The 115,343-nt window shown below is 60.4% G+C and carries 95 protein-coding genes and 3 tRNA genes (2 of these 98 only partly in view); 71 read left to right on the forward strand and 27 right to left on the reverse strand.

Annotated features, from left to right (window positions below; genetic code table 11):
- The 4 genes in view from ACUXAC_RS21120 to ACUXAC_RS21135 are tightly spaced (at most 56 nt apart) and all read left to right on the forward strand, a layout consistent with a single transcriptional unit that may run on beyond the window.
- Nucleotides 1–526: the end of a fimbrial protein gene (locus ACUXAC_RS21120; RefSeq protein ID WP_080432965.1), read on the forward strand. 536 nt of this gene lie to the left of the window's left edge; only the last 526 of its 1,062 coding nucleotides appear in the window; the start codon falls outside the window, past its left edge; its stop codon occupies nucleotides 524–526.
- A gap of 56 nt (nucleotides 527–582) precedes the next feature.
- Nucleotides 583–1,110: a fimbrial protein gene (locus tag ACUXAC_RS21125; RefSeq protein ID WP_225529537.1), complete on the forward strand. Its 528-nt coding sequence runs from the start codon at nucleotides 583–585 to the stop codon at nucleotides 1,108–1,110.
- Between the two features lie 51 nt (nucleotides 1,111–1,161).
- A complete protein-coding gene (locus ACUXAC_RS21130) occupies nucleotides 1,162–1,857 on the forward strand; it encodes a response regulator transcription factor (RefSeq protein ID WP_055313677.1) in 696 nt (231 codons plus the stop codon).
- A 45-nt stretch (nucleotides 1,858–1,902) separates the two neighbouring features.
- Nucleotides 1,903–2,586: a response regulator transcription factor gene (locus ACUXAC_RS21135; protein ID WP_055313678.1), complete on the forward strand. Its 684-nt coding sequence runs from the start codon at nucleotides 1,903–1,905 to the stop codon at nucleotides 2,584–2,586.
- A gap of 231 nt (nucleotides 2,587–2,817) precedes the next feature.
- Here ACUXAC_RS21135 and ACUXAC_RS21140 read toward each other — a convergent pair whose 3' ends face one another.
- Entirely contained in the window at nucleotides 2,818–3,369 is a 552-nt protein-coding gene (locus ACUXAC_RS21140; protein WP_055313679.1) for a tyrosine-type DNA invertase, read from the reverse strand.
- Nucleotides 3,370–3,745: 376 nt separating this feature from the next.
- Here ACUXAC_RS21140 and ACUXAC_RS21145 point away from each other — a divergent pair, with 376 nt between their 5' ends.
- A complete protein-coding gene (locus ACUXAC_RS21145; RefSeq protein ID WP_055313802.1) occupies nucleotides 3,746–5,398 on the forward strand; it encodes a multidrug ABC transporter permease/ATP-binding protein in 1,653 nt (550 codons plus the stop codon).
- 386 nt (nucleotides 5,399–5,784) lie between these two features.
- Complete coding sequence (locus ACUXAC_RS21150) at nucleotides 5,785–5,898, forward strand: YmiA family putative membrane protein (RefSeq protein ID WP_072265486.1); 114 nt, start codon at nucleotides 5,785–5,787, stop codon at nucleotides 5,896–5,898.
- A gap of 182 nt (nucleotides 5,899–6,080) precedes the next feature.
- Here ACUXAC_RS21150 and ACUXAC_RS21155 read toward each other — a convergent pair whose 3' ends face one another.
- The gene (locus tag ACUXAC_RS21155; protein ID WP_060441336.1) at nucleotides 6,081–7,301 is read right to left on the reverse strand and encodes a CynX/NimT family MFS transporter; all 1,221 of its coding nucleotides are present in this window, start codon (nucleotides 7,299–7,301) and stop codon (nucleotides 6,081–6,083) included.
- A 503-nt stretch (nucleotides 7,302–7,804) separates the two neighbouring features.
- On the opposite strand from ACUXAC_RS21155, the gene agaR reads away from it, so the two are divergent.
- The 6 genes from agaR to agaF are packed head-to-tail and all read left to right on the forward strand — an operon-like array spanning nucleotide 7,805 to nucleotide 12,485.
- The gene (gene agaR / locus ACUXAC_RS21160; RefSeq protein WP_004931804.1) at nucleotides 7,805–8,578 is read left to right on the forward strand and encodes a transcriptional repressor AgaR; all 774 of its coding nucleotides are present in this window, start codon (nucleotides 7,805–7,807) and stop codon (nucleotides 8,576–8,578) included.
- A gap of 23 nt (nucleotides 8,579–8,601) precedes the next feature.
- The gene (locus ACUXAC_RS21165; protein WP_447259770.1) at nucleotides 8,602–9,885 is read left to right on the forward strand and encodes a D-tagatose-bisphosphate aldolase, class II, non-catalytic subunit; all 1,284 of its coding nucleotides are present in this window, start codon (nucleotides 8,602–8,604) and stop codon (nucleotides 9,883–9,885) included.
- A 1-nt stretch (nucleotide 9,886) separates the two neighbouring features.
- Entirely contained in the window at nucleotides 9,887–10,363 is a 477-nt protein-coding gene (gene agaV, locus ACUXAC_RS21170; RefSeq protein WP_019455696.1) for a PTS N-acetylgalactosamine transporter subunit IIB, read from the forward strand.
- 14 nt (nucleotides 10,364–10,377) lie between these two features.
- The gene (gene agaW, locus ACUXAC_RS21175; RefSeq protein WP_019455697.1) at nucleotides 10,378–11,157 is read left to right on the forward strand and encodes a PTS N-acetylgalactosamine transporter subunit IIC; all 780 of its coding nucleotides are present in this window, start codon (nucleotides 10,378–10,380) and stop codon (nucleotides 11,155–11,157) included.
- Complete coding sequence (locus tag ACUXAC_RS21180; RefSeq protein ID WP_016929936.1) at nucleotides 11,147–12,040, forward strand: PTS system mannose/fructose/sorbose family transporter subunit IID; 894 nt, start codon at nucleotides 11,147–11,149, stop codon at nucleotides 12,038–12,040. The genes agaW and ACUXAC_RS21180 overlap by 11 nt, the downstream gene beginning before the upstream one ends.
- Before the next feature lie 10 nt (nucleotides 12,041–12,050).
- Nucleotides 12,051–12,485 carry a PTS galactosamine/N-acetylgalactosamine transporter subunit IIA gene (agaF, locus tag ACUXAC_RS21185; RefSeq protein WP_033635782.1) on the forward strand — a complete coding sequence of 145 codons (435 nt, stop codon included), beginning with the start codon at nucleotides 12,051–12,053 and terminating at the stop codon, nucleotides 12,483–12,485.
- A gap of 22 nt (nucleotides 12,486–12,507) precedes the next feature.
- Here the strand turns inward: agaF and ACUXAC_RS21190 are convergent, their stop codons facing one another.
- The gene (locus tag ACUXAC_RS21190; protein ID WP_070914504.1) at nucleotides 12,508–14,235 is read right to left on the reverse strand and encodes an ABC transporter ATP-binding protein/permease; all 1,728 of its coding nucleotides are present in this window, start codon (nucleotides 14,233–14,235) and stop codon (nucleotides 12,508–12,510) included.
- 205 nt (nucleotides 14,236–14,440) lie between these two features.
- Between ACUXAC_RS21190 and ACUXAC_RS21195 the strand changes: the two genes are divergently transcribed.
- The gene (locus ACUXAC_RS21195; RefSeq protein WP_308344989.1) at nucleotides 14,441–15,148 is read left to right on the forward strand and encodes a tetratricopeptide repeat protein; all 708 of its coding nucleotides are present in this window, start codon (nucleotides 14,441–14,443) and stop codon (nucleotides 15,146–15,148) included.
- A 32-nt stretch (nucleotides 15,149–15,180) separates the two neighbouring features.
- On the opposite strand, the gene ACUXAC_RS21200 is transcribed toward ACUXAC_RS21195, so the two are convergent.
- Together ACUXAC_RS21200 and ACUXAC_RS21205 are read right to left on the reverse strand one after the other, a co-directional pair.
- A complete protein-coding gene (locus ACUXAC_RS21200) occupies nucleotides 15,181–15,828 on the reverse strand; it encodes a DsbA family protein (RefSeq protein WP_038878652.1) in 648 nt (215 codons plus the stop codon).
- A 68-nt stretch (nucleotides 15,829–15,896) separates the two neighbouring features.
- Complete coding sequence (locus ACUXAC_RS21205) at nucleotides 15,897–16,781, reverse strand: MBL fold metallo-hydrolase (RefSeq protein WP_033635778.1); 885 nt, start codon at nucleotides 16,779–16,781, stop codon at nucleotides 15,897–15,899.
- Nucleotides 16,782–16,889: 108 nt separating this feature from the next.
- Between ACUXAC_RS21205 and ACUXAC_RS21210 the strand changes: the two genes are divergently transcribed.
- Nucleotides 16,890–17,798: a LysR family transcriptional regulator gene (locus ACUXAC_RS21210; protein ID WP_015378928.1), complete on the forward strand. Its 909-nt coding sequence runs from the start codon at nucleotides 16,890–16,892 to the stop codon at nucleotides 17,796–17,798.
- A 27-nt stretch (nucleotides 17,799–17,825) separates the two neighbouring features.
- Here ACUXAC_RS21210 and ACUXAC_RS21215 read toward each other — a convergent pair whose 3' ends face one another.
- The gene (locus tag ACUXAC_RS21215) at nucleotides 17,826–18,749 is read right to left on the reverse strand and encodes a LysR family transcriptional regulator (protein WP_060422988.1); all 924 of its coding nucleotides are present in this window, start codon (nucleotides 18,747–18,749) and stop codon (nucleotides 17,826–17,828) included.
- A gap of 133 nt (nucleotides 18,750–18,882) precedes the next feature.
- Here ACUXAC_RS21215 and lysA point away from each other — a divergent pair, with 133 nt between their 5' ends.
- Complete coding sequence (gene lysA / locus ACUXAC_RS21220; protein WP_454266865.1) at nucleotides 18,883–20,145, forward strand: diaminopimelate decarboxylase; 1,263 nt, start codon at nucleotides 18,883–18,885, stop codon at nucleotides 20,143–20,145.
- A gap of 52 nt (nucleotides 20,146–20,197) precedes the next feature.
- Here the strand turns inward: lysA and galR are convergent, their stop codons facing one another.
- Nucleotides 20,198–21,217 carry an HTH-type transcriptional regulator GalR gene (galR, locus tag ACUXAC_RS21225; RefSeq protein WP_060422992.1) on the reverse strand — a complete coding sequence of 340 codons (1,020 nt, stop codon included), beginning with the start codon at nucleotides 21,215–21,217 and terminating at the stop codon, nucleotides 20,198–20,200.
- 220 nt (nucleotides 21,218–21,437) lie between these two features.
- Between galR and ACUXAC_RS21230 the strand changes: the two genes are divergently transcribed.
- The 3 genes from ACUXAC_RS21230 (at nucleotide 21,438) to lplT (ending at nucleotide 27,382) form a co-directional block, all read left to right on the forward strand.
- Entirely contained in the window at nucleotides 21,438–23,696 is a 2,259-nt protein-coding gene (locus ACUXAC_RS21230) for a molybdopterin guanine dinucleotide-containing S/N-oxide reductase (protein ID WP_454266866.1), read from the forward strand.
- Between the two features lie 348 nt (nucleotides 23,697–24,044).
- Entirely contained in the window at nucleotides 24,045–26,198 is a 2,154-nt protein-coding gene (aas, locus tag ACUXAC_RS21235) for a bifunctional acyl-ACP--phospholipid O-acyltransferase/long-chain-fatty-acid--ACP ligase (RefSeq protein WP_197783811.1), read from the forward strand.
- Nucleotides 26,198–27,382, forward strand: a complete 1,185-nt coding sequence (gene lplT, locus ACUXAC_RS21240; RefSeq protein ID WP_060423003.1) for a lysophospholipid transporter LplT — start codon at nucleotides 26,198–26,200, stop codon at nucleotides 27,380–27,382. Before aas ends, lplT begins: the two co-directional genes overlap by 1 nt.
- Nucleotides 27,383–27,417: 35 nt before the next feature.
- Here lplT and ACUXAC_RS21245 read toward each other — a convergent pair whose 3' ends face one another.
- The 4 genes from ACUXAC_RS21245 to mutH form a co-directional block, all read right to left on the reverse strand.
- Entirely contained in the window at nucleotides 27,418–28,458 is a 1,041-nt protein-coding gene (locus tag ACUXAC_RS21245; protein ID WP_060423007.1) for an NADP(H)-dependent aldo-keto reductase, read from the reverse strand.
- 206 nt (nucleotides 28,459–28,664) lie between these two features.
- On the reverse strand, nucleotides 28,665–28,883 hold the full coding sequence (locus tag ACUXAC_RS21250; RefSeq protein ID WP_454266867.1) for a YgdI/YgdR family lipoprotein: 219 nt from the start codon (nucleotides 28,881–28,883) through the stop codon (nucleotides 28,665–28,667).
- A 155-nt stretch (nucleotides 28,884–29,038) separates the two neighbouring features.
- Nucleotides 29,039–29,755 (reverse strand): TerC family protein, encoded by a 717-nt coding sequence (locus tag ACUXAC_RS21255; RefSeq protein ID WP_049273516.1) that lies wholly within the window; start codon nucleotides 29,753–29,755, stop codon nucleotides 29,039–29,041.
- A gap of 100 nt (nucleotides 29,756–29,855) precedes the next feature.
- Complete coding sequence (gene mutH, locus ACUXAC_RS21260; protein WP_038878695.1) at nucleotides 29,856–30,542, reverse strand: DNA mismatch repair endonuclease MutH; 687 nt, start codon at nucleotides 30,540–30,542, stop codon at nucleotides 29,856–29,858.
- A 696-nt stretch (nucleotides 30,543–31,238) separates the two neighbouring features.
- Here mutH and rppH point away from each other — a divergent pair.
- The 12 genes from rppH to recD all read left to right on the forward strand — a co-directional run bounded on the left by rppH (nucleotide 31,239) and on the right by recD (nucleotide 49,880).
- Nucleotides 31,239–31,766: an RNA pyrophosphohydrolase gene (rppH, locus tag ACUXAC_RS21265; RefSeq protein ID WP_004931849.1), complete on the forward strand. Its 528-nt coding sequence runs from the start codon at nucleotides 31,239–31,241 to the stop codon at nucleotides 31,764–31,766.
- A 12-nt stretch (nucleotides 31,767–31,778) separates the two neighbouring features.
- Nucleotides 31,779–34,025, forward strand: coding sequence for a phosphoenolpyruvate--protein phosphotransferase (gene ptsP / locus ACUXAC_RS21270; protein ID WP_038878700.1), 2,247 nt, complete (start codon nucleotides 31,779–31,781; stop codon nucleotides 34,023–34,025).
- A gap of 221 nt (nucleotides 34,026–34,246) precedes the next feature.
- Entirely contained in the window at nucleotides 34,247–35,119 is an 873-nt protein-coding gene (lgt, locus tag ACUXAC_RS21275) for a prolipoprotein diacylglyceryl transferase (protein ID WP_015378920.1), read from the forward strand.
- 7 nt (nucleotides 35,120–35,126) lie between these two features.
- Nucleotides 35,127–35,921: a thymidylate synthase gene (thyA, locus tag ACUXAC_RS21280; protein ID WP_102985183.1), complete on the forward strand. Its 795-nt coding sequence runs from the start codon at nucleotides 35,127–35,129 to the stop codon at nucleotides 35,919–35,921.
- A 174-nt stretch (nucleotides 35,922–36,095) separates the two neighbouring features.
- Nucleotides 36,096–36,599 carry a prepilin peptidase-dependent protein gene (locus tag ACUXAC_RS21285; RefSeq protein WP_102985182.1) on the forward strand — a complete coding sequence of 168 codons (504 nt, stop codon included), beginning with the start codon at nucleotides 36,096–36,098 and terminating at the stop codon, nucleotides 36,597–36,599.
- Nucleotides 36,593–37,171 (forward strand): prepilin peptidase-dependent protein, encoded by a 579-nt coding sequence (locus ACUXAC_RS21290; protein ID WP_102985181.1) that lies wholly within the window; start codon nucleotides 36,593–36,595, stop codon nucleotides 37,169–37,171. The genes ACUXAC_RS21285 and ACUXAC_RS21290 overlap by 7 nt, the downstream gene beginning before the upstream one ends.
- Nucleotides 37,168–37,614 (forward strand): YgdB family protein, encoded by a 447-nt coding sequence (locus ACUXAC_RS21295; RefSeq protein ID WP_387445233.1) that lies wholly within the window; start codon nucleotides 37,168–37,170, stop codon nucleotides 37,612–37,614. Before ACUXAC_RS21290 ends, ACUXAC_RS21295 begins: the two co-directional genes overlap by 4 nt.
- Nucleotides 37,604–37,960, forward strand: coding sequence for a prepilin-type N-terminal cleavage/methylation domain-containing protein (locus tag ACUXAC_RS21300; RefSeq protein WP_084827222.1), 357 nt, complete (start codon nucleotides 37,604–37,606; stop codon nucleotides 37,958–37,960). The genes ACUXAC_RS21295 and ACUXAC_RS21300 overlap by 11 nt, the downstream gene beginning before the upstream one ends.
- 32 nt (nucleotides 37,961–37,992) lie before the next feature.
- On the forward strand, nucleotides 37,993–41,364 hold the full coding sequence (gene recC, locus ACUXAC_RS21305; RefSeq protein WP_087763674.1) for an exodeoxyribonuclease V subunit gamma: 3,372 nt from the start codon (nucleotides 37,993–37,995) through the stop codon (nucleotides 41,362–41,364).
- Between the two features lie 232 nt (nucleotides 41,365–41,596).
- A complete protein-coding gene (gene ptrA / locus ACUXAC_RS21310) occupies nucleotides 41,597–44,485 on the forward strand; it encodes a pitrilysin (protein WP_110158679.1) in 2,889 nt (962 codons plus the stop codon).
- Complete coding sequence (recB, locus tag ACUXAC_RS21315) at nucleotides 44,482–48,033, forward strand: exodeoxyribonuclease V subunit beta (RefSeq protein ID WP_308342856.1); 3,552 nt, start codon at nucleotides 44,482–44,484, stop codon at nucleotides 48,031–48,033. The genes ptrA and recB overlap by 4 nt, the downstream gene beginning before the upstream one ends.
- Entirely contained in the window at nucleotides 48,030–49,880 is a 1,851-nt protein-coding gene (gene recD / locus ACUXAC_RS21320) for an exodeoxyribonuclease V subunit alpha (RefSeq protein WP_197658926.1), read from the forward strand. The genes recB and recD overlap by 4 nt, the downstream gene beginning before the upstream one ends.
- Before the next feature lie 37 nt (nucleotides 49,881–49,917).
- On the opposite strand, the gene argA is transcribed toward recD, so the two are convergent.
- The gene (gene argA / locus ACUXAC_RS21325) at nucleotides 49,918–51,243 is read right to left on the reverse strand and encodes an amino-acid N-acetyltransferase (RefSeq protein ID WP_025160234.1); all 1,326 of its coding nucleotides are present in this window, start codon (nucleotides 51,241–51,243) and stop codon (nucleotides 49,918–49,920) included.
- Between the two features lie 240 nt (nucleotides 51,244–51,483).
- Here argA and amiC point away from each other — a divergent pair, with 240 nt between their 5' ends.
- A complete protein-coding gene (gene amiC / locus ACUXAC_RS21330; protein ID WP_454266868.1) occupies nucleotides 51,484–52,737 on the forward strand; it encodes an N-acetylmuramoyl-L-alanine amidase AmiC in 1,254 nt (417 codons plus the stop codon).
- A 90-nt stretch (nucleotides 52,738–52,827) separates the two neighbouring features.
- Here the strand turns inward: amiC and ACUXAC_RS21335 are convergent.
- From ACUXAC_RS21335 to ACUXAC_RS21345, 3 genes are all read right to left on the reverse strand, one after another.
- A tRNA-Met gene (locus ACUXAC_RS21335) sits at nucleotides 52,828–52,904 on the reverse strand.
- 66 nt (nucleotides 52,905–52,970) lie between these two features.
- Nucleotides 52,971–53,047, reverse strand: a tRNA-Met gene (locus ACUXAC_RS21340).
- A gap of 57 nt (nucleotides 53,048–53,104) precedes the next feature.
- A tRNA-Met gene (locus tag ACUXAC_RS21345) sits at nucleotides 53,105–53,181 on the reverse strand.
- Between the two features lie 216 nt (nucleotides 53,182–53,397).
- Here ACUXAC_RS21345 and mltA point away from each other — a divergent pair.
- Nucleotides 53,398–54,534, forward strand: a complete 1,137-nt coding sequence (mltA, locus tag ACUXAC_RS21350) for a murein transglycosylase A (protein WP_336844399.1) — start codon at nucleotides 53,398–53,400, stop codon at nucleotides 54,532–54,534.
- Between the two features lie 84 nt (nucleotides 54,535–54,618).
- Nucleotides 54,619–55,425: a tRNA cyclic N6-threonylcarbamoyladenosine(37) synthase TcdA gene (tcdA, locus tag ACUXAC_RS21355; protein ID WP_004931886.1), complete on the forward strand. Its 807-nt coding sequence runs from the start codon at nucleotides 54,619–54,621 to the stop codon at nucleotides 55,423–55,425.
- Here tcdA and csdE read toward each other — a convergent pair.
- Nucleotides 55,416–55,850: a cysteine desulfurase sulfur acceptor subunit CsdE gene (gene csdE, locus ACUXAC_RS21360; RefSeq protein ID WP_038878734.1), complete on the reverse strand. Its 435-nt coding sequence runs from the start codon at nucleotides 55,848–55,850 to the stop codon at nucleotides 55,416–55,418. The genes tcdA and csdE overlap by 10 nt on opposite strands.
- Nucleotides 55,851–55,869: 19 nt before the next feature.
- Nucleotides 55,870–57,075: a cysteine desulfurase CsdA gene (gene csdA / locus ACUXAC_RS21365; RefSeq protein WP_308342854.1), complete on the reverse strand. Its 1,206-nt coding sequence runs from the start codon at nucleotides 57,073–57,075 to the stop codon at nucleotides 55,870–55,872.
- A gap of 196 nt (nucleotides 57,076–57,271) precedes the next feature.
- Between csdA and ACUXAC_RS21370 the strand changes: the two genes are divergently transcribed.
- The 4 genes from ACUXAC_RS21370 (at nucleotide 57,272) to rlmM (ending at nucleotide 60,342) form a co-directional block, all read left to right on the forward strand.
- Nucleotides 57,272–57,496: a YgdI/YgdR family lipoprotein gene (locus ACUXAC_RS21370; protein WP_025304050.1), complete on the forward strand. Its 225-nt coding sequence runs from the start codon at nucleotides 57,272–57,274 to the stop codon at nucleotides 57,494–57,496.
- A 385-nt stretch (nucleotides 57,497–57,881) separates the two neighbouring features.
- Nucleotides 57,882–58,799, forward strand: coding sequence for a transcriptional regulator GcvA (locus tag ACUXAC_RS21375; protein ID WP_025304049.1), 918 nt, complete (start codon nucleotides 57,882–57,884; stop codon nucleotides 58,797–58,799).
- Nucleotides 58,800–58,850: 51 nt separating this feature from the next.
- Complete coding sequence (locus ACUXAC_RS21380; RefSeq protein WP_004931896.1) at nucleotides 58,851–59,246, forward strand: DUF423 domain-containing protein; 396 nt, start codon at nucleotides 58,851–58,853, stop codon at nucleotides 59,244–59,246.
- A complete protein-coding gene (rlmM, locus tag ACUXAC_RS21385) occupies nucleotides 59,239–60,342 on the forward strand; it encodes a 23S rRNA (cytidine(2498)-2'-O)-methyltransferase RlmM (protein WP_047729979.1) in 1,104 nt (367 codons plus the stop codon). Before ACUXAC_RS21380 ends, rlmM begins: the two co-directional genes overlap by 8 nt.
- Nucleotides 60,343–60,381: 39 nt before the next feature.
- Here rlmM and xni read toward each other — a convergent pair whose 3' ends face one another.
- The 3 genes from xni to queF form a co-directional block, all read right to left on the reverse strand.
- On the reverse strand, nucleotides 60,382–61,140 hold the full coding sequence (gene xni, locus ACUXAC_RS21390) for a flap endonuclease Xni (RefSeq protein WP_038878759.1): 759 nt from the start codon (nucleotides 61,138–61,140) through the stop codon (nucleotides 60,382–60,384).
- A gap of 54 nt (nucleotides 61,141–61,194) precedes the next feature.
- Nucleotides 61,195–62,559, reverse strand: a complete 1,365-nt coding sequence (gene ppnN, locus ACUXAC_RS21395; protein WP_038878760.1) for a nucleotide 5'-monophosphate nucleosidase PpnN — start codon at nucleotides 62,557–62,559, stop codon at nucleotides 61,195–61,197.
- Between the two features lie 192 nt (nucleotides 62,560–62,751).
- Entirely contained in the window at nucleotides 62,752–63,597 is an 846-nt protein-coding gene (queF, locus tag ACUXAC_RS21400) for an NADPH-dependent 7-cyano-7-deazaguanine reductase QueF (protein ID WP_147840322.1), read from the reverse strand.
- Nucleotides 63,598–63,660: 63 nt separating this feature from the next.
- On the opposite strand from queF, the gene syd reads away from it, so the two are divergent.
- Nucleotides 63,661–64,209, forward strand: coding sequence for a SecY-interacting protein (syd, locus tag ACUXAC_RS21405; RefSeq protein WP_197757337.1), 549 nt, complete (start codon nucleotides 63,661–63,663; stop codon nucleotides 64,207–64,209).
- 609 nt (nucleotides 64,210–64,818) lie between these two features.
- Here the strand turns inward: syd and ACUXAC_RS21410 are convergent.
- The gene (locus ACUXAC_RS21410) at nucleotides 64,819–66,057 is read right to left on the reverse strand and encodes an MFS transporter (RefSeq protein ID WP_197780043.1); all 1,239 of its coding nucleotides are present in this window, start codon (nucleotides 66,055–66,057) and stop codon (nucleotides 64,819–64,821) included.
- Nucleotides 66,058–66,235: 178 nt separating this feature from the next.
- Here ACUXAC_RS21410 and ACUXAC_RS21415 point away from each other — a divergent pair, with 178 nt between their 5' ends.
- The 5 genes from ACUXAC_RS21415 to ACUXAC_RS21435 all read left to right on the forward strand — a co-directional run bounded on the left by ACUXAC_RS21415 (nucleotide 66,236) and on the right by ACUXAC_RS21435 (nucleotide 76,399).
- Nucleotides 66,236–66,562 (forward strand): YqcC family protein, encoded by a 327-nt coding sequence (locus ACUXAC_RS21415; RefSeq protein WP_033638567.1) that lies wholly within the window; start codon nucleotides 66,236–66,238, stop codon nucleotides 66,560–66,562.
- Nucleotides 66,563–66,708: 146 nt separating this feature from the next.
- Nucleotides 66,709–72,684, forward strand: coding sequence for an alpha-2-macroglobulin (locus ACUXAC_RS21420; protein WP_454266869.1), 5,976 nt, complete (start codon nucleotides 66,709–66,711; stop codon nucleotides 72,682–72,684).
- Nucleotides 72,685–72,733: 49 nt separating this feature from the next.
- Nucleotides 72,734–75,082 carry a penicillin-binding protein 1C gene (gene pbpC, locus ACUXAC_RS21425; protein WP_454266870.1) on the forward strand — a complete coding sequence of 783 codons (2,349 nt, stop codon included), beginning with the start codon at nucleotides 72,734–72,736 and terminating at the stop codon, nucleotides 75,080–75,082.
- A gap of 60 nt (nucleotides 75,083–75,142) precedes the next feature.
- The gene (gene truC, locus ACUXAC_RS21430) at nucleotides 75,143–75,913 is read left to right on the forward strand and encodes a tRNA pseudouridine(65) synthase TruC (protein WP_033654120.1); all 771 of its coding nucleotides are present in this window, start codon (nucleotides 75,143–75,145) and stop codon (nucleotides 75,911–75,913) included.
- Nucleotides 75,914–75,946: 33 nt separating this feature from the next.
- Nucleotides 75,947–76,399 carry a flavodoxin gene (locus tag ACUXAC_RS21435; protein ID WP_033654121.1) on the forward strand — a complete coding sequence of 151 codons (453 nt, stop codon included), beginning with the start codon at nucleotides 75,947–75,949 and terminating at the stop codon, nucleotides 76,397–76,399.
- Nucleotides 76,400–76,456: 57 nt separating this feature from the next.
- On the opposite strand, the gene ACUXAC_RS21440 is transcribed toward ACUXAC_RS21435, so the two are convergent.
- From ACUXAC_RS21440 to map, 4 genes are all read right to left on the reverse strand, one after another.
- Entirely contained in the window at nucleotides 76,457–76,846 is a 390-nt protein-coding gene (locus ACUXAC_RS21440; RefSeq protein WP_004931929.1) for a DUF3461 family protein, read from the reverse strand.
- A gap of 129 nt (nucleotides 76,847–76,975) precedes the next feature.
- Nucleotides 76,976–77,800, reverse strand: coding sequence for a 2,3,4,5-tetrahydropyridine-2,6-dicarboxylate N-succinyltransferase (gene dapD, locus ACUXAC_RS21445; RefSeq protein ID WP_004931932.1), 825 nt, complete (start codon nucleotides 77,798–77,800; stop codon nucleotides 76,976–76,978).
- A 42-nt stretch (nucleotides 77,801–77,842) separates the two neighbouring features.
- Nucleotides 77,843–80,506, reverse strand: coding sequence for a bifunctional uridylyltransferase/uridylyl-removing protein GlnD (gene glnD / locus ACUXAC_RS21450; RefSeq protein ID WP_187322712.1), 2,664 nt, complete (start codon nucleotides 80,504–80,506; stop codon nucleotides 77,843–77,845).
- 73 nt (nucleotides 80,507–80,579) lie between these two features.
- Complete coding sequence (map, locus tag ACUXAC_RS21455; RefSeq protein ID WP_004931936.1) at nucleotides 80,580–81,374, reverse strand: type I methionyl aminopeptidase; 795 nt, start codon at nucleotides 81,372–81,374, stop codon at nucleotides 80,580–80,582.
- A 345-nt stretch (nucleotides 81,375–81,719) separates the two neighbouring features.
- Between map and rpsB the strand changes: the two genes are divergently transcribed.
- The 25 genes from rpsB to ACUXAC_RS21580 all read left to right on the forward strand — a co-directional run bounded on the left by rpsB (nucleotide 81,720) and on the right by ACUXAC_RS21580 (nucleotide 113,000).
- On the forward strand, nucleotides 81,720–82,445 hold the full coding sequence (gene rpsB / locus ACUXAC_RS21460) for a 30S ribosomal protein S2 (RefSeq protein WP_016929891.1): 726 nt from the start codon (nucleotides 81,720–81,722) through the stop codon (nucleotides 82,443–82,445).
- 129 nt (nucleotides 82,446–82,574) lie between these two features.
- Nucleotides 82,575–83,426, forward strand: a complete 852-nt coding sequence (tsf, locus tag ACUXAC_RS21465) for a translation elongation factor Ts (protein WP_387445215.1) — start codon at nucleotides 82,575–82,577, stop codon at nucleotides 83,424–83,426.
- Nucleotides 83,427–83,574: 148 nt separating this feature from the next.
- Nucleotides 83,575–84,300: a UMP kinase gene (gene pyrH / locus ACUXAC_RS21470; RefSeq protein WP_004931940.1), complete on the forward strand. Its 726-nt coding sequence runs from the start codon at nucleotides 83,575–83,577 to the stop codon at nucleotides 84,298–84,300.
- A 119-nt stretch (nucleotides 84,301–84,419) separates the two neighbouring features.
- On the forward strand, nucleotides 84,420–84,977 hold the full coding sequence (gene frr / locus ACUXAC_RS21475) for a ribosome recycling factor (protein ID WP_004931943.1): 558 nt from the start codon (nucleotides 84,420–84,422) through the stop codon (nucleotides 84,975–84,977).
- A 157-nt stretch (nucleotides 84,978–85,134) separates the two neighbouring features.
- Nucleotides 85,135–86,331: a 1-deoxy-D-xylulose-5-phosphate reductoisomerase gene (gene ispC, locus ACUXAC_RS21480; RefSeq protein WP_387445213.1), complete on the forward strand. Its 1,197-nt coding sequence runs from the start codon at nucleotides 85,135–85,137 to the stop codon at nucleotides 86,329–86,331.
- Nucleotides 86,332–86,608: 277 nt separating this feature from the next.
- Nucleotides 86,609–87,367 (forward strand): (2E,6E)-farnesyl-diphosphate-specific ditrans,polycis-undecaprenyl-diphosphate synthase, encoded by a 759-nt coding sequence (gene ispU / locus ACUXAC_RS21485; RefSeq protein ID WP_049198255.1) that lies wholly within the window; start codon nucleotides 86,609–86,611, stop codon nucleotides 87,365–87,367.
- 9 nt (nucleotides 87,368–87,376) lie between these two features.
- A complete protein-coding gene (gene cdsA, locus ACUXAC_RS21490; RefSeq protein WP_047729987.1) occupies nucleotides 87,377–88,219 on the forward strand; it encodes a phosphatidate cytidylyltransferase in 843 nt (280 codons plus the stop codon).
- Between the two features lie 27 nt (nucleotides 88,220–88,246).
- Complete coding sequence (rseP, locus tag ACUXAC_RS21495) at nucleotides 88,247–89,602, forward strand: sigma E protease regulator RseP (protein ID WP_070913929.1); 1,356 nt, start codon at nucleotides 88,247–88,249, stop codon at nucleotides 89,600–89,602.
- Nucleotides 89,603–89,637: 35 nt separating this feature from the next.
- Nucleotides 89,638–92,064: an outer membrane protein assembly factor BamA gene (gene bamA / locus ACUXAC_RS21500; RefSeq protein WP_060441357.1), complete on the forward strand. Its 2,427-nt coding sequence runs from the start codon at nucleotides 89,638–89,640 to the stop codon at nucleotides 92,062–92,064.
- A gap of 156 nt (nucleotides 92,065–92,220) precedes the next feature.
- The gene (gene skp, locus ACUXAC_RS21505) at nucleotides 92,221–92,718 is read left to right on the forward strand and encodes a molecular chaperone Skp (protein ID WP_004931958.1); all 498 of its coding nucleotides are present in this window, start codon (nucleotides 92,221–92,223) and stop codon (nucleotides 92,716–92,718) included.
- A gap of 3 nt (nucleotides 92,719–92,721) precedes the next feature.
- Nucleotides 92,722–93,744, forward strand: a complete 1,023-nt coding sequence (lpxD, locus tag ACUXAC_RS21510) for a UDP-3-O-(3-hydroxymyristoyl)glucosamine N-acyltransferase (RefSeq protein ID WP_454266871.1) — start codon at nucleotides 92,722–92,724, stop codon at nucleotides 93,742–93,744.
- Between the two features lie 160 nt (nucleotides 93,745–93,904).
- Nucleotides 93,905–94,360, forward strand: coding sequence for a 3-hydroxyacyl-ACP dehydratase FabZ (fabZ, locus tag ACUXAC_RS21515; protein WP_004931962.1), 456 nt, complete (start codon nucleotides 93,905–93,907; stop codon nucleotides 94,358–94,360).
- A 3-nt stretch (nucleotides 94,361–94,363) separates the two neighbouring features.
- Nucleotides 94,364–95,152 carry an acyl-ACP--UDP-N-acetylglucosamine O-acyltransferase gene (lpxA, locus tag ACUXAC_RS21520; RefSeq protein WP_454266872.1) on the forward strand — a complete coding sequence of 263 codons (789 nt, stop codon included), beginning with the start codon at nucleotides 94,364–94,366 and terminating at the stop codon, nucleotides 95,150–95,152.
- 3 nt (nucleotides 95,153–95,155) lie between these two features.
- Nucleotides 95,156–96,304, forward strand: coding sequence for a lipid-A-disaccharide synthase (lpxB, locus tag ACUXAC_RS21525; RefSeq protein WP_033635734.1), 1,149 nt, complete (start codon nucleotides 95,156–95,158; stop codon nucleotides 96,302–96,304).
- Nucleotides 96,301–96,894 carry a ribonuclease HII gene (rnhB, locus tag ACUXAC_RS21530; protein WP_033654126.1) on the forward strand — a complete coding sequence of 198 codons (594 nt, stop codon included), beginning with the start codon at nucleotides 96,301–96,303 and terminating at the stop codon, nucleotides 96,892–96,894. Before lpxB ends, rnhB begins: the two co-directional genes overlap by 4 nt.
- Nucleotides 96,895–96,976: 82 nt before the next feature.
- Entirely contained in the window at nucleotides 96,977–100,465 is a 3,489-nt protein-coding gene (dnaE, locus tag ACUXAC_RS21535) for a DNA polymerase III subunit alpha (protein WP_019455764.1), read from the forward strand.
- A gap of 12 nt (nucleotides 100,466–100,477) precedes the next feature.
- Nucleotides 100,478–101,437, forward strand: coding sequence for an acetyl-CoA carboxylase carboxyl transferase subunit alpha (gene accA / locus ACUXAC_RS21540; RefSeq protein ID WP_019455765.1), 960 nt, complete (start codon nucleotides 100,478–100,480; stop codon nucleotides 101,435–101,437).
- A gap of 111 nt (nucleotides 101,438–101,548) precedes the next feature.
- The gene (locus tag ACUXAC_RS21545; protein WP_100396808.1) at nucleotides 101,549–103,693 is read left to right on the forward strand and encodes a lysine decarboxylase LdcC; all 2,145 of its coding nucleotides are present in this window, start codon (nucleotides 101,549–101,551) and stop codon (nucleotides 103,691–103,693) included.
- 105 nt (nucleotides 103,694–103,798) lie between these two features.
- Nucleotides 103,799–104,188, forward strand: a complete 390-nt coding sequence (locus ACUXAC_RS21550; protein ID WP_060441362.1) for a VOC family protein — start codon at nucleotides 103,799–103,801, stop codon at nucleotides 104,186–104,188.
- An 89-nt stretch (nucleotides 104,189–104,277) separates the two neighbouring features.
- Nucleotides 104,278–105,831 carry a lysine decarboxylation/transport transcriptional activator CadC gene (gene cadC / locus ACUXAC_RS21555; protein ID WP_225529527.1) on the forward strand — a complete coding sequence of 518 codons (1,554 nt, stop codon included), beginning with the start codon at nucleotides 104,278–104,280 and terminating at the stop codon, nucleotides 105,829–105,831.
- A 369-nt stretch (nucleotides 105,832–106,200) separates the two neighbouring features.
- On the forward strand, nucleotides 106,201–107,544 hold the full coding sequence (gene cadB / locus ACUXAC_RS21560) for a cadaverine/lysine antiporter (protein WP_033649814.1): 1,344 nt from the start codon (nucleotides 106,201–106,203) through the stop codon (nucleotides 107,542–107,544).
- Nucleotides 107,545–107,639: 95 nt separating this feature from the next.
- Nucleotides 107,640–109,778, forward strand: coding sequence for a lysine decarboxylase CadA (cadA, locus tag ACUXAC_RS21565; RefSeq protein ID WP_033649815.1), 2,139 nt, complete (start codon nucleotides 107,640–107,642; stop codon nucleotides 109,776–109,778).
- A 68-nt stretch (nucleotides 109,779–109,846) separates the two neighbouring features.
- Complete coding sequence (dtpD, locus tag ACUXAC_RS21570; RefSeq protein WP_033649816.1) at nucleotides 109,847–111,298, forward strand: dipeptide permease DtpD; 1,452 nt, start codon at nucleotides 109,847–109,849, stop codon at nucleotides 111,296–111,298.
- A 56-nt stretch (nucleotides 111,299–111,354) separates the two neighbouring features.
- Nucleotides 111,355–112,686 carry a tRNA lysidine(34) synthetase TilS gene (gene tilS / locus ACUXAC_RS21575; protein ID WP_454266873.1) on the forward strand — a complete coding sequence of 444 codons (1,332 nt, stop codon included), beginning with the start codon at nucleotides 111,355–111,357 and terminating at the stop codon, nucleotides 112,684–112,686.
- A complete protein-coding gene (locus ACUXAC_RS21580) occupies nucleotides 112,686–113,000 on the forward strand; it encodes a c-type cytochrome (RefSeq protein WP_033649818.1) in 315 nt (104 codons plus the stop codon). The genes tilS and ACUXAC_RS21580 overlap by 1 nt, the downstream gene beginning before the upstream one ends.
- Nucleotides 113,001–113,050: 50 nt before the next feature.
- Here ACUXAC_RS21580 and rof read toward each other — a convergent pair whose 3' ends face one another.
- Nucleotides 113,051–113,314 (reverse strand): Rho-binding antiterminator, encoded by a 264-nt coding sequence (rof, locus tag ACUXAC_RS21585; RefSeq protein WP_004931991.1) that lies wholly within the window; start codon nucleotides 113,312–113,314, stop codon nucleotides 113,051–113,053.
- Nucleotides 113,301–113,501: a YaeP family protein gene (locus ACUXAC_RS21590; RefSeq protein WP_004931993.1), complete on the reverse strand. Its 201-nt coding sequence runs from the start codon at nucleotides 113,499–113,501 to the stop codon at nucleotides 113,301–113,303. Before ACUXAC_RS21590 ends, rof begins: the two co-directional genes overlap by 14 nt.
- 213 nt (nucleotides 113,502–113,714) lie before the next feature.
- Between ACUXAC_RS21590 and ACUXAC_RS21595 the strand changes: the two genes are divergently transcribed.
- The 3 genes in view from ACUXAC_RS21595 to nlpE are tightly spaced (at most 29 nt apart) and all read left to right on the forward strand, a layout consistent with a single transcriptional unit that may run on beyond the window.
- Nucleotides 113,715–114,263, forward strand: coding sequence for a YaeQ family protein (locus ACUXAC_RS21595; protein ID WP_454266874.1), 549 nt, complete (start codon nucleotides 113,715–113,717; stop codon nucleotides 114,261–114,263).
- A 3-nt stretch (nucleotides 114,264–114,266) separates the two neighbouring features.
- On the forward strand, nucleotides 114,267–114,680 hold the full coding sequence (gene arfB, locus ACUXAC_RS21600; RefSeq protein ID WP_028127523.1) for an alternative ribosome rescue aminoacyl-tRNA hydrolase ArfB: 414 nt from the start codon (nucleotides 114,267–114,269) through the stop codon (nucleotides 114,678–114,680).
- A 29-nt stretch (nucleotides 114,681–114,709) separates the two neighbouring features.
- Nucleotides 114,710–115,343, forward strand: the 5' portion of a protein-coding gene (gene nlpE / locus ACUXAC_RS21605) for an envelope stress response activation lipoprotein NlpE (protein WP_197768387.1). It continues 50 nt past the right edge of the window; 634 of the gene's 684 nt are visible here — the first part of the coding sequence; it begins with the start codon at nucleotides 114,710–114,712; its stop codon lies off the right edge, out of view.

A 115,343-nucleotide genomic window follows, 5' to 3' on the forward strand; every position in this document is an offset into this window, starting at 1 on the left:
CACAATCCCCAGCACCCGCCTGGTGGACACCTATGTCTCGGTGGCGAGTGGCGTGAAAAGCGATGTGCCGGTCTCCACGATATCAATGAGTGGCACCGTCACCGTGCCGCAGAGTTGTGTTATCGATCCGCAAGTGGTTACGGTCAATTTTGGCGACATCCTGACCTCGAATATCCAAACCAAGGGCGCGATGCCGCCCCGTTTTACTCCAGAAGAGAGAACGCTGACGCTGGCCTGTCGCAATATTTCCGCCGGCGTCAAGGTCAGCCTGTCATTCCGCGGCGAGGCTGACGGCAGCATGCCTGAGGCGCTGAAAACCAGCAATCGCGACATTGGCGTGATGATTAAGGATATGCAGGGCAATGTGATTCGGCCTCAGAGCGGGCGCTTGCCAATCGATAACTTCCAATATCCCAATCAGAGTGGCAGTTCACGGATCAGCATCTATCCGATCAACACCACCGGCCAGCTCCCTGCCGTCGGGCAGTTCAATGCAACGGCGACCATTCAGGCAGAAATTCAATAAACGGATATTTCAACGGTAGCGGGCCGTGCCCGGCGTTTAACGAGAAGGAATAAAGTATGGGGAAGGTTATTAGCGGTATCAGCTGCAAATTGGCGCTGGCTGGCCTGTTGCTCTTTGCCATGCCGACAGCGCAAGCCACATCAAAACTCGTCATTACCGGCAACATCAAAGCGGCGCCCTGCGAAATCGACGGCGCAAACGGCTCGATTTCGGTCAATCTGGGGGATGACATTTCCGCCGCCGTCCTGGCGACCTCCGGGGCCTCCAGCCCTTGGGTGGAGTTCCCTTTGACGCTAAAAAACTGTCCGAGTACCACCACGTCAGTTGTCGCGACCTTCAGCGGGACGGCCGCTGAGGAAAGCACCAGCTTATATAAAAGCACCGGCGGTTCTCGTCGGGTCCAAATTGAATTGCAAAACAACCAGGGAGCGAACCTGGGCAATGGCAAGAGCATGACCCAGTCAGTTAATCAGGCGACGCATGAAGCCAAATTCAATTTGCGGGCGCGGGCATACAGCACCAATGGCGGTTCTACGCCTGGCTCGATAGAGGGTGTCCTGCAGGTCACTTTTGTCTATCAGTAGACAAAAAGACCGTCCTAAGTGGAATGCTAACGACAGATTTAAGGTGATGATATGAATAGTAATTATCCATCAAGAGCGACTTTGGCGGCCGGTAAGGCAACGACGGGGGCCGTGGCCATCATGGAGCCCTGCCTCATCACGGCGTTGGGGATGAGAAATCGCTTGATTGAGTCCTGCGGCCTGCAGCCCGACAACGTTCGGCAGGTGACTAACCTGGTGGCATTGAGAACCTTATTCACTCAGCATGTGCACCGCTTATTGGTGATGGATTTGTGCGGTAAATCAGAGTCGGTATTGGACGGTTTCCGGTTGATCGCTGAAGTCCGCGAAAACTCGCCGGACACCGCGATAGTCATTTGCACGGCGCTGGATGAACCCAGACTGCTGCGGCAACTGATCGCCTCCGGCATCAGCGGCCTGATGTTGAAGCAGGAGCCGGCCATTGCGTTGACTCACTGCGTCCAACAGGTTTTGACGGGCTGCAGCAGTTTCAGCCATCGGGTGCGTCAACGTCAGTTGCATGAAGCGACGGCTGACAAGCCCCTGACGGCGAAGGAGTTGGATGTGCTGACCCAGCTGTTTTCCGGTAAAAGCGTAACCAACGTGGCGTTAACGATGTGCCGTGATATACGCACCGTCAGCACCCATAAACGCAATGCGATGTTGAAGTTGGGATTTCACAGCGATGGGGAATTGTACCTTCAGGGGAAATGGATGGCTGCGCAAGGTTCATCCTTTGTTCGCTAGGCATGCGCGAAATGCCTTTCGGCTAAGCAAGCACAGGAGCAGATTATGCATTTATGGCGTCAGCAACCGCTGAACATAGCGATAATGGACAGATGTCCATTAACGTTGGAAGGGTTGGCGAGTTTTTTAAAAACGCTGCCAACCCAGGCAAAAGTCGTCGTAAAGGAAACCAGCGTCCGCGCGGTGGCGGACAGCGTGGTCTATCAGCAGGCCGACGTGCTGATTACCGAAATGGACGGCGAAGATGAGACCGTGGCTCAGGGCAGAGAAACATTGCTGGCTCTGAGCACGCAGCTGCCCGACTTGCGGGTAATCGTCTATACCTGCTGCCAGAATGCAGAAGAGTTAGGGCGCCTGTTGAACCAGCCTAATGTCAGCATCGTTGCCAGAGATGACGCTTTGCCGCTGGTGGCGGAGTTTTTTAATCGCGTGTTGCTGGGGGAACGTGTGTTGAGTCCGCAGATTGGGGCTTTTCTGGCGCCTTCCGTGAGTGGAGAGGAGGTTAGCACGCGAAAGTTGACCCGCTGTGAGAGCGACGTTTTGGCCTTTTTGTTTAACGGTATGAGCCTGCGGCAAATCGCCGAGTTGCAACGCCGCAGCATCAAGACGATCAGCGCGCATAAATGCAGCGCCATGCGTAAACTGCAGGTAAAGAATGACAGCGAACTGTTTTCTTTGCACGGCAATATTACGCGGCAATTGGGGGGGAAATGGTCAAAGGGGACCTAGCCTTTAATGGAAGGGTATGGCGTTATGATTTATCGGCAGGTTTACCGCTAGCATAACCAGTGCGGCGTGCCCCTGGGCGCTGAGGCATGAAAAGCAGCTCGGCGTTAAAGTCGTGCTGGAGTAGGCCGTTGATGACGTGCCGGGCTGCATCTTCCCATCTGATGTTTGTACCAAACTCGATGCGCTGTTTAGCAAAGGACGAGGTCCCGCGTAGTTATTCTCATTGTGAGATTAAATGCTGATTGCGCGGAATCGTTCTACGTTGGTCGCGGTGTAGATCACCGTATTCTGGATATTTTTGTGTCCTAAATAATCTTGAATCAAACGCGTATCGATCCCCTTATCCGCAAGGGCGTAGCCGCAGGAGTGTCGCAACATGTGAGGATGGACCTGAACGCTAATACCGGCCATTTCGCCATACATTCTCATTAATCGATACAGCTGCTGACGTGATATTTGTCCGCCGTGGCGCGACAGGAATAACCATGGAGCTTCTGCGTCAGGATAGCTCGTCCGCTGGGCCAACCAATGTAACAGCGCCTGCCGTTCTCGCGGTTGGATCGGATGCTGAACGGAAAACCCGTTTTTCAGCCGGGATATATGGATCCGATTGGAGGTAAGCTCAATATCCTCCAGGCGTAAAGCACGCAGTTCGCTAACCCGCAAACCGTGAATAAAGCACATTAATAGTAGACAACGATCTCGAATGCTATTTTTCCCCTCATGCACGGCAGCAATCAGTTGCTCAATTTCAACCTGACTGAGAAATTTCCTTTTTTTCATTTTTCTTTCCTGCGTCTTTGATGTTGGCGATTTATATCATGAAGTTTTATTAAAGCATTGGAGCATAATGGGCGGCAAAGGAAATAAATAATTTCATTTTTTAATAGATGGTTTTTTTATCTTTTCTATTTTTTCATTTTTCAAGTGAATATATTTTGTATTTTATATGGTTATTTTATTTGTTTCATGAGGCTATTTAATTAGCGAATATTTAGCATCTCTGTAAGAGCCCCATGGAGAGTTTTCATCCGTCAGACAGCCATGAGATACCCTCTCTCTCTGATCGGTGCTTGATAAATTGTGATGAGAATTCGTCTTGATCTCATTCTCACGCCGCTTACAATGCCTGCCAGATCGCGACTTCAGAGGTTTTTTCATGGAACTGCTACGGGTGGTTTATCACCAGTACCGTTGGCCATTTCTGGCTGTCATGGCGCTGACCCTGGCCAGCGCCGGTTTAGGCATCGGTATCATTGCATTTATCAATCAATACCTGATGGAGGCCGGCGGCAATGCATTGGCCGTGCTGCCGATGTTTCTCGCCCTGCTGGCATTGCTGATGGCGGTCACGCTGGGCTCGCAATTGGCGCTGACGACATTGGGCCATTACTTCGTCTATCGCCTGCGTGGGCAGCTGGTGAAGCGCATTTTGGATACCGATATTGAACGCCTTGAACAATTGGGTAGCGCCTCATTGTTGGCCAGCCTGTCCAGCGATATCCGCAATATTACCGTCGCCTTCGTGCGCTTGCCTGAGCTGGTTCAAGGGGTGATTTTAACCCTGGGGGCGGCGGCCTATCTGGGGTGGCTATCACCGAAAATGCTGGCGGTCACGGCAGTCTGGGTGGCAGTGACCGTCGTGGGCAGCGGCTGCCTGGTGTCACGGGTTTATCGTCATATGGCCAGTTTGCGTGAGTCTGAAGAGCGTCTCTATCATCGTTATGAGTCGGTGATTGACGGTCGTAAGGAGCTGACGTTGAACCGCAAGCGGGCGCAGGCGCTGTACGAACAGGCCTATCAGCCCGATGCGCAAGCTTATCGCTACCATATCATTCGCGCCGACACCTTCCATTTGAGCGCGCTCAACTGGTCAAATATCATGATGTTGGGCGCGATTGGGCTGGTGTTCTTTATGGCCAACAGTCTGGGATGGGCGGACTCGGCGGTGGCCGCCACCTATTCACTGACGCTGCTGTTCTTGCGCACGCCATTACTGCAGGCGGTCGGGGCGTTTCCGACGCTGGTCAGCGCCGAAGTGGCCTTTAACAAGCTGAAGACGCTGCGCCTGGCCGAGTATCAAGCGGCGTTTCCTGCCGCCGTTGGCCGTTCCTGGCAGACGCTGGAGCTACGCGACGTGGTTTTTCACTATGCGGATACCGAACAGCAGCCCGGTTTTGCCGTCGGGCCGCTCAATCTGACGCTGCGCCGTGGTGAGTTGGTCTTTCTGATCGGCGGCAACGGCAGCGGCAAGTCAACGCTGGCGATGTTGTTGACCGGGTTGTACCAACCGGTGAGCGGGCACATCGTTCTGGATGGCGTCGCACAGACCGCGGCGGATATGCCGGACTACCGTCGGCTGTTTTCGGCGATTTTCACCGATTTTCATCAGTTCGATCGCTTGCAGGGGCCGGAAGGTGGTGAACCCGATGCGGAATTGGTCGCCGGCTGGCTCGAGCGGTTGAATATGAAAAGCAAACTGCAGTTCGACGGCACCAGGGTGACCAACCCGCAGCTGTCGCAGGGGCAGCGTAAACGCCTGGCTCTGTTGTTGGCGGTGGCAGAGCAGCGCGATATTCTGCTGTTGGATGAATGGGCCGCAGATCAGGATCCGCAGTTCCGGCGGATTTTCTATCGCGAGCTGTTGCCTGAATTGCGCGCGCTGGGCAAAACGGTGTTTGCCATCAGCCATGACGATCACTACTTTGAACACGCCGATCGGCTGCTTGAGATGCGCTCAGGCCATTTACGCGAGTTGACCGGCATTGAGCGTGAACACGCCAGCCGGGATTCCGTCAGTAGAATCGGTTAACTCACGCCGGCCCGGGCGAGACTAAAACGGGCCGGTGCTCCCCCGCAGGATTTCAGTACGTCGCTTCATTTTCTCTCCCCCCTTCAGCGCGGTCTGTTGCCGATTTGCCTTATGACCAGTCAAATAATTGACTGCTGAATTATTTACCAGTGGTTTAATTTTGACCTCTCAAGGTGTGGCACACTGCACATTCGTTCGCCTATCAATACAAGTTAACGGCTGCCGATAACAAGGGTATCCACGGTGCCGTCCTTACTGAGGCTGCAGTGCAGGTCTATGGGTAGCAGCAGTTTTTTAAAATGCCATAGGAAAAAACGACTTTATCGATCGTTAAAATAGATCAATAATCTCAATTTGAATGGTTTAATCTATTGGTTGAGGGCGCTGTGGTGAGCAAGGATGGATCAGATATCAAACGTAAAGCATGGCTGTGCGTATTTATCGGGAGTGGGCTGTTTTGGCTACTCATCGGCGCCGTGATTTATTGGTTACTGAATTAAGTAGGTTAAGCAGGAAGGCGACTTGTGAACAAAAAGCAGGCTAAAAACCGTGAGGGCGCACAGCGTCGTGCGCAGTCCAAAATTCCGCCTTCGTGGGTGTTGAGCGATGAGCAACGCGCCTTCATTGAAGACTTGTGGCAGGATAGCGCGCCTGAGCCGGCACGGCCCATCGCCCAACGGCGCTAGCTGATCACGCGGCTGCGGCCGGCCAGCGCGCCGAACAGCATTTGCAAAACGGTCAGGCACAGCAGGACGATCAGCGGCAAACGCCAGCCATCCGTCAGATCGTGCAGCAGGCCGAACAACGTGGGCCCCAGCGCCGCCAACAAATAGCCGACGGATTGCGCCATACCCGACAGCAGCGTCGCCTGATGATGATGCTGACTGCGTAAGCCAAAAAACGACAGTGCCAGCACCAGCGAACTCCCCGCCCCCAATCCGGCAAACGTCAGCCACACCAGTGAACTGGCGGGTTGCACCAATAATCCTCCGACGCCGATAAAGATCAGCAGGGAACTGCCCAGCGCGATTGCCCGCTGATCGCGCGCCCGCGGCAAAATCACCACCATGACAAAGTTGGCGACGATCGCGACCACCTGGTAAACGAACAGCTCGAATCCTGCCTGCTGGGCGGAAGTGCCGTGGCTGGCGGCAAAGGCGCTGAACCAACCGATGATGGTGTAGAAGGCGATCGATTGCAGCCCCATGAACATCGCCACTTGCCAGCCCAGCGCGCTGCCCCAGGGAGAACGATAGCGCTGTGGCTCCGTCGGCTTCGGTTCTTTGGTGGCGGGAGTGGCCGAGCGCCGTAGCTGCGGCAGCCACACCAGCAGCGCCAGCAAGGCGGGCAAACCCCAGCACAGCAAAGAGAACCGCCAGCCGAGGTCGGCCAGGGCAGCCAGCGGCACCGCCAGACCGGAGGCGATGGCGGCAACCAGTGACATCACCGCCGCATAGGCGGCGATCATCGCGGCGGCCCGATGCGGGAAATCTCTTTTCACCAGCGTCGGCAGCACCACGTTGGCGAAGGCAATGGCGGCGCCGATCAGGATGCTGCCCGGCCAGAGCATGGCGTCTTGCGGCAGGGAACGTAGCGCGATGCCGCAGACCAGCAGCGCGAGGGCGAGGCCCAGGGTGCGCTCGATGCCGATGCGTTTCGCCAGCGCCGGAGTCAATGGCGAGAGAACGGCGAACAGGATCAGCGGCAACGAGTTGATCAGGCCGGCGGCGGTGGCGGACAACGCCAGCTGTTGCTGGATCTGCTCCAACAGTGGGCCGACGCTGGTCAGGGCGGCGCGCAGGTTGGCCGCGATCAGCATAATGCCGACGATCAGCAGGACAGGGCGGTGTAAACGGCGACGCGGGGTCGCGGTGGACGTTGGGGATGAAGCGGGTTGCGGCATGGGTTCCTCGCACCAGGGCATGCAGTCAATCAGTGCTGCATGGCGTGATGCGTTGATTGACGTTAACGCTTACGTACCGACAAATTGGCGGTATCCGATCGCAAGTGTAGGGAAGATGGCTCACGCTGACAAGGGGACGGGCCGGCGGGATGATGGCGGTTAACCCCTGCCGGCCGCAGGATAATTGCCATTATGTGATCCTGGTCACTGAGTGAACTAAAAGTCATGGCGCGGGGCGCGCCATGCGCCGCTTTCGCTTTCCTCACCGCCGGCTCCGTGGCCCCCCGGCGTTCGCGCCCGTCATGGCATTTCACTTTTCCCCCTTTCCGCTTTTTGGCTTTTCGATCCGTTTCGATTCGAAAGGTTTTTTGGCGGTTTTTTTGCTAAAACGGGGCTGTAAGCCCGATCACAATTTCATTGCTTTCGCTTTGCTGTAATGCCAGCGCAGTAGAGCGAAAGCCATCTTCTCCCCGGCGATGCCGGAAACCTGAGGACCGCAGCTCATGCCAGTGAATACCGCAAAGCGACGTGAACACATCATCGATCTGTTATGCGAGCACGGCAGCGTGCGCGTGGAGCAGCTCAGCAAACAGTTTGCGGTATCCACGGTGACGATCCGCAACGATCTGCGCTTTCTGGAACGAAAAGGGTGTGCGCTGCGCGCTTACGGCGGCGCGATGCTCAATCAGCAATTCGCTTTCGATCGGCCGCTGCGGGACAAAGGGCGGTTGAATCGCGACGTCAAAACGCTGATCGCCAACGCGGCGGCCGGCTATGTGCGCGACGGCGATGCGCTGATCCTCGATTCCGGTTCCACCACCGCGCAGATCGTGCCGTTCCTGAAGGGGCGGCGCGATCTGGTGGTGATGACCAATGCGCTGAACATTGCCTACGAGCTTTCGGGAAACGACGGGGTAGAGGTCATGGTGCTGGGGGGCAGCGTGCGTCGCAACTCTTACTCGCTCTACGGTCCGGCTGCCGAGCAGCAATTGCGTCAGTACCGCTTCGACAAGCTGTTTTTGGGCGTCGACGGGTTCGATCTGAGCGCCGGCATCACCACGCCTCACCCCGGTGAGGCGCACCTCAATCGCGTAATGTGCGAGGTGGCGCGCGAGATTATCGCGGTGGCGGATGCCAGCAAATTCGGTCGCAAGAGCTTTTGCATGATTCGCGAAGCCGGACAAATCCATCGGCTGATCACCGACAGCCGTCTTCCGGACGATTACGAGCGGGCGTTAACCGAGCTGGGCGTGGAGGTCATCATCGCCGATCGGTAGCAGGGCGCCTGCATGGGGGCTTCATGCAGCAGTTGTTACAGCTTGTCGAGCAGCACAAGGCCGGTATGCCGGTCGGGATCTTTTCCGTCTGTTCCGCCCATCCCTGGGTTCTGAAGGCCGCGCTGCGGCAGGCCAAAGCGCGCGGCACGCCGGTATTGGTAGAGGCGACGTCCAACCAGGTCAATCAGTTCGGCGGCTATACCGGCCAAACGGCGGCCCAGTTCCGCGATGCGCTGTGGCGCCTGGCGGATGAGGTTGGCCTGGCGCGCGAGAGAGTGTGGCTGGGCGGCGATCATCTGGGGCCCAACGCCTGGCAAGATCGCCCGGCTCAGGAGGCGATGGCGCTGGCGGAAACCTTGATCGACGATTACGTTCGCGCCGGATTTCGCAAAATTCACCTCGATTGTTCCATGTCGTGCGCCGGCGATCCCTCGCCCCTGGGGGATGCCACGGTCGCTGAGCGTGCGGCGCGCCTGTGCGCGGTGGCGGAGCGAGCCTGGGCGCAGAGCGGCGGCGAAGCGCCGGTTTATGTGATCGGCACCGAAGTGCCGGTGCCGGGCGGCGCGCAGGAGGCGCTGGCGGGTCTGCAGGTCACCACGCCGCAGGCGGTGGCGCAAACGCTGGAAACGCACCGCATCGCCTGGCAAAAAGCCGAGCTGAACGATGCCTGGCAGCGAACTATCGCGCTGGTGGTACAGCCGGGCGTCGAGTTCGATCACCACAGCGTTGAGCATTACCAACCGCAGCGCGCCGACGCATTGAGCCATTTCATCGAACGGCAGCCGGGCATGATCTATGAAGCGCACTCTACGGACTACCAACCACCGCAGGCCTACCGCCAACTGGTGCGCGATCACTTCGCCATCCTGAAGGTGGGGCCGGCGCTGACCTTCGCGCTGCGCGAAGCGCTGTTCGCCCTCGATCGCATCGAGCGTGAATGGCTGGGGGAACGCCAGTCGGCGCAGCTGTGCGCCACGCTGGAGCAGGTGATGCGCGAGCAGCCGCAGCAGTGGAGCCGCTACTACCACGGCACGCCGCACCAGCAGTATCTCGATCGCCACTACAGCCTGAGCGATCGGGTGCGTTACTACTGGCCGCAGCCGCAGGTGCAGCAGGCGGTCGACAGTTTGCTGGACAACCTGCGCCGCAGCCCGGCGCCGCTGGCGCTGCTCAGCCAGTACCTGCCGGATCAGGCGCGGGCGATGAACGCCGGCGAATTGAGCGCCGATCCGCAGGAGTGGGTGCTGCATAAAGTGACGCAGGTGCTCGACGATTATCACGCCGCCTGCTACCCGGAGGGCCGCTAGCATGCCGAACATTTTAATGACCCGTATCGACAATCGCCTGGTGCACGGCCAGGTGGGCGTGACCTGGACCAACACCCTCGGCGCCAACCTGGTGGTGGTGGCCAACGACGAGGCGGCCGCCGATCCGGTGCAGCAGAACCTGATGGACATGGTGGTGGCGGAAGGGGTGCAGACCCGCTACTTCACGCTGCAGAAAACCATCGACGTGATCCACAAGGCGGCGGATCGGCAGAAGATTTTTCTGGTGTGCAAAACGCCGCAGGACGTGTTGACGCTGGTGCGCGGCGGGGTGCCGATCCGGTTCGTCAACGTCGGCAATATGCACTTCGCCGAGGGGAAGCGGCAGGTGCACAAAACGGTGTCGCTGGACGACGGCGACGTGGCCGCGTTTCGCGCGCTGGCGGCGCTGGGCGTGGAGTGCGAAGTGCGCCGGGTGCCGGATGAGGCGGGCGAGGCGATCGGCAAACTGCTCTTTTGAGCCAGGGGGAAAGCATGTTGACGGATGCGTTATTGATTGCGCTGTTGGCCGGGCTGGCGGGGGTTGACCTGTTCGACGGCCTGACCCACTTCCACCGGCCGGTGGTGATGGGGCCGCTGGTGGGGCTGATTTTGGGCGATGTCTACACCGGGTTGCTGGTGGGCGGCACGTTGGAGTTGGTGTGGATGGGGATGGTGCCGCTGGCGGGCGCCCAACCGCCTAACGTGGTGATTGGCGGGGTGATCGGCACCGCGTTCGCCATTCTGACCAAGGCCGACCCGAAAGTGGCGATCGGCGTGGCGGTACCGTTCTCGATTGCGGTGCAGGGCTGCATTACGCTGCTGTTTACGCTGTTCTCGCCGATGATGCACCGCTGCGATCGCATGGTGAAGGAGCTGAACTGGCGCGGCATCGAACGGGTGAACTATCTCGGCATCAGCATCCTGTTCATCTTCTATTTCGTGGTGGCATTCCTGCCGATTTACTTCGGCGCCGATGCGGCCAGCGCCATGGTGCAGAAGGCGCCAGGCTGGCTGCTGGACGGGTTGGCGGTGGCGGGCGGCATGATGCCGGCGATCGGCTTCTCGCTGCTGATGAAGGTGATGATGAAAAAAACCTACGTGGCCTATTTTATCCTTGGCTTCATCTCGGTCACGTTCCTCAAGCTGCCGATCCTGGCGGTGGCGCTGGGTGCCCTGGCGATCGCCCTGATCGACTTCTTCAACACGCAACGCGGCGCGGCAGAGGCGACGGCCCGGCCCGCTCCGCAGGAGGACGCCGAAGATGGCATTTAACGATTCCGACGATCTGCTGGCGCAAAAGGCCGAGCAACGCATGGCGCAGGCGCTGGCCACCAGCCAGGTGGAGCAGGATGACTATCTGGACAGCCAACCCGCCGAAGCGCTGACGCGCGGCGACATCAACCGCATGGCCTGGCGTTCGCTGCTGCTGCAGGCGTCGTTCAACTATGAACGTATGCAGGCCGGCGGCTGGCTGTATCAGCTGATCCCCGGGCTGCGCAAGATCCACCGCAACCCGCAGGATCTGGCCAACTCGATGAAGATGCACATGGAATTTATCAACGTGCACCCGTTCGACGTCACCTTCCTGTCCGGCCTGGTGCTGGCGATGGAACAGAACAAGGAGAAGATCTCCACCATTCGCGCGGTGAAAGTGGCGCTTATGGGGCCGCTCGGCGGCATCGGCGACGCGCTGTTTTGGCTGACGCTGCTGCCAATTTGCGCCGGGATAGGCGCTTCGCTGGCGCTGGAGGGCAGCCTGTTCGGGCCGATCGTCTTCCTGCTGCTGTTCAATCTGTTTCACTTCGGCCTGCGCTTTGGGCTGGCGCACTACGGCTATCAGGCCGGCACCAGCGCGCTGGCGCTGTTGAAGACCCACACCCGGCGCATTTCTCATGCCGCGTCGATCGTCGGCATGACGGTGATCGGCGCACTGGTGGCCTCGTATGTGCACCTGTCCACGCCGCTGGTCATGCATGCCGGCAAGGCCAGCGTGGCGCTGCAGACAGACGTGTTGGACAAGCTGATGCCCAACCTGTTGCCGCTGTGCTTCACGCTGCTCATTTTCTTCCTGATGAAGCGCGGCTTCTCGCCGGTGAAGCTGATTGGCGTCACCGTAGCGATCGGCGTAGCGGGCAAATTTATCGGCATTTTGTGAGGAGTGGGGTATGCCAGGCATTGTGATTACCGGCCACGGCGGCTTCGCCACCGGGCTGTTGCAGGCGGTGGAGCAGGTGGTGGGGCCGCAGCCGCACTGCGCGGCGGTCGATTTCCCTGAACAGATGAGCACCGCGCAGCTCAACGACGCCTTGCGCTCGGCGCTGGCGGCGGTGGCGCAACCGGACGGCGTGGTGTTTCTCACCGACATGCTCGGCGGCTCGCCGTTCCGCAGCGCCTGCGAACTGGCGGATGCGCAGGGCGATTGCGAAGTGCTGACCGGCGTCAATATGCAGCTGGCGGCGGAAATGATGCTGGAGCGCGACGGGTTGAGCCTGGATGAGTTTCGCGAGGTGGCGCTGGCGTGCGGCAAACGCGGCCTGACGAGCCTGTGGCATGAGCGCCGCCGGGTGAAATGCGAAGACGTGCAAACCGACGGCATCTGAACGAACGCCGTCGGTCTGCGGGTTATACCGGCAGCGGGCTCAGCGCCAGGCGCGCCGGTTGATCTTCGCTGCGGCTGAAGCGCCAGCAGGTCTGGTGGTACTTCGCCACGCTGTTGCGGTGCGCCACGCTGATCAGCGTTACGTCCGGCAGTTCATCCACCAGCAGGCAGTACATCAACTGTTCGGTTTCGTCGTCCAGCGCGCTGGTGGCCTCGTCGAGGAACAGGATGCTCGGGCGAATCAACAGGGCACGAGCGAACGCCAGCCGCTGTTGCTCGCCCGGCGACAGGCGATGGCTCCAGTTGGCGGAGGTATCCAGCCAGCGCTGCAGGTGCTTCAGGCGGCAGTTTTCCAGCACCCGCATCAGCTGCGGATCGCTGTATTCCGACGCCAGGCTCGGGTAGCTCAACGCTTCGCGCAGCGTGCCGATCGGAATGTAGCTGCGCTGCGGCAGGAACAGCGTGTTGGCGTTGGCCGCTACCCCGATAGTCCCCGCGCCGTAAGGCCAGATACCGGCGATGGCCCGCAGCAGCGTCGACTTACCGCAGCCGGAAGGGCCGACGATCAGCAGGCGTTCGCCGCGTTGCAGCGTCATCTCGGCGCCGGCCAGCAGCGGCTGGCCGTCGGGCAAGTTCAGGCTGAGGTTATCCAGCGTTAACGGATGGGCGGTCTCTTCCCGCAGCTGAACGCCGCGCGGCTGATGATGCACCTGATCGACGGCGGCGTTGAAGCCGGCCAAACGGTTGACGCAGGCTTTCCAGGTCGCCAAATCGTTAAACGCGTCGATAAACCATGACAGCGCACCTTGCACCTGGCCGAAGGCTGAGGCTATCTGCATCAGGCCGCCCATCTGAATGGCGCCGGAGAAGTAGCGCGGCGCGGCCACCAGCAGGGGAAACACGATGGCGAACTGGCCGTAGAAGTTGGTGGCGATGTTCAGCCGCCGGGTGATGCGCATAATTGCCCACCAGTTGCTGCGAATGGTGTCGAAACGATCGCCCAGCTGCTGCGCCTCGCGCGGTTCGCCGTGGTACAGCGCGATGGCGTCGTTGTTTTCGCGGATGCGGATCAGGCCGAAACGGAAGTTCGCCTCGTACCGTTCCTGATTGAAGCCCAGCATGACCAGCGGTTTGCCGACCCACCAGATCAGCAGCGATCCCAGCACCGCATACAGCAGCGCGAACCACACCATATAACCGGGCAGCGTGATGGCGTGCTGGCCGAGCGCGAAGGTCATCGGCCCGCTGACGTGCCACAAGATGTCGATAAAGGAAAACAGCGTCACCAGGCTGGAGAGCAGCCCGAGCGACAGCGACAGGGTATATTGGGTCAATACGTTGAGATCTTCGGCAATACGCTGATCGGGGTTATCGACGATCTGCTGCTGCTCGGTGTGGTAATACGCCTGGTGCGCCAGCCATTTTTCCATGAACTTTTCCGTCATCCAGCGCCGCCAGCGCATCTGCAGCCCCTGAGTCAGGTAGATCTTGTAGACCGCCAGCACGATGAAGATCAGCGCCAGATAGGTAAAGCGCCACAGCTGCGCCTTGAATACCGGGTAGTTTTTGTTCTGCAGCGCATCGTAGAACACCTGGTTCCATTGGTTGATCTGCACGCTGATATAGACCAGACCGAGCGACAGGACGACGATGGCAATCAGCATCATCCAGGCGCGCCATCGCTCCTCCGACACCCAAAAGGGTTTGATCAGCTGCCAAACGGCGTGTTTCTGCAAGGGGGTTGCGTTCATAGCGACTCGTTAATTGCGGCATTTTGTTCAGCATGGGCCGCGGGCCGGTAACAAACAAACCGCGACTGTAAGCAGTTTTGACCTCGCTAACCGTTTGAAATAAGGCGGTTGAATCGTCAGCGGTGCGCAGATGGGCGCAATTGCGGCATACACTCCGCCGCCGGGCGGTTATACTGGCGCCGAATTTTTGCAGAAAGGATAAACGATGAAGGCTTGGGTTCCCCTGTTGCTGACCTGCGGCGTCTTCGCCAGCGCCCGGGCCTGGGCGCACATTGACGAGCCGGACATCGCCGCCGACTGCCAAAAGGTGGCGAGCTACGCCGAGCTGGGAAAAAAGGCCTATCAGCGGCAGGATTACGCCAAAGCTGCCGACATCTTTCGCGATCAGGCGGCCTGGAGCGAGTTTTGCGGCCTGAGCGAGCAGGCCGTCGCCACGGCCTACAACAACGTGGCGCTGTCGCTGATGCACGCCGGCGAATTGCTCAAGGCGCAGGCCTATCTGGCGCTGGCGCCGCACGATGACAAATCGCAGCACAACATGAGCCTGTTGCGCCAACGGCTGGCGCAGCGGCCGCAGCCGCAGGGGCCGGGCGGCGTGTATTGGCAATACGCCGGGCGCGGCGTGTGGAGCGAAGTGGTGGTGAAGCCGCAGGGCGAGCGCTGGCTGATCGATTTTTCCGGCTACGCCATGCCGCAGATGGGGCTGTATTACGGCCCGAACATGGGCGATTTCACCGCCGAGCTGCCGATCGAGCACGGCAAGGCGGTTTACCACCAGCATGACTCGGAAAGCGCGCAGGTCTGCGACGTGACGATGGCGTTTGGCGAGCAAACGTTGGAGATGCACACGCGCGGGGATTGCGGGTTCGGTCACAACGTACGGGCTGAAGGGCGGTTCGTGCGGGTCGAATGACCCGCCCCGGCAGCCGGGGCGAGAAAGGTTGGTTACGCCAGCGCGGCGGCGCCCAGCAGGTTTTTCCAGGCTTCTACATTACCCAGATAGTTGCCGGCCGGCAGCAGATGCAGGCGGCCTTCGCTGTCCTGTAGCGCAAAGGTCGGGAAGCCCTGGCCTTGCACTTTGGCCAGCAGCGCCCGGCTTTCCGCGATGTGTTGCGCGGTCGGCGCGCCGCTGCTGAAACGCATTTCGGCGATAAACGCCGCCGAAGGCAACCCCAGCTCTTTCGCCAACGCTTCCAGCACCGGCGTGTCGGCGATGCGCCGGCCTTCCTGATAGTGCGCCTGCTGAATGCGGTGCAGCATGTCCAGCCCGCGTCCCGCCAGCTTTTCCGCCGCCAGGATAGCGGTGATCGGCGGCTCGGAATCCATCACCGCCGTGGTGTCGCGCAGCAGGCCGTTGAAATAGGCTTCGCCAAAAGGCTGGCCCGTCATCTCGGCGATGCGTTTGTCGTGCGGAATAACGTAGTTGCGCCATTCGTCGGTAATTTGGCGGCGATTGTTGCCGGTCATCATGCCGCCGGCGTGCGGCACGACCTTCAGCCCGGGGAGGCTCTGAGCCGCTTTCACCAGCGGCGCGGCGCCGTAGCACCAGCCGCACAGCGGATCGAAAATGTAATGCAGAGTGGTTTCGGTCATCTTTACTCCTCGCCTGGCGCGCGGCAGCTCACCGCGGCGCCAGGGCTGGTTCAATCACGCACGGGCGCTTATTGCGGCCACTTCATCTCGCCTTTCAGCACTTTCGCGCTCAGTTCCAGGCTCGACTCGTCTTTCAGCGTCGGGTAGTGCTTTTTCATCGCTTCAATCAGCGCGGCGGAATCCTTGGCTTTCGGCAGTTCGGCTTCCAGCGTGGTCAGGTATTTCTGGGTAAAGTGCACCGATGCCAGCGTTTGCGCTGCGCCCGGCAGGAAGTGGCCCGGCACGACGACCTGCGGCTTCAGCGCTTCGATGTTTTTCAGCGTCTGCTGCCAGTGCTGGCGCGATTCCACGCTCTGGTTGTCGGCGATCCACGGGTGGATGTTGTCACCGGCGACGGCGACACCGCCTACGACCGCCTTCAGCGCCGGGATCCACACGAAGGTGCGATCGGGGGTCGGGCCGTTCAGGCCTTTCACTTCCACTTTCTGGCCGTCGATGGTGAAGCTGTCGCCCTGCAGCGGCTGCGGCACGATCACGGTTTTCGGCGCGTTGTCTTTCAGGATCGGGCCCCAATAGGCGACTTTACCGTCTTTGGTGGCGTTGATGTCCTTGATGGTGCCTGGCGAAGCGATGATTTTCGCCTCCGGGAAGGCCGCTTTAATCACGTCCAGACCGAAATAGAAATCCGGGTCTGAGTGGCTGATATAAACGGTGGTCAGTTTCTTGCCGGTCGCCTTGATCTTTTTCACCAGCGCTTCGGCATCGTTACGCTGGAACTGAGCGTCGATCAGCGCCACTTCGTGTTTGCCGCTGATGATTTCGGAAGACACCGGGAACACGCTTTTCTCGCCCGGGTTATACACTTCCATGGTCAGGGTATCGGCCGCGGTGGCGTAGGTGCTGAGGGTGGCGACGCCGGTGAAGGCCAGAGTTAACAGTGATTTCTTAAACATGGGCAGAGGTCCTTGGGTATCGGTTAATGTTGTAATGATGTTAGGTTGCATAAAGCGATAGAAAAACCGGATAATAAGCAATTATTCGTTGCATAAATCGGACTAATCATGGATCGCATTACCGCCGCTGAGGTTTTTGTCACCATCGTCGATCGCGGCAGCATGATCGCCGCCGCGGAAACGCTGGAGATGTCGCGCGCGATGGTGACGCGCTACCTGGCGCAGATGGAGCAATGGGCCGGGGCGCGTTTACTGCACCGCACTACCCGTAAGCTTAGTCTGACCGACGCCGGGGAGCGTACTCTGGAACGCTGCCGGCAAATGCTGGCGCTGGCAGGGGAGATCGACCTGGTGGAGGAAGGGCAGAGCGATGAGCTGCGCGGCCTGCTGCGTATCACCTGTTCGCAGTCGCTCGGGCAAACGGCGCTGGTGGGGGCCGTCGCTCAGTATCTGAAGCGTCACCCGCAGGTGGCGGTCGATCTGCAGATGAACAACCGGGCGGTGAACCTGGTGGAAGAGCGCATCGATCTGGCGCTGCGCATCACCAACGAGCTGGATCCCAACCTGATCGCCCGCCCGCTGTCCACCTGCGCATCGGTGGTGTGCGCCGCGCCGGCATATCTGGCGGCGCACGGCACCCCGCGTCAACCGCAGGATCTGGCGTTGCACAACTGCCTGACCTACTCCTATTTCGGCAAAAGCCTGTGGCACTTCGATGCTCAGGGCGTGAAATCGGCGGTGGCGGTCAGCGGCAACCTGAGCGCCAACGAGTCGGTGGTGCTGATGGCCGGCACGGTGCAGGGGGCAGGCATTTCCATGCAGCCCTATTATTCGGCGGCGCCGCTGCTGGCCAGCGGCGAGCTGGTCGAACTGTTGCCGGATTACCGGCCGCAGTCGATGGGCATCTACGGCATCTATACCTCACGCCGCCAGATGCCCGCCACCTTGCGCACCATGCTGGACTTTCTGGTGGAGTGGTTCGCCACCGATCCGCAGTGGCAGGCGACGCTGCGCTGATGCTTCGGCAATATTCCCACGCCGATTTCAGCGCCTGACGGCGGCGGCCAGCCGGGCGGCAAAGGCGGCGGCCTGCTGATGAAGGTGGTCGATAAAGGCGGTGACCAGCGCCGATGAAGGGCGGTGCAGCGGCCGGATCAGGCTGACGGTGAACGGCACGTCGATGCTGAACGGCCGCACGTGCACACCGTTACCGGCATAGTCGAGCGCCGTCAGCGGGTTGACGATCGACACCCCCACGCCGGCCCTCACCATGGCGCACACCGACGCCGCGCTGTGCGTTTCCATCACCATGCGGCGCTCGACGCCCTGTTCGCCGAACAGCGCATCCAGCAGGTGGCGATAGCTGTCGGTGCTCGACAGGCTGATAAAGTTCTGCCCGGCGAAGTCCTGCGGCGTCAGCCGATCTTTCACCAGCAACGGGTGGCCCGTCGGCAGCACGCAGACTTCGTTCAACGTCATCAACGTCACCCGCTCGGTGCCCGCCGGCGTCAGGGTGGTTTCCGTCAGCCCGAGATCGTGACGCTGGGCAGACAGCCACTCTTCCAGCAGCGGCGACTCTTGCGGGATGACGCTGAAGCTGACTTCCGGGTAACGTTCGATAAAGGGCCGACACACCGCCGGCAGCAGCGATTGAGAAAATACCGGCAGGCACACGATCGACAGCTGTGCCTGCTGAAACTGGCGAATGCCGGCGGCGGCGTTGACGATGCGATCGAGGCCGTAATAGGAGCGCTGCACCTCTTCGAACAACCGTAGGCCCTGCACCGTGGGGGACAAGCGACCGCGCACCCGGTCGAACAGCTGCAGCCGGATCAGCTTCTCAAAGCGCGCCAGCTCGCGGCTGACGGTCGGTTGCGAGGTCTGCAGCAGGGCCGCCGCCTCGGTTAGGTTGCCGGTGGTCATCACCGCCCGAAAAATTTCGATCTGCCGCAAAGAGATGCTGTGCATGGTGAGGCCGCTCGATTAAGGGGAAAGCCATATCATAAATGAATAGACTACGGCTAAATAGATATTTTCCACCCGATTCAGCGTGCGGCACTATGGCGTTATCTGCCGTCATTTTCGAATTGGGAATATCGCCATGCCACGCCCGTTGCACGACACCTCCACCGCGTTGAACGCCGCTAACCTGTTGGCCTTACCGCAACGTTTCGGCTGCCCGGTCTGGGCCTATGATGCGGACATCATCAGCCAGCGCATCGCTCAGCTGCGCCATTTCGATACCGTCCGTTTCGCGCAGAAGGCCTGTTCGAACATTCATATTTTGCGCTTGATGCGCGAGCAGGGCGTGAAGGTGGATTCGGTGTCGCTGGGCGAGATCGAGCGGGCGCTGCGGGCCGGTTTTCAGCCGGGCGGCGAACCGAGCGAGATCGTGTTTACTGCGGACGTGTTGGATCACGCCACGCTGGCGCGCATCAGCGAATTGAAGATCCCGGTCAACGCCGGTTCCATCGACATGCTGGATCAGCTCGGCCAGGTTTCCGCAGGGCACCCGGTGTGGCTGCGCATTAACCCGGGGTTTGGCCACGGCCATAGCCAGAAAACCAACACCGGCGGCGAGAACAGCAAGCACGGTATCTGGTATGCCGACCTGCCGCAGGCGGTGGAGAAGATCCGCCGCTACGGCCTGAAGCTGATCGGCGTGCACATGCACATCGGTTCCGGCGTCGATTACCAGCATCTGGAACGGGTCTGCGATGCGATGGTGCAGCAGGTGATCGATCTCGGTCATGACATCAGCGCCATTTCCGCCGGCGGCGGCCTGTCTATCCCGTACCAGTACGGCGAAGAGGCGATCGATACCGAACACTATTTCGGGTTGTGGAACCGGGCGCGTGAACGCATCGCCGCGCATCTGGGGCATCCGGTGCAGCTGGAGATCGAACCGGGGCGTTTCCTGATGGCGGAAGCGGGCGTCTTGGTGGCCGAAGTGCGGGCGGTAAAAGACATGGGCAGCCGCCACTTCGTGCTGGTGGACGCCGGTTTTAACGATTTGATGCGCCCGGCAATGTACGGCAGCTATCACCATATTTCGCTGTTGCCGGCCGATGGGCGCGATACCTCGGGGCAACCGCTGCGCGAAACGGTGATCGCCGGGCCGCTGTGCGAATCCGGCGACGTGTTCACCCAGCAGGCGGGCGGCGGCGTGGAAACCCGCGAACTGCCGCCGGTTCAGATCGGTGATTATCTGGTGTTCCACGACACTGGCGCCTACGGCGCATCGATGTCCTCCAACTACAACAGCCGTCCGCTGTTGCCTGAAGTGCTGTTCGAAAACGGCGAGCCGCGCCTGATCCGCCGCCGGCAAACCATCGAAGAACTGATCGCGCTGGAGCTTATCTAATAAGCGGGCGGGCGTGCTGCGCCCGCTTTACAGCGTCATGCGGCGGCGCGAATTACGGCTGTTCGTGCGCGTTGTTGAGGGTGGCGACCGAGTGGCGGCGCACCAGCGTCGGGCTGAACATGTTGGTGATTTCCGGCAGCGGTTGCCGGTTGGCCAGCGCCAGGGCCAGCTCTGCCGCCTGGGTGGCCATCGCTACGATCGGGTAGCGAATGGTGGTCAGGCGCGGCCGCAGGTAGCGCGAAATCAGCACGTCGTCGAAACCGATCAGCGAAATTTCCCCCGGTACGTCGACGCTGTTGTCGCTCAGCACCGACAGCGCGCCGGCGGCCATCGGATCGTTGTAGCAGGTAACGGCGGAGAACGAACGGCCGCGGCCGAGCAATTCAGTCATCGCCTGTTCGCCGCCGATCTCGTCCGGTTCGCCGTAGGCGATCAGCTTTTCATCCACCGCAATGCCGTGCTCCTGCAGCGCGTCGAGATAGCCCTGTAGGCGATCGGTGGCGTCGGAAATCTGGTGGGTGGAGCAGATGATGGCGATGCGCTGATGCCCTTGCTGGATCAGATGCCGGGTCGCCAGCCAGGCGCCGTAGCGATCGTCGAGCGCCACGCAGCGCGTTTCAAAACCCGGCAGCGTGCGGTTGATCAGCACCATGCCCGGGATCTGTTGCATCCAGCCGCAAAGTTCCCGATCGCTCAGTCTCTTGGCGTGCACCACCAGCGCCTCGCAGCGGTGCCGCACCAGCTGTTCAATCGCCTGGCGCTCTTTTTCGGCGTCGTGGTAACCGTTGCCAATCAGCAGAAAATTGTGGGTGGCGTAGGCCACCTGCTCGACCGCTTTGACCATCGCGCCGAAGAAGGGGTCGGAAACGTCGGAGACGATCAGGCCCAGCGTCTCGGTGGATTGCTGTGCCAGTGCCCGAGCGTTGGCGTTAGGGTGATACTGCAGCTGTTCCATGGCGGCCAGCACCGCAGTGCGTGACCCTTCGCTGGCCTTGGGGGAATTATTTATCACGCGGGACACCGTGGCCACGGAAACACCCGCCAGCCTGGCAACATCCTTTATCGTAGCCATATCAGTCAATACATCCTGGGTAATCGCTTACATCCCTCAGTTTTGCGGAAAACAACCGGGGCTGCAAGCGGTCTCGTGCGCAACTTGTGGCGGCCGTTGCAGAATCTCTTCGCGTCTGTACGCATAACCATCGGCTGCCGAACGATAGCGCAATTTGTACGTTGGCTCTGGCGGCGGGCTGAGGTAACGTCTGTGCATTCCGATTTGCGCCGAGAACGCCATGTCCATTAAACGCTATCCGCAGCTCGCCCATTGGGGCGCTTATACCGCCGTGGTTGAAGACGGCCGGCTTATCCGCTGTGAACCCTTCGCCGACGATCCCGATCCTTCGCCGCTGCTCGATTCCATCGTCCCGATGGTTTACTCCGATAAACGTATCCGCAAGCCGGCGGTGCGCCGCTCGTGGCTGCAAAAGCGCGAGGGCAGCGACCGTACGCTGCGCGGCAGGGAAGACTTCGTCGAGGTGGACTGGGAGCTGGCGCTCGATTTGGTGGCGCAGGAGAACCGCCGGGTGCGCGATCGCTACGGTGCCTCCGGGCTGTTTACCGGCTCTTATGGCTGGTCGTCGGCCGGGCGTTTGCATCATGCGCGTTCGCTGGTACGGCGGTTCTATTTCAGCGGCGGCGGCGGGGTCGATCAGCAGGGCAACTACAGCTGGGGCGCGGCGCAGTTTTTCCTGCCGTATGTGATCGGCACTTTCTCGCCGTTGACCGGGCGCGTCACCAGCTGGCCGAGCGTGGTGGAGCATTGCGAGCTGTTTGTGGCGTTTGGCGGGCTGGCGCTGAAAAACGCCCAGGTCTCTTCCGGCGGCGCGGCGGAGCATGCGCTCAAGCCCTGGCTGCAAAAGCTGGCGCAGAAGGGCACGCCGGTTGTCAACATCAGCCCGATGCGCGACGACTGCCCCGGATTCGTCAACGCGGAGTGGATCCCGATCCGGCCGAATACCGACGTGGCGCTGATGCTGGCGCTGGCTTACGAAATCCAGCAGCTGGGTGCGCACGACGAAGCCTTCCTGGACAGCCACTGCGTAGGCTATCAACAGCTGGCGGATTACCTGAACGGCGTGAGCGACGGCGTGGTAAAAACGCCGGCCTGGGCCAGCGCCATTACCGGCATTCCGGCGGCGCGCATCGCGCGGCTGGCGCGGCAGCTGATCGGCGTGCGCAGCTTCATCACCTGTTCCTACTCGGTGCAGCGCGCGCACCGCGGTGAGCAACCCTATTGGATGATGATCGCGCTGTCGGCGATGCTGGGCCAGGTGGGGCTGCCGGGCGGCGGCTTTTCCTTCGGCCACGGATCGATGAACGGCGTCGGTAACCCGCGCGTGGACACCCCCGCGCCGACCATGCCGGTAGGGGATAACCCGGCCGGGCTGGCGATCCCGGTGGCGCGCATCTGCGACATGCTGCTGCACCCCGGCGAAGCCTATCAATTTTGCGGCGAGACGCGCCAGTACCCGGATGTCCACCTGGTGCACTGGGCCGGCGGCAACCCGTTCCATCATCATCAGCAGCTGAACCGGCTGGTGGAAGGCTGGCAGAAGCCGGATACGGTGATCGTACAAGATATCTGGTGGACGGCGGCGGCCAAAATGGCGGATATCGTGTTGCCGGTCACCAGCTCGCTGGAGCGCAACGATATCGGCGGCTCCTCGCGCGATCGCTACGTGCTGGCGATGCATCAGGCGATTGCGCCGCAGCATCAGGCGCGCAACGATTTTGATATCTTCGCCGATCTGGCGGAGCGCCTGGGTTATCGCGAACGCTTTACCGAAAACCGCGACGAGCGGGCCTGGATCGAAGAGATCTATCGGCAATGCGGCGTGGCGCAGCGGCGTGCCAGCGTCGCCTGGCCCGAGTTTGAGGATTTTTGGCGCCGGGGCTATGTCGAACTGCCCGCGCCGGCCAAGGAATTCGTTTTTTTTGACGCGTTCCGCGCCGATCCCCTGGCTAGTCCGCTGCAGACGCCCAGCGGCAAGATCGAACTGTTCAGCGAGCGGATCGCCGGTTACCGCTACGAGGATTTCGCGCCGCATCCGCAGTGGCGGCCGCCGGTGGAGTGGCTGGGCGCGCCGCAGGCCAAAACCTGGCCGCTGCATCTGATCTCCATCCAACCGAGCGATCGTCTGCACAGCCAGATGGATCCGGCGCCGCTGGCGCAGGGCAATAAGACCGCCGGGCGCGAAACCCTGTATATGCATCCGGAAGACGCGGCGCAGCGCGGCGTGGCAGAGGGTAGCGAAGTGCTGGTCAGCAATGAGCGCGGCAGCTGCCTGGCGGGGGCGTCCCTCACTGACGGCGTGACGCGTGGCGTGGTGCTGATGGCGACCGGCGCCTGGTTCGAGCCGGGTTACGACGCGCAGCGCCGGCCGGTCGAACAGGCGGGCAACCCGAACGTGCTGACGCTGGATATCGGCACCTCATCGTTGACACAGGGGCCGAACGCCATGAGCTGCCTGGTCGAGGTCAGCGCGCGATGAATGACGATTTCGCGTCGGGATAACCGGCTCGCCGTCGTTGTTATATTTATTTTTTCGCCGCTGCGGGAAGGTTTAAGTTTCATTGAGTTATTACAGCAGATCGCGGGAAATTTACAGCTGGTTGCATTTGGAGCAGAACTCTTGCGATTCGCAGGTAGTTTCCTGCACGCCATCTCTCTAGAGTAGGTGATCCCAGAGGTATTGATTGGTGAGAAATCAGCATACTCTGTATGTTGAAGCCATTTTCAATTGCACCAACCTACGCGGATGCGTAGGTTTTTTTTTGCCTGCCATATAGTATTCTTTTCCCTACAACGATTTACGCCTCCATGGCCAAGGGAGAAGGGCATGATCTTTTCACTGCTGCGCGCGCTGTTTCGCCTGCTGTTTCGGGTTCGGGTCGAAGGGGATGTCCAGCACTTCGAGCGGCAAAAACTGCTGATTACGCCGAACCACGTCTCTTTCCTCGACGGCGTGCTGCTGGCGCTGTTTCTGCCGATTAAACCGGTGTTTGCGGTTTACGCCAGCATCGGCGAGAGCTGGTTTATGCGCTGGCTGCGGCCCTACATCGATTTCGTCTCGCTCGATCCCACCAAGCCGATGGCCATCAAACAGCTGGTGCGGATGGTCGAGCAGGGGCGGCCGATCGTGGTGTTCCCTGAAGGGCGCATCACCGTGACCGGCGCGCTGATGAAAATCTACGACGGCGCGGCGTTTATCGCCGCCAAATCGGGTGCCACTGTAGTGCCGGTGCGGATCGACGGGCCTGAATTCAGCCCGTTCGGCCGCATGGCCGGGGTATTCAAGATCCGCTGGTTCCCGCGAATCAGCATCCGCATCTTGCCGCCGACCACGCTGCCGATGCCGGAAGCGCCGCGCGCGCGTGAACGCCGGGCGCTGGCGGGCGATCGGCTGATGCAGATCATGATGCGGGCGCGGATGGATACGCGTGAACCGCAGACGCTGTTCCATGCCTTGCTGGCGGCGCAGCACCGCTACGGGCGCCGCAAGCCCTGTATCGAAGACATCGCTTTCAAAGAAGACAGTTACCAGACGTTGATCAAGAAATCGCTGGGCGTCAGCCGTATTCTGCAGCGCTTTACCGCCGAAGGGGAACACGTCGGCCTGCTGTTGCCGAACGCCACCATCACCGCGGCGGCGATCTTCGGCGCTTCGCTGCGTAACCGCATCCCGGCGATGCTCAACTACACCGCCGGCGCCAACGGCCTGAACAGCGCGATGACTGCCGCCGACATCAAGACCATCGTCACCTCGCGCCAGTTTCTGGAAAAGGGCAAGCTGACTCACCTGCCGGAACAGGTGCCGCAGGCCAACTGGGTGTATCTGGAAGATTTGAAAGATACGGTCACGCTGGCGGACAAGCTGTGGATTTTGCGGCATTTGCTGCAGCCGCAGCGCGCGGCGTTGCCGCAACGCCCGGAAGACGCGGCGCTGATCCTGTTCACTTCCGGTTCCGAAGGCCACCCCAAGGGCGTGGTGCATTCGCACGCCAGCCTGCTGGCCAACGTAGAACAAATTCGCACCATCGCCGACTTCACGCCGCGCGACCGCTTCATGTCGTCGCTGCCGCTGTTCCACTCGTTCGGTCTGACGGTGGGGCTGCTCACGCCGCTGATCACCGGCAGCCGCATTTTTCTCTACCCCAGCCCACTTCACTATCGCGTGGTGCCGGAGCTGGTGTATGACCGCAATTGCACGGTGCTGTTCGGCACGGCGACCTTCCTCAACAACTATGCGCGCTTCGCGCATCCGTATGATTTCGCCCGCCTGCGCTACGTGGTGGCCGGCGCGGAAAAACTGGCGGACAGCACCAAACAGATCTACCAGGACAAATACGGCATCCGCATCCTGGAAGGCTATGGCGTGACCGAGTGCGCGCCGGTGGTCTCCATTAACGTGCCGCTGGCGACGAAAGTGGGCACCGTTGGCCGCATCATGCCGCAGATGGAGGCGCGCCTGATCGCGGTGCCGGGCATCGATAACGGCGGCCGCCTGCAGCTGAAGGGGCCGAATATCATGAAAGGCTATCTGCGGGTTGAGCGCCCCGGCGAGCTGGAGCCGCCGGCGGCGGAAGATGAGAACGGCGTGCTGCAGCCGGGCTGGTACGACACCGGCGATATCGTCAGCCTGGATGAGCAGGGTTACTGCACCATTCGCGGCCGCGTGAAGCGCTTCGCCAAGCTGGCGGGGGAGATGGTGTCGCTCGAGAGCGTCGAATTGCTGGCGCAGCGGCTGTCGCCGGAAAAACTGCATGCCGCCACCGCCAAAAGCGACAGCAGCAAAGGCGAGGCGCTGGTGCTGTTCACCACCGATCCCGCCATCACCCGCGAGGCATTGCTGCGGGTGGCGCGCGAGCTGGGCAGCCCGGAGCTGGCGGTGCCGCGCGATATTCGCCTGTTGAAAACGCTGCCGGTGCTCGGCAGCGGCAAACCCGATTTTGTCACCCTGCGTCATATGGCCGAACAGCCGGAGAGTGCCTGATGAATCCTTCGACCGAATCCCCTTTGTTGTCACGCGGCATGATCGCCGTCATCAGCGCGCAGTTCCTCTCGGCGTTCGGCGACAATGCGCTGCTGTTCGCCACGCTGGCGTTGATCAAGCAGCAGCTGTACCCGGATTGGAGCCAGCCGATCCTGCAGATGGCCTTCGTCGCCACCTACATTATCCTGGCGCCGTTTGTCGGCCAAGTGGCCGACAGCTTCGCCAAAGGGCGGGTGATGATGTTCGCCAACGCCCTGAAGCTGGCGGGGGCGTTGGTGATCTGCTTTGGGTTCAACCCGTTTCTCGGTTACAGCCTGGTCGGCGTGGGGGCCGCTGCGTATTCGCCGGCCAAATACGGCATTCTGGGCGAGATCACCAGCGGCGAGAAGCTGGTCAAGGCTAACGGCCTGATGGAGGCCTCGACCATCGCCGCCATTCTGACCGGTTCGGTGGCCGGCGGTATTCTGGCGGACTGGCATGTGGTCGCGGCGCTGGCGGCCTGCGCCTTGGTTTACGCGGGAGCGGTGGTCGCCAACCTGTATATTCCGCGTCTGGCGGCGGCGCGCCCGGGGGCCTCCTGGCGCCCGCAGGCCATGACGAACAGCTTCTTTACCGCCTGCGTCACGTTATGGCGCGATGGGCAGACGCGTTTCTCCTTGATCGGCACCAGCCTGTTCTGGGGGGCCGGCGTGACGCTGCGTTTTCTGCTGGTGCTGTGGGTGCCGGTGGCGCTCGGTATCGCCGATAACGCCACGCCGACGCTGCTGAACGCCATGGTGGCCGTAGGTATCGTGGTGGGGGCCGGCGCTGCCGCGCGCTTCGTCACGCTGAAGACGGTAAAACGCTGCATGCCGGCCGGGATCCTGATCGGCGTCGCGGTCGCGGTGTTCGCGCTGCAAACCACCATGCTCAATGCCTATGTCTTGCTGGCGATCATCGGCATGCTGGGGGGCTTCTTCGTGGTGCCGCTCAATGCGTTGCTGCAGGAGCGGGGCAAGCATTCGGTCGGCGCTGGCAATGCGATCGCGGTGCAAAACCTGGGTGAAAACGCCGCCATGTTGCTGATGTTGGCGCTGTATTCACTGGTGGTGAAGCTGGGCGTGCCGGTGGTGGGCGTCGGCGTAGGGTTTGGCGTGGTGTTTGCGCTGGCGATTAGCGTGCTGTGGTGGTCGCAGCGGCGGTAAAATACAGGGCGCAGCCAGGCTGCACCCTGGCTGTATTAAGGCGCCGGAATGGTAAACCGGGTATGGATTTCTTCAAGCGCCTGCAGCACGTCCTCATCCAATACCACATCGAGGCTGTCGATGTTGATTTTCAACTGTTCCACCGTGGTGGCGCCCAGCAGGGTGCTGGCGACGAACGGCTGCTGACGCACGAAGGCTAAGGCCATCTGCGAAGGATCCAGCCCGTGTTTTTTGGCCAATGCCACGTACTCGGCGATCGCCAGCTGGGTTTGCTGCCCTGAATAACGGTTGAAGCGGGTGAACAGCGTATTGCGCGCACCGGCCGGTTTAGCGCCGTTGAGGTATTTACCGCTCAGAGTACCGAACGCCAGGCTGGAATAGGCCAGCAGTTCTACCCCTTCGTGCTGGCTGATCTCGGCCAGGCCAATCTCAAAGCTGCGGTTCAGCAGGCTGTACGGGTTTTGAATCGACACGATGCGCGGCAGCTCGTGTTTCTCCGCCAGCTGCAGGTAGCGCATCACGCCCCAGGGCGTTTCATTGGAAACTCCGATATAGCGAATCTTGCCGGCGCGCACCTGCTCGGTCAGCGCCTCCAGCGTTTCCAGCAGCGTAACCGTAGCTTTGTCATCGGTGTATTGATAGTTGAGTTTGCCAAAGCAGTTGGTGGCGCGCTGCGGCCAGTGCAATTGGTAAAGATCGAGATAATCGGTGTTCAGCCGCTTGAGGCTGGCGTCGAGAGCGGCGCGGATGTTCTTGCGATCGAGCGCCTGCTGCGGGCGGATGCTGCTGTCGGTGCCGCGCACCGGGCCCGAGACTTTGCTGGCCAGGACGATTTTTTCGCGATTGCCGCGTGCCTTGATCCAGCTGCCGATATAGCTCTCGGTCAGGCCCTGGGTTTCCGGGCGGGGCGGCACCGGATACAGTTCGGCGGTATCTATCAGGTTCACGCCTGCGGCCAATGCATAGTCCAGTTGCGCATGGGCGTCGGCTTCGGTGTTCTGTTCGCCAAAGGTCATGGTGCCCAGTCCCAGCACGCTCACTTCTAAAGAACTGTGGGGAATACGGTGGTATTGCATTAACGGCCTTCCTTTCTTGTTAGCGCTGACGGGCCGCGCGGCCCGGTGAAACAGGAGCCCAATGTCAGAAGACGGCGCAAAGTCCGTCGGGCGGCGATGTCGCCTTTCCTGACTATAACCAAGCGGTGAAGATGGGGGAAGCGGATTCCGTGCGGACACGAATGAGGGCTACCGCGCACGCGCGGGCGATAGCCGGCGGGCGGTGATTAGCGTTCGATAACCTGGGAAACCTGATCGCCGTTGATCTGGCGGTGGTTGCCTTTCTCGTCTTTATAGCTGATGAGGCCAGTATCTTTGTCGATCTCTGGCTTGCCTTGCGTCAGGATCATGTTGCCGTCTTTGGTCGCCATCACGTAGTCGCTGGAACATCCCGCCAGGCCGGCCATCATCACCAGCGCAGACACTGCCATTACCCACTTTTTCATCCTGCGGATCCTCGATTATCCAGAAAAGGTTGTTATTTCAAGATTAGCAAACTCTCGGCGAAGGGCGTCTCAGATAAGTCTTTATCTGATAAGAAAAAGTGAAATGAGAGGTCAACGAAGCGATGGAAGCCGCCGATGGCGGCTTCCGGGTAGGGTTATTCCGGCGAGCGGTTTTTCTTGCTGCGCATCAGATTGAGCGCTTCTACCGACATCGAGAAGAACATGGCGAAGTAGATGTAGCCTTTCGGCACGTGCACCTGGAAACTTTCCAGCATCAGCGTGAAGCCCACCAGGATCAGGAACGCCAGCGCCAGCATTTTCACCGACGGATGGCGATTGACGAACTCACCGATCGGCCGGGCGGCGAACATCATCACACCGACGGCGATCACTACTGCCGCCATCATGATGAACAGATGGTCGGAAAGGCCCACGGCGGTAATCACCGAGTCCAGACTGAAGATAATATCGAGCAGCATGATCTGCACGATCGCGCCGAAGAAGCTGTGCACCTTGGTGTGGTGCTCTTCTTCCGTGCCTTCGATGGTTTCGTGGATCTCTTTGCTGGCTTTCCAGATCAGGAACAGCCCCCCCAACAGCAGGATCAGATCGCGGGCGGAAATGGCGTGATCCCACACGGTAAACAGCGGGTGCGTCAAGCGGATCACCCAGGCGATGGAGGCCAACAGCGCCAGGCGCATAATCATGGCGGCGGCCAGACCGAGCCGGCGAGCTTTGTTCTGTTGCGCTTTGGGCAGCTTGGCCACCACCAGCGACAGAAAAATGATGTTATCAATACCCAGTACGATCTCAAGAATGGTTAGCGTACCTAACGCTAACCAGGCATTGGGATCCATAATCCATTCGAACATTGCCCGGCACACCTTAATACTTAATAAATGCAAAGCGTGAATTATACGCGTTTATCGTGGCGCTGACAGGGTTAGCTAAACCAGAGTTAAACGAAATCGCTTAGATTGAGAAATGTCTTGCCAGCAGCGCGCCGGTAAAACTCTTTTTCAGATAGAAACCGCGCGGCAGCGTCATGATAGGTTGCCCCTGTTCGCCGATGGCTTCGGTGAGCGCCTTGCTGTTGGCGGCTTTGGGGCGCAGCTGCAGCACTTCGCCGTGGCGCGCGGTGATGCGCTCTACGTGGCCGAGTACGATCAGATCCATCAACTCTTCCCAATCGCGGCGCAGACTCTCTTCTTCTGCGGCGCTCGGGCTCCACAGCAGCGGCGAGCCGACGCGGCGTTCGGCCAGCGGGATCTGCCGTTCGCCTTCTACCGGTATCCACAAGACGCGCGCCAACTTGTGGCGAACGTGGCTGCTGGCCCAGGTGACGCCGCTGTTGCCGGTGAGCGGGGCGACGCAGACAAAAGTGGTTTCCAGCGGTTTGCCGGCGGCGTCGACAGGAATGGTTTTCAGCTCGATGCCCAGTTCGGGAAAGTCCTGCTCCGGTTTGCTGCCGGCCATGGCGCCGAGGTACAGCTCCAGCAGCATGCCCACCCAGCCCTTATCGCGCTTCAGATCCTTGGGGATCGGCAGCTGCGCGCGGGCGGCCAGCTCGCCAAAGCTGGCGCCGGCCAGCGCCTGAGCACGCTCGAACAGCTGCCGTTCATTTTCCGGCGGGGGCGGCAAAGGGGATAAAAACGCCATAAATCAAGCCTGTCGAATTTGGTTGAAAAACGTACTGCAATTATGCACGACGAACGATAACCGTCATCGCCTGGGGAAAAGAATAATAGTAGCATGATTTTACATGACTTTTTTCATTTCCTTGCGGGGGAGGCAATGCACTGGCGGGGCTTGTTCACCTGAAGCCACCGACAATAAACAGGATCTTACACCTATTTATCCACAGATTTATGGGATAACCCAAATTTTTACCGATCACTGGTTCAATTTACAGCCTTGACTCGGGCGGTTTTTTACGAATTTGTCCGTTTTGTGCGTAACTTGCTCGGATAATCTGTGGATAAAAACGGCGTTGGTGAATCTTTCGCCAGGGTAAGATCCTTACCGTGCATAGATCACATTTTTACCCTGTACATAATGATGCGGTATTAATTAAGTATATGCTTTTAAAGTAAATATGTGTTTTTGAGGGCGGTGGGGGATTTTGGGGTTTAAGAGTTGTACCGGCTTATCCCTCGAGTTCTGCACACACCTATCCACAGAAAAAGTGAATAAAACCGGCCCGAAAGGCTGGGGTATGTTTATAACTTTGCCTATATCTGTGAGTTATCCCAATGTTATCCGGTCCGCAGCGCCGTAAAGCAGTGGTTTACCGCCTGTAGCTTGTGTGAAACAATCAGGACATCTATGCGAATTTAAGCTTATCGAGGTAGTCCGGTGATCGATGATGATGGCTACCGCCCGAATGTTGGTATCGTAATCTGTAATCGTCAGGGGCAGGTCTTATGGGCCCGCCGTTACGGTCAGCACTCCTGGCAGTTTCCCCAAGGTGGGATTAACCCTGGCGAAACTGCGGAGCAGGCGATGTACCGTGAGCTGTTCGAAGAAGTGGGGCTGAGTAAAAAGGATGTGCGCATCCTGGCTTCGACCCGCAACTGGTTGCGCTATAAATTGCCGAAACGTTTGGTGCGTTGGGACACAAAGCCGGTTTGTATCGGCCAAAAGCAAAAATGGTTTTTGTTGCAGCTACTGTGCAATGACGCTGATATCAATATGCAGCGCAGCAGCACGCCGGAGTTCGACGGTTGGCGCTGGGTGAGCTTCTGGTATCCGGTGCGCCAGGTGGTGTCGTTCAAACGCGACGTCTACCGCCGGGTGATGAAAGAATTCGCCGTGACCGTGATGCCGATGCAAGAGCAGGCGGCGCCGCGGCAGGCCCCCGCTTATCGCCGAAAGAGAGGTTAAGTTAAGCCGACTATGCTCACGCGCTTGCGAGAAATTGTAGAGAAGGTGGCCGCGGCGGCCAGTCTGACGGATGCGCTGGATCTGCTGGTCAATGAAACCTGTCTGGCGATGGACACCGAAGTGTGTTCCATCTACCTGGCGGACAACGATCGCCGCTGTTACTACCTGATGGCCACGCGCGGGCTGAAAAAGCCGCGCGGGCGCACTATCGCATTGGCGTTTGACGAGGGCGTCGTCGGGTTGGTCGGCCGCCGGGCCGAGCCTATCAACCTGGCCGATGCCCAAAGCCACCCCAGTTTCAAATACGTTCCGCAGGTGAAAGAGGATCGTTTCCGATCCTTCCTCGGGGTGCCGATCATTCATCGGCGCCAGCTGCTGGGCGTGCTGGTGGTGCAGCAGCGCGAACTGCGCCAGTTCGACGAAAGCGAAGAGTCTTTCATGGTCACCCTGGCCACGCAGATGGCCGGGATCCTGTCACAGTCGCAGCTCAACGCCATTTTCGGCCAGTATCGCCAAACGCGCGTGCGCGCGCTGGCGGCTTCGCCCGGCGTGGCGGTGGCGGAAGGGTGGCAGGACAGCAGCCAGCCTTCGCTCGATCAGGTTTACCGCGCGTCGACGCTGGACACCGCTAGCGAGCGCGAGCGCCTGACGCTGGCGCTGGAAGAGGCCGGCGCGGAGTTTCGCCGCTTCAGCAAGCGTTTTGCCGCCAGTTCGCAAAAAGAGAGCGCGGCGATCTTCGATCTTTATTCTCACCTGTTAAACGACGCCCGTCTCAAGCGCGAACTGTTCGCCGAAATCGACAACGGTTCGGTGGCGGAGTGGGCGGTGAAACAGGTGATAGAAACCTTTGCCGAGCAGTTCGCCAAACTGCAGGACACCTACATGCGCGAGCGCGGCAGCGACCTGCGCGCGCTGGGCCAGCGCCTGCTGTTCCACCTCGACGACACCACCCAGGGCGCCACCCAGTGGCCGGCGCGTTTTGTGCTGGTGGCGGATGAACTGACCGCGACATTGCTGGCCGAAGTGCCGCAGGATCGTCTGGTCGGCGTGGTGGTGCGCGACGGTGCCGCCAACTCGCATGCGGCAATTCTAGTGCGGGCGATGGGGGTGCCGACGGTGATGGGCGCCGACATCCAGCCTTCTCTGCTCAGCCAGCGGCTGCTGATCGTCGACGGTTATCGCGGTGAACTGCTGGTCGATCCTGAGCCGGTACTGGTGCAGGAATATCAACGGCTGATCAGCGAAGAGCTGGAGCTGAGCAAGCTGGCGGAAGACGACGTCGAGCAGCCGGCGCAGTTGAAAAGCGGCGAGCGCATTCAGGTGATGCTGAATGCCGGCCTCAGCCCGGAACATGAACAGCTGTTGGGCGGCCGGGTGGATGGCGTGGGGCTATACCGCACCGAAATCCCGTTCATGCTGCAAAGCGGCTTCCCTTCCGAAGAGGAGCAGGTCGCGCAGTACCAGGGCATGCTGCAGCTTTACCCGAGCAAGCCGGTCACGCTGCGCACCCTGGACATCGGCGCCGACAAGCAACTGCCTTATATGCCGATCAGCGAAGAGAACCCTTGCCTGGGCTGGCGCGGCATCCGTATTACCTTGGATCAGCCGGAGATCTTTTTGATTCAGGTGCGCGCGATGCTGCGTGCCAACGCCGGCACCGGCAACCTGGGCATTCTGCTGCCGATGGTCACCAGCCTGGAAGAGGTCGACGAGGCTAAGCGCCTGATTGACCGCGCCGGGCGCGAGGTGGAAGAAGTGCTCGGCTACGCGATCCCGAAACCGAAAATCGGCGTGATGCTGGAAGTGCCGTCGATGATTTTCCTGATCCCGCATCTGGCCGGTCGCGTTGATTTCATCTCGGTCGGCACTAACGACTTGACGCAGTACCTGCTGGCGGTGGATCGCAACAACACCCGGGTCGCCTCGTTGTACGACAGTTTGCATCCCGCGATGTTGCAGGTGCTGAGATTGATTGCCGAGCAGGGGAAAGCAGCCGGGTTGCAGCTTAGCCTCTGCGGTGAGCTGGCCGGCGATCCCATGGGCGCGCTGTTGCTGGTGGGTATGGGCTATCGTAATCTGAGCATGAACGGCCGCAGCGTGGCGCGCATCAAATACCTGCTGCGGCATATCGACCTTGCCGACGCCGAAGTGCTGGCGCAGCGGGTGTTGAACACTCAGATGACCACCGAAGTGCGCCATCTGGTGGCGGCGTTTATGGAGCGGCGCGGCATGGGCGGGCTGATCCGCGGGGGCCGATAGCCGCCGTGCGGTGTGATTTTTTACAGAACTTTTCCCGCCCTGCCGGACCGGACCGCGCTAAGCCTATGTTATGATGCGCAACCTCAGCGCGGCGCATGCTCGTCGCCTTGCACACCACAGCGGCTAACGCTGCCGTTTGCAAGGCGCGGGATAATCTCCGTCGCCGCTTGGCACCTGCCGCCCCCGCATGGGGAAAAATAACAGACATGTTGTGGTGATAGATGAGCAATAGCTATCTGGCGTTTCCTAAATTTGATCCGGTCATTTTCTCCATTGGCCCGGTTTCTTTGCATTGGTACGGCCTGATGTACCTGGTCGGTTTCGTTTTTGCCATGTGGCTGGCGGTGCGCCGCGCCAACAAGCCGGGCAGCGGCTGGACCAAAGACGAAGTTGAAAACCTGCTCTACGCCGGTTTCCTGGGCGTATTCGTCGGCGGCCGCGTAGGCTATGTGCTGTTCTACAACTTGCCGCTTTTCCTGGATAACCCGCTCTATCTGTTCAAGGTCTGGGATGGCGGCATGTCGTTCCACGGCGGCTTGATGGGGGTGATTCTGGTGATGTTCTGGTTCGCTCGCCGCACCAAACGCACCTTCTTCCAGGTTTCCGATTTTATCGCGCCACTGATCCCATTCGGTCTGGGTGCCGGCCGCCTCGGCAACTTCATCAACGGTGAACTGTGGGGCCGCGTGACCACCGATACCCCTTGGGCAATGCTGTTCCCAAGCTCGCGCAGCGAAGACGTGGCCCTCGCCGCCGCCGATCCTTCTCTGCTGCCGCTGCTGAACCAGTACGGCGTACTGCCGCGCCACCCGTCGCAGCTGTATGAACTGCTGCTGGAAGGCGTGGTGCTGTTTATCATTCTGAACCTGTTTATTCGCAAGCCGCGGCCGATGGGCGCCGTATCGGGCCTGTTCCTGATCGGTTATGGCGCATTCCGCATCATCGTTGAAGCGTTCCGCCAGCCGGATGCCCAGCTTGGCTTGTTCGACGGCGTGATCAGCATGGGGCAGATCCTGTCCATCCCGATGGTGGTGGCCGGTGTTATTATGATGATTTGGGCGTACCGTCGTCGCCCGCAGCAACAACTGTCGTGAGGGACAAATGAAACAGTATCTGGATTTGATGAACAAGGTGCTCGCCGAGGGCACCCCTAAAGCCGACCGTACCGGCACTGGCACGTTGTCGATTTTCGGCCACCAGATGCGTTTCAACTTGCAGGAAGGTTTCCCGTTGGTGACCACCAAAAAATGTCATCTGCGTTCGATCATTCATGAGCTGTTATGGTTCCTGAACGGCGATACCAACATCGCCTACCTGCGTGACAACAAGGTCACCATTTGGGACGAGTGGGCCGATGAAAACGGCGATCTCGGCCCGGTGTACGGCAAACAGTGGCGCGCCTGGGGCACAGCGGACGGCCGTCAGATCGATCAGCTGAGCAACGTGCTCCAACAGCTGAAGCAGGATCCGGATTCGCGCCGCATCATCGTTTCCGCCTGGAACGTCGGCGAGCTGGATCAGATGGCGTTGGCGCCGTGCCACGCATTCTTCCAGTTCTACGTAGCGGACGGCAAGCTTTCTTGCCAGCTGTACCAGCGATCCTGCGATGTCTTCCTCGGCCTGCCGTTCAACATCGCCAGCTACGCGCTGTTGGTGCACATGATGGCGCAGCAGTGCGATCTGGAAGTGGGCGATTTCGTCTGGACCGGCGGCGATACCCACCTGTACAGCAACCACATGGAACAGACTCAGTTGCAGCTGACGCGTGAACCGCGTCCGTTGCCGAAACTGGTGATCAAACGCAAACCGGCTTCGCTGTTCGATTACCGTTTCGAAGACTTCGAGATCGAAGGTTACGATCCGCATCCGGCCATCAAGGCGCCGGTCGCGATCTGACCTTAACCGCATCACATCAGGGGCGCAGCGATTGCGCCCCTTTTTTTATCCGCATTGCGCACCGCGCCGCATTTTTTTGTCGCCGCCTGCCGTCGTAGAGGAAACATTGCGCAGCTTGCCGCAGCGCTTGCGCATGCGGCTTTACCGCGTTGTTACGGCCCTTACACTGGCGGCATGAACGACAATACTCTCTCGAACATTGATGATCGCCAGCGTGGCATGACGTTGATTGAGCTGTTGGCGGCGATATTGATCGCCGCCATGCTGACCGGCTGGGGCGTCGGGCAATGGCGCTATCATCAGCAAGCGCTGCGGCTGGAACACACGGCCCAACAGCTGCTGGCGTTTCTGCTGCGCTTGCAGGCGGACGCCAACTGGCGTAACCGCACGACGCTGCTGTGGTTCAAGAACGGCACGCCCTGGTGTTTGGGCGGTGGCGTGCCGCCGCCGGATTGCGCTTCCGCCGAAGGCTCTGCCTTCTCGCCGTCTTATCGCGACGTTGCGCTGAGCGGCTACACCGGCAAAGAGATTGGGTTTTACGGTTTGCGCAATACCGCGCAGGCGGGGCACATCCTTCTCAGCAACGACGCAGGCAGCCTGCGGCTGGTGCTGTCCGCCCGTGGGCGGCTGCGTTTGTGCAGCGAAGGGCAGCGGGTCAGGGGCATTGCGCTATGTTGACTTTAGCACGCGGTTTTACCTTACCGGAGGTGATGTTGGCGTTGGTCTTCGGCAGCGTAATCGCGCTCGGCGCGGCGAAAACTTACCCGCTGTTGCGCCAGCAAAGCGTGGCCGTCGGCCAGCACTTTCGGCTGGAGTCAACGCTGCGGCAGTTGGCGTTCGGCATTGAGAAAGATCTGCGCCGCGCCGGTTTTTGCGCCGGGCAGTGCGCCGGCCGGCCGCTGCTGATCGGCCAGGCTGCGGGAGAAGCGGCGGGCAGCTGCGTTATCGTCGCCTACGACATTGCTCGCAGCGGGCAATGGCTCACTTCGGGCGAGGATGCAGGCTATTTCGGTTACCGGCTGCGCAATGGCGGCTTGGAAGGGCAGCGTGGCGTGAGCCAATGCGATGGCGGTGGCTGGGAGCGGCTACTCGACCATGACGAAGTGCGCATTGAGCGGTTTCATGTGGCGATAGAGCGGGGCAATCACGGCGCGACCTTGGCTCGCCTGACGCTGGCGGGGCGCTCCGCCAGCGATGCACGTATCGGGCGAAGCCTGAGCGGGAGCGTCGAAATGGCGGCGCTGCCATGAACCGGCGCACCCAGCGAGGCGGTAGCACCCTGGCGGCGGTGATGCTGCTGCTGGCGCTCGGGCTGATGTTGCTTAACGCTCAGCATCGGCAGTTGGATAACGCGCTGTTACTGGCTGCCGATCAGCAGCGTTACCTTCAGGCTTACAATCAGGCCGCTTCGGCGCTGAGTTGGGGCATGAGCCAGCGCTGGCCACGCGCCGAGCTGAGTGCGGCGGCCTGGTTATGCAGGCAGCGCGCGGAGCTGACGGCCTGCGCTCGGCTGTCTGCCAGAGCGGGCGTTGTGACGGTACGCGGCCTTGGCGAGATGCGCGGCGGTGAACCGCTATGGTTGTATCAATGGGGCACCTTTAACGGCGCGGAGGCCGCTGGCAAGGTGCAAGCACAGCCGGGCGGTCGGCTGGATTTTTGCCCCGAGAAAAGGCAGGCCGACTGTGACGGCTAACGCTCGGGCTGGGCGGATATCCCGCAACGGCTTCAGCCTGCCGGAAGTGTTGGTGGCGGCCTTGCTGTTCTCGGTGTCGCTGCTGGGCTTGTTACAGTATCATCAGGTGCTGTTGCAGTCGTTTCAGCGCCAGTGGCACTACCGGCAAGCCTGGGGGCTGGCGCATCAGCAGCTGGAGGCGTTTGCCGTCACCGGGCGGCTCGAGGCTGAACCGCTGCCGGAAGGGTGGCGACGCGAGACGGCTATTGATGATGCGGAGAGTGATTGCCGCCGATTGACGGTCAGGATCCAAACGCCGCAGCGGCAGTGGGCAACGCTGAGCCGCTGGTATTGCACCCGCTTTTAAGCCGGTATGTCTTTTGTTTTAAAGGAGCCTTGATGTTCACGGTTTATCATTCCAATCAGCTGGATTTGTTGAAAACGCTGACCAGCGCGCTGATAGCCAGAGATCCGTTGGCCGATCCTTTTCAACCGGAAGTGGTGCTGGTGCAGAGCCCTGGCATGGCGCAATGGCTGCAGATGCAGCTGGCGGAACAGTTCGGCATCGCCGCCAATGTCGCGTTTCCGCTGCCGGCGACCTTTATTTGGGACATGTTCACCCGGGTGTTGCCGGATATCCCGAAAGAGAGCGCCTTCAGCAAGGACGCCATGACCTGGAAGCTGATGTGGTTGTTGCCGGAGATGCTGACCCAGCCGGCGTTTGCGCCACTGCAGCACTATCTGACCGATGACGGCGACAAGCGCAAGATCCACCAGTTGGCCGGCCGGGTCGCCGACCTGTTCGACCAGTATTTGGTTTATCGCCCGCAGTGGCTGGAGAGCTGGCAGCGCGGTGAGCATATCGACGGTCTGGCGGAAGCTCAGCAATGGCAGGCGCCGCTCTGGGCGCGATTGGTGGAGTACACGCAAGAGCTGGGGCAGCCTGAATGGCACCGTGCCAATCTGTACAGCCGCTTTATCCACGCGCTGGAGCAGGCAAAAACGTGCCCGCCCGGTTTGCCGCCGCGGGTGTTTATCTGCGGCATCTCGGCGTTGCCGCCGGTCTATTTGGAGGCGCTGCAGGCGCTGGGGCGGCATATCGATATCCACCTGATGTTCACCAACCCCTGTCGCTATTACTGGGGCGACATTCAGGATTACGCTTTCTTGGCTCGCTTGCAGAGCCGCAAGCGCCGTCACTACCACCAGGCTCGTGAGCAGGGACTGTTCCGCGAGCCGGATGACGCGGCGCGCCTGTTTGACGCCGAAGGCCAGCAGCAGCTCAGCAACCCGCTGCTGGCCTCCTGGGGCAAGCTGGGGCGCGATCACCTCTATCTGCTGTCGCAGATGGAAGGGGCGCAAGAGGTCGACGCCTTTGTCGATATCCCGGCCGATACCATGCTGCACGCCGTTCAGCGCGATATGCTGGAGCTGGAAGACCATGCGGTAATCGGTATTACCGCGGAAACGCTGGAAAGCAGCTTCAGCAAACGTCCGCTTGATGAGAACGACCGCTCCCTCAGCCTGCATGCCTGCCACAGCCCGCAGCGGGAAGTGGAGGTTTTGCACGATCAACTGCTGAGCATGCTGGCGCAGGATCCGTCGTTGACGCCGCGCGATATCATCGTGATGGTGGCGGATATCGACAGCTACACGCCTTACATTCAGGCGGTGTTCGGCAATGCCCCCGCCGAGCGCTACCTGCCGTTCGCCATTTCCGACCGTAAAGCGCGCCAGGCGCATCCGGCGCTGCAGGCGTTCATTTCACTGCTCGATCTGCCGCAAAGCCGCTTTACCTCAGAACAGGTACTGGCGCTGCTGGAGGTGCCGGCCCTGGCCGCCCGTTTCGCCATTGGCGAAGAGGGGCTGCGCCTGTTGCGTCATTGGGTCGGTGAATCCGGCGTGCGCTGGGGCCTGGACGACGATAACGTGCGCGAACTGGATCTGCCCGCCACCGGCCAGCATACCTGGCGTTTCGGCATTACGCGCATGCTGCTCGGCTACGCGATGGACAGCAATGCCGGCGATTGGCAGGGCATTTTACCTTATGACGAATCGAGCGGATTGGTCGCCGAGTTGGCGGGGCAGTTGGCGGATCTGCTGGCGCAGCTCAGCCACTGGCGGCAAATCTTGAGCGAAGCGCGCCCGCTCGAAGCGTGGCTGCCGCTGTGCCGGCAACTGCTGGATGCCTTTTTCGCTGCGGACAGCGACACCGAAGTTGTGCTGGCGCTGATCGAACAGCAGTGGCAGCAGGCTATCAATTTTGGCCTGGCGGCGCGCTATCCCGACGAGGTGCCGTTGACCATTCTGCGCGACGATCTGGCGGCGCGCCTCGATCAGGAGCGCATCAGCCAGCGCTTCCTCGCCGGGCAAATCAACTTCTGTACGCTGATGCCGATGCGTTCCATTCCGTTCAAGGTGGTGTGCCTGCTGGGCATGAACGACGGCGTGTATCCGCGCACGCTGCCGCCGCTGGGGTTCGATCTGATGGCGCAGCAGGTCAAACGCGGCGACCGTAGCCGTCGCGATGACGACCGCTATCTGTTCCTGGAAGCGATTTTGTCCGCTCAGCAGCGGCTGTATATCAGTTTCATCGGCCGTTCCATTCAAGACAACAGCCCGCGCTACCCTTCGGTGCTGGTCACCGAGCTGCTGGAGTACCTGGAGCAAAGCTATTGTCTGCCGGGAGATGAGGAACTCAGCGCAGACGACAGCGCCCGGCGGGTTGGTGAGCACTTGCTGAAGTGGCACGCGCGCATGCCGTTCGCCGCCGAGAATTTCTTGCCGGGCTCGGAGGCGCAAAGCTATGCCGCCGAGTGGCTGCCCGCCGCCGATGGGCGCGGTGCGGCGCATCCGGCGTTCAACCAGCCGCTGCCCGCCGAAGCGCTGCAGCAAATATCGTTGGATGAGCTGCTGCGATTTTACCGCCATCCGATTCGTGCATTTTTCCAACTGCGGCTGGGAGTCAGTTTTATCCTGGAAGAGACCGAGCTGCCCGACGAAGAACCCTTCACGCTGGATAACCTCAGCCGTTACCAGTTCAACAGCCAGCTGCTGAATACGCTGATAGACGGCGACGATCCCGAACGGTTGTTCCAGCGGGTGCGCGCCGCCGGCGGCTTGCCCTATGGCGCCTTCGGCGAAATCTATTGGCAAAAACAGCAGGAGGAGATGAGCGAACTGGCCGAGCAGGTGCGTGCGGAACGCGCAGAGAGCCATAGCCTGGAGCTGGATATCGATATCGCCGGCGTGCGCCTCAGCGGCTGGCTGCATCAGGTGCAGGATGACGGCCTGCTGCGCTGGCGGCCTGCTACGCTGTCGGCGGTGGACGGCATATTGCTGTGGCTGGAGCACCTGGTGTACTGCTGCGCCGGCGGCACCGGCGAGAGCCGCATGTATGGCCGCAAGAATTCCGCCTGGCGCTTTGCCGCGCTGGCGCCAGAAGAGGCACAGGCGCAGCTGGCGGAACTGCTGGCGGGCTATCAGCGCGGTCTGAGTCAGCCGCTGCTGTTGTTGAACAAGAGCGGCTGGGCGTGGCTAAGTCAGTGCTATCTGCCGGAAACGCAGGAAATCGACTGGGAGGAAGAAGCGCAAATTAAGGCACGCGCCAAACTGCTGCAGGCCTGGCAGGGCGATCAGCGCATTCCCGGAGAAGGGGAAGATCCCTACGTGCAGCGAGTGTTCCGCCAATTGGATAATGAATACTTGGCGCAAATACTGGCTGAAACAGAGCGTTATCTGTTGCCGGTGGCGCGGCATAACCTGGGGTAACAATCCCCCGGTGGTGCTGTGCGGCGGGAGGTGGTAAAAATAACGAAGGTTATATTCAACCATTGGGGTAATTCCCGGTCTTAAATAACGTACAGGCATATACCCGCCGTGTTTCGGGCCGCCACATTGGCGAAGAACCCGGCGAGTACCGATTTGGTTATGTGGTTTTGATGCACGTCGCCAACGTCAGGGAGTGGGCGTAGCGACGTCAGAATAGGGGTTTATTTTGGATATGCGCAGACAGTTGGCCCGTATCGCCGGGCTGGTATTATTGGCTATGTGTTGGGCACCGTTGAGTTGGGCCGCGCAAGGATGGCAACCGCTGGCGGAGAAGATCAACAAGAGCGAACACGATCCACGTCAGTATGAAGCGATCAAGTTGGCTAACGGCATGACGGTGTTGCTGGTGTCCGATGCCCAGGCACCGAAATCGCTGGCGGCGCTGGCATTGCCGGTCGGGTCACTCGAAGATCCGAACAGCCAACTGGGCTTGGCGCACTATCTGGAGCATATGGTACTGATGGGCTCCAAACGTTACCCAGAGCCGGAGAACCTGTCCGAATTCCTGAAAAAGCACGGCGGCAGCCACAACGCCAGCACGGCCTCTTATCGCACTGCCTTCTATCTGGAAGTGGAAAATGACGCGCTGGAGCCGGCGGTCGATCGCATGGCCGACGCCATTGCCGAGCCGCTGCTGGATCCGGGCAATGCCGATCGCGAGCGCAACGCGGTGAACGCCGAATTGACGATGGCACGTTCGCGCGATGGCATGCGTATGGCGCAGGTCGGCGCGGAAACCCTTAACCCGGCGCATCCGAGCGCGCGCTTCTCCGGCGGTAATCTCGATACGCTGAAAGACAAGCCGGACAGCAAGTTGCACGATGAGCTGACCGGCTTCTATAAACGCTACTACTCCGCCAACCTGATGATGGGCGTTTTGTACGGCAATCAGCCGCTGCCGCAGCTGGCTGATATTGCGGCAAAAACCTTTGGCCGCGTGCCGAATCACGACGCCAGCGTGCCGCCGATCACCGTGCCGGCCGTGACGCCGGAACAGCAGGGCATCATCATTCACTATGTGCCGGCGCAGCCGCGCAAGCAGCTGAAGGTCGAGTTCCGCATCGATAACAACAGCGCCGCGTTTCGCAGCAAAACCGATACCTACATCAGCTACCTGATCGGCAACCGCAGCAAGAACACCCTGTCTGACTGGTTGCAGAAGCAGGGGCTGGCGGACGCCATCAATGCCGGCGCCGATCCGATGGTCGATCGCAACGGCGGCGTCTTCGCCATCAGCGTTTCACTGACCGACAAAGGCCTGGCCCAGCGCGACGAAGTCGTCGCCGCCATTTTCAACTACCTGAAAATGCTGCGCAGCGAAGGCATCAAGCAGAGCTACTTCGATGAAATCTCGCATGTTCTGAACCTGGATTTCCGTTATCCGTCGATCACGCGCGACATGGACTACATCGAATGGCTGGTGGACACCATGCTGCGCGTGCCGGTTGAGCATGCGCTGGACGCGCCTTACCTGGCCGATCGTTATGATCCTAAGGCGATCGCCGAACGTCTGGATGCCATGACGCCGCAAAACGCGCGCATCTGGTTCGTTAGCCCGGATGAGCCGCACAACAAGACGGCCTATTTCGTCAACGCGCCTTACCAGGTCGACAAAATCACGCCGCAGCGTTTTACGCAGTGGCAGCAGCTGGGCAGCGGCATTTCCCTGTCGTTGCCAGCGCTCAACCCGTACATCCCGGATGACTTTACCCTGACCAAGCCGTCGCACGAGTTCAAAAAGCCGGAAATGGTGGTGGATAAACCTGGCCTGCGCGTGCTGTACATGCCGAGCCGTTACTTCGCCGACGAGCCGAAGGCCGACGTCACCGTCGCTTTCCGCAACGCCAAAACCATGGATTCCGCGCGTAACCAGGTGCTGTTCTCGCTGACGGATTATCTGGCCGGCCTCGCGCTGGATCAACTGAGCTATCAGGCATCGGTCGGCGGGCTGAGCTTCTCGACCTCGCCGAACAACGGCCTGATGTTTAACGCCAACGGTTTTACCCAGCGTTTGCCGCAGTTGCTGACGGCGCTGATCGAGGGCTATTCCAGCTTCACGCCGACGGAAGATCAGCTGGCGCAGGCCAAATCCTGGTATCTGGAACAGTTGGACGCCGCCGAGAAGGGCAAGGCGTTTGAGCTGGCCATTCAGCCGGTGCAGATGGTTTCCCGCGTGCCGTATTCCGAACGCAGCGAGCGCCGCGAAGTGCTGAAGACGCTGACGCTGAAAGACGTGCTGGCCTATCGCGATAGCTTGTTGGCCGAGGCCACGCCAGAGCTGTTGGTGGTGGGCAACATGAGCAAGCAGCAGGTCGACACGCTGGCGTCGACGCTGAAACATCGCCTGGGCTGTACCGGCATCGAATGGTGGCACGGCGAAGACGTGGTGGTGGACAAGAATCAGCTGGCCAACCTGCAACAGGTGGGCAGCAGCACTGACTCGGCGCTGGCGGCGGTCTATGTGCCGACCGGCTACGACGAAGTGACCGGCATGGCCTACAGCTCGCTGCTGGGGCAGATTATTCAGCCGTGGTTCTATAGCCAACTGCGCACTCAGGAGCAATTAGGGTATGCGGTCTTTGCCTTCCCGATGTCGGTGGGGCGCCAGTGGGGCGTGGGCTTCCTGTTGCAGAGCAACAGCAAGCAGCCGGCCTACCTGTACCAGCGTTATCAGGATTTCTACCCGAAAACCGAGAAGCGCTTGCGCGACATGAGCGAGGCGGACTTTGAGCAGTACAAACAGGCGCTCATCAATGAGCTGAAGCAGCGGCCGCAAACCCTGAGCGAAGAGGCCAGCCGGTTCGCCAACGATTTCGATCGCGGCAATTTCGCCTTCGATACCCGTCAGAAGCTGATCGCGCAGGTGCAGCAGCTGACGCCGGCCAAGCTGGCGGATTATTTCCACCAGGCGGTGATCCAGCCACAGGGGCTGGCGGTGCTGTCACAGGTGAGCGGCAGCGGGCAAGATAAGGCGGATTACGCGGCGCCTAAGGACTGGGTCACCTATCCGAACGCGTCTGCATTGCAGCAGATCCTACCGCGCAAAGTGGCGACGCCATGACGGAAACGGCCCCGCAGAGGCTGGAGCCGCTGACGCTGCCGCTGTTCGGCGAACGCCTGATCGAAGCGTCGGCGGGCACCGGCAAAACCTTTACCATCGGCGCGCTGTACCTGCGTTTGCTGCTGGGATTGGGCGGTGAAGCGGCGTTTCCTCGTCCGCTGACGGTAGAAGAAATCCTGGTGGTGACCTTTACCGAGGCCGCCACCGAGGAGCTGCGCGGGCGTATCCGCGACAATATTCACGGATTACGCATCGCCTGCGTACGGGGTGTCAGCGCCAACCCGCTGTTTTCGGCGCTGATGGCTGAAATTGACGATTTGACCGACGCCGCCTCGCAGCTGCTGGCGGCGGAGCGGCAGATGGACGAAGCGGCGATCTACACCATTCACGGCTTTTGCCAACGAATGCTGACGCACAACGCCTTCGAGTCCGGCATGCTGTTTGAACAAACGCTGGTGCAGGACGAACTGCCGCTGCGGCGGCAGGCCTGTGCCGACTTCTGGCGTCGCCACTGCTATCCGTTGCCGCTGGGCGTGGCGCGTGCGGTCAGCCAGGAGTGGAGCGGCCCGGAAGCGTTGCTGGCCGATCTTTCCGGCTATCTGCACGGTGAGGCGCCGGCGCTGCGTCGGCCGCCGAAGGATGAAGAAACCGTCCTGATGCGCCACGAGCAGATCGTCGCGCGCATCGACGCCATCAAGGCGCAATGGCGGGCGGCGGCGGGCGAGCTGGAGGCGCTGATCGCCCAGTCCGGCGTCGATAAGCGCAGCTACAGCAGCAAGCACCTGCCAAACTGGCTGAACAAGGTCGGCGAATGGAGCGGGCAGGAGACTCAGGACTATCAGCTGCCGAAGGAACTGGATAAATTTCGCCAGTCGGTGCTGCTGGAGAAGACCAAGAAAGGCGAGCCGCCGCGGCATGCGCTGTTCACGGCGATCGACGAGCTGTTCGATGAGCCGTTGACGCTGCGCGACCTGATCATGGCGCGTGCGCTCAGCGAGATCCGCACTTCCATTCAGCAGGAAAAGCGCCAGCGTGCCGAGCTGGGGTTTGACGACCTGCTCAGCCGGCTGGACGGCGCCCTGCAAAGCGGCGGTGGTGAACAGCTGGCGCAGGCGATCCGTCAGCGCTACCCGGTGGCGATGATCGATGAATTCCAGGATACCGATCCGCAGCAATACCGCATTTTCCAAAAGCTTTATGTCGGCCGGCCCGATTGCGGCCTGCTGCTGATTGGCGATCCCAAGCAGGCGATTTACGCCTTTCGCGGCGCCGACATTTTTACCTACATGCGGGCGCGTTCAGAGGTGAGCGCCCACTATACGCTGGAGACCAACTGGCGCTCGTCGCCGTCGATGGTCGCCAGCGTCAATCACCTGTTTTCTCAGGTAGAAAAGCCTTTCCTGTTCGGCCAAATCCCCTTTATCGAGGTCAGCGCGGCGGAAAAGAACCAAGGGTTGGCGTTTGACCTGCACGGCAAGCCGCAACCGGCGATGCAGTTCTGGCTGCAGCAGGGGGAAGGCGCCGGTGTAAGTGATTACCAACAGTTGATGGCGCGCCTGTGCGCCACGCAAATTCGCGACTGGCTCAGCGCCGGGCAGCAGGGCCAGGCATGGTTGCAGGGCGGCAAGGAGCCTCGTTCGGTACAAGCCTCCGATATCACAGTGCTGGTGCGCAGCCGGAATGAGGCGGCGTTGGTGCGCGATGCGCTGAGCGCGCTGTCCATTCCGTCGGTGTATCTGTCCAACCGCGACAGCGTGTTCGACACCCCGGAGGCCAAAGACCTGCTGTGGTTGTTGCAGGCGGTGTTGGCGCCGGAACAGGAGCGCACGCTGCGCAGCGCCATGGCCACCGGGCTGATGGGGTTGGACGCGCCGACGCTGGACGGCCTGAGCCGCGATGAGCGCGCCTGGGACGCGTTGGTTAACGAGTTCGACAATTACCGCACGCTCTGGCTGCGCCGCGGCGTGTTGCCGATGCTGAGCGAGGTGATGAAAGCACGCCAGCTGGCGGAGAACCTGCTGGCCAGCGCCGGCGGCGAGCGTCGCTTGACCGACGTGCTGCACCTGGGGGAGCTGTTGCAAGAGGCGGCGGCGCAGCTCGACAGCGAGCATGCGCTGGTTCGCTGGTTGGCGCAGCAGATTGCCCAGCCTAATCGCCAGTCCGACAATCAACAGCTGCGGCTGGAGAGCGACCGGCATCTGGTGCAGGTGATCACCATCCACAAGTCCAAGGGGCTGGAATTCGATCTGGTGTGGCTGCCGTTCGTCGGCAATTTCCGCCAGCAGCAACAGGCGCTGTATCACGATCGCCACAGCTTCCAGGCATTGCTGGATCTCGACGCCAATGAAGAGAGCCAGGCCTGGGCGGAGGAGGAGCGGTTGGCGGAAGACCTGCGTCTGCTGTACGTGGCGCTGACCCGCTCGGTGTACCACTGCAGCATCGGCATTGCGCCGTTGTTCCAGGGCACGCGCAAGAAACAGGGCGAGACCGATCTGCACCGCAGCGCATTGGGTTATCTGGTGCAGGGCGGGCAGGCCGGCGACGCCGCGTATCTGCAAGAGCGGCTGCAGCAACTGGCGGGCGGCGGTATTGCGCTGTCGCTGGTGGAACCGCCGGACGAGGTGCCCTGGCAGCCCCAGGCGTCGCTGACCGAAGCGCTGGAAGCGAAAAGTTTTACCCGGCGGATCCAGGATTTTTGGCGGGTGACCAGCTATACCGGTTTGCAACAGCACGGCGCGAGCCTGATGCAAGATCTGCTGCCGCGTCTGGATGTCGATGCCGCGGGCGAGCGCGGGGAAGAAAGTGAGCCAGCGCTCACACCGCATACCTTCCCGCGCGGCGCAACGCCCGGCACCTTCCTGCACAGCCTGTTCGAAACATTGGATTTCACTCAGCCGTTAGACGAACAGTGGCTGCTGGCACAGCTGCAACAGCACGGGTTCGCCGAACATTGGCAGCCGATTTTGCTGGCGTGGATGCAGGTGTTGCTCAACACGCCGCTCGCCGACAGCGGCGTGACGCTGGCGGCGCTGACGCCGCAGCACAAGCAGGCCGAGCTGCAGTTCTATTTGCCGATCAACCGGCTGTTGCAGGCGAAGGAGCTCGATGCCCTGGTGAAGCGTTACGATCCGCTTTCCGCCCGCTGTCCGGCGCTGGATTTTCATCAGGTGCAGGGCATGCTGAAAGGCTTTATCGACCTGGTGTTCTGCTGGCAGGGCAAATACTACCTGCTGGACTACAAGTCCAACTGGCTGGGGGAAGACAGTAGCGCCTATACCCGGCCGGCGATGGAGCAGGCGATGGCGGAGCATCGTTACGATCTGCAATACCAGCTGTATACGCTGGCGCTGCATCGTTATCTGCGTCATCGGTTGCCGGATTACGATTATCGGTGCCATTTTGGCGGGGTGATTTATCTGTTCCTGCGCGGCGTGGATGCGGCGCACCCGGGCAACGGCATTTTCACCTGTCTCCCTGAGCTTGAGCTGGTAGAGGGGATGGATCGCTTGTTCAGCGGCGAAGCTGTGGCGACGGAGGAAGGATCATGATCGCACTGCTGGAGCAGGCGGTAGCGCTTGGCGTGCTGCGCCCGCTGGACGTGCAGTTCGCCCGCGTGGTGGCGAACGAAGACGAGCCCGATATTTTGCTGGCCGCCGCCTGCCTGAGCGCAGAGGCGGGGGCCGGCCACGTCTGCCTGATGCTGGAACAGCTGCAGGCGGACACGCTGTTTGAAGGGCGCCAGCCGGCGTTGGCGTTGGCGGTGTGGGAGGCGGCCGGGCGACCGGATAGCGCGCGTTGGCAGCAGCGTTTGGCGGCCAGCGCAGCGGTTGGGGACGGCAGTAGCGCTACGCCACTGGTGCTGCGCGGGCCGCGTCTGTATCTGCAGCGCATGTGGCAAAACGAAGGTGAAGTGGCGGCGTTTATCGGTGGTGAAGGCGAGTCGCTGGCGGTGCCGGAGGCTGAGCTGCGCATTATTCTCGACCGCTTGTTCGGCGCGGCGAGCGACGAACCCGATTGGCAGAAGATCGCCGCCGCAGTGGCCGCCACGCGGCGTATCGCGGTCATTTCCGGCGGGCCTGGCACCGGTAAAACCACCACCGTCGCCAAGCTGTTGGCGGCGCTGGTGCAGCTGGATGAAGGCGCGCGCTTGCGCATTCAACTGGCGGCACCGACCGGCAAGGCGGCGGCGCGCCTGACGGAGTCGCTTGGCAGCGCCAGCCGCCAGTTGGCGCTGACCCCGGCGCAGCAGGCGCTGTTCCCGACGGAGGCGGCGACGTTGCACCGTCTGTTGGGGGCGCAACCGAACAGTCAGCGCATGCGCTATCACCGTGGCAACCGGCTGCATTTAGATGTGCTGGTGGTGGATGAGGCCTCGATGGTCGATCTGCCGATGATGGCGCGCCTGATTGCCGCGCTGCCCGATCGGGCGCGGGTGATTTTCCTCGGCGACCGCGATCAGCTGGCCTCGGTGGAGGCCGGCGCGGTGCTGGGAGATATTTGCCGCTTTGCCGAGCAGGGATACAGCGACGCGCGTGCCGCAGAGCTGAGCCGCCTGACCGGCTGTTCGCTCGCAGGGCGGCAGGCCGATGCGGAAGCGGCGGTGCGCGACAGCCTGTGTCTGCTGCGCAAGAGCTACCGTTTCGATGCCCGTTCCGGCATCGGTCAGCTGGCGTTGGCGGTCAACGCCGGTGCGGGGGATCGCGCGCTGGCGGCATTAAACGGCAGTTTCGGCGATGTCACGGGCTATGCGCTGGCGACGAGCGAAGAGTATCAGGCGCTGTTGGATGCCTGCGTGGCGGGCTATCGCGACTATTTGCGGCTGACCGCCGAAGGCGCGGACGCGGCGGCGGTGCTGGCGGCCTTTGGCCGTTTTCAGGTGCTGTGCGCGCTGCGTGAAGGGCCGTTCGGCGTCGCCGGCTTGAATGATCGTATTGAGCTCGGGCTGCAGCGTGCCGGTCTGATCGACCGCAAACCGGGCGTGCTCGGCCGCTGGTACCGGGGGCGGCCGGTGATGATCGGCCGCAACGACAGCGCGCTGGGGCTGTTCAATGGGGATATCGGCATTACGCTGCCGGATGAGCACGGCGATCTGCGCGTACATTTCCAACTGCCGGACGGCAGCATCAAGTCGGTGCAGCCGAGCCGTTTGCCGGCGCATGAAACCGCCTATGCCATGACGGTGCACAAATCTCAGGGATCGGAATTTGACCATACGGTCCTGGTGTTGCCGAATCACTTCCTGCCGGTGCTGACGCGTGAGCTGGTCTATACCGCGATCACTCGCGCGCGTAAGCAGCTCTCGCTGTATGCCACGGAGGCGGTGTTGCTGCGGGCCATTCGCATGCCGACTCAGCGTCGCAGCGGATTGGCTGAACGGCTACAGGCGACGGAATAAGCGTTGAAGGGGCGCGGCAACGGCCGCGCCGTGGGGATTACAGATCGGCTAGCAGGATTTTGGAACGGCGCTGGTAGTTATACAGCGCCTGCTTTTGCATCGGCAGCACGTCGACTTCCGCCGGGGTGAATCCGCGTTCCTGGAACCAGTGGATGCTGCGGGTGGTCAGCACGAACAGCTTCTTCAGCCCCATCTGCCGCGCCTGGTTTTCCACCCGCTGCAGCAGCATCTCGCCGCGCGAAGAGCTGCGGTAATCGGGATGTACCGCGACACAGGCCATCTCACCGATTTTTTCCTCTAAGAACGGGTACAGTGCCGCGCAGGCGATGGTCAGGTTGTCGCGTTCGATAATGGTGAACTTGTCGATCTCCATCTCCAGCTGTTCGCGCGAACGGCGCACCAGAATACCCTGCTGTTCGAGCGGCCGAATCAGCTCCAGAATGCCGCCGATGTCGTTGATCGTCGCCCGGCGCACCTGTTCGGCGCTCTCCATCACGATTTGGGTGCCGATGCCGTCGCGTGAGAACAACTCCTGCACCAGCGCACCGTCCTCCTGGTAGCTGATCAGGTGGCTGCGGCGCACGCCGCTGCGGCAGCCTTTCACCGCCCCGCGCAGGAAGCGCACGGTGCCGGAATGGTAATCACCGCCTTCCTCCAGCTCTTCAAGGCGCTTTTGCGCGTCGTTGGGGAACAGCTCGGAAAGGATGTTGCCCTCCGCGTCGGTCACGCCTTGCGAGGAGCAGAAACCGATCATTTTTTCCGCTTTCAGCTTGATCGCCAACTGGGTAGCCACTTCTTCCGAAGTCAGGTTGAAGCTCTCGCCGGTGACCGAAACCGCGACCGGGCCGATCAGCACGATGGCGTTGCTGTCGAGCTGGCGGTGGATCGCGTCTTCATCGATGCGGCGAATGCGGCCGCTGTGACAGTAGTCGATGCCGTCATCGACGCCCAGCGGCTGCGCGATGATGAAGTTGCCGCTGACCACGTTGATATGCGCACCTTGCAGCGGCGTGTTGTTGAGGCTCATCGACAGCCGGGCGGTGATATCGAGCTGCAACAAACCGGCGGCCTGCTTGACCAGCTCGAGCGTATGGGCGTCGGTCACGCGGGTGTGTTTGTGGTAGATCGGCTCATAGTTGTGCTGCGCCAGATTGGCGTCGATCTGCGGCCGTGCGCCGTAAACCACCACCAGGCGAATGCCCAGACTATGCAGCAGCCCGATATCGTTGACGATGTTGGAGAAATTCTCGTGTTCGATGGCTTCCCCGCCGAGCATGATGACAAACGTTTTGCCGCGGTGGGCGTTGATATAGGGGACTGAGTGACGGAATCCTTGCACCAGCTCTGTACTACGTTCCTTCACGGCCAAACCTCTTTTGCATATTTATACGATATTTTTGTATTTTTATTCTTTTATGGCACCAATGGCAAGCGAGAAATCGTCATGAAGAGTGCGCTAAGGGGGCTAAATCGTTAATAAATTGAAAAACCATAAAAAGATTTTCTGATGACAGGGCTGGAATGATTGGTTAAAGTTTTCGGCATCCCCATTCTATTGGTGTTTTTTTCATCTGTTGTAAACAGCTATTACTGCCGGAGCCGCATGCCAAACTCTAATCACAATCTGGGCCGCCGTCGTTTATTACAGGGCGTTGCCGCCAGCTGGTTGCTGAGTGTGAGTCGCACGGGCTTCGCCGCGTCATCGCACGTGATCGCCGTGCGCGTCTGGCCATCCTCGACTTATACCCGCGTCACGCTGGAATCCAACGTCGAGCTGAAATACAAGCAGTTTGCCCTAACCAATCCCGATCGCGTGGTGGTGGACATTGAAGGCGTTCACCTTAACAGCGTGCTGAAAGGCATCGCCGGGCAGGTACGTGCCGACGACCCTTATCTCAAGCAGGCGCGCGTCGGCCAGTTCGATCAGAATACCGTGCGGCTGGTGCTGGAGCTCAAGCAGAGCGTCAGCCCGCATATTTTCACGCTGGCGCCGGTGCCGGAGTATCGCAACCGTCTGGTCATGGATCTCTACCCGACCAAGGCCGGCAGCGGCGGTGAGGAGTATGATCCGCTACTGGCGTTACTGGAAGATTACAACAAGGGCGATCTGGAGCGCACGTTGCCGCCGGAAGCGCCGCAGGCCGGCAAGGCGGGGCGCGATCGGCCGATCGTCATCATGCTGGATCCTGGCCACGGCGGCGAAGATCCCGGCGCTATCGGCAAGTACAAGACGCGCGAGAAAGACATCGTATTGCAGATTGCCCGCAAGCTGAGAGCCATGATCAAGCGCGAGCCGAACATGAAGGTGTTCATGACGCGCAACGAAGACGTGTTTATCCCGCTCAAGGTGCGCGTCGCCAAGGCGCGCAAGCAGCGCGCGGATCTGTTCGTTTCGATTCACGCCGACGCCTTTACCAGCCGCGCGGCGCGCGGTTCATCGGTGTTCGCGTTGTCCACCAAGGGCGCCACCAGCTCGGCGGCCAAGTTCCTGGCGCAGACGCAGAACGCGTCGGACCAAATTGGCGGCGTCAGCAAGAGCGGCGACCGTTATCTCGACCATACCATGTTCGATCTGATCCAGACCGCGACCATCAACGACAGCCTGAAGTTCGGCAAGGAAGTGTTGAATCGGATGGGGAAAATCAACCGGTTGCACAAGAATCGCGTCGATCAGGCCGGTTTTGCGGTGTTGAAGGCGCCGGATATCCCGTCGATCCTGGTGGAAACGGCGTTTATCAGCAATATCGAAGAGGAGCGCAAGCTGCGCACCAGCCATTTCCAGCAGCAGGTGGCGGAGTCGATTCTGGCGGGCATCAAGGCTTATTTCGCCAACGGCGGCGCGCTGGCGAGCCGATAGAAGCAGGGCCGGGCGCGAGTCCGGCTATTTTTGCGGATTGCAGATACAAAAAAACACCCGTCAGGGTGCTTGTCTGTTGTCATCAAGAGTTGGTTGCGGAGGCCGGATTTGAACCGACGACCTTCGGGTTATGAGCCCGACGAGCTACCAGGCTGCTCCACCCCGCGTCCGTCTTGATGCTGTATTACTACGAAACCACCGTTTCATGGTATGCCGCTGGTACGACATTCGGTTGGTTGCGGGGGCCGGATTTGAACCGACGACCTTCGGGTTATGAGCCCGACGAGCTACCAGGCTGCTCCACCCCGCGTCCGTATAATACTTTGTTATCGAAGCCAAACGCAAATACCGCCAATGCGGCATCGGTTGGTTGCGGGGGCCGGATTTGAACCGACGACCTTCGGGTTATGAGCCCGACGAGCTACCAGGCTGCTCCACCCCGCGTCCGATGGATGCGCACTATACTCTCCGTGCGTTTTGTTGCAAACCCTTTTTGCATTTTATTGGCCTAAACCCGTTTTTCTGCTGGATTTGCCCGCAATTTGCCTTCTTTTTCATCACCATCCTCCGTGCGGCTTTTTTTATTTGCAGCGATTCCTTTATCAATGAGCGTTTGTTATCGTTCAGCCGGTAGATCATATCAGTTTGAGAGTGTGCGCGATGAAAGGACGTTGGGGCAAATACCTGCTGGGCGGGGTGATAGTGGCGGTGTTGGCGGGCTGTTCGTCCAAGCCGACCGATCGGGGTCAGCAATATAAAGACGGCCGTCTGGATCAATCGCTGGAGCTGGTCAATCAGCCCAACGCCAAAGGTTCGCCGGTCAACGCCAAGGACTACTCGGATCAGCTGATGGAGATCAAGTACGCGTCGCCTTCGCTGTTTAACCGCAACAACAGCACCTATCAGGCGGTGCAAAGCTGGATGGCGTCCGGCGCCGACACGCGCATGCTGAGCCAGTACGGCCTCAGCGCTTACCAGATGGAAGGCGTCGACAATTACGGCAACGTGCAGTTTACCGGCTACTACACGCCGGTGGTGCAGGCGCGCTATACCCAACAGGGCGAGTTCCGCTATCCGCTGTACCGCATGCCGCCGAAGGGCAGAGGCCGCTTGCCGGATCGCGCGGGCATCTATTCCGGCGCGCTCGACGATCGCTATATCATCGCTTACACCAACTCGCTGATGGACAACTTCATGATGGAAGTCCAGGGCAGTGGCTACGTCGACTACGGCAACGGCCAGCCGCTGGTGTTCTTCGGCTACGGCGGCAAGAACGGCCACGCCTATCGCAGCATCGGCAAGGTGCTGATCGATCGCGGCGAAGTGGCCAAGGCGGACATGTCGATGCAGGCGATCCGTCAGTGGGCGGATACCCACAGCGCCGCAGAGGTGCGTGAGCTGCTGGAGCAAAACCCATCGTTCGTGTTCTTCCGCCCGGAAGCTTTTGCGCCGGTGAAGGGCGCCAGCGCGGTGCCGCTGATCGCCAAAGCCTCGGTGGCCTCCGACCGTTCGCTGATCCCGGCGGGCACCACGCTGCTGGCCGAAGTGCCGCTGCTGGACAACAAGGGCAAATTCACGGGAAAATACGAGATGCGCCTGATGGTCGCGCTCGACGTGGGCGGCGCCATCAAGGGCCAGCATTTTGACATGTATCAGGGCATCGGGCCGGAAGCCGGCCACTCGGCGGGATACTACAACCACTATGGCCGCGTCTGGGTGCTGAAGAACAACGGCGGTGGCCAGCTGTTCAGCGCCAATCAGTCAAACGGCGGCGGTTCGTTGCTGGCCACCCGCTAAACGCATACGGCGTGAAAAGAGTGACCCGCAAGGGCCGGATTTTCCGGCCCTTATCATTTGCATTACGAAGGTAATTAAAGCGTTATGAGCACAGCTTATTCGGAAGCCTATCTGCAGCGTTTCGGCGGCACGGCGCGGTTGTACGGCCAGCAGGCGCTGGCGGTGTTCGCGCAGGCGCACGTCTGCGTGATTGGCATCGGCGGCGTGGGTTCCTGGGCGGCTGAGGCACTGGCGCGCACCGGCATCGGCGCCATCACCCTGATCGACATGGATGATGTTTGCGTCACCAATACCAACCGCCAGATCCACGCGTTGCGCCAACACGTCGGGCAATCGAAAACCGAGGTGATGGCGGAGCGTATCCTGGCGATTAACCCGGAATGCCGGGTGACCTGCATCGACGATTTCATCACCCCGGACAATGTCGCCGAGCTGCTGGACCATAACTTCAGCTACGTCATCGACGCGATCGACAGCGTGCGGCCGAAGGCGGCGTTGCTGTCATACTGCCGCCGCTTCAAGATCCCGGTGGTGACCACTGGCGGCGCCGGCGGGCAGATTGACCCGACCAAGATCGAAGTGGCCGATCTGGCGAAAACCATTCAGGATCCGCTGGCCGCCAAGCTGCGCGAGCGGCTGAAGCACGATTTCAACGTGGTGAAAAACGGCAAGGGCAAGCTGGGCATCGACTGCGTCTTCTCCAGCGAGCCGCTGGTTTACCCGCAGCCGGACGGTTCGGTGTGCGCTTCGCGCAGCACGGCGGAAGGGCCGAAAAGAATGGATTGCAGCGCGGGATTCGGCGCGGCGACCATGGTCACCGCGACCTTCGGCTTCGTCGCCGTGTCGCACGCGCTGAAAAAGATGGTGGCGAAGGCGGCGCGTCAGGCGTAACGGGCGGCGATGGCCTTTACGGCGGCGGCCAACGCCGCCAGGCCGCTGGCGCGGGTGGCGCTCAGCTGCGCGCGCAATGCCAGGCGGTCGAACAGCGCCAGCGGATCCAATGCGGCGATCTGCTGCGGCGTTTTCCCTTCCACTTCGGTCAGCAGCACCGCCAACAGGCCGCGCACGATGCGGCCTTCGCTGTCGCCATAGAAGTGCAGCGTGCCGTCTTCCAGCAACTGGTGCCCCAACCAGACGCGGTTTTCACACCCGCTCAACGCTATTTCTTCACTGCGCAAGGCCTCCGGCAGCGGCGGCAGCCGTTTCGCGAGCATAATCAGCTGGCGGTAGCGGTCTTCCCACTGTTTCAGCGTGCTGAAGGTGGCGATCAACGCTTCGGCGGTGACCTCTCGGCCAAAAGGATGGGGGGCGAGCATAGCGTCTCCGGGAATCAAGTCAGTCGGCCAGCAGATCGAGGGCGTGAGTCAACGCGCTGACCAGCGTATCGACGTCCTGTTGCGTATTGTAGGGGGCGAACGATGCGCGCAGCGTGCCGCTGACGCCTAACGCCGCCATCAGCGGCTGCGCGCAGTGTTGGCCGGCGCGCAGCGCAATGCCTTGCTCCGCCAACAGCGTGACGATGTCGCTGTGGTGTACGCCGGCGATATCGAACGCCAGCAGGCTGGAGCCGGAGCTGCGGAAGCTGCGAAAGCCCGGTAGCTGCGCCAACCGCTGTTCCGCCTGGTCCGCCAGCTCGCGGCTGTAGCGCTCCGCCGCCGCCATGTCCTGCTCGCTGAGCCAGGTGAGCGCCGCGGCCAACCCCAGCACGCCGGCGATGTTCGGCGTGCCGGCTTCGAAGCAGTGCGGCGGTTTTTGCGGGGTAAAACCGTCGAACGACGCCTGGGTCAGCATCTTGCCGCCGCCTTGCCACGGCGCCATCTGCGCCAGCAGCTCGGCTTTGCCGTACAGCGCGCCGATGCCGGTCGGGCCATACAGCTTGTGGCCGGAGAAGGCGTAGAAATCGATGTCGAGCCGCTGTACGTCGGCCGGGCCGTGAACCACGCCCTGAGCGCCGTCGATCATCACGCGTGCGCCGGCGGCATGCGCCTGTGCGATCGCCGGCGCCAGATCCGGGCAGCCGCCGGTGACGTTGGACATTTGCCCCAGCGCCAACAGGCGGGTGTTGTCGTTGAGCAGGGTGGGCAGCTGCGTCAAATCCGGCAACCGATCGGCGCCGATCGGCAGTTTCACCACCCGCGCGCCGGTTTGCTCTGCCACCATCAGCCAGGGGATCAGGTTGGCGTGGTGTTCCGCTTCACTTACCAGGATTTCATCGCCCGGCTGCAGGCGCGGACGCAGGTAGCTCTGCGCCACCAGGTTGATCGCCTCGGTGGTGCCGCGCGTCCAGACGATGTCGTCGGCCGACGGCGCATTGATCAACTGGGCCACTTGGACGCGCGCTCGTTCGAAACGGGCGGTCAGATCCTGCGCTGCCCGATGCTGGCTGCGGTGCACGGTGGCGGCGTCATCGCGATAAAATTGCTGCGTGGCGTCGATCACCGCCTGCGGTTTCAACGCGGTGGCGGCGCTGTCCAGATAGATGCCGTCCTGCGCGAGCGCGGGAAACTGTTGGCGAAAAAGGCTGGGGTTAAAAGGCGTCATACCCTGATTGTCACTGGCTTGAGTCGATGGGTGATCCTGTCCTATTTTGCCGCCGGAGACAAGCGATCCTGCCTATTAGGACTTATCGCCTGGCAAAATTGGGAAAGTTTGTTATGCTATTAAATGTGCGCTAATTAATCGCATCTATACAGATAAAAGGTATTTATCAGCATTTAAAACTACAAAGGAGTCCTCAATGAAGAAAACAGCCGCAGTTCTCTCTGCTCTGATGCTTACGTTCACCCTGGCCGCCTGTTCCAGCAACTACGTGATGCATACCAATGACGGACGCACCATTGTCGCTGACGGCAAGCCTAAAGTGGACAACGACACCGGCATGATCAGCTATAAAGACGCCAACGGCGTCGAGCAGCAGATCAACCGTGCCGATGTGAAAGAGATGGTTGAAAGCAACCAGTAACCGTCAGGCAAAAAAAAGCACCGCAAGTTTTGCGGTGCTGCATAAAATCACTATGGACAGACAGGGTAAATGTACAGGAAGTGAAAAAACAGTAGCCTAGCTACCATGTCCGGAATCGCCGGACAATTTGCAAACACAACATCACAACCACAAGCCAAAAGTTCATCGGCGTCCTCGACACCCACTCCCTTTTCGTTCCGGCCCGGGAAGTGCCGCCACTATAGGTATTTGCTGGCGCATCCTCAACGGACAAATTATAATGGCTCGGATTAAAAAAACTAATGGCAATACGCCGTTAGCGTTTACCGATGGCTTGCCACGCAAAGCCGCCCGATTTTCGGCGCCGAATCATTCGGATTAATGTTACACAAAAGTAGCTAATTTAATGTCTAAACGCTTACCTCCCCTCAATGCGCTGCGCGTGTTCGATGCGGCCGCTCGCCACCTGAGTTTCACCAAGGCGGCGGAAGAGCTGTTCGTGACCCAGGCCGCGGTGAGCCACCAGATCAAGTCGCTGGAGGACTTCCTCGGGCTGAAGCTGTTTCGCCGGCGCAACCGCTCGCTGCTGCTGACCGAAGAGGGGCAAAGTTACTACCTTGATATCAAGGAGATCTTCTCTTCGATCAACGAGGCGACGCGCAAGCTGCAGGCGCGCAGCGCCAAGGGGGCATTGACCGTCAGTCTGCCGCCGAGCTTCGCCATTCAGTGGCTGGTGCCGCGCCTGTCCGGCTTTAACTCAGCTTATCCGGGGATCGACGTGCGCATCCAGGCGGTGGACCGCGAAGAAGACAAGCTGGCGGATGACGTCGACGTGGCGATTTTCTACGGCCGCGGCAACTGGCCGGGGCTGCGTGCCGAGCGCCTGTATGCGGAATATCTGCTGCCGGTGTGTTCGCCGAGCCTGCTGACCGGCGATCATCCGCTGAAAACCGCCGAGGATCTGGCTTATCATACGCTGCTGCACGACGTTTCACGCCGCGACTGGCTGGCCTATACGCGCCAGCTGGGGTTGCAGCACATCAACGTGCAGCAGGGGCCGATCTTCAGCCACAGCGCCATGGTGGTGCAGGCGGCGGTACACGGCCAGGGCGTGGCGCTGGTGAACAACGTGATGGCGCAAACCGAGATTGAAGCCGGTCGCCTGGTGTGCCCGTTCAACGATGTGCTGGTCAGTAAAAACGCTTTTTATCTGGTATGTCATGACAGCCAGGCAGAACTGGGTAAAATAGCCGCCTTCCGGCAGTGGATCCTGGCGCGTGCCGCCAGCGAACAAGAGAAGTTCCGCTTCCGCTACGAACAATAAGGCCGGCCGCCGCCTTGCCGCGGCCGGTGATTTTTAATGGGATAGATCACGATGAGCAGCCGTTCCATGCTGGTTTTCGCCGCTATCAGCGGCTTTGTGTTTGTCGCGTTGGGCGCATTCGGCGCGCATGTGCTAAGTGGTACGCTCGGCGCCAACGAAATGGCCTGGATCCGCACCGGGCTGGAGTATCAGGGGTTCCACACCCTGGCCATCCTGGCGCTGGCGGTCGCGATGCAGCGCCGAGTGAGCCTGTGGTTTTACTGGAGCGGAGCGCTGTTGGCGTTCGGCACCGTGTTGTTCAGCGGCAGCCTCTATTGCCTGGCGCTGTCGCACCTGAAGGTCTGGGTATATATCACGCCGGTTGGCGGCGTGTGCTTCCTGATCGGCTGGATATTGATGTTGATTGGCGCTTTGCGTCTGAGGAAAAAGGCCGAGCGCCATGAATAAGATTGCGTTGTACTGCCGCCCCGGCTTTGAAAAAGAGTGTGCGGCGGAGATCACAGACAAAGCCGCCCAACTGGAGATTTACGGCTTTGCGCGGGTAAAAGAGCACAGCGGTTACGTGCTGTTCGAATGCTATCAGCCGGACGATGCCGACCGCCTGGCGCGGGAAATTCCGTTCCGCGAACTGATTTTCGCCCGCCAGATGATCGTGGTGGGTGAGCTGCTGCGCGATCTGCCGCCGGAAGATCGGGTATCGCCGATCGTCGGCATGCTGATCGGTGTGGTGGATCGCGGCGGCGAGCTGCGGGTGGAAGTGCCGGACACCAACGAAAGCAAAGAGCTGATGAAGTTCTGCCGCAAGCTGACGGTGCCGCTGCGCGGCGCGATGCGCGAGCAGAAGGTGCTGATGGCGCGCGAGAACCCGACTCGCCCGGTGGTGCACGTGTTCTTCATCGCGCCGGGCTGCTGCTACGTTGGTTACTCCTACAGCAACAACAACTCGCCGTTCTACATGGGCATTCCGCGTCTGCGTTTCCCGGCCGATGCGCCGAGCCGGTCGACGCTGAAGCTGGAAGAAGCGTTCCACGTGTTTATCCCCGCCGACGAGTGGGACGAACGCCTGGCCAGCGGCATGCACGCGGTCGATCTGGGCGCCTGCCCGGGCGGCTGGACCTATCAGCTGGTGAAACGCAGCATGATGGTGCATTCGGTGGATAACGGCCCCATGGCGCCGAGCCTGATGGAAACCGGCCAGGTGACGCACCACCGCGCCGACGGCTTCAAGTTCGAGCCGAACAGCAGCAAGATCTACTGGCTGGTGTGCGACATGGTGGAGAAACCGGCGAAGGTGACCAGCCTGATGATTCAGTGGCTGGTGAAAGGCTGGTGCCGTGAAGCTATTTTTAACCTCAAGCTGCCGATGAAAAAGCGCTATGAGGAAGTGTCGCAAAACCTGACGAGCATCCGCGAAGCGTTGGGCGCCGCCGGCATCAGCGTCGAAGTGCACGCCAAGCAGCTGTATCACGACCGCGAAGAGATCACCGTACACGTGCGCCGCATGTGGTCGGCGGTGCCTGGCCGGCGCGACGAGCGCGATTAATCGCGTTAAGCCTGATGAAGGGCGCTGCTTGCAGCGCCCTTATTGTATCGGCAGGCGCAGCTGCTGCAGGTTACCGTCCAGCGACAGATCGGTGCGCAGCGTGGCGACCTGTTTGCTGACGTAGGCCAGCTCGCGGTGTTGCTCCAGCTTGCCGCGCCATTTCTCCGGCACCTGCTCCAGGTGCTGATAGAGCCCGTCCAGGCTGCCCGACTGCTGCAACAGCAGCACGGCGGTTTTCGGCCCGATGCCGGCCACGCCGGGGATCTTGCTGCTGCCGATCCCCGCCAGCCCCCAATAGTCCGGCAGTTGCTGCGGCTGTACGCCGAATTCTTGCTGCACGAAGGGCATGTCCAGCCAGCGTTTCTGGAAGTAATCGCGGATCTGCACGTTCGGCGCCAGCAGCTGGCAGTAGCCTTTGTCGGTGGAGACGATGGTCACCTGGTGGCCGCCGCCGGCGACCTTCGCCGCCAGCGTGGCAGCCAGATCGTCCGCCTCGTTGCCGGGAGAATGCCAGCTGGCGACGCCCAATTCGGCGAAGGCCTCGCGCAGCTGCGGCATCTCCTGCTGCAGATTTTCCGGCATCGGCGAGCGCCCGGCCTTGTAGTCCGGCAGAATTTGGTGGCGCCAGCTGTCACGGCGATCGTCCTCGTCGAAGACCGCCACTGCATGGGTTGGGCGGCTGTGTTGGATCAGCTGCTGCAGCGCGTGGCGGCAGGCGTTGACGCAAGGGGAGCCCTGCACGGCGTGAATGCGGCGGATGAGGTTCAGGGCGTCGACAATCAGTAGGTGTATCATCATGGGCGGTAAGGTCAGAAAAAACAGGGCGGCTGTTACGCCGCCCGGGATTGAGGGTCAGGCTACGATTTCGTAGCAGGGCACATAGGCGCTGCCCGGCAGCTTCATGCGGTGCTGGGCGACAAAGCCCTGCAGCAGGCTGTCCATCTGCTTCATCATCTGCGGTTCACCGTGCAGCTTGTACGGGCCGAACTGCTCGATGGCATGGATGCCATTTTCCTTCACGTTGCCGGCCACGATGCCAGAGAACGCGCGGCGCAGCGCGGCGGCTAATTGCTCCGGCGGCTGGTTCGGATACAGATTGAGGTTCGCCATGTTCTCATGGGTCGGCTCGAACGGCAGCTGCAGATCCGGCGCGATGCGGATCGACCAGTTGAAGCTGTAGGCGTCGCCGGTGTTGCGGCGGTTTTCCTTCACCAGCGGCATGGCTTGCTTCATCTGCCGCGCCACTTCCGCCGGATCGTCGATGATGATGGTGTAGTGGCGGCGCGCTTCGTCGCCCAGTGTGTTCATGATGAACTCGTCCAGCACGCGGAAGTAGTCGGCGCTCTCTTTCGGCCCGGTCAGGATCAGCGGCAGCACCTGTTCGCTGTTCTCCGGGTTCATCAGGATACCCAGCAGGTACAGCAGCTCTTCGGCGGTGCCGACTCCGCCCGGGAAGATGATGATGCCGTGTGCGATACGCACGAAGGCTTCCAGGCGTTTTTCGATGTCCGGCATGATCACCAGCTCGTTGACCAGCGGGTTAGGCGGCTCGGCGGCGATGATCGACGGCTCGGTCATGCCGATGAAGCGGCTGTTGCGGTAACGCTGCTGCGCGTGACCGACCGCCGCGCCTTTCATCGGCGCTTCCATGGCGCCCGGCCCGCAGCCGGTGCAGATGTTCAGCTCGCGCAGGCCCAGCTGGCTGCCGACCTTGCGCGCGTACAGGTATTCGTTTTCGTTGATCGAGTGGCCGCCCCAGCACACCACCATGTTGGGATCTTCATCCAGATGCAGCGTGCGTGCATTGCGCAGGATCGAGAACACCAGGTTGGTGATGTGGGCCGAGTTTTCCAGGTTCAGGTGCTGGAAGCGGCCGGCGCTGGCGATTTGGCCATGCACGAACAGGATGTCGCGCAGCACGGCGAACAGGTTGGCCTGCAGCGAGCGGATGATGCGGCCGTCGACGAACGCCTCTTCCGGCGGATTGACCAGCTCCAGCTTCACCCCGCGCTCGCGGCGCAGCACGTTGATATCGAAGGTTTCATAGCGCGACAGCAGCTGCTTGCTGTTGTCGGTTTGGCTGCCGGAGTTCAACACGGCCAGCGAACAGTTGCGGAACAGGCGGTACAGGTCGCTGCTGGCGGTGCGCTTCAGCATGTCTACTTCCAGCTGCGACAATAAATCCATAGAGCCAAGCGGGCTGATGTGTGTAATCAAGGTAACTCCTTTGCACCCGGTGCGGGGCGGTAGTAATCCATACGCAGCAAAACAGCATCTCGTTATGGTTGGCGTGCTGCGGCGAAGCGGGCGCTCTGCCCGGCCGCAGCCTCGTTTTAACCTTACCGCCGTCCCTGTGCTTTTACCAACACAAACCGCTCGTTAGCTCAGTTGTTGAGCAATGTTTCGCACTTATTGGCGCGCCAGGCGGCCGTGCTCGGGAGCGAACGCGACGTTGCTGCGCCACGGGTTGATATCCAGCCCGCCGCGGCGGGTATAGCGAGCGTAGACCGTCAGGCTTTGCGGCCGGCAATAGCGCATCAGATCGTTGAAGATGCGCTCGACGCACTGCTCGTGGAATTCGTTGTGGTGGCGGAAGGAGACCAGATAGCGCAGCAGCGCTTCGCGATCGATCTTGCCGCCGCGGTAGCTTATCTGCACCGAGCCCCAGTCCGGTTGATGGGTGATCAGGCAATTGGACTTCAGCAGGTGGCTGACCAAGCGCTCTTCCACCACCTCTTCTCCGGCGGCGTTCAGCAGGTAGTCGGCATTGAACTCATAATTGTCGATGCGGATATCCTGCTGGTCGATGCAGTCGCCGGCCAGGCGGGCGATCGGCGTGCCTTCCAACTGCTCGACGCTGAACAGGGTGACGCTGACTTCGCCCTGGGCGCAGGCGGACAGATCGCGTTGCAGGGTGCTGCGCACCGTTTCCCAATCGGCGAACGGGGTTTGGTTGAAGCTGTTGAGGTACAGCTTGAAGCTTTTCGATTCGATCAGGTTCAGGCTGTCGGCGTTGAGGCTGATTTCACCGACCGCCACCTGCGGCAAGCCGTTGGCGTTCAGCCAGGAGAGTTCGTACAGCGTCCAGATGTCCGCACCGTGGAAGGGCAGGTTATCGGGATACAGGCCCAGCGGCTCGCGGTTCATGCTGCGCGGCACCGCCTGCAGCAGCGCGGCGTCGTAGCGATCGCGGTAGGCGGTGGGTTTGCCCAGCGTCAGCCCCGACAGGGCCTGGTGGTCTTGATATGAGGACATCTGCTGTCACCTCGGTCAGAGATAGGTACAATGGCCGTCAGTTTAACGTATGCGAGAAAGAATATGGACCATGATGTATCGCACGCTCTGCGTGAATTCACTCAACGTTATGTCGAGTTGTGGCAGCAAGAGCGCGGCCACGCGCCGGCCAGCCAGGCGCTGTACGGCGTGCCGTCGCCCTGCATCGTGGAGAACCGCGAGGACGAAGTGCTGTGGTTGCCGCGGCCTTTCGAACCGGCGGCGACGCTGGAAAAGGTAGAAACCGCGCTGGAGCTGCGTTTGCAGCCGGATGCGCACCGCTTCTACACGCAGCAATACGCCGGTGACATGAGCGCGCAGTTCGGCGAGCATCGCCTGAGCCTGCTGCAGGTCTGGAGCGAAGAGGATTTTATCCGCCTGCAGGAGAACCTGATCGGCCATCTGGTGACGCAAAAACGTCTCAAGCTGTCGCCAACGCTGTTCCTGGCGACCACCGAATCCGAGATGACGATGGTGTCGTTGTGCAACGTCAGCGGCAACGTGGTGCTGGAACAATTCGGCAGCGATAAGCGCACCCTGCTGGCGGCGACGCTGGGGAATTTCCTCGATGCGCTGCGCCCGGTGTTGAACTGAATCGCGACGGATTCGCCGTCGCCCGTGTGAGAGATCTCTCACACGGCCTGTGAGAGATCGCTCTTAATTTTTCCCGCCTTTCTCCAGGCTATGAGATTATTGTTATCCAGATCAATTGGTTAGAATTTCTTTAGGATAACTCTTAGTCTTAATTTAGTGTGAGACACCTCCCAAACCCTTGTGATTCCGGGGAATTTAAGCGATCTTATCGTTACCGGAACGGAACCGGCGGAGCAGGAAAGCATCAGGATGATGCAGCTTCAGGAAGAAGAAAGGGATGCGCTCAGGCAAGAGCGAAGGATGGCGTCAGGAGATGCCCAGGATGTTTCAGGATAGAAACCAGGGACACCTCCAGGACGGAGATTGAGAGCCGGCACAGGACTGTCGGCGGGTCAGGAAGGCTGAGGAACCGCGTCAGGACGATGCTGCAGGATGATGCAAGGACCACTTGGTCAGGATGGCCGCAGGAAAAGTTTTCAAGGATTGAGCAGGGAGCACGCTGTGTAGCGGGATAGCTATAAAACGAACCGGGGGCACTGTTAACGCAGTGCCCCCAACTTTTTGTTTTATCCCGCTGCGCGTGCGCCCCGCCTTAATCCCTCTTCAGCGTTAACCAATCGCGCCCAGCGTATCGCCTGCGCCCTGTTTTTTCGGCAGCAGGAACAGCGTGGCGTAGATATCCAACAGGTAAATTGCCGCCAGCAGGCTGATGGCCGCGGTAAACGACACCTGCGTCACCAGCGCACCGATCACCAATGGCCCCAGGCCGCCGACGCCGCGCCCCAGATTGAACAGGATGTTCTGCGCGGTGGCGCGCGCCTGCACCGGATAGGTATCGGAAATCAACGCGCCGTAGCCGCCTATCATGCCGTTGACGAACATGCCCATCACGGCGCCGGCGAACAGCATCAGCGTCGGGTCGCTCAACTGGGCGTAACCGATCACCATCACCACGGCACCGATCTGATAAAGCACGAAGATCTTCCAGCGGGCGAAGCGGTCGGCCAGCATGCCAAACAGCCAGATGCCGAACGTCATGCCGACCACCGTCACCGCCGTCCACAGGCCGGATTTGGTGAGCGAGAAGCCAAAGTTTTTCGCCAGGTAAGTCGGCATCCAGATCATCAGGCCGTAGTAACCGAAGTTCTGCACCGAACAGAGAATGAAGATGCCGATGCTGGCCCTGCTGGTGGCGCGATCCTTAAACAGCAGGCGCAAACGCTGCAGGAAGGAGAGCGGTTGCCCGGCATCTTTCTGCCGCACGAATGCTTCCGGTTCGCCCAGGGTACGGCGGATCAGGAATGACGCCAGCGCCGGCAGCAGGCCGACCAAAAACATGCCGCGCCAGCCGATGTGTTCCAGCAGCAGCGGCGTCAGGAAGGCGGCCGCCAGCACGCCCAATTGCCAGCCCATGCCGACGTAAGCCGAAGCGCGGTTGCGCTTCTCCGCCGGCCAGGCTTCGGCGATCAGCGCCATGCCGATGCCGAATTCGCCGCCCAGTCCGATGCCCGCCAGGGTGCGATAGGCCAGCAGATCCCAATACCCTTGCGCCACGGCACACAGGCCGGTGAACAGGGAAAACATCAGGATGGTGATCGTGAGCACACGGATACGGCCGAAACGATCGCTGAGGTGGCCGAAAATCACGCCGCCCAGCACCGCGCCGATCAGCGTCCAGGTGACCAGTGAACCGGCGGCCGATGAGGTTAATCCCAATTCGATGCTGATGGCCGGCAGCATAAAGCCGAGGATCAGCAGGTCAAACCCGTCCATGGCATAACCGGTGACCGAAGCCAGCATGGCCTTACCGGGCGTCGCGTGGTTTTTTTTCTCTATTATTACGGACATGAATCTTTATCTGTGTGGTGAACTCGGTGGGCCTATTGTGCCGCGCGGCGGCGAACGCCACCAGATAAAAACGGCGGACTGTCTCAGGCGCGCCGAATTTGGGCTATAAAAATGCTATGCTTTGCCGCCTTTCAGCCAGCGTGCTGAATACCATGATGAAAAGAGATCGGGAATGCAGATGAGTATACATAACCAGGTGCGCCGCAGTTTGCAGGCGATTGAACAATCCATGCGCGATCTGGCGCTGTGGCAGGCCGCGCCGCCTGATCATGAGGCTTTCTCCAGCACCGAGCCGTTCTGCATCGATAGCATGTCGGCCGAAGCCTGGCTGCAGTGGGTGTTCTTGCCGCGCATGTATGCGTTGCTGGACGCCGAAGCGCCGCTGCCGACGCGCTTCGCCATCACGCCTTATTTCGAAGAGGCGTTGAAAGATCGCGAACCGAGCAGCCTGCCGCTGCTGGTGCTGCTGCAACAGCTGGATTTGATGTTGAATAAAGAGCCGTAATTCGCCGGCGGCGCGCAGATTTTTGCCGCCCGGCAGTGTAGAGTACTCGCGCGGATGCCGGGCAGGAGAGCCGACGGTGTCTTTCGGCTCGGTTGAACCGCGGCGGTTGACCGGGGGCTGCATTAGGATGATGAGGTGCTGCAATAATGGATTTATTAAGGTTTATCCTGCGTTTGCCTTTTACCCTGGTTAAGGGCGTTTGTCGCCTGCTGGGTGGGGTGTTGTCGCTGTTGGGGCGGTTGCTGAGACCGCTGGTCGGCAACCTCAGCTGGCGTGCGCCGGCCTGGTGGGCTGCGCTGCCGCGCGGTTTCTTGCGGCTCGAAAGCGGCGTGGATAAACACCCGAAAGCGATCGGTTTAGGCCTGTTGCTGTTGGCTGGCGCCGCAGGCGGCGCGTTTTACGGTTGGCACTGGTGGCAAAACCGGCCTCAGCCTATCGAGCCTGCGCCGATGGTGGTTCAGGAGGTCAGCGCATCGCTTGCCAACCCCGAGCCGATAGATTACGCCGCCGCCCGGCAGGTGCCGCAAACGGTGAGCCTGACCTTCAGCGGGTCGGTCGCGCCGATCGCCGCAGTGGGTAAAACCGTGAGCGCCGGCATCACTCTGAAGCCGACGGCGGAAGGGCAGTGGGCATGGATCAATGAGTCGACGCTGCTGTTCACGCCGAAAAAGCCGCTGCCGATGGGCGCGAAATATGACGTGACCCTTGAGCCCGCCACCCTGCTGGCACCGCAGATCAAACTGGCCAAAACCCGCTATGCCTTCACCGTGCCCGCGTTCGATTACCGCCTGGGGCAGGCTGAGTATTACCGCGATCCGCAAGATGCGCAGAAACGCAGCGCGATTTTCAATCTGAAGTTCAACGCGCCGGTCGACGTCGCCAGCTTTGAAAAACAGATTTCGCTGGGGTTGAAAGAAGGCAGCACTTCCTCCGAGAAAAAGTTGAACTTCTCTCTGGTCTATGACGAGAAAAAACTGAACGCCTGGGTGCATTCCGAGCCGCTGCAGGCGCTGGATCAGGGCGGCGCTGTGCATCTGACCGTCGGCAAGGGCGTCAAATCGACGGCGGCCGGCAATGCGGTCGAAGAGGCGAAAAGCAACTGGGTCAAAGTCCCGACGCTGTACAGTCTGGCGCTGAGCGACGCCAGTGCACAGGTCGTGGATACCGACGGCGGCCAAGGGCAGCGTGCGCTGGTGGTCGGCTTCAGCGATGCGGTGAAGGATAAAGAGCTGGCGCGGGCCACCAAAGCCTGGCTGCTGCCGCAGCACGATCCGAACGATGCCGAGGCCGCCAACGATGCCGAAGATTTCTATCAATGGACGGTCGACAGCGTCGGTAAAAACGTGCTGGCGCAGGCGACGGCATTGCCTTTGACGCTTAACGAGGCGGAAGAGGCCTACCAGCCGCAGTTCAGCTTCCGCTTTGAAGCTCCGGCGCACCGCTTCGTGCTGATCGAGATAGACAACCAACTGGTCTCCGTCGGCGGTTACAAAATGCCGAAGAAGATTTATCGGGTGGTCGAAGTGCCGGAGTTCCCGAAATCGCTGCAGTTCATGTCCGCAGGCTCGCTGCTGTCGGTCAACGGCGACAAACAGATCAGCGTGGCGGCGCGCAACGTGGCGGGCCTGCGGCTGGACATCAAGCGGGTGATCCCGAGCCAGCTGCAGCACATCGTCTCCTTCAAAAGCCGGGAATATTCGTCCGCGGAATTCAACCGGCTCAACGACGAATATTTCACCGAGCATTTCAAATACCAGACGGCGCTCAATAACGAGCGGCCGGGGGAAGTGAACTATCAGGGCATCGATCTTTCCCGTTATCTCTCCACCAACGCCAGTTCGCATCGCGGGGTGTTCCTGCTGACGCTGTCTGAATGGCAGCCGAACCGGAAACCGGCGGCGGAAGAGGCGGGTGCCGAGCCAGAACAGGAACCGGACGAGAGCACCGGAGATGATCAGCCCGACGTCGGCGATTCGCGCTTTGTGGTGGTGACCGATCTGGGCATCGTCGCCAAGAGCTCGCAGGATAAGACGCGCGACGTCTTCGTGCAGTCGATTCAAAGCGGCGCGCCGGTCAGCGGCGCCAACGTGTCGGTAGTGGCCAAAAACGGCGTGACGCTGCTCAGCCAAACCACCGGGGCCGACGGCCACGTGCGTTTCCCGGCGCTCGACGTGTACACCAACGAGCGCCAGCCGGTGATGTTCCTGGTGGAAAAGGAAGGGGATGTCTCCTTCCTGCCGACAGGCAGCTATAACGATCGCGGGCTGGACTTCTCGCGCTTCGACGTCGCCGGGGAGCAAACGCCGACCGATCCGCGCACGCTCGGCAGCTACCTGTTCTCCGATCGCGGCGTTTATCGACCGGGGGATACTTTCAATATTGGCCTGATCACCCGCGCCGCCGACTGGCGCGTTGGCCTGGCCGGCGTGCCGGTGCGCGCCGAAGTCCGCGATCCGCGCGACAAGCTGATGACCACCGTGCCGCTGACGCTGAGCGCCAGCGGTTTCAACGAGCTGAGCTATACCACCGATGAAAACTCGCCCACCGGCGAGTGGAACGTCTATCTGTATCTGATCGGCAAAAACAACGATACCTCCACGCTGCTCGGCCATACCGCGGTCAATGTGAAGGAGTTCGAGCCGGATCAGCTGAAAGTGAAGCTGGCGCTGACGCCGAATCGCCAGCAAGGCTGGGTCAAACCGTCCGAGCTGAAGGCCAGCATCGATGTGCAGAACCTGTTCGGTACCCCGGCGCAGGATCGCCGCGTGACCACCAGGCTGACGCTGCGGCCGATGTATCCGAGCTTCGATCGCTTCCCAGATTATGCGTTCTATGAAAACCGGCAAAACAGCGACGGGTTCGAAACCGAGCTGGAAGATCGCACCACCGATGAGCACGGCGCGGCCGAAATCCCGCTCGATCTGAAATCCTACGCCGACGCCACCTATCAGCTGCAGCTGCTGTCGGAGGCGTTCGTCGCCGGCGGCGGGCGCTCGGTGGCGGCTACCGCCCGCACGCTGGTTTCGCCTTACGATTACCTGATTGGGGTGAAGGCGGACGGCGATCTGGGCTACATCAACCGCGACGCGGAGCGGCATCTGAACGTGATCGCCATCGATCCGAATCTGCAGCAGATCGCCATGCCGAACCTGAAGCAGGTGTTGATCGAGCAGAAATACATCTCGGTGCTGACCAAACAGGATTCGGGCGTTTACAAATACCAGTCGAAGATGAAGGAAGTGCAGCTGTCGGAACAGCCGCTGGCGCTGAGCGAGCAGGGCGCGGATCTGCGGCTGGCGACCGATAAGCCGGGCGACTTCGTGCTGGTGATTGAAGATGCGCAGGGCAAAACGCTCAACCGCGTCGCCTACAGCGTGGCCGGCAACGCCAACCTGAGCCGTTCGCTGGATCGCAACGCCGAACTGAAGCTGAAACTGAACCAGGCGGAATATCAGCCGGGCGAGGAGATCGAGGTGGCGATCAACGCGCCTTATACCGGTAGCGGCTTGATCACCATCGAGAAGGACAAGGTTTACGCCTGGCAGTGGTTCCACACCGATACCACCAGCTCGGTGCAGAAGATCCGCGTGCCGGCCGGCATGGAGGGCAACGGCTACATCAACGTGCAGTTCGTGCGCGACATCAACTCCAGTGAAATCTTCATGAGCCCGCTGAGCTATGGCGTGATGCCGTTCAAGATCAGTACCCAGGCGCGGCAAAACAGCCTCGAGGTGACGGCGCCGGAGGTCATCAAGCCGGGTGAAAACCTGACGATGACGGTCAAGACCGACGCGCCGCAGCAGGTGGCGCTGTTTGCCGTCGATGAGGGCATTCTGCAGGTGGCGCGCTACCGCCTGAAGGATCCGCTGGAGTTCTTCTTCAGCAAGCGTGAACTGAACGTGAGCAGCTCGCAGATCCTCGACCTGATCCTGCCGGAGTTCAGCAAGCTGATGGCGCTGACCGCGGCGCCGGGCGGCGACGCGGGCGAAGGGCTGGATCTCAACCTCAACCCGTTCAAGCGCAAACGCGACAAGCCGGTGGCCTATTGGTCCGGCATTACCGAGGTCAGCGGCGAGAAGCAGTTCGTCTACCCGGTGCCGGACTACTTTAACGGCAAGATCCGCGTGATGGCGATTTCGGTGACGCCGGAGAAAATCGGCAAGGCGCAAACCGCCGCCACGGTGCGCGACAACTTCATCATGACGCCGAACGTGCCGGCGATGGTGGCGCCGGGCGACGAGTTCGACGTCAGCGTGGGCGTCAGCAACAACCTCGAAGGGTTGAACGGCCAGTCGGTGGCCATCAACGTTCTGTTGACGCCGCCGCCGCAGTTGGAGGTGGTGGGCAACGCGACGCAAAGCCTGACGCTGGCGGAAAAACGCGAGGGTGTGATCACTTTCCGTCTGCGCGCCAAATCCGCGCTGGGCGATGCACCGCTGGTGTTCGACGCCCGTTACGGCGACCAGGCCAGCCGCCGCACCGTCAGCACCTCGGTGCGGCCGGCGGCGCCGTACCGCACCCAGTCGGTGATGGGGCGCATGAGCGGCAGCAGCCAGAATGTCGATGGCCTGCGCCAGATGTTCGACGCTTTCGCGCAGCGCCGGGCGGCGGTGTCGAATTCGCCGCTGGTGCTGACCAGCGGGCTGGCGCAATACCTGGCGGATTACCCGTATTACTGTTCCGAGCAGATCGTCAGCCGCTCCATTCCGCTGATGCTGCAGAGCCGCCACCCAGAGATGAAAAGCAGCCTGAGCCAGGCGGAAGTCAGCAAGCAGCTGCGCAACCTGCTTGGCGTGCTGCGCGCGCGCCAGAACGACAGCGGGGCGATCGGCGCCTGGCGTTCGTCGCCGGATGCCGATCCTTTCGTCACGCCTTATGTGGTGCAGTATCTGCTCGAAGCCAAAGCGGCGGGCTACGCCCTGCCGGAAGGCATGCTGGACGAGGCCAACGGCGCATTGCGCGAGCTGGCGGCCAGCGGATTCGACGATCTGTATCTGCTGCGCTTGCGCAGCTGGGCGGTTTACCTGCTGACGCTGCAGGGCGAAGTGACCACCAACTCGCTGGCGGCGGTGCAGGATACGCTGCAAAAACGCTATGGCGAAGGGTGGAAAATCGATCTGAGCGCGCTGTATCTGGCTTCTTCTTACCGCTTGTTGAAGATGGACGACGAAGCCGCCGCGTTGCTGCAACCGAGCTGGCAGCAGCTGAGCAAGGCGTATGACAGTGCCTGGTGGACGCAGAATTATTTCGATCCGCTGGTGCAGGATGCGACTCGGCTGTATCTGATTACCCGTCACTTCCCGGAGAAAGTGGCGTCGATCCCGCCGCAGGTGCTGGAGAATATGGTCAAGGCGCTGAAAGAAGAGCGTTACACCACCTACTCTTCCGCGATGAGCATTCTGGCGCTGGAAAGCTATTCGGCCCAGGTGGCGGCGCAATCCGCCAATGCGGATGCCTTGGGCATCGTGCAGGTAGGCAAAGCCGGCGGCGAGCCGCAGCGCATCAGTGAGCTGCAGAGGTTGTTCGTGCAGGGGCAGTTCAACGCCGATGCTACCGCTGTGCGCTTCACCAACGGCGGCAATGCGCCGGCCTGGTATGTGGTGACGCAGGCCGGTTACGACCTGAATGCGCCGCAAAAAGCGCTGTCGCGCGGGATTGAGATCGTTCGCGATTACACCGACGAACAGGGCAAACCGGTGACGCAGGTGACGCTGGGGCAGAAGATCAACGTCCATCTGAAGGTGCGCGCCAACTCGAAAGAGGGGCAGAGCAACCTGGCGATCGTCGATCTGCTGCCGGGCGGGTTCGAAGTGGTGCAGCAGACGCCGCCGGAACCGGCCGATGCCGGCGAGGAGAGCGAAGACCGCGGCGGTTGGCAGTCGCCGCTGGCCGCTACCGGCTCTACCTGGGCGCCGGATTACAGCGATATCCGTGAAGATCGGGTGATTATCTACGGCAGCGCCGGCACCGAGGTGCAGGAGTTCGTCTATCAGATCAAGGCCACCAATACCGGCAGCTTTATTGTTCCACCGGCCTACGGCGAAGCCATGTACGACCGTGAAGTACAGGCGATGTCGGCCGGCGGCGGCAAGCTGGTGGTGGTGCCGGCGGGCAACGACTAGGCCGGATCCGGCGCCAGGCCAGCGTCTGGCGCCGGGGTGGTGAGAACGTATGAAGATCCTGACCGGGCGCGTGCTGCAAAACGGCTTGATGGCGGCGTTTTTACTGGCGCTGCTGCTGACCGCGATTCGGCTGTGGCCGCATCCGCCCCTGTGGCAGGGGCTGCCGCAGTCTTCCGTCTATTACGACAGGCACGGCGCGCTGCTGCGCATCACGTTGGCCAACGACGACCGCTACCGGCTGTGGACCCCGCTGGAGCAGGTGTCGCCGCTGGCGGTGCGTGGGCTGCTGCTGCACGAAGACCGCTGGTTCTACTACAACCCCGGCTTTAACCCCGTTAGCCTGATGCGTGGCTTCTGGCGCAGCTATGTCGCCGGCGGCAAAATGCAGGGCGGGTCGACCATCAGCATGCAGCTGGCGCGCATGCGCTGGCATCTCAACACCCGCACGCCGGGCGGCAAGCTGCTGCAGGTGCTGCGCGCGGTGCAGCTGGAGCTCAGCTACTCCAAGCACGATATCCTGGAAGCCTACCTGAATTACGCCCCTTACGGCCGCAACATCGAAAGCATCGGCGCTGCCAGCCTGATCTATTTCGCCAAGTCGCCGAAGGATTTGACCCTGCCGGAGGCGCTGACGCTGGCGGTGCTGCCGCAGTCGCCCAGCTACCGTCTGGAGCCGAAAACCGGCGTGCTCGGCGCTGCATTGACGCAGGCGCGCAACCGTCTGTTCCAGCGCTGGCAGCGGGTTTACCCCACCGACGCCAGCCAGCAAACGCTGTTCCGCCTGCCGCTGGCGCTGCGACAGCCTGAGCAAGTGCCCTATATCGCGCCGCACTTTATCGAGCAGTTACGGCTGCAGACGCAGCAACTGGTGCAGCGCGATACGCGCGTCGATACCACGCTGGACGCCGGGTTGCAGCGGCTGGTCGAGCGGCAGGTCAACGCGTTTATCGCCCGCAACCGCAGCCGCGGCATCCAAAACGCCGCGGTGCTGCTGGTGGACAGCCGCGATATGGGGGTGCGTGCGCTGGTGGGATCGGCGGACTATTACAATCGGCCGATCCAGGGGCAGGTAAACGGTACCAACGCCAAGCGCTCGCCGGGTTCGACGCTGAAGCCGTTCATCTACGCGCTGGGCATGGAGCAGGGCGTGCTGCATCCGATGACCATCCTGAAAGACGTGCCTTCGTCGTTCGGCGCCTATGCGCCGGAAAACTTCGACCGGCGCTTTCTCGGCCCGGTGACCGCCACCGATGCGCTGAATTTCAGCCGCAACATTCCGGCAGTGTATGTCGCCTCGCAGCTGCGCCAGCCGACCTTTTATCAGTTTTTGCGTCTGACCGGCGTGGCCAATATGGCCAACGAGAGCCACTACGGGTTGTCGCTGGTGCTGGGCGGCGGCGAGGTGACGGCGCAGGAATTGGCGAAGCTGTATGCGCTGCTGGCGAACCGCGGCGAGCTGCGGCCGCTGCGCATGCAGCTGAACGAGGCCGAATCGACGCCGGTTCGGCTGTTGAGCGAGGAGGCCAGTTTCATCACGCTGGATATGCTGCGCCAGCACCTGCGGCCGGGCGATACGCTGGCACAGCGTTCTTCTTCGCTGCCGGTGTACTGGAAGACCGGCACCTCGTGGGGCTTTCGCGACGCCTGGAGCGTCGGGATTTTCGGGCCTTACGTGCTGGTGGTGTGGGAGGGCAATTTCGACGGGCGCGGCAACAATGCGTTGGTCGGCGCCGAGGCGGCAGCGCCGCTGTTCTTCAACATCATCGACAGCGTCAACGCCAGCTACCCAGGCCTGCGGGAACCGAAGCACCCGTTCCCCCAACGGCTGCGGCGTGTGGAGATTTGTCTCGCCAGCGGCGATCTGCCCACGCCGTGGTGCCAGCAGAAGGGCAAGACCTGGTTCATTCCCGGCAAGTCGCCGATCAAGGTCGACAGCGTCTATCGGCCGGTGGTGCTGGATATTCACAGCGGCGAGGTCGTCTGCCCGCCGTATGACGCGGCGCAGACCCGCACCGAAATCTTTGAGTTCTGGCCTTCCGATTTGGCCAACGTGTTCGCCCAGGCCGGGCTGCCGAAGCGGGCGCCGCCGGTCAACCGCTGCAAGGACAACGGCGTCGCCGTCGGCGGCAACGCGCCGCGCATCACTTCGCCGCTGAAAAACACCACCTATACCCTGCGCCAGTCGCAGCAGGGGCGAGATAAAATCGCCTTCAACGCGGTGACGGACGCCGACAGCAAGACGGTGTATTGGTTCGTCGACGATATCTATCTCGGCAGCAGCGCCAGCAAAAAGCCGATCGACTGGCGGCCGATCAACAACGGGCGCTACCGCATTCGGGCGGTGGACGATCGCGGCCGCGCCGATACGCGCCTGGTGACCATCGAATGGGTGAACTAGCGCTGAGCCGCACGCCTGTTATACTCGCGCCCGAAACGGCTATTTACCTGGGAAAGCGATGTGATTGAGATTTTGTATCAGGATGAACACCTGGTGGCGGTGAACAAGCCGTCGGGCTGGTTGGTGCACCGCAGTTGGCTGGACCGTCATGAAACTCGCTTTATGATGCAGACGGTGCGCGATCAGCTTGGGCAGCACGTCTTTACCGTGCACCGTCTCGATCGCCCGACTTCCGGCGTGCTGCTGATGGCGCTCTCCAGCGAGGTGGCGCGCCTGCTGTCGCAGCAGTTCGAGCAGCATCAGGTGCAGAAAACCTACCATGCGGTGGTGCGCGGCTATGTGCAGGAGGGGGCGACCCTCGACTACCCGCTGACGGCGGAGCTGGACAAAATCGCCGATAAACATGCCGATGCCGATAAGGGACCGCAGCCGGCGGTGACGCACTACCGGCCGCTGGCGCAGGTAGAGATGCCGGTGGCCGTCGGCCGCTACGACAGCGCGCGCTACAGCCTGGTGGAGCTGCAGCCGGAAACCGGCCGCAAGCACCAGCTGCGGCGCCACATGGCGCATCTTCGCCATCCGATCATCGGTGACAGCAAGCACGGCGATCTGCGGCAGAACCGCGGTATGGCGCAGCATTTCGGCTGCCCGCGTCTGATGCTGCACGCCAGTCATCTGCAGCTGACGCACCCGGTGACCGGCGAGCCGCTGCGGGTGACGGCGCGCTGGGACGAAGACTGGCAAGGGGTGATGGCGCAGTTCGGCTGGGCGGGGGTATTCCCTGAACTTGCCGGGGTTGAGTTTAGCGCGGCTAACGGTCAGGATAGCTGACAATTTTTAAAGGTAATGAAGGGAGTAGGAGCCATGGCTCAGGTTGGTATCTTCGTGGGAACGGTCTACGGCAATTCGCTGCTGGTGGCGGAAGAGGCGCAAAACATCCTCAGCGAGCAGGGCCATGAGGTCAAACTGTTCGAAGAGGGCACGCTGGAGGCCTGGCAGTTTTATCGTCAGCACTACGCGCTGGTGATCACCTCCACCACCGGGCAGGGCGATCTGCCGGACAGCATCGCGCCGCTGTTCCACGCCATTCGCGATCAGGTCGGCTACCAGCCGGAGCTGCGCTATGGGCTGATCGCCCTCGGCGACAGCAGCTATGACAACTTCTGCGGCGCCGGGCGCGCGTTCGACGCGCTGCTGCAAGAGCAGGGCGCCACCCGTGTGAGCGAAGTGCTGGAGATCGATGCGATGGAACAGCCGGAGCCGGAAGTGGCCGCCTGCCCGTGGGTCGAGCAGTGGGGCACGCTGCTGCAATCGTAAAGTAAAAAGGCGCCGCGAAAGGGCGCCTTGGCGATGATGCGGGTCAACCGATCCGCATTATTTGCCGCGGGTGAGTTTTTCCAGATCGGCTTCGATCTCGGCAATCTTGTGCGACACCACGCCTTCAAGATGGCGCAGGTCGTCGAGGATTTTACGCTTCAGATCCACTTCCACCTGATCGCGCTGGCACAGCTGATCCAGTTCGTCGATCACGTAGCGCAGGTTCGGGTTGATCTCGTGAATTTCCTTGTAGCCCTGGCCGGCGTTGTCCGCCACCACGGTTTTACGCTGGCGCGGGTACTTGAACTTCACGCTCTTGGCGAAGAACTCGCCCTTGTCCTTGCGGAAATAGATCTTGAGGATGTCGTTGTTGGCCTCTTGACGCAGGCTATAGCGATCGACGTCTTCCGGTTGATTGATGCCCAAACTCTTCAAGTTATCGTACATACTGCGCCCTCTTTAGATGTGATCGTTATATTCCACGACTGCAATTATGGCGGAAAGCGAGATCTGCGACTGTGACTGCCAGCGAAACGCAGACAAAAAAATAGCGGGTGAATCACCCGCTATTTCAATTTAGTCGATAGTGCGCAATAACTCATTAATGCCGACTTTACCGCGTGTTTTGGCGTCGACTTTCTTGACGATCACCGCGCAGTACAGGCTGTAAGAACCGTCTTTCGACGGCAGGTTACCGGAAACCACCACCGAACCCGCCGGTACGCGGCCGTAATGGATTTCGCCGGTCTCGCGGTCATAGATACGGGTGCTCTGGCCAAGGTATACGCCCATCGAAATCACCGAGCCTTCTTCCACGATCACGCCTTCCACCACTTCGGAGCGCGCGCCGATGAAGCAGTTGTCTTCGATGATGGTTGGGTTGGCCTGCAGCGGCTCCAGTACGCCACCGATGCCGACGCCGCCGGACAGGTGAACGTTTTTGCCGATCTGCGCGCAAGAACCGACGGTGGCCCAGGTGTCGACCATGGTGCCTTCGTCGACGTAGGCGCCGATGTTAACGTAAGACGGCATCAGCACGGTGTTACGCGCGATGAACGCGCCCTGGCGCACGGTGGCCGGCGGCACGACGCGGAAACCTTCCTTCTGGAAGCGCGCTTCGTCGTAGTCGGCGAACTTCATCGGCACCTTGTCGTAGTAGCGGGTTTCCGCGCCGTCCATCACCTTGTTGTCGTTGATGCGGAAAGAGAGCAGCACGGCTTTCTTCAGCCACTGATGGGTGACCCATTGACCGTCGATCTTCTCGGCGACGCGCAGGGCGCCGCTGTCCAGCAGGCCGATCACCTGGTTTACCGCTTCGCGCGTTACGGTGTCTACGTTCGCCGGGGTGATGTCCGCACGGCGCTCGAAGGCGCTTTCAATAACGTTCTGTAATTGCTGCATGCTGTTCTCTTTCCTGATGTTGTCGGTAAAAAGTTACTTGTATCACATTTTATCGTTTGGGGTGAGGGCCTCTGTCAACCGTTGCTCCAACTTTCTGCGCGTTTCCTGATCGAGCGCGCGTCGCTCGCCGTCGGCCAGGATAAACAAGTCCTCGACCCGCTCGCCGATGGTGGTAATGCGCGCGCCGTGCAGCGACAGCCCCAGGTCGGCGAACACTTCGCCCACCCGCGCCAGCAGGCCGGGCTGGTCAAGTGCGATCAGCTCCAGGTAGCTGCGGCGATCGGTGTGAGTCGGCAGGAAGGTGACCTCGGTCGGCACGCTGAAATGACGCAGCTTGGAAGAAGGCCGGCGCACGCGCGGCGGCTGGTACTCCCGCTGGGTGATGGCCTGCAGCAAGGCCTGGCGGATCGCCGTGTGGCGATCCTGTGCCAGCGGGCTGCCGTCCGGCTCCAGCACGATAAAGGTGTCCATCGCCATGCCGTCGCGGTTGGTGAAGATCTGCGCGTCGTGCACGCTCAGATTGCGGCGATCCATCTCGCCGGCGACGGCGGCGAACAGGTAGGGGCGATCCGGGCTCCAGATAAAGATCTCGGTGCCGCCGCGCGTCGCCTGGCGGCTGACCAGCACCAGCGGCTGGGTGGAGTCGTGGGCCAGCAGGTGACGGGCGTGCCAGGCCAGCTGGTTCGGCGAGTGGCGCAGGAAATAGTCGGCGCGGCAGCGGCTCCAGATGCGGTGCAGCGCCTCTTCGTCGATGTTGTCCATGCGCAGCAGCGCCAGCGCCTGCAGGCGGTGATGGCGCACGCGTTCGCGCAGATCCGGGCTGTTCTGCATGCCGCGGCGCAGCTGCTTCTCGGTGGCGAAGTACAGCTCGCGCAACAGGCTCTGTTTCCAGCTGTTCCACAGGGTTTCGTTGGTGGCGCAGATATCCGCCACCGTCAGGCACACCAGGTAACGCAGGCGGGTTTCGCTCTGCACTTCGCTGCTGAACTGCTGGATCACCGTCGGATCCTGGATATCGCGGCGCTGCGCGGTGACCGACATCAGCAGGTGCCAGCGCACCAGCCAGGCCACCAGTTGGGTTTCGCGCGAGTTCAGGCCGTGCAGTTCGGCGAACTCCACCACGTCTTCCGCGCCGAGGATCGAGTGATCGCCGCCGCGCCCTTTGGCGATATCGTGGAACAGCGCCGCTAACAGTAATAATTCCGGGTGCGGCAGGCGCGGGTACAGCTCCACGCACAGCGGATGGCGTGGCCGGGTTTGCGCATCGGCGAAGCTCTCCAGCTTTTGCAGCACGCGGATGGTGTGTTCATCGACGGTATAGGCGTGGAACAGGTCGAACTGCATCTGGCCGACGATCTTGCCCCACTGCGGCATATAGGCCCACAGCACGCTGTGACGGTGCATCGGCACCAGCGCGCGCGAGACCGCGCCGGGATGGCGCAGAATGGCCATAAACAGATCGCGCGCTTCCGGAATGGTGCACAGCGGCTGTTTCAGATGGCGGCGGGCGTGGCGCAGCTGGCGCACGGTGGTGGAATAAATGCCCTTGATCTCGCGGTTGCGCACCATCAGGTAGAACATGCGCATGATGGCCTGCGGCTCGCGGATAAACAGCGTCTCGTCGCGCAGATCGATCAGATCGCCGCGCAGCTGGAAATCGTCGTTCAGCGGGCGCGGCTTCTCGGTGGCGTCCAGCGCCAGGATGGCTTCGTCGAACAGCTGCAGCAGCATGTGGTTCAGCTCGCTGACGCGCCGCGTCATGCGGTAGAAGTCTTTCATCATGCGTTCGACCGGCTCGTTGCCTTCGCCTTCATAGCGCAGCAGCTGCGCCACGCTGAGCTGGCGATCGAACAGCAGGCGGTTGTCGTAACGCGGCAGCACCAGATGCAATGCGAAACGGATGCGCCACAGGAAGCTCTGGCACTCGTTCAGCTCGTTGCGCTCGGCCTGGGTGAGGAAACCGAAGCCGACCATTTCGTCCAGCGAGGTGGCGCCGAAGTGGCGCCGCGCCACCCACAGCAGGGTGTGGATGTCGCGCAGGCCGCCAGGGCTGCTTTTGATATCCGGCTCCAGGTTATAGCTGGTGCCGTGGTAGCGCTGGTGGCGCTCCTGCTGTTCGTTGACCTTGGCGTGGAAAAACTGCGGCGAGGGCCAGAAGCCGTCGCTGAAGATATGTTTTTGCATCTGCAGGAACAGCGCGACGTCGCCGCAGATCATGCGCGATTCGATCAGGTTGGTGGCCACGGTCAGATCCGCCAATCCCTCCAGCAGACATTCTTCCAGGGTGCGCACGCTGTGGCCCACTTCCAGCTTGAGATCCCACAGCAGGGTGATGAATTCGCCGACTCGCTGCGACTGTTGTTCCGTCAGCCGGCGCTGGCTGAGCACCAACACGTCGATGTCCGACAGCGGGTGCAACTCGCCGCGGCCGTAGCCGCCGACCGCCACCAGCGCAGTTTCCGGGATATCTTCGAAGCCGTAGAAGGTCCACAGCCGGCGCAGCAGGCGATCGATGAAGTCGCTGCGCGCCGCCACCAGGCTTTCGGCGCTGGCACCGGCGTCGAACGCTGCCGCCAGCCACAGCTGGAACTGCTCCAGCCGCTGTTTCAGCACCGGACAGGTGAGCTCGTCGTTGCCGTAGGTGCTGGGGGAGGCGGGCGGCATCGGCACGGCCGGGGCCGCTTGTTGAAGGAGATTGTCAGACATAGTGCGCAGCCCATAAAAAAGGCCGGCAAAAGCCGGCCTGGTGATATTCTGCACGCGGCGTTCGCCGCGGTGCTTACATCTCGTGCGTAATGATGTTGGGGATGGTGTCATCCTTGCGCAACGTCATTATCTCGCAGCCGTTATCAGTGACCACAATAGTATGCTCATACTGCGCCGACAAGCTGCGATCTTTGGTTTTTACCGTCCAGCCGTCTTTCATGGTGCGGATGCGGTAGTCACCGGCGTTGACCATCGGTTCGATGGTGAAGGCCATGCCCGCCTGCAGGACCACGCCGCCGTCATCGGCATCATAGTGCAGCACCTGCGGCTCTTCGTGGAACACTTCGCCGATGCCGTGGCCGCAGTACTCGCGCACCACGGAGAACTTCTCGGCCTCGACGAATTGCTGGATAGCCTTGCCCAGGGTGCGCAGGCGGATGCCCGGCTTGACCATCTTCAGCGCCAGATACAGGCTTTCCTGAGTGACGCGGCACAGGCGCTCGCCCAGAATGGTCGGTTTGCCGACGATGAACATCTTCGAGGTGTCGCCGTGGAAACCGTCTTTAATTACGGTCACGTCGATGTTGACGATGTCGCCGTCCTTCAGCGTTTTGTCATCGCTCGGGATGCCGTGGCACACCACTTCGTTCACCGAGATGCACACGGATTTCGGGAAGCCGTGGTAGCCGAGGCAGGCGGAAATGGCCTGCTGCTCGTTGGTGATGTACTCGTGACAGATACGGTCCAGTTCGCCGGTGGTCACGCCAGGTTTGACGTGCGGCTCGATGATTTCCAGCACTTCGGCGGCCAGGCGGCCGGCCACGCGCATTTTTTGGATGTCATCAGGTGTTTTAATTGAGATTGCCATGAAATTCGTCCGCAGGTGTCGTTATCGTCGACAATAAGAAGCAGTGACTTATGGTATCAGCCCGGCCGGAGGCTGCCAAATTTCATTTCCCGATGCCCGGCGTAAAGCAACAAAAGTTGGTGTCTGCAGCGGGTTTATGGTATAAAGCGCGCCGGCGATCCGCGACTTGGTTCTTGTGACCTGGCAGGAATTGGCCGAAAATACTTTAACTGCACTCATTTTGTGTAAATAACACACACGTATCGGCACATCCGCCGGGGTGCCCTGAGGTGACTTATCGCCGCCAGGGTCGGCGCTATGGGATACGTGGAGGCATAACCCCAATTAATCTATAGAGGTTTAATCATGGCAACTGTTTCCATGCGCGACATGCTCAAGGCTGGTGTTCACTTCGGTCACCAGACCCGTTACTGGAACCCGAAAATGAAGCCTTTCATCTTCGGCGCTCGTAACAAGGTTCACATCATCAACCTGGAGCAGACCGTACCAATGTTCAACGCCGCTCTGGCTGAACTGAGCAAGATCTCTTCCCGTAAAGGCAAGATCCTGTTCGTTGGTACCAAGCGCGCAGCAAGCGAAGCGGTAAAAGACGCTGCTAACAGCTGTGACCAGTTCTTCGTGAACCACCGCTGGTTGGGCGGCATGCTGACTAACTGGAAAACCGTTCGTCAGTCCATCAAGCGTTTGAAAGATCTGGAAATCCAGTCTCAAGACGGCACCCTGGACAAGCTGACCAAGAAAGAAGCGCTGATGCGCACTCGTGAACTGGCCAAGCTGGAAAACTCCCTGGGCGGTATCAAAGATATGGGCGGTCTGCCAGACGCACTGTTCGTTATCGATGCCGATCACGAGCACATCGCGATCAAAGAAGCCAACAACCTGGGTATCCCGGTATTCTCTATCGTTGATACCAACTCCAACCCAGACGGCGTTGACTTCATCATCCCTGGTAACGACGACGCAATCCGTGCAGTAAACCTGTACCTGACTGCCGTTGCTGCCGCTGTGCGTGAAGGTCGTTCTCAAGATCTGGCCGTTCAGGCGGAAGAAGGCTTCGTAGAAGCTGAATAATAAGGCAAGCTCGTCACTGAGCCCTTATTAACCAGGTATTGACATATGTTGGTTAGGGGGGCCTGTAAAGGCCCCCTTTGCTTATCTGAATGAGAACTGTCTCCACGCGAGATAACCGAGGAAAAATAAATGGCTGATATTACCGCTGCCCTGGTAAAAGAACTGCGCGAGCGTACCGGCGCTGGCATGATGGATTGCAAGAAGGCGCTGGTTGAATCCAACGGCGACATCGAACTGGCAATCGAAAACATGCGTAAGTCCGGTGCGATCAAAGCCGCTAAAAAAGCAGGCAACGTGGCTGCTGACGGCGTGATCAAAACCAAGATCGAAGGCAACTACGGCATCATTCTGGAAGTTAACTGCCAGACTGACTTCGTAGCAAAAGACGCCGGTTTCCAGGCGTTCGCCGACAAAGTGCTGGATGCCGCTATGGCCGGCAAAATCACTGACGTTGACATGCTGAAAGCACAGTTCGAAGAAGAGCGCGTAGCGCTGGTGGCAAAAATCGGCGAAAACATCAACATTCGTCGCGTTGCTTCCCTGGAAGGCGAAGTGCTGGGCAGCTACCTGCACGGCGCGCGTATCGGCGTACTGGTTGCGGCTAAAGGCGCTGACGAAGAGCTGGTTAAGCAAATCGCAATGCACATTGCGGCAAGCAAGCCAGAGTTCGTGAAGCCAGAAGACGTGTCTGCTGAAGTGGTAGAAAAAGAGTACCAGGTTCAGCTGGACATCGCCATGCAGTCCGGCAAGCCGAAAGAAATCGCAGAGAAAATGGTTGAAGGCCGCATGAAGAAATTCACCGGCGAAGTTTCTCTGACCGGTCAGCCTTTCGTTATGGATCCGAGCAAATCCGTTGCTCAGGTGCTGAAAGAGCACAACGCTGACGTGACCAACTTCATTCGCTTCGAAGTGGGCGAAGGCATCGAGAAAGTCGAAACCGACTTCGCTGCTGAAGTTGCCGCGATGAGCAAACAGTCTTAATGACTGTCGATGGAACCGCCGTCTGGCGGTTCCATACTATCCAGCCAGAATTACACCGGTGGCAGGCCCTGCAGCGTGATTCTCACCTCAGGCGCGTTTCATCGGCTGAAATCCCCAATACTAATACTGCTTCTTAGGACAGAACACCATGGCAACCAATGCAAAACCCGTATATCAGCGTATTCTGCTTAAACTGAGTGGCGAAGCCCTGCAAGGTGCAGAAGGTTTTGGTATCGACGCCAGCGTTTTGGATCGCATGGCTCAGGAAGTGAAAGAGCTGGTCGAACTGGGAATTCAGGTCGGTGTAGTTATTGGCGGCGGGAACCTGTTCCGCGGCGCGGGCCTGGCGCAAGCCGGCATGAACCGCGTAGTGGGCGACCACATGGGAATGCTGGCTACCGTGATGAACGGCCTGGCTATGCGTGATGCACTGCACCGTGCCTATGTGAACGCCCGCCTGATGTCGGCGATCCCGCTGAACGGCGTATGTGACAATTACAGCTGGGCAGAGGCTATCAGCCTGCTGCGCAACAACCGCGTGGTGATCTTCTCCGCCGGTACCGGCAACCCGTTCTTCACCACCGATTCCGCCGCTTGCCTGCGCGGTATCGAGATCGAAGCGGACGTGGTGCTGAAAGCCACCAAAGTGGATGGCGTATACTCCGCCGATCCGGTGAAAAACCCGGATGCGACGCTGTATGAACAATTAACCTATCAGGACGTGCTGGAGCGCGAGCTGAAAGTGATGGATCTGGCGGCGTTTACGCTGGCCCGCGATCACGGCTTGCCGATCCGCGTGTTCAACATGAACAAGCCTGGCGCGCTGCGCCGCGTGGTGATGGGTGAGAACGAAGGTACGCTGATCAGCAAATAAGGCTGTTCACACCCCTTTTTCGGTGCGCGTGACGCCAGGCGCCGCGCGCTCTCCGAGTACGATTACGGGCTATACTTGAGTATCGCCTGCCAAGTAACCAGCTTCCAAGGGTTTGCAACGTGACTAATGAAATCAGAAAAGATGCTGATTCACGCATGGAAAAAAGCGTAGAAGCATTCAAAAACCAAATCAGCAAGATCCGCACCGGCCGCGCTTCTCCAAGCATTCTGGACGGCATCATGGTGGAATACTACGGCGCCGCTACGCCGCTGCGCCAGCTGGCCAACGTGACCGTGGAAGACTCCCGCACGCTGAAAATCAACGTGTTCGACCGCAGCCTGAGCCAGGCCGTTGAGAAAGCGATCATGAGCTCCGATCTGGGCCTCAACCCGTCTTCCGCCGGCTCTGACATTCGCGTTCCGCTGCCTCCGCTGACCGAAGAACGTCGTAAGGATCTGATCAAGATCGTACGCGGCGAAGCCGAGCAGGGCCGCGTAGCGGTGCGTAACGTGCGTCGCGACGCTAACGACAAGGTCAAGGCGCTGCTGAAAGACAAAGAGATCAGCGAAGACGAAGAACGTCGTTCACAAGACGAGATTCAGAAAATGACCGACGCTTACATCAAGCTGGTCGATGCCGCGCTGGCAGAGAAAGAAAAAGAGCTGATGGATTTCTAATCAGCATCGCGCAGAAAAAAAGCGTCGCCTGGGCGGCGCTTTGTTTTTTGTGGCGCAGATCCCGTTTCATCGTACTGAAAGATCATGGACAAGCGGTGTCCAAGGTTCCACACTGGAGCACCTCCGATCTCATCAGACAGTTATTCAGAGTGAACTCATGAAGCAACTGACCATTCTTGGCTCGACCGGCTCGGTAGGGACCAGCACCCTGGCCGTGGTCAGGGCGAATCCCGACCGTTTTGCGATCAAAGCACTGGTGGCCGGCCGCAACGTCGCGGTCATGGCGCAGCAATGCATGGAATTCCGGCCCGCCTTCGCCGCGATGGCTGAGGAAAGCGCCGCTCGCGAGCTGCGCGCCATTCTGGTGGAAAACGGCGTCGCTACCGAGGTCTTGGCCGGGGAACAAGCGGCCTGCGAACTGGCGGCGTTGGATGACGTCGATCAAGTGACGGCGGCCATTGTCGGCGCCGCAGGGCTGCTGCCGACGCTGGCGGCGATCCGCGCAGGCAAGCAGGTGTTGCTGGCCAACAAGGAGTCGCTGGTCACCTGCGGCCGTCTGTTTATGGACGCAGTGCGGCAAAGCCAGGCGCAGCTGCTGCCGCTCGACAGCGAACACAACGCGATTTTTCAGAGTTTGCCTGAGAGCATTCAGCGTCAGTTGGGATACTCTTCCCTGGACAGTCATGGCGTTTCGCGCATCGTGCTTACCGGCTCAGGCGGCCCGTTCCGCACCACGCCGCTGGAGCAGTTCGCCGCGATGACCCCGGATCAAGCCTGTGCCCACCCGAACTGGTCGATGGGCCGCAAGATCTCGGTGGACTCCGCCACCATGATGAACAAAGGTCTGGAATACATTGAGGCCCGCTGGCTGTTTAACGCCTCGGCCGAGCAAATGGAAGTGATCCTGCACCCGCAGTCGGTGATTCACTCGATGGTGCGCTATGCCGACGGCAGCGTGCTGGCGCAGCTGGGTACGCCGGATATGCGCACGCCGATCGCCCATGCGATGGCGTATCCGCAGCGCGTAAACTCCGGCGTGGAAGCGCTGGACTTCTGCCGCATCGGTTCGCTGACCTTCGCCGAACCGGAGCGCGAGCGCTATCCTTGCCTGTATTTGGCGATCGAAGCGTTCGACGCCGGCCAGGCGGCGACCACCGCACTGAACGCGGCGAATGAAATCGCCGTGGCGGCATTTTTGCAGCAGCAGATTCGCTTTACCGACATTGCCGCGGTCAACCGGCAGGTCGTCGAGCGCCTCGCGCTGCAGGAACCGACGTGCATCGAAGCGGTCTTAGACATTGACCGCCAGGCGCGCGCCGCCGCCGAGGAGCGCGTTCGCGCGTTGCGCGGTTGAGCACGGCGATTATCCGATTTTGCTCGTAATTCGCGTATGCCGCAGCGGGGCCGTTTGTTCATGCTCCGCTGAGGTGGTATAGTCTGCGCCACCTGTCAGCGGTTATACCGTTGAATTATGGCCCGATTGGCGCCCTGTGCGTCAATGGCGACCCGGCTGCGCCGGGCATCGCGAGGGCAGGCTGAAAGCCGTGTCGGGCACACGGCTTTTTTTGCGCGTAAGGGCCTGATGTTCCGGAAAGGCAGTTATATTTCTATTGAGGAAATAAGTACGAGTTATGTCGTCCGCAAACCAACAAGAGGCTAATCCATCTTCCCCGGGGCCGCGCCATGTCGCCATCATCATGGACGGTAACGGACGCTGGGCCAAACGTCAGGGCAAGTTACGTGTCTTCGGTCATAAAGCAGGGGTGAAATCGGTTCGCCGCGCGGTCAGTTTTGCCGCCAGCCACCATTTAGATGCGCTCACGCTTTATGCCTTCAGCAGCGAAAACTGGAACCGTCCGGTGCAGGAAGTCTCCGCCCTGATGGAGCTTTTTGTCCGTGCTCTGGATAGTGAAGTAAAAAGCCTGCATAAACATAACGTCAGGTTGCGGGTGATCGGCGATATCAGCCGGTTCAGCTCGCGTTTGCAGGAGCGGATCCGCCGCTCTGAAGCGCTGACGGAAAATAACGATGGCCTGACGCTCAATATCGCTGCCAACTACGGCGGCCGTTGGGATATCATTCAGGGAGTAAGGGAGCTGGCCGAACGGGTACGGGTGGGAGAGTTGCACCCGGATCAGATCAGCGAGGAATTATTGAGCGAGCGGGTTTGCATGAGCGACCTGGCGCCGGTGGATCTGGTTATCCGCACCGGTGGCGAGCATCGCATCAGTAACTTCCTGCTGTGGCAAATCGCCTATGCTGAACTTTACTTTACGGATGTGCTCTGGCCTGATTTCGATGAACTTGTCTTTGAAGGTGCGCTGAATGCATTTGCACAACGTGAGCGCCGCTTCGGGGGAACAACACCTATCGGCGCCGATGCGTCCTAGGGAGAACTTTTGCTGAAGTATCGCCTCATAACTGCTCTGATTTTAATCCCGATCGTTATCGCGGCGCTGTTCCTGTTGCCGCCGCTGGCCTTTGCTCTGGTAACGCTCGTCGTGTGCATGTTAGCAGCCTGGGAGTGGGGCCAACTGGCCGGTTTTACCTCCCGTTCGCAGCGCATCTGGCTGGCGATACTGTGCGGTTTTCTGCTGGCGCTGATGATGCTCAGCGTTCCCGCGTACCATCAATCCGTGCCGCAGGTGAGCGGCTCGCTGTGGCTGTCGCTGGTCTGGTGGCTGGCGGCGCTGCTGCTGGTGCTGTTCTACCCCGGCTCGGCCGCCATCTGGCGCAACTCGCGCCCGCTGCGCCTGCTGTTCGGCCTGCTGACCATCGTGCCGTTCTTCTGGGGCATGCTGGCGCTGCGCCAGTACGGCTACGAGCAAAACCCGTTTACCGGCGCCTGGTGGCTGCTGTACGTGATGCTGCTGGTGTGGGGCGCGGATTCCGGCGCCTACATGTTCGGCAAGCTGTTCGGCAAGCATAAGCTGGCGCCGAAGGTCTCGCCGGGCAAAACCTGGGAAGGGCTGATCGGCGGGTTGTTGACGTCGGCGGTAATCTCCTGGCTGTTCGGCCGCTATGCGCCACTGAACGTGGTGCCGACCACCCTGTTGGCCTGTTCGGTGCTCGCCGCGCTGGCTTCGGTGCTGGGCGATTTGACCGAAAGCATGTTCAAACGCGAAGCGGGCATCAAGGACAGCGGTCATTTGATCCCCGGTCATGGCGGCATACTGGATCGTATCGACAGCCTGACCGCGGCGGTGCCGGTGTTTGCCTGCCTGATGCTGTTGGTGTTTTAATCCGTCGATGACGGAAAGTGAGGGATGATGGTCAGCGTGCTTTGGAACCTGGTGGCGTTTCTGATTGCGCTCGGTATCTTGATAACCGTGCACGAGTTCGGACACTTTTGGGTTGCCCGCCGTTGTGGCGTGCGCGTTGAACGTTTCTCCATCGGCTTCGGTCGCGCGCTGTGGCGCCGCACCGATCGCCAGGGCACCGAGTACGTCATTGCCTTGATTCCGCTCGGCGGCTACGTGAAGATGCTGGACGAGCGCGTGGAGTCGGTGGCGCCGGAAATGCGCCATCAGGCCTTCAACAACAAAACCGTCTGGCAGCGCGCGGCCATCATCAGCGCCGGCCCCATCGCCAACTTCCTGTTTGCTATCCTTGCCTACTGGCTGGTGTTCATCATCGGCGTGCCGAGTTTCCGCCCGGTGATCGGCGAAATCGCGCCGCAATCCATCGCCGCCAAGGCCGAAATTTCGTCTGGCATGGAACTAAAGTCGGTTGACGGCATCGAAACGCCTGATTGGGAGTCAGTTCGTCTGGCGCTGGTGGCGAAGATTGGCGATGCACAAACCGAAGTCGGCGTTGCGCCATTCGGCTCTTCGCAGGTAGTGACCAAAACCCTGGATTTGCGCCAGTGGAACTTTGAGCCGGACAAGCAGGATCCCGTTGTCGCGCTGGGCATTATGCCGCGCGGCCCGCAGATTGAATCCGTGTTGGCGGAAGTGCAGCCTGACTCGGCGGCGCAAAAGGCGGGTTTACAAGCGGGGGACAGGATCGTTAAAGTCGATGGTCAGCCGTTGGGTCGTTGGCAGACGCTGGTGAAGCGTATCCACGATGGCCCGGGGCAACCGCTGGCTTTGGAGATTGAAAGAAACGGCGCCCCCTTGTCTTTGACGCTGATACCGGATACAAAGCCGGTGGGAAAAGACAAATCGGTGGGTTTTGCAGGCATCATTCCAAAGGTGCTGCCGCTGCCGGACGAGTATAAGACGATTCGCCAGTATGGACCGTTCCCGGCGCTGTATCAGGCCGGCGACAAGACCTGGCAGCTGATGCGGCTGACGGTTAACATGCTGGGCAAATTAATAACCGGTGATGTAAAGCTGAACAACCTGAGTGGCCCGATCTCGATTGCACAGGGAGCAGGGGCGTCAGCCGGAGTCGGGTTCGTGTATTATCTGATGTTCCTGGCGTTGATTAGCGTCAACCTGGGGATCATCAACCTGTTCCCATTACCGGTGTTAGATGGTGGGCATCTCCTCTTCCTGGCGATAGAAAAGCTGAAGGGTGGGCCGGTTTCCGAGCGAGTACAGGACTACAGCTACCGCATAGGTTCGATCGTGCTGGTGTTGTTGATGGGTCTTGCACTTTTCAATGATTTTTCCCGCCTCTAGGGGCGGGGATAGGTTAGGAAGAACGCATAACAACGATGGCGATGAAAAAGTTGCTCATAGCGTCGCTGCTGTTTGGCAGCGCCACCGTATACGGTGCAGACGGGTTCGTAGTGAAAGATATTCATTTCGAAGGCCTGCAGCGAGTCGCCGTCGGTGCGGCGTTACTCAACATGCCGGTTCGCGTCGGCGATACCGTCACTGACGATGACATCAGTAATACCATCCGAGCCTTGTTTGCCACCGGCAACTTCGAGGACGTGCGCGTACTGCGCGATGGTAATACGTTGATCGTGCAGGTGAAGGAACGTCCTACCATCGCCAGCATCACTTTCTCCGGCAACAAGTCGGTGAAGGATGACATGCTTAAGCAGAACCTGGAAGCCTCCGGCGTCCGGGTGGGCGAGGCGCTCGACCGCACCACGATCTCCAGCATTGAAAAAGGGCTGGAAGACTTCTACTACAGCGTCGGTAAATACAGCGCCTCGGTGAAAGCCGTGGTTACGCCGCTGCCGCGCAACCGTGTCGACCTGAAGCTGGTGTTCACGGAAGGGGTCTCCGCCAAGATTCAACAAATCAACATCGTCGGCAACCATGCCTTCACCAACGACGAACTGATCTCGCGCTTCCAGCTGCGTGATGAGGTGCCGTGGTGGAACCTGGTCGGCGATCGCAAATACCAGAAGCAAAAACTGGCGGGCGATCTCGAAACCCTGCGCAGCTTCTATCTGGATCGCGGCTATGCCCGCTTCAACATCGATTCTACCCAGGTGAGCCTGACGCCGGATAAAAAAGGCATCTACATCACCATCAACATCACCGAAGGCGATCAATACAAGCTTTCCGATGTTGTCGTGAACGGCAACCTGGCCGGCCACTCGGCGGAAGTTGCTCAGATCACCAAGATCGAACCGGGCGAGTTGTATAACGGCAGCAAGGTGACCAAAATGGAAGACAACATCAAAACGATGTTGGGCCGTTATGGTTACGCCTACCCGCGCGTCGGCACTCAGCCGGAGATCAACGACGCGGATAAAACCGTCAAGCTGCACGTCAACGTCGACGCGGGCAACCGCTTCTACGTGCGTCGCATCAAGTTCGAAGGCAACGACACCAGCAAGGATTCCGTACTGCGTCGCGAAATGCGCCAGATGGAAGGCGCCTGGCTGGGTAACGAGCAGGTCGAGCAGGGCAAAGAACGCTTGAACCGCTTGGGCTACTTCGAAACGGTTGACGTGGAAACCCAGCGCGTGCCGGGCACCGCCGATCAGGTCGATGTAACCTACAAGGTGAAAGAGCGCAACACCGGTACCTTTAACTTCGGCGTCGGTTACGGCACCGAGAGCGGCGTCAGCTTCCAGGCCGGCGTGCAGCAGGACAACTGGTTGGGTACCGGCTACTCGGTCGGCATCAGCGGCACCAAAAACGACTACCAAACCTATACCGAATTCTCGGTCACTAACCCGTACTTCACCGTTGACGGTGTGAGCCTGGGCGGCCGCGTGTTCTACAACGACTTTAAAGCGGATAACGCGGATCTGTCGGACTACACCAACAAGAGTTACGGTGTCGACGGCACGCTGGGCTTCCCGATCAACGAAAACAACTCGTTGCGTACCGGTCTGGGCTACGTCCACAACGGCCTGTCGAACATGCAGCCGCAGATCGCCATGTGGCGTTATCTCGACTCGATGGGCGTGGATGCGAACAAGACTGACCGCGCCAGCTACTCGACGGACGACTTTACCCTGAACCTGGGCTGGACCTACAACAACCTGGACCGCGGCTACTTCCCGACGTCGGGTAACCGCACCACGTTGAACGGCAAGGTCACCATTCCGGGCTCGGACAACGAATACTACAAGGTAACGCTGGACAGCGTTCAGTACGTGCCGATCAACGACGATCGCACCTGGGTGCTGTTGGGCCGTGGCCGTCTGGGTTACGCGGATGGGCTGGGCGGCAAGGAAATGCCGTTCTATGAGAACTTCTATGCCGGTGGTTCAAGCACCGTGCGTGGCTTCCAGTCGAACACCATCGGTCCGAAGGCGGTGTATTACAACTCCAACTCGTACCAGTGCCAGTTCAACGCCGGCAGCACCACCACGCGTCAGAGCATCTGTAGCTCGGATGACGCGGTGGGCGGTAACGCCATGGCGGTGGCCAGCCTGGAGCTGATCACCCCGACGCCGTTCATCAGCGAGAAATACGCCAACTCCGTGCGGACGTCGCTGTTCATCGATGCCGGTACCGTGTGGGATACCAAGTGGAAGAATACCGACGAAACGCTGATGTACGGCGTGCCTGACTACAGTAAAGCGGGCAATATTCGTTCTTCCGCCGGTATCGCGCTGCAGTGGATGTCGCCGCTGGGGCCGTTGGTGTTCTCTTACGCCAATCCGATCAAGAAATACGAAGGCGACAAGTCCGAACAGTTCCAGTTTAACATCGGTAAGACCTGGTAACGGGTCTCGCCTCTGGGCATAACAGTTATTAAGAATCGCAATGGCCAGGCGCCCGCCGGCAGAGGGAGATGATTCTCATTGTTTGGTGGGATAAGTCTGGCAAATTGTGTACTTCAGTGTCATATGACACAAATGGGTGATGGTAAGGAGTTTATAGTGAAAAAGTGGTTGTGTGCCGCAGGCCTCGGTTTAGCAATGGCTGCTTCAGCTGGCGTTCAGGCAGCAGATAAGATCGCTGTCGTTAACGTCTCCAGCATTTTCCAACAGCTGCCGGCCCGCGAAGCGGTCGCTAAACAGCTGGAAAACGAGTTTAAAGGCCGTGCAAGCGAACTCCAGAACATGGAACGTAGCCTGCAGACCAAAATGCAACGTCTGCAGCGTGACGGCGCTACCATGAAAGCCAGCGACCGCAGCAAGTTGGAAAAAGACGTGATGGCACAGCGCGAGCAGTTCTCTCAGAAAGCGCAGGCTTTCGAGCAGGACAACCGTCGTCGCCAGATGGAAGAGCGTAACAAGATCCTGAGCCGTATCCAGGACGCTGTGAAATCTGTTGCCAGCAAAGGCGGTTATGACGTGGTGATCGACGCCAACGCCGTTGCCTATGCAGACTCTTCCAAAGATATCACTGCTGACGTGCTGAAACAGGTTAAATAACACATGCTTTCAATTCGACTGGCTGATTTAGCGCAGCAGTTGGATGCACAATTGCACGGTGATGGCGATCTCGTCATCACCGGCATTGCTTCTATGCATTCGGCACAGCCTGGCCAAATCACGTTTTTGTCAAACAGCCGCTATCAAGAGCAGCTGTCTTCCTGCCAGGCAAGCGCCGTGGTGCTTACCGAAGCGGATTTACCACACTGCCGTACTGCGGCGCTGGTGGTTAAGAACCCTTACCTGACCTACGCGCGCATGGCGCAGCTGATGGACACCACGCCGGCACCGGCGCAGGATATCGCGCCAAGCGCGGTGATCTCGCCTGAGGCGCAGCTGGGGCACAACGTCGCCATTGGGGCGAACGCGGTGATCGAGTCGGGTGCGGTGCTGGGCGATAACGTGGTTATCGGCCCGGGCTGCTTCATTGGCAAACACGCACGCATCGGCGCGGGAACGCGTCTGTGGGCGAACGTCACGATTTATCATGCGGTTGAAATCGGCCAGCGCTGCCTCATCCAGTCCGGCACCGTGATCGGCGCGGACGGTTTCGGCTATGCGAACGAGCGCGGCGAGTGGATCAAAATCCCTCAGTTGGGCACGGTGATTATCGGCGATCGCGTCGAAATCGGCGCTTGCACCACCATTGACCGCGGCGCTTTGGATAACACCCAAATCGGGAATGGTGTTATCATCGACAACCAATGCCAGATTGCACATAACGTCGTGATTGGCGACAATACCGCCGTCGCCGGCGGCGTGATCATGGCCGGCAGCCTGAAAATCGGCCGCCACTGCCAGATCGGCGGTGCCAGCGTGATCAACGGTCACATGGAGATTGCCGACAAGGTTGTTGTTACCGGAATGGGAATGGTTATGCGACCAATCACCGAACCTGGGGTATACTCTTCGGGCATTCCGTTGCAGCCTAACAAGGTTTGGCGTAAAACCGCTGCGTTGGTGATGAATATCGATGAGATCAGCAAGCGCTTGAAAGCTGTCGAACGTAAAGTCGGAAAAGACTAATCATTGCCGCCCGCCCTGGCGGGGACAAAACGAAACGCGTTGGTCGTGAGACCAAAAGCGCAAAGAGATGTTAATTTGCGGCCTGCATGATGATCTCCTTTTGGGGTCAGCGCAGGCCGTGTTGTTGATGCCATCAGTTTTTAGAGACAGGAAGAGTATTTTGACTACTGACACTCATACTCTGGATATTGCAGAAATTTTGGATCTGCTTCCTCACCGTTACCCGTTCTTGCTGGTCGACCGCGTCCTCGAGTTTGAAGAGCACAAATATCTGCGTGCGGTGAAGAACGTATCGGTGAACGAACCGTTTTTCCAGGGCCACTTCCCTGGCAAACCGATTTTCCCAGGCGTATTGATCCTGGAAGCCATGGCGCAGGCCACCGGTATCCTGGCGTTTAAAAGCGTCGGCAAACTGGAGCCGGGCGAGCTGTATTACTTCGCCGGTATCGACGAAGCACGCTTCAAGCGTCCTGTGGTGCCAGGGGATCAGATGGTCATGGAAGTCACCTTCGAGAAAACTCGCCGCGGCCTGACTCGCTTCAAAGGCGTGGCGACCGTTGACGGTAAAATTGTCTGCGAAGCAACCATGATGTGTGCCCGCAGCCGGGAGGCTTAATCCGTGATTGACCAAACCGCCTTTATCCATCCTAGCGCGATAGTCGAAGAAGGCGCCGTGATCGGCGCCAACGTGCATATCGGCCCTTTCTGCTACGTCGGCTCCCAGGTGGAAATCGGCGCCGGCACGGTGCTGAAATCCCACGTGGTGGTGAACGGCATTACCAAGATCGGCTGCGATAACCAGATTTATCAGTTCGCCTCTATCGGTGAAGTGAACCAGGATCTGAAATACGCGGGCGAACCGACGCGCGTTGAAGTGGGCGATCGCAACCGTATCCGCGAGAGCGTCACCATTCACCGCGGCACCGCGCAGGGCACCGGCCTGACCAAAGTGGGCAACGATAACCTGCTGATGGTCAACGTGCACGTTGCCCACGACTGCGTGGTCGGCAATTCTTGCGTGTTGGCCAACAATGCCACGCTGGCGGGGCATGTGGAAATCGACGATCACGCCATCATTGGCGGCATGACGGCGATCCACCAGTTCTGCATTATCGGTGCGCATGTGATGGTAGGCGGTTGTTCCGGCGTCGCTCAGGACGTGCCTCCTTTCGTCATCGCTCAGGGTAACCACGCGACGCCGTTCGGCGTCAACGCGGTCGGCCTGAAGCGTCGCGGTTTCGAAAAGGATGAAATGCAGGCGATCCGCAACGCCTACAAGATCCTGTATCGCAGCGAGAAAACGCTGGATGAAGCGAAAGCGGAAATCGAAGCCCTGGCTAAAGAGCAACCGGTGGTGCAGCTGTACCTCGATTTCTTCACCCGTTCCACCCGCGGCATCATTCGCTGAGTTATGTCGAATCGTCCATTGACTATCGGATTGGTCGCCGGAGAAACCTCCGGTGACATTCTCGGCGCCGGTTTGATCCGCGCGCTCAAGGCGCAGATCCCCGACGCGCGTTTCGTTGGCGTCGCCGGCCCGCTGATGCAGGCCGAAGGCTGCGAAGCCTGGTACGAAATGGAAGAGCTGGCGGTCATGGGCGTGGTGGAAGTGCTCGAGCGTTTGCCACGCCTGTTGAAGATCCGCAAGGATCTCACCCGCCGCTTCGGCGAGCTGCGGCCGGACGTGTTTGTCGGCATTGACGCGCCGGACTTCAACATCACGCTGGAAGGCCGCCTCAAGCAGCGCGGCATCCGCACCATTCACTACGTCAGCCCTTCCGTGTGGGCCTGGCGGCAAAAGCGCGTTTTCAAAATTGGCAAAGCCACCGATCTGGTGCTGGCCTTTCTCCCTTTCGAAAAAGCGTTTTACGATCGCTTCAACGTGCCTTGCCGGTTTATCGGCCATACCATGGCAGATGCCATGCCGTTACAGCCCGATCGGCTGGCGGCGCGCGCTCAGCTTGGCATCGATCCGCAGGCGCGCTGTCTGGCCTTGTTGCCGGGCAGCCGCGGCGCCGAAGTCGAGATGCTTAGCGCCGACTTCCTCAAAACAGCGCAGCTGCTGCGCACGCGTTATCCCGAGCTTGAAGTGGTGGTGCCGCTGGTTAACGCCAAACGGCGCGAGCAGTTTGAGCGCATCAAGGCGGAAGTGGCGCCGGACCTGACCGTACACCTGCTGAACGGCCAGGGGCGCGAGGCGATGATTGCCAGCGACGCGGCGCTGCTGGCGTCCGGCACGGCGGCGCTGGAGTGCATGCTGGCCAAGTGCCCGATGGTGGTGGGCTATCGCATGAAGCCGTTCACTTTCTGGCTGGCGCAGAAGCTGGTGAAAACGCCTTACGTTTCGCTGCCGAATCTGCTGGCGGGGCGCGAGATCGTCACCGAGCTGCTGCAGCATGACTGCGTGCCGGACAAACTGGCTGCCGCCGTGATGCCGCTGCTTGAAGAGAGCCCGCAAACTGAAGCGCTGAAACAGACTTTCCTTACTTTGCACCAAAGCATCCGTTGCGGTGCGGACGAACAGGCCGCTCAGGCTGTGTTGGAGCTGGCGAAAGCATGATTGAACCCTTTATCTATCCCGCTGCCACGCTGATTGCCGGTGTGGACGAAGTGGGCCGCGGCCCGTTGGTTGGCGCGGTGGTTACCGCCGCCGTGATCCTCGATCCGGCGCAGCCGATCGTCGGGCTGGCGGACTCCAAGAAACTCAGTGAAAAACGCCGCCTGGCGTTGTATGACGAAATCGTCGCCAAGGCGCTCTCCTGGAGCCTGGGGCGCGCCGAGCCGGCGGAAATCGACCAGCTGAACATTTTGCACGCCACCATGCTGGCGATGCAGCGCGCGGTGGCCGGGTTGCATATCGCGCCGGACATGGTTTTAATCGACGGTAACCGTTGCCCGAAGCTGCCGATGCGTTCGCAGGCGGTGGTGAAGGGCGACAGCCGCGTGGCGGAGATCAGCGCGGCCTCCATTCTGGCAAAGGTCACGCGCGATCGTGAAATGGCCGAGCTGGACAGCGAGTTCCCGGACTACGGTTTCGCGCAGCATAAAGGCTACCCGACGGCCCTCCACCTGGAGCGGCTGGCCGCGCTGGGCGCCACCGAGCACCACCGCCGCAGCTTCGCGCCGGTGAAAAGGGCACTGGCGCTGTAGTCTGCGGGCCTGGTTGACCAGGCTCGACGATAGCATTAACCCGGGCTCAGCCTGCTGAGCCCCTTCAATCAGGTATCTGGAGATGGCCGAACCTCGTTTTATTCACCTGCGCGTCCACAGTGACTACTCCATGATTGATGGATTGGCCAAGACGGCACCGCTGGTGAAAAGAGCCGCCGCGTTAGCCATGCCTGCTCTGGCAATCACCGATTTCACCAACCTGTGCGGGCTGGTGAAGTTCTACGGCAGCGCGCACGGCGCCGGGATCAAACCGATCATCGGCGCGGATTTTCATGTGCAAAGCGAAGAGCTGGGCGACGAGCTGGCTCAGCTGACGGTGCTGGCCAGCAACAACGAAGGCTACCAGAACCTGACGCTGCTGATTTCCCGCGCCTATCAGCGTGGCTACGGGGCCGCCGGCCCGACCATCGATCGCGACTGGCTGATTGAACATCGTGAAGGGCTGATTCTGCTCTCCGGCGCGCGTCAGGGCGACGTCGGCAAGTTTCTGCTGCGCGGCAACCAGGCGCAGGTGGATCAGTGCCTGGACTTCTACCAGCAGCACTTCCCGGACTGTTACTACCTGGAACTGATCCGCACCGGCCGCCCGGACGAAGAGAACTACCTGCATGCGGCGGTGGCGCTGGCCACCGAACGCGGTTTGCCGGTGGTGGCCACCAACGACGTACGCTTCCTGGTGGAAGACGACTTCGACGCCCATGAGATTCGCGTCGCCATCCACGACGGCTTTACGCTGGACGATCCCAAGCGGCCGCGCAACTACAGCCCGCAGCAATACATGCGCAGCGAAGACGAGATGTGCGAGCTGTTCGCCGACATCCCCGAAGCGCTGCTGAACAGCGTCGAGATCGCCAAGCGCTGCAACGTCACCATTCGCCTCGGCGAATACTTCCTGCCGCAGTTCCCGACCGGCGACATGAGCACCGAGGACTTCCTGGTACTCAAATCGAAAGAGGGGCTGGAAGAGCGTCTCGAGTTCCTGTTCCCCGATCCTGAAGTGCGCGCGCAGCGCCGCCCGGAATACGACGAGCGTCTGGACGTCGAGCTGAAGGTGATCAACCAGATGGGGTTCCCCGGCTACTTCCTGATCGTGATGGAGTTTATCCAGTGGTCGAAGGACAACAACGTGCCGGTGGGCCCGGGGCGCGGCTCCGGTGCCGGTTCGCTGGTGGCCTATGCGTTGAAAATCACCGACCTCGATCCGTTGGAATTCGACCTGCTGTTCGAACGCTTCCTGAACCCGGAACGTGTCTCGATGCCCGACTTCGACGTCGACTTCTGCATGGAGAAGCGCGACCAGGTAATTGAGCACGTGGCGGAGATGTACGGCCGCGAAGCGGTATCGCAGATCATCACCTTCGGTACCATGGCGGCGAAAGCGGTTATCCGCGACGTGGGCCGCGTGCTGGGGCATCCGTACGGCTTCGTTGATCGCATCTCCAAGCTGGTGCCGCCGGATCCGGGCATGACGCTGGAAAAAGCCTTCGCCGCCGAACCGCAGCTGCCGGAAATTTACGAGGCCGACGAAGAGGTCAAGGCGCTGATCGACATGGCGCGCAAGCTGGAAGGGGTGACGCGTAACGCCGGTAAACACGCCGGGGGCGTGGTGATCGCGCCGACCAAAATCACCGACTTCGCGCCGCTGTACTGCGACGCCGAAGGGCACCATCCGGTGACCCAGTTCGACAAGAACGATGTGGAATACGCCGGGCTGGTGAAGTTCGACTTCCTCGGTCTGCGTACCCTGACCATCATCGACTGGGCGCTGGAGATGATCAACGCCCGGCGCGCCAAGACCGGGCTGGAACCGATCGACATCGCCGCCATTCCGCTCGACGACAAGAAAAGCTTCGACATGCTGCAGCGCTCGGAAACCACGGCGGTGTTCCAGCTTGAATCGCGCGGCATGAAAGATCTGATCAAACGTCTAAAGCCCGACTGCTTCGAAGACATGATCGCACTGGTGGCGCTGTTCCGCCCGGGGCCGCTGCAGTCGGGCATGGTGGATAACTTCATCGACCGCAAGCACGGCCGCGAAGAGATCTCCTACCCGGATATCCAGTGGCAGCACGAGTCGCTCAAGCCGGTGCTGGAACCGACCTACGGCATCATCCTGTATCAGGAACAGGTGATGCAGATTGCCCAGGTGTTGGCCGGCTATACCCTGGGCGGCGCGGACATGCTGCGCCGTGCGATGGGTAAAAAGAACCCGGTCGAAATGGCCAAGCAGCGCGGCGGCTTTGAAGACGGCGCGAAATCACGCGGCATCGACGGCGAACTGTCGGTGAAAATCTTCGACCTGGTAGAGAAGTTCGCCGGTTACGGCTTCAACAAATCGCACTCCGCCGCCTATGCGCTGGTGTCGTATCAGACGCTGTGGCTGAAGGCGCACTATCCGGCCGAGTTTATGGCGGCGGTGATGACCGCCGATATGGACAACACCGACAAAGTGGTGGGGCTGGTGGACGAATGCTGGCGCATGGGGCTGAAGATCCTGCCGCCGGACATCAACAGTGGCCTGTATCACTTCCACGTCAACGACGACGGCGAGATCGTTTACGGCATCGGCGCCATCAAAGGCGTGGGGGAAGGGCCGATCGAGGCCATCATCGAGGCGCGCAACAGCGGCGAACAGGGTTACTTCAAAGACCTGTTCGATCTCTGTGCGCGCTCCGACATCAAGAAACTGAACCGCCGCATTCTGGAAAAGCTGATCATGTCTGGCGCGTTCGATCGCCTCGGGCCGCACCGCGCCGCGCTGATGAATTCGCTCGGCGACGCGTTGAAAGCGGCGGATCAGCATGCGAAAGCCGAAGCTATCGGCCAGGTAGATATGTTCGGCGTGCTGGCGGAGGCGCCGGAGCAGGTGGAGCAGTCCTACGCCAATATCGCCCCCTGGCCGGAGCAGGTGGTGCTGGACGGTGAACGGGAGACGCTGGGGCTGTACCTGACCGGCCACCCGATCACCCAGTACCTGAAGGAGATCGAACGTTACGCCGGTGGCCAGCGTTTGAAAGACATGCACCCGACGGATCGGGGCAAAATGACCACCGCCGTCGGGCTGGTGGTCGCCGCGCGGGTGATGGTGACCAAGCGCGGCAACCGCATCGGTATCTGTACATTGGATGACCGTTCGGGCCGCCTGGAAGTGATGTTATTCACCGAAGCGTTAGAAAAATACCAGCATTTGTTGGAAAAAGACCGTATCCTTATCGCCAGTGGACAGGTCAGCTTTGATGACTTTAGCGGCGGGCTTAAAATGATGGCCCGCGAGGTAATGGACATCAGTGAAGCCCGGGAAAAATACGCTCGCGGGCTTGCTATCTCGCTGACTGACAGGCAAATTGATGACCAGCTTTTGAACCGTCTCCGTCAGTCGTTGGAACCCCATCGATCGGGGACGATTCCAGTGCATCTCTACTATCAACGGGAAGATGCACGAGCCAAGCTGCGTTTTGGCGCAACCTGGCGCGTGACGCCCACCGACCGCTTGTTGATCGACTTGCGGACGTTGGTAGGCAATGAGCAGGTGGACTTGGAATTTGACTAAAATAGGAATGCTATGAGTCTGAATTTTCTTGATTTTGAACAGCCGATTGCAGAGCTGGAAGCGAAAATTGACTCGCTGACTGCAGTCAGCCGTCAAGACGAAAAATTAGATATTAATCTGGACGAAGAGGTTCAGCGCCTGCGTGAAAAGAGCGTTGAGCTGACGCGCAAGATTTTTGCCGATCTTGGGGCTTGGCAGATTGCCCAATTGGCACGCCACCCGCGCCGTCCTTATACCCTGGATTATATCAAACACATCTTTACCGACTTCGAAGAGTTGGCGGGCGATCGCGCTTACGCCGACGACAAAGCGATCGTCGGCGGTATTGCGCGCCTGGATGGCCGCCCGGTGATGATCATCGGGCACCAGAAAGGCCGTGAAACCAAAGAGAAGATCCGCCGCAACTTCGGCATGCCGGCGCCGGAAGGCTACCGCAAAGCACTGCGCCTGATGGAAATGGCCGCCCGCTTCAAGATGCCGCTCATCACCTTTATCGATACCCCGGGCGCTTATCCGGGCGTGGGCGCGGAAGAGCGCGGCCAGTCCGAAGCCATCGCGCGCAACCTGCGTGAGATGTCGCGTCTGAATATCCCGGTCATCTGCACCGTCATCGGCGAAGGCGGCTCCGGCGGCGCGCTGGCGATCGGCGTGGGCGATAAGGTGAACATGCTGCAGTACAGCACCTACTCGGTGATTTCGCCGGAAGGCTGTGCTTCCATCCTGTGGAAGAGCGCCGACAAGGCGCCGCTGGCTGCAGAAGCGATGGGCATCACCGCGCCGCGCCTGAAAGAGCTGAAGCTGATCGACTCGGTGATCCCGGAGCCGCTGGGTTCCGCGCACCGCGACGTGCCGGCGATGGCCGCCGCGCTGAAAGCGCAGCTGCTGGCCGATCTGAAAGATTTGGACGGTCTGAACGACGAAGAGTTGCTCAACCGCCGCTATCAGCGTCTGATGAACTACGGCTACTGCTGAGTTCTGTTCTTAGCTGCAAGAAACCGCCTTCGGGCGGTTTTTTTTTGGCTACACACCGCCGGATTTTCGTGGTGTTATAGAGACTTGGCCGTTAACTGACAGGAGCTGCCGATGAATATCATCGCCATCATGGGCCCGACGGGCGTCTACTACAAAGATGAGCCGATCCGCGAGCTCCACGCGGCGCTGGCCGCCATGGGATTCCAGCTGGTGTACCCCAAAAACAGCGGCGACCTGCTGAAGCTGATTGAAGCCAACGCCCGCATCTGCGGGGTGATCTTCGACTGGGACGACTACAGCCTGGAGCTGTGCAGCGAGATCAACGAGCTGAACGAATACCTGCCGCTGTATGCCTTTATCAATACCCACTCTACCTTCGACGTCAGCCTGCATGAAATGCGCATGGTGCTCTATTTCTTCGAGTATGGCCTGAATGCGGCGGACGATATCGCGCAGCGCATCCAGCAGTACACCGCGGAATACATCGACACCATTACGCCGCCGCTCACCAAGGCGTTATTCAACTATGTGCGCGAAGGGAAGTACACCTTCTGCACGCCGGGCCACATGGCCGGCACCGCGTTTCAAAAAAGCCCGGTGGGCTGCCTGTTCTACGATTTCTTCGGCGCCAATACCTTGAAGGCCGACATCTCGATTTCGGTTACCGAGCTTGGTTCGCTGCTGGATCACACCGGGCCGCACCTGGAGGCCGAAGAGTATATCGCGCGCACCTTCAACGCCGAGCAGAGCTATCTGGTCACCAACGGCACCTCCACCGCCAACAAGATCGTCGGCATGTATTCGGCGCCGGCCGGCAGCACGGTGCTGATCGACCGCAACTGCCACAAATCGCTGTGTCACCTGCTGATGATGAGCGATATCGTGCCGATCTATCTGCGCCCGCTGCGCAACGCCTACGGCATCCTCGGCGGCATTCCGCAGCGCGAGTTTACCCGCGAAAGCATCGCCGCCCGGGTGCAGGAGACCCCGAACGCCACCTGGCCGGTGCATGCGGTGATCACCAATTCCACCTATGACGGCCTGCTGTACAACACCGACTACATCAAGCAGACGCTGGAGGTGCCGTCGATCCACTTCGACTCCGCCTGGGTGCCTTACACCAACTTCCATCCGATTTACGACGGCAAAAGCGGCATGAGCGGCGAGCGGGTGCCCGGTAAGGTGATTTACGAAACCCAATCGACGCACAAGCTACTGGCGGCCTTCTCGCAGGCTTCGATGATTCATATCAAGGGCGATTACGACGAGAGCACCTTCAACGAAGCCTACATGATGCACACCACCACTTCGCCGCACTACGGCATCGTGGCGTCGATGGAAACCGCCGCCGCCATGCTGCGCGGCAATCCGGGGCGCCGCTTGATCAACCGCTCGGTGGAGCGTGCGCTGCATTTTCGCCGTGAAGTGCAGCGGCTGCGCGAGGAGAGCGACAGTTGGTTCTTCGACATTTGGCAGCCGGAAGAGATCGATGAGGCGCAATGCTGGCCATTGGATCCGGACGACAACTGGCACGGTTTCGGCCAGACCGATCGCGATCACATGTACCTCGATCCGATCAAGGTGACGATCCTGACGCCGGGCATGAACGAGCTGGGCGCGCTGGAGGAGGAGGGGATCCCGGCAGCGCTGGTGGCGAAATACCTCGACGAGCGCGGCATCGTGGTGGAGAAGACCGGGCCGTACAACCTGCTGTTCCTGTTCAGTATCGGCATCGATAAAACCAAGGCGATGAGCCTGCTGCGCGGCCTGACCGACTTCAAGCGCGCCTACGATCTCAACCTGCGGGTGAAGAACATGCTGCCGGATCTGTACGCCGAGGATCCGGATTTCTATCGCAACATGCGCATTCAGGATCTGGCCGCCGGCATTCATCGCCTGATCTGCCAACACGATCTGCCGCGCCTGATGCAGCGGGCGTTCGACGTGCTGCCGGAAATGAAGCTGACACCGCACCAGATGTTCCAGGAGCAGGTGCGCGGCAACGTGGAAACCTGCGAGCTGGATCAGCTGGTGGGCAAGGTGGCGGCCAATATGATCCTGCCGTATCCGCCGGGCGTGCCGCTGGTGATGCCGGGGGAAATGATCACCGAAGAGAGCCGGGCGGTGCTCGATTTCCTGCTGATGCTGTGCTCGATCGGCGAACGTTACCCCGGTTTTGAAACCGACATCCACGGCGCCAAACTGACGGAGGACGGACGCTATCTGGTCAAGGTGTTGAAAGCCCCGCTGCCGTAATGCATTACACGCCCGGCAGTTTGGAAAGATATGCCGGGCGTTCTCATTGACGGCATCGCCGCCGCCGGATACCTTGCCTCATCAGACCGAACAGGAGAGGCCGCCATGCTGGCGTTACGTCAGGTACACCATATCGCGATCATTGGCGCGGACTACGCCGCCAGTAAGCATTTTTACTGCGACATTCTCGGATTTACCCTGCTGAGCGAAGTCTACCGCGAGGAGCGCGGCTCCTGGAAAGCCGATCTGGCGCTCAACGGGCAATACACTATCGAGCTGTTTTCTTTCCCTTCGCCGCCGGCTCGCGTCAGCCGCCCGGAGGCCTGCGGCCTGCGCCATCTGGCGTTCAGCGTTGACGACATTGACCTGGCCATCGCCCATCTGCAGGCGGCCGGCGTCGCCTGCGAACCGGTACGCGTCGATCCTTATACCCAATCTCGTTTTACCTTTTTCAGCGATCCCGATGGTTTACCGTTAGAATTATACGAGAGTTAACGGCTTAATCGCCTCCCGGCGGCCACAGCCGGGGACGGTTATGCTATGATCGCGCCCTTGCCCTACATGCCTACAGAGTTATTTCCGCCATGCAAGAGCCTGCTTTTCGCGTCGGGGAGTGGCTGGTTACCCCTGCCGACAACACCATCAGCCGCGACGGACGCCAAAAAACGCTGGAACCGCGCCTGATCGATATGCTGTGCTATTTCGCCCGGCATCCCGACGTGGTGCTGAGCCGTGACGAGCTGATCGACAACGTCTGGAAGCGCAATATCGTCACCAACCATGTGGTGACCCAATGTATTTCAGAGCTGCGCAAATACCTGAAAGACGGCGACAGCGACAGCCCGGAATACATTATCACCGTGCCCAAGCGCGGGTATAAGCTGGCGACGTCGGTGATCTGGTGTGAAGAAGGGGAGACGCAACCCGCTCCCGCACAGGCGCCGCAGATCGCGGTGATCATGCATGAGCCGGAAGACGGCAGCGAGGAAGACGAGACGCCGTACGTACCGCCGCGCCGGGCAAGCGCACCGCCTGCTGCGCCCGGCGAAAAGAAGCCGCGTTTTTATCGCCGCTCGACCTTCTGGGTGTGGCTGGCGTTTCTGGCGGCGCTCAGCGTCTGCGTGGCGTTTGTCGGCATCGCCACGCTGTCGCAGCGCGTGCCGGTATCCACCATGCCGGTGCTGCTCAACCCGCGCGATATCGATATTCGCATCCAGGGCGGCGAGAGCTGCAGCAACTGGATGCCGCAGCTCTCTTATGTGGTGGGCGTCAGCGAGCTGATCACCGATTCGCTGAACACCTACTCGACCTTCCTGGTACACGACCAGACCAACTACAACTATTCCGGCCCCAGCAACTCGGGCAAGTCGCTGTATATCGAGTTCGTCAATCAGCGCCACTACCGCGCCCAGCAGTGTTTCCTGTCCGTGCGGCTGGTGGATAACGCCGACAGCTCAGTCATGCTGGACAAGCGTTACTTTATTACCGCCGATAACCAGCTGAAGATCCAGACCGACTTCCTCTCCAGCCTGTCCGCTGCGCTGAAGCAGCCCTGGCCGCCACAGCTGGAGCAGCGCCTGGCGCAGCTGCTGCCCGACAACGGGCCGTTGCTGCAGCGTTTCTACCAGGCGCACCAGTTGCTGATCCACGGCGACGCCGATTCGTTGACCCGCGCCAGCGCCCAGCTGAGCGAGCTGATTAAAAGCGCGCCGAACTTCCATTACCTGCTGGCCGAAAAGGCGCTGGTGGATCTGCTGCGTAATTCTTATCAACCGTTCGACAGCCAGGCCCTGGCGCAATTGCGCGCCGATATCAACCATCTGGCGACGATCCCCGAATTGAAAAACACGCCAATCATGCAGCAAGTTCTGGCGGTAGATGCATTGACGCAGGGGCGCATTGACGAGGCGCACCGGGCGATCGATCTGGGGATTGAATTGCAAATGTCGTGGCTGAATTATGTGCTGCTGGGCAAGGTGTATGAAATGCAGGGGCAGAACCATTTGGCGGCGGATTCTTATATTACCGCATTCAATCTTCGCCCCGGCGAAGACACATTGCATTGGATCACCAATGGCGTATTCCAAACGTCATTGACCAACGTGGTGCCTTATTTAAATAACTATCAGCACCAATAATTAACTGATATAACGCCGCCATTATTCTCCGGGAATCATGGCGGCGTTATCTATTGGTGAAGGCATGTTGCGTGAATGTATTATTTTGCTGCGCGATATTATTTATTTTCTGCCGTTTGTTATGCGCCATTAACCTTGTCATATTGTTGTTTTTAAATGATGTTTATCTTTTCTTTAGCTTACCTTTTTATCTTGATGTGTTAATGAAAAACCTCAGGTTATCATTTGTATGATCATGAGCGTAATCTCACTTTATCTTTAGGACTTTATTCCCTCCGATGGTTAGCATCCTGACTATCAAGCCGGCTCATTAAAATCTTTTATTTATGGGTGTGGCTTATAAGAAACGTAAATCAGGAGAAACTGACCATGGCTTCACCCAAGAAAATAGGGCTTATTGCCTGCACCGGCGTCGTCGCCGGTAATATGATGGGGAGCGGGATTGCCTTATTGCCCGCCAACCTGGCGAGTCTCGGATCTATCGCCATCTGGGGATGGGTGATCTCGATTATCGGGGCGATGTCGCTGGCCTATGTGTATGCCCGCCTCGCCACCAAAAACCCGCAGCAGGGCGGCCCTATCGCCTACGCGGGTGAAATTTCCCCGGCCTTCGGTTTCCAGACCGGCGTGCTTTATTACCATGCCAACTGGATCGGTAACCTGGCCATCGGCATTACCGCCGTTTCTTATCTCTCCACCTTCTTCCCGGCGCTGAACAACCCGGTACCTGCCGGCATCGCCTGTATCGCTATCGTGTGGATCTTCACCTTCGTCAACATGCTGGGCGGAACCTGGGTCAGTCGTTTGACCACCCTGGGCCTGGTGCTGGTGCTGATCCCGGTGATCGTGACTGCCACCGTCGGCTGGCACTGGTTTGACGCCGCCACCTATCAGGCTAACTGGAATACCTCCGGCACCACCGACAGCCATGCGGTCATCAAAAGTATCCTGCTGTGCCTGTGGGCGTTTATCGGCGTGGAATCCGCGGCGGTCAGCACCGGCATGGTGAAAAACCCGAAACGCACCGTGCCGCTGGCAACCATGCTCGGCACCGGCTTGGCTGGCATTATCTACATCGCTGCCACCCAGGTGATCAGCGGTATGTTCCCGGCGTCTGAAATGGCCGCCAGCGGCGCGCCGTTCGCCATCAGCGCCTCGGCGATTATGGGCAACTGGGCCGCACCGATGGTTTCCGCCTTCACCGCCTTCGCCTGCCTGACGTCACTGGGTTCGTGGATGATGCTGGTTGGCCAGGCCGGGGTCCGTGCCGCCAACGACGGCAACTTCCCGAAAGTGTACGGCGAGCTGGATAAAAACGGTATTCCGAAGAAAGGCCTGCTGCTGGCCGGTTGCAAAATGACCGCGCTGATGGTGCTGATCACCCTGATGAGCTCCGCCGGCGGCAAAGCGTCCGACCTGTTCGGCGAGCTGACCGGCATCGCGGTGCTGCTGACCATGCTGCCTTACTTCTACTCCTGCGTAGACCTGATCCGCTTCGAAGGGGTCAACGTGCGCAACCTGCTGAGCCTGATCGCTTCGGTGTGCGGCTGCGGCTTCTGCTTCATCGCGCTGATGGGCGCCAACTCATTCGAACTGTCCGGCACCTTTATCATCAGCCTGATTATCCTGATGTTCTACGCCCGGAAAATGAATACCCGCCAGGCTGCCAACGCAGCGGCGGTTGATGAAAACACCACGGCCAAAGCGCACTGATTCGCGTCCGCTGACCGACTGAATTTACCCAGCCCCTTTCTTTCCGACCTGTCAGCCGCGACGGGAAGGGGCTTGCTTTGCCAGGAGAAATGCATATGAACGTTATCGCCATCATGAATCACATGGGTGTCTACTTCAAAGAAGAGCCTATCCGTGAACTGCATCAGGCGCTGGAAAGTCTGGATTTCCGCATCGTTTACCCTAACGATCGCGAAGACCTGCTGAAACTGATCGAGAACAACGCCCGTCTGTGCGGGGTGATCTTCGACTGGGACAAATACAACCTGGAGCTGTGCGAAGAGATCAGCCAGCTGAACGAGTACATGCCGCTGTACGCGTTCGCCAACACCTATTCGACGCTGGACGTCAGCCTGAACGATCTGCGCATGCAGGTGCGCTTCTTCGAATATGCGCTCGGCGCGGCAACCGACATCGCCGCCAAGATCAAACAGAATACCGACGAGTATATCGACACCATCCTGCCGCCGTTGACCAAGGCGCTGTTCAAATACGTGCGCGAAGGCAAATACACCTTCTGTACGCCGGGCCACATGGGCGGTACCGCGTTCCAGAAAAGTCCGGTGGGCAGTATCTTCTACGATTTCTTTGGCCCGAACACCATGAAGTCGGATATCTCGATTTCGGTGTCCGAACTGGGATCGTTGCTGGATCACTCCGGCCCGCACAAAGAGGCGGAAGAGTACATTTCCCGCGTATTCAACGCCGAACGCAGCTACATGGTCACCAATGGCACCTCCACCGCCAACAAGATCGTCGGCATGTATTCGGCTCCGGCGGGCAGCACGGTGCTGATTGACCGTAACTGCCACAAGTCGCTGACTCACCTGATGATGATGAGTGACATCACGCCGATCTACTTCCGCCCGACCCGCAACGCCTACGGCATCCTCGGCGGTATTCCGCAGAGCGAGTTCCAGCGCGCCACCATCGCCAAACGCGTGAAGGAGACCCCGAACGCCACCTGGCCGGTGCACGCGGTGATCACCAACTCCACCTATGACGGCTTGCTGTACAACACCGACTTTATCAAGAACACCCTGGACGTGAAATCTATCCACTTCGATTCCGCCTGGGTGCCTTACACCAACTTCCACCCGATCTATAAAGGCAAGTGCGGCATGAGCGGCGGCCGCGTGGAGGGCAAGGTGATCTATGAAACCCAGTCCACCCACAAACTGCTGGCGGCCTTCTCGCAGGCTTCGATGATTCACGTGAAGGGCGACATCAACGAAGAGACCTTCAACGAAGCCTACATGATGCACACCACCACCTCGCCGCACTACGGCATCGTGGCGTCGACCGAAACCGCTGCGGCGATGATGAAAGGCAACGCCGGCAAGCGCCTGATCAACGGCTCTATCGAGCGCGCGATCAAGTTCCGCAAAGAGATCAAACGCCTGAAAGTCGAATCCGACGGCTGGTTCTTCGACGTCTGGCAGCCGGAGCATATCGATGAGCCGGAATGCTGGCCGCTGCGTTCCGACAGTGCCTGGCACGGCTTCAAGAACATCGATAACGAACACATGTATCTCGACCCGATCAAGGTCACCATTCTGACGCCGGGGATGAGCAAGGAAGGCGAGATGCAGCCGTTCGGTATCCCGGCCAGCATCGTGGCGAAATACCTCGACGAACGCGGCATCATCGTCGAGAAAACCGGGCCGTACAACCTGCTGTTCCTGTTCAGCATCGGCATCGACAAAACCAAGGCGCTCAGCCTGCTGCGCGCGATGACCGACTTCAAACGCTCGTTCGATCTGAACCTGCGGGTGAAAAACATGCTGCCTTCGCTGTATCAGGAAGCGCCTGATTTCTATGAAAACATGCGCATTCAGGATCTGGCGCAGAACATTCACCGCCTGGTGGAGCAACACAACCTGCCGGACCTGATGTATCGCGCGTTCGAAGTGCTGCCAACCATGGTGATGAACCCGTACCAGGCGTTCCAGAAAGAGCTGCACGGCGAAGTGGAAGAAGTCTATCTGGAAGAGATGGTCGGCAAGGTCAACGCCAATATGATCCTCCCATACCCACCGGGCGTGCCGCTGGTGATGCCGGGCGAAATGCTGACCGAGGAGAGCCGGCCGGTGCTGGAGTTCCTGCAGATGCTGTGCGAAATCGGCGCGCATTATCCGGGCTTTGAAACCGACATTCACGGCGCCTATCGTCAGGCCGACGGACGTTATCGGGTGAAAGTGCTGAAGGCGAAATAACCGCAGCCAATAACAGGGGAGGCGCTCGCGCTTCCCCTTTGTCGTTCACCGACTGATGGGAGACCTCCATGAAAACACCCTCACAGCCGCGCGCAATCTACTATGTCGTAGCCATACAAATTTGGGAATATTTCAGCTTTTACGGCATGCGTGCGTTACTGATTCTCTATCTGACCCACCAACTCGGCTATACCGACAGCCACGCCATCGATCTCTACAGCGCTTACGCTTCGTTAGTTTACGTCACTCCTATTTTGGGCGGCTGGCTCGCCGACCGCCTGCTGGGCAATCGCGTCGCGGTGATTGCCGGCGCGGCGCTGATGACGCTGGGGCATATCGTGCTCGGCCTGAGTGCGGTCTCCGCCCAGTCGCTCTATCTGGCGCTGGCCATCATCATCTGCGGCTATGGCCTGTTCAAATCCAATATCAGCTGCCTGCTGGGCGAGCTGTATCCGGCGCAGGACTCGCGCCGCGAAGGGGGCTTCTCGCTGCTGTACGCCGCCGGCAACGTCGGTTCCATTTTGGCGCCGATCGCCTGCGGGTTGGCGGCCGAGCGCTATGGCTGGCACGTCGGCTTTGCGTTGGCCGGGATCGGCATGTTCGCCGGCCTGGCGATCTTCCTGCTCGGCGGGCGCCACTTCCGCCATACCCGCGGCGTGAATGCACCGCTGATGCGCGCCAAAAGCCTGGGTTTGCCGCACTGGGGTTGGCTGTTGGCGGCGCTGCTGGCATCGCCGCTGTTCTTCACGCTGCTGTTTGTGCACGACTGGGCCGGCTATTTGCTCGGGCTGGTATGCGTGGCGGCGGTGGTGCTGGTGGCGCGCATTATGCTGCGTGCGGACGCCGGCCAGCGCCGGGGGCTGTGGCAGATCGTTGTGCTGATGCTGCTGGGCACGTTGTTCTGGGCTTTCGCCCAGCAGGGCGGCAGCTCCATCAGCCTGTTTATCGATCACTTCGTCGATCGGCGCTGGTTCGGCTGGACGGTGCCGACCGCGCTGTTCCAGTCGGTTAACGCCTGTGCGGTGATGCTGGGCGGCGTGGCGCTGGCATGGCTGGCGAGCGGCGACGGTACGGGCGATCGCACGCTGCGCATCTGGTGCAAGTTCGCCTTCGGTCTGCTGTTGATCGGCGTCGGCTTTACGCTGATGGCGCTCAATACGCGGCTGCACGGGCCGGGATCGATGGGGCTGATGATCGCCGGCCTGGCGGTGATGGGCTTCGCCGAACTGTTTATCGATCCGGTGGCGATGGCGCAGATCACCCGGCTGAATATCCCCGGCGCCACCGGCGTGCTGACCGGTATCTATATGCTGGCGACCGGCTCGATCGCCAACTACTTGGCGGGCATTATTGCCAATCAGACCGCCGAGGATCACATCGAGGGTGCGGCGATGCAGGCGTATGGCCGCATTTTCGCTCAGATCGGCTGGGGAGCGGCCGGATGCGCGCTGGCGGTGATCGCGGTGCTGGGCGGCTGGTGGTTGCTGGCGCGGCGCCAGGCCCGGACGGTTAATGCTTGATTGATGACGGTAGGCGGGGTTAACGTGCAGCTATGTAGAAGTGACAAAGCCTACCGATGAATACTGATCAATTAACGACGCGGGTGGCAGACCAGTTGGGCGCGCAGCAGCGGCTGCTGGTGGCGTTCAGCGGCGGCCTGGATTCCAGCGTACTGCTGCATGTGCTGGCGGCCTTGCGCCGCCAGCGTCCGGCGCTGCAGCTGCGTGCGCTGCACGTGCATCACGGCCTGAGCGCCTTTGCCGACCGCTGGGTTGAGCATTGCCGCAGCCGCTGTGCCGACTGGCAGATCCCGCTGACGGTGACGCACGTGCAGGTGGACGCCCGCCAGGGCGGTATCGAAGCGGCGGCGCGTGCGGCGCGCTATACCGCCTTCAGCGCCGCGCTGACGGAGGGCGAAGCACTGCTCACCGCTCAACACCTCGACGATCAAAGCGAAACCTTCCTGTTGGCGCTCAAGCGCGGCAGCGGGCCGGCGGGGCTGTCGGCGATGGCGGCACGCGCGGCGTTGGGGGAGCACTTGCTGTTGCGGCCGCTGTTGGGCTGTTCGCGTCAGACGCTGGAAAGCTACGCGCAACGCCACGCCTTAACCTGGATCGATGACGACAGCAATCAGGACACGCGCTTCGATCGCAATTTCCTGCGGCTGCAGGTGCTGCCGCAGCTCAATCAACGCTGGCCGCACTTCGCCTCGGCGGTGGCGCGCAGCGCCGGCCTGTGCGCCGAGCAGGAGCAACTGCTGGACGAACTGCTGGCGGAACCGCTGCAAAACCTGTTGGCGGCGGATCGCTCATTGGCGATTGACGGCCTGACAGACTGTTCGCCGGTGCGGCGCTTCGCCTTGCTGCGGCGCTGGATCGCATTGTTTAACGTCACTATGCCGGCGCGTGAGCAGCTGCAACGCCTGTGGGAAGAGGTGGCGCTCAGCCGGGAGGATGCCGAACCGCAGCTGCAGCTCGGCGCCTATCAGATTCGCCGTTTCCGCGGCCGGTTGCACCTGTTGCCGCCGCTGGCGGCGCTGCGCGATGTGCATCTGCCCTGGCAGCCTGACCAGCCGCTGACGTTGCCGGACGGGCTGGGGCAGTTGATTCCCGGTGAGGGCGAGCTGGTGCTGCGCGCACCGCAGCCATCGCAACAGGTCAGCGTTCGGTTCGGCGGCGTGCAGGGCACGGTGCGCATCGTGGGGCGCGCCCATTCGCGGCCGATAAAAAAACTGTGGCAGGAGCTGGGTATTCCGCCCTGGCAGCGTGAACGCATCCCGTTGATTTATTATGATGAGCAGCTGATTGCCGCGCTGGGCATATTCGTCTGTGAAGCGGGGCAGGTGCCGGAAGGCGAACGCCCGTGGCGGCTGCGCTGGGAAAGAAATCATAATAGCGAGGAGCAATGATGAAGTTTGTGGGGATCACGCTGTTGGCCACCGGCCTGTTCAGCCTGCCGGCGTTGGCGGCGGGGGATGCGGCCGCCGGCCAGGCGAAAGCCGCCGCCTGCGCGGCGTGCCACGGCGCGCAGGGCAAGGTGACGGTGCCGATGTACCCGAATCTGGCCGGGCAGAACGCCATGTACCTGCAGCACGCGCTGCAGGCGTATAAGAAAGGGGAGCGCAACGGCGGCCAGGCTGAGGTGATGAAGGCCTATGTGTCGGGGCTGTCGGATGACGATATCGCCGATCTGGCGGCCTTTTACGCCAGCCTGAAGCCTTAAATGACGAGGGCAGCCGTTGGGCTGCCCTGTTGGGATGGGGTTACCGCTGCTCAGTCCGACAGACTGACGACCACGGTACCGATTTCCGGATGACTGAAACTGCTGATATGGTCAAGGCGCAGGTCGCGCTGTTGGCCGTTCTGTTCGATGGTCAGATACTCAACGCGTTTCTTTTGCAGCAGGTCGATCGCCTTGGCCTCGATCACTTCTCCGTCGCGTAACTCCAGCTTCAGAATAAGTTTATGCTGACAGGCGAGTTCCAGGTTGTCGTAGTCATCGCAATTGATGGGTTGGTACTCATCATTCATCAACATAGTCGCTCACCAATAAGTTAGCGGCGGCAAAGGCCGCCTGTTCCCTAACGGAGGACGGTAGCGCGTCGTTCGCTGCGACATCGTCCAATGCCTTTAACGCACAAGCCAGCGCATCAGGCACGTAGCCAAGATCTCCACTGCCAATCTCGGCGTAAGTACGGCGTACTAACTCACAGTATTGTTGCACAGTTTCCTCCCTTAAGAACCTCTGCATCATCAAGACCGCTCTCGCGATGAGGCGCAGGCTCTCGGAGTTTTATCCTATCCTAGACGACTATAGCACAGCTGTTATGGAGTTATCAGCACCCCGGCACGCCTTTCGCACTGCCGCGGCCTGGCCGCGCTGGCGGGGTTTGGCCCTGATCAAGTACACTGTCGCCGGATAATAACGAGGTCACCCATGGCGCTGAAAGCAACCATTTATAAAGCCGCGGTCAATATTGCTGATATGGATCGTCACTTCTACCACGACGCCACGCTGACGCTGGCGCAACACCCGTCCGAAAACGAGCAGCGCATGATGCTGCGCTTGCTGGCCTGGATCTGCCATGCGGACGAACGGCTGGTGTTCACCAAAGGGCTGAGCGCCGACGACGAGCCGGAGATCTGGCAGCGCAACGACCACAATGGGCTGGAAATGTGGATCGAGATGGGATTGCCCGACGAAAAACGCATTCGCAAGGCCTGCAACCAGTCGCCGCGCGTGGTGCTGTACGCTTACGGCGAGCGCGCCGCGCACGTATGGTGGCAGGGAATACAGGGCAAGGTGGCCGGCCACAAGAACCTGAGCGTGCGTTTTCTCGACGACGAACAGCTGGCGCGCCTGACGGCATTGGCCAGTCGCACCATGACGCTGCAGGCGACGTTGCAAGAGGGAACTATTTGGCTGTCCGATGCTCAGAATAGTCTGGAAATCCAGTTTGCCGAGTGGCAGCAGGCACAGGTGTGACCGGTGCTGGAACTGTCAAGAAACGTAGCCATACCGGATAATGAGCTGGAATTGACGGCGATCCGCGCGCAGGGCGCGGGCGGCCAGCACGTGAACAAAACCTCAACGGCGATCCATTTGCGCTTTGACATCCGGGCATCCAGCCTGCCAGAGTATTATAAGGAAAGGCTGCTGGCGCTGAATCATCATCTCATTACCGCTGATGGCGTGGTGATTATCAAGGCGCAAGAGTATCGCAGTCAGGAATTGAATCGCGAAGCGGCGTTGGCCAGGCTGGCCGCGCTGATTCGGCAGGCGATGGTGGTGGAAAAAACGCGCAAGGCGACCAAGCCCACGAAAGGGGCCAAACTGCGTCGCCTGGAAGGCAAGGCGCGTAAAGGCGCCACCAAAGCGCTGCGTGGCAAGGTTCGCACTTAGGAATACATGAACACAGTAGGAGAATAACTGTGAAGAAAATTACGGTAGCCCTGTTCCTCGCGGCAGGCGCACTCTCGTTGTTGGGATGCAACAATCATTATCAGCCGAAGGAACAACCGCTGCAGGCGATGCCGCAGAGTTATCAAGGGCTGTTGCCTTGCGCCGATTGCGGCGGTCTGGATACGGCTCTGTTCCTGGATGAGGACGGCACCTTCGTGCTGCAGGAAACCTATCGCGACACCAAAGACGGCGATCAGACCTTTGCCGATTACGGTAAATGGGCGCGCACGGCGGATAAACTGGTGCTGACCGACAGCAACGGCGAAAAACGCTACTTCCGCCCGGTGGGCAAGAGCCTGGAAATGCTGGATCGCAGCGGCGTGCCGATCGAGTCCAAGCTGAATTACCGCCTGGATCCGGTTGAGAAGCCGTTGCCTAAAACGCCGATGACGTTGAAAGGCAGCTACACCTATATGGCGGACGCGGCCGTCTTCAAGGACTGCGCGACCGGCAAAACCTTCCCGGTGGACAACAACATCGCGCTGGAGCAAGGTTACGCCAAAGCATACAAGACCGCCGGTGAGCCGGTATTCCTGACGTTCAGTGCGCACTTCAGCGTGCAGCCGTCGATGGAGGAAGGTCTGACCGAAAAGGCGCTGGTGC

It is taken from the genome of Serratia sp. 121840015-1 (genome assembly GCF_053627655.1).

Bases quoted from the DNA above. Each gene is read 5' to 3' on its own strand.
- ACUXAC_RS21125 (WP_225529537.1), top strand. From the start codon at position 583: ATGGGGAAGGTTATTAGCGGTATCAGCTGCAAATTGGCGCTGGCTGGC.
- ACUXAC_RS21130 (WP_055313677.1), top strand. From the start codon at position 1,162: ATGAATAGTAATTATCCATCAAGAGCGACTTTGGCGGCCGGTAAGGCA.
- ACUXAC_RS21135 (WP_055313678.1), top strand. From the start codon at position 1,903: ATGCATTTATGGCGTCAGCAACCGCTGAACATAGCGATAATGGACAGA.
- ACUXAC_RS21140 (WP_055313679.1), bottom strand. From the start codon at position 3,369: ATGAAAAAAAGGAAATTTCTCAGTCAGGTTGAAATTGAGCAACTGATT.
- ACUXAC_RS21145 (WP_055313802.1), top strand. From the start codon at position 3,746: ATGGAACTGCTACGGGTGGTTTATCACCAGTACCGTTGGCCATTTCTG.
- ACUXAC_RS21155 (WP_060441336.1), bottom strand. From the start codon at position 7,301: ATGCCGCAACCCGCTTCATCCCCAACGTCCACCGCGACCCCGCGTCGC.
- agaR (WP_004931804.1), top strand. From the start codon at position 7,805: ATGCCAGTGAATACCGCAAAGCGACGTGAACACATCATCGATCTGTTA.
- ACUXAC_RS21165 (WP_447259770.1), top strand. From the start codon at position 8,602: ATGCAGCAGTTGTTACAGCTTGTCGAGCAGCACAAGGCCGGTATGCCG.
- agaV (WP_019455696.1), top strand. From the start codon at position 9,887: ATGCCGAACATTTTAATGACCCGTATCGACAATCGCCTGGTGCACGGC.
- agaW (WP_019455697.1), top strand. From the start codon at position 10,378: ATGTTGACGGATGCGTTATTGATTGCGCTGTTGGCCGGGCTGGCGGGG.
- ACUXAC_RS21180 (WP_016929936.1), top strand. From the start codon at position 11,147: ATGGCATTTAACGATTCCGACGATCTGCTGGCGCAAAAGGCCGAGCAA.
- agaF (WP_033635782.1), top strand. From the start codon at position 12,051: ATGCCAGGCATTGTGATTACCGGCCACGGCGGCTTCGCCACCGGGCTG.
- ACUXAC_RS21190 (WP_070914504.1), bottom strand. From the start codon at position 14,235: ATGAACGCAACCCCCTTGCAGAAACACGCCGTTTGGCAGCTGATCAAA.
- ACUXAC_RS21195 (WP_308344989.1), top strand. From the start codon at position 14,441: ATGAAGGCTTGGGTTCCCCTGTTGCTGACCTGCGGCGTCTTCGCCAGC.
- ACUXAC_RS21200 (WP_038878652.1), bottom strand. From the start codon at position 15,828: ATGACCGAAACCACTCTGCATTACATTTTCGATCCGCTGTGCGGCTGG.
- ACUXAC_RS21205 (WP_033635778.1), bottom strand. From the start codon at position 16,781: ATGTTTAAGAAATCACTGTTAACTCTGGCCTTCACCGGCGTCGCCACC.
- ACUXAC_RS21210 (WP_015378928.1), top strand. From the start codon at position 16,890: ATGGATCGCATTACCGCCGCTGAGGTTTTTGTCACCATCGTCGATCGC.
- ACUXAC_RS21215 (WP_060422988.1), bottom strand. From the start codon at position 18,749: ATGCACAGCATCTCTTTGCGGCAGATCGAAATTTTTCGGGCGGTGATG.
- lysA (WP_454266865.1), top strand. From the start codon at position 18,883: ATGCCACGCCCGTTGCACGACACCTCCACCGCGTTGAACGCCGCTAAC.
- galR (WP_060422992.1), bottom strand. From the start codon at position 21,217: ATGGCTACGATAAAGGATGTTGCCAGGCTGGCGGGTGTTTCCGTGGCC.
- ACUXAC_RS21230 (WP_454266866.1), top strand. From the start codon at position 21,438: ATGTCCATTAAACGCTATCCGCAGCTCGCCCATTGGGGCGCTTATACC.
- aas (WP_197783811.1), top strand. From the start codon at position 24,045: ATGATCTTTTCACTGCTGCGCGCGCTGTTTCGCCTGCTGTTTCGGGTT.
- lplT (WP_060423003.1), top strand. From the start codon at position 26,198: ATGAATCCTTCGACCGAATCCCCTTTGTTGTCACGCGGCATGATCGCC.
- ACUXAC_RS21245 (WP_060423007.1), bottom strand. From the start codon at position 28,458: ATGCAATACCACCGTATTCCCCACAGTTCTTTAGAAGTGAGCGTGCTG.
- ACUXAC_RS21250 (WP_454266867.1), bottom strand. From the start codon at position 28,883: ATGAAAAAGTGGGTAATGGCAGTGTCTGCGCTGGTGATGATGGCCGGC.
- ACUXAC_RS21255 (WP_049273516.1), bottom strand. From the start codon at position 29,755: ATGTTCGAATGGATTATGGATCCCAATGCCTGGTTAGCGTTAGGTACG.
- mutH (WP_038878695.1), bottom strand. From the start codon at position 30,542: ATGGCGTTTTTATCCCCTTTGCCGCCCCCGCCGGAAAATGAACGGCAG.
- ptsP (WP_038878700.1), top strand. From the start codon at position 31,779: ATGCTCACGCGCTTGCGAGAAATTGTAGAGAAGGTGGCCGCGGCGGCC.
- lgt (WP_015378920.1), top strand. From the start codon at position 34,247: ATGAGCAATAGCTATCTGGCGTTTCCTAAATTTGATCCGGTCATTTTC.
- thyA (WP_102985183.1), top strand. From the start codon at position 35,127: ATGAAACAGTATCTGGATTTGATGAACAAGGTGCTCGCCGAGGGCACC.
- ACUXAC_RS21285 (WP_102985182.1), top strand. From the start codon at position 36,096: ATGAACGACAATACTCTCTCGAACATTGATGATCGCCAGCGTGGCATG.
- ACUXAC_RS21290 (WP_102985181.1), top strand. From the start codon at position 36,593: ATGTTGACTTTAGCACGCGGTTTTACCTTACCGGAGGTGATGTTGGCG.
- ACUXAC_RS21295 (WP_387445233.1), top strand. From the start codon at position 37,168: ATGAACCGGCGCACCCAGCGAGGCGGTAGCACCCTGGCGGCGGTGATG.
- recC (WP_087763674.1), top strand. From the start codon at position 37,993: ATGTTCACGGTTTATCATTCCAATCAGCTGGATTTGTTGAAAACGCTG.
- ptrA (WP_110158679.1), top strand. From the start codon at position 41,597: ATGCGCAGACAGTTGGCCCGTATCGCCGGGCTGGTATTATTGGCTATG.
- recB (WP_308342856.1), top strand. From the start codon at position 44,482: ATGACGGAAACGGCCCCGCAGAGGCTGGAGCCGCTGACGCTGCCGCTG.
- recD (WP_197658926.1), top strand. From the start codon at position 48,030: ATGATCGCACTGCTGGAGCAGGCGGTAGCGCTTGGCGTGCTGCGCCCG.
- amiC (WP_454266868.1), top strand. From the start codon at position 51,484: ATGCCAAACTCTAATCACAATCTGGGCCGCCGTCGTTTATTACAGGGC.
- mltA (WP_336844399.1), top strand. From the start codon at position 53,398: ATGAAAGGACGTTGGGGCAAATACCTGCTGGGCGGGGTGATAGTGGCG.
- tcdA (WP_004931886.1), top strand. From the start codon at position 54,619: ATGAGCACAGCTTATTCGGAAGCCTATCTGCAGCGTTTCGGCGGCACG.
- csdE (WP_038878734.1), bottom strand. From the start codon at position 55,850: ATGCTCGCCCCCCATCCTTTTGGCCGAGAGGTCACCGCCGAAGCGTTG.
- csdA (WP_308342854.1), bottom strand. From the start codon at position 57,075: ATGACGCCTTTTAACCCCAGCCTTTTTCGCCAACAGTTTCCCGCGCTC.
- ACUXAC_RS21370 (WP_025304050.1), top strand. From the start codon at position 57,272: ATGAAGAAAACAGCCGCAGTTCTCTCTGCTCTGATGCTTACGTTCACC.
- ACUXAC_RS21375 (WP_025304049.1), top strand. From the start codon at position 57,882: ATGTCTAAACGCTTACCTCCCCTCAATGCGCTGCGCGTGTTCGATGCG.
- ACUXAC_RS21380 (WP_004931896.1), top strand. From the start codon at position 58,851: ATGAGCAGCCGTTCCATGCTGGTTTTCGCCGCTATCAGCGGCTTTGTG.
- rlmM (WP_047729979.1), top strand. From the start codon at position 59,239: ATGAATAAGATTGCGTTGTACTGCCGCCCCGGCTTTGAAAAAGAGTGT.
- xni (WP_038878759.1), bottom strand. From the start codon at position 61,140: ATGATGATACACCTACTGATTGTCGACGCCCTGAACCTCATCCGCCGC.
- queF (WP_147840322.1), bottom strand. From the start codon at position 63,597: ATGTCCTCATATCAAGACCACCAGGCCCTGTCGGGGCTGACGCTGGGC.
- syd (WP_197757337.1), top strand. From the start codon at position 63,661: ATGGACCATGATGTATCGCACGCTCTGCGTGAATTCACTCAACGTTAT.
- ACUXAC_RS21410 (WP_197780043.1), bottom strand. From the start codon at position 66,057: ATGTCCGTAATAATAGAGAAAAAAAACCACGCGACGCCCGGTAAGGCC.
- ACUXAC_RS21415 (WP_033638567.1), top strand. From the start codon at position 66,236: ATGAGTATACATAACCAGGTGCGCCGCAGTTTGCAGGCGATTGAACAA.
- ACUXAC_RS21420 (WP_454266869.1), top strand. From the start codon at position 66,709: ATGGATTTATTAAGGTTTATCCTGCGTTTGCCTTTTACCCTGGTTAAG.
- pbpC (WP_454266870.1), top strand. From the start codon at position 72,734: ATGAAGATCCTGACCGGGCGCGTGCTGCAAAACGGCTTGATGGCGGCG.
- ACUXAC_RS21435 (WP_033654121.1), top strand. From the start codon at position 75,947: ATGGCTCAGGTTGGTATCTTCGTGGGAACGGTCTACGGCAATTCGCTG.
- ACUXAC_RS21440 (WP_004931929.1), bottom strand. From the start codon at position 76,846: ATGTACGATAACTTGAAGAGTTTGGGCATCAATCAACCGGAAGACGTC.
- dapD (WP_004931932.1), bottom strand. From the start codon at position 77,800: ATGCAGCAATTACAGAACGTTATTGAAAGCGCCTTCGAGCGCCGTGCG.
- glnD (WP_187322712.1), bottom strand. From the start codon at position 80,506: ATGTCTGACAATCTCCTTCAACAAGCGGCCCCGGCCGTGCCGATGCCG.
- map (WP_004931936.1), bottom strand. From the start codon at position 81,374: ATGGCAATCTCAATTAAAACACCTGATGACATCCAAAAAATGCGCGTG.
- rpsB (WP_016929891.1), top strand. From the start codon at position 81,720: ATGGCAACTGTTTCCATGCGCGACATGCTCAAGGCTGGTGTTCACTTC.
- tsf (WP_387445215.1), top strand. From the start codon at position 82,575: ATGGCTGATATTACCGCTGCCCTGGTAAAAGAACTGCGCGAGCGTACC.
- pyrH (WP_004931940.1), top strand. From the start codon at position 83,575: ATGGCAACCAATGCAAAACCCGTATATCAGCGTATTCTGCTTAAACTG.
- ispC (WP_387445213.1), top strand. From the start codon at position 85,135: ATGAAGCAACTGACCATTCTTGGCTCGACCGGCTCGGTAGGGACCAGC.
- ispU (WP_049198255.1), top strand. From the start codon at position 86,609: ATGTCGTCCGCAAACCAACAAGAGGCTAATCCATCTTCCCCGGGGCCG.
- rseP (WP_070913929.1), top strand. From the start codon at position 88,247: ATGGTCAGCGTGCTTTGGAACCTGGTGGCGTTTCTGATTGCGCTCGGT.
- bamA (WP_060441357.1), top strand. From the start codon at position 89,638: ATGGCGATGAAAAAGTTGCTCATAGCGTCGCTGCTGTTTGGCAGCGCC.
- lpxD (WP_454266871.1), top strand. From the start codon at position 92,722: ATGCTTTCAATTCGACTGGCTGATTTAGCGCAGCAGTTGGATGCACAA.
- lpxB (WP_033635734.1), top strand. From the start codon at position 95,156: ATGTCGAATCGTCCATTGACTATCGGATTGGTCGCCGGAGAAACCTCC.
- rnhB (WP_033654126.1), top strand. From the start codon at position 96,301: ATGATTGAACCCTTTATCTATCCCGCTGCCACGCTGATTGCCGGTGTG.
- dnaE (WP_019455764.1), top strand. From the start codon at position 96,977: ATGGCCGAACCTCGTTTTATTCACCTGCGCGTCCACAGTGACTACTCC.
- accA (WP_019455765.1), top strand. From the start codon at position 100,478: ATGAGTCTGAATTTTCTTGATTTTGAACAGCCGATTGCAGAGCTGGAA.
- ACUXAC_RS21545 (WP_100396808.1), top strand. From the start codon at position 101,549: ATGAATATCATCGCCATCATGGGCCCGACGGGCGTCTACTACAAAGAT.
- ACUXAC_RS21550 (WP_060441362.1), top strand. From the start codon at position 103,799: ATGCTGGCGTTACGTCAGGTACACCATATCGCGATCATTGGCGCGGAC.
- cadC (WP_225529527.1), top strand. From the start codon at position 104,278: ATGCAAGAGCCTGCTTTTCGCGTCGGGGAGTGGCTGGTTACCCCTGCC.
- cadB (WP_033649814.1), top strand. From the start codon at position 106,201: ATGGCTTCACCCAAGAAAATAGGGCTTATTGCCTGCACCGGCGTCGTC.
- cadA (WP_033649815.1), top strand. From the start codon at position 107,640: ATGAACGTTATCGCCATCATGAATCACATGGGTGTCTACTTCAAAGAA.
- dtpD (WP_033649816.1), top strand. From the start codon at position 109,847: ATGAAAACACCCTCACAGCCGCGCGCAATCTACTATGTCGTAGCCATA.
- tilS (WP_454266873.1), top strand. From the start codon at position 111,355: ATGAATACTGATCAATTAACGACGCGGGTGGCAGACCAGTTGGGCGCG.
- ACUXAC_RS21580 (WP_033649818.1), top strand. From the start codon at position 112,686: ATGAAGTTTGTGGGGATCACGCTGTTGGCCACCGGCCTGTTCAGCCTG.
- rof (WP_004931991.1), bottom strand. From the start codon at position 113,314: ATGTTGATGAATGATGAGTACCAACCCATCAATTGCGATGACTACGAC.
- ACUXAC_RS21595 (WP_454266874.1), top strand. From the start codon at position 113,715: ATGGCGCTGAAAGCAACCATTTATAAAGCCGCGGTCAATATTGCTGAT.